Origin of the sequence: Paenibacillus sp. 2TAB26 (assembly GCF_052115145.1) — a bacterium.
Classification (GTDB): Bacteria; Bacillota; Bacilli; order Paenibacillales; family Paenibacillaceae; genus Pristimantibacillus.
The window spans coordinates 57,672-173,014 of the sequence record NZ_JBFRGC010000009.1 but is presented as its reverse complement, the minus strand read 5'-3'; the positions used below and the strand labels follow the sequence as shown (position 1 = coordinate 173,014).

Annotated in this window: 101 protein-coding genes, 1 pseudogene and 4 riboswitches (2 of these 106 cut by a window edge); of the genes and pseudogenes, 87 read left to right on the top strand and 15 right to left on the bottom strand. The window is 46.0% G+C overall.

Features of this window, described 5'->3' with window-relative positions; all coding sequences use genetic code 11:
• The 12 genes from AB4Z50_RS12055 to metE form a co-directional block, all read left to right on the top strand.
• Positions 1–129, top strand: the 3' end of a protein-coding gene (locus AB4Z50_RS12055; protein WP_339207630.1) for a carbohydrate ABC transporter permease. Its footprint begins 816 nt before the window's first position; 129 of the gene's 945 nt are visible here — the last part of the coding sequence; its start codon lies off the left edge, out of view; its stop codon occupies positions 127–129.
• An 18-nt stretch (positions 130–147) separates the two neighbouring features.
• Positions 148–1,167: an endo-1,4-beta-xylanase gene (locus AB4Z50_RS12050; RefSeq protein ID WP_441879109.1), complete on the top strand. Its 1,020-nt coding sequence runs from the start codon at positions 148–150 to the stop codon at positions 1,165–1,167.
• 28 nt (positions 1,168–1,195) lie between these two features.
• Positions 1,196–3,244: an alpha-glucuronidase family glycosyl hydrolase gene (locus AB4Z50_RS12045; RefSeq protein ID WP_441879107.1), complete on the top strand. Its 2,049-nt coding sequence runs from the start codon at positions 1,196–1,198 to the stop codon at positions 3,242–3,244.
• Between the two features lie 185 nt (positions 3,245–3,429).
• On the top strand, positions 3,430–3,915 hold the full coding sequence (locus AB4Z50_RS12040) for a hypothetical protein (RefSeq protein WP_441879105.1): 486 nt from the start codon (positions 3,430–3,432) through the stop codon (positions 3,913–3,915).
• Positions 3,916–3,932: 17 nt separating this feature from the next.
• On the top strand, positions 3,933–4,595 hold the full coding sequence (locus AB4Z50_RS12035) for an SDR family oxidoreductase (RefSeq protein WP_441879103.1): 663 nt from the start codon (positions 3,933–3,935) through the stop codon (positions 4,593–4,595).
• A gap of 129 nt (positions 4,596–4,724) precedes the next feature.
• Positions 4,725–5,750 (top strand): DUF2332 domain-containing protein, encoded by a 1,026-nt coding sequence (locus AB4Z50_RS12030; RefSeq protein ID WP_441879101.1) that lies wholly within the window; start codon positions 4,725–4,727, stop codon positions 5,748–5,750.
• A 72-nt stretch (positions 5,751–5,822) separates the two neighbouring features.
• Positions 5,823–6,068 carry a winged helix-turn-helix domain-containing protein gene (locus tag AB4Z50_RS12025; RefSeq protein ID WP_441879099.1) on the top strand — a complete coding sequence of 82 codons (246 nt, stop codon included), beginning with the start codon at positions 5,823–5,825 and terminating at the stop codon, positions 6,066–6,068.
• Between the two features lie 76 nt (positions 6,069–6,144).
• Positions 6,145–6,753: a TVP38/TMEM64 family protein gene (locus AB4Z50_RS12020; protein ID WP_441879097.1), complete on the top strand. Its 609-nt coding sequence runs from the start codon at positions 6,145–6,147 to the stop codon at positions 6,751–6,753.
• Positions 6,754–6,979: 226 nt separating this feature from the next.
• Positions 6,980–7,810 carry a 5-dehydro-4-deoxy-D-glucuronate isomerase gene (gene kduI, locus AB4Z50_RS12015; protein ID WP_076267940.1) on the top strand — a complete coding sequence of 277 codons (831 nt, stop codon included), beginning with the start codon at positions 6,980–6,982 and terminating at the stop codon, positions 7,808–7,810.
• Between the two features lie 25 nt (positions 7,811–7,835).
• On the top strand, positions 7,836–8,630 hold the full coding sequence (locus tag AB4Z50_RS12010; RefSeq protein WP_430057569.1) for a DeoR/GlpR family DNA-binding transcription regulator: 795 nt from the start codon (positions 7,836–7,838) through the stop codon (positions 8,628–8,630).
• Between the two features lie 4 nt (positions 8,631–8,634).
• Positions 8,635–9,390, top strand: coding sequence for a 2-dehydro-3-deoxy-D-gluconate 5-dehydrogenase KduD (gene kduD, locus AB4Z50_RS12005; RefSeq protein ID WP_339207638.1), 756 nt, complete (start codon positions 8,635–8,637; stop codon positions 9,388–9,390).
• A 144-nt stretch (positions 9,391–9,534) separates the two neighbouring features.
• A riboswitch (cobalamin riboswitch) is annotated at positions 9,535–9,728 on the top strand.
• Between the two features lie 149 nt (positions 9,729–9,877).
• Positions 9,878–12,184, top strand: a complete 2,307-nt coding sequence (gene metE / locus AB4Z50_RS12000) for a 5-methyltetrahydropteroyltriglutamate--homocysteine S-methyltransferase (protein ID WP_441879095.1) — start codon at positions 9,878–9,880, stop codon at positions 12,182–12,184.
• A 73-nt stretch (positions 12,185–12,257) separates the two neighbouring features.
• On the opposite strand, the gene AB4Z50_RS11995 is transcribed toward metE, so the two are convergent.
• Both AB4Z50_RS11995 and AB4Z50_RS11990 read right to left on the bottom strand, forming a co-directional pair.
• Positions 12,258–12,683: a hypothetical protein gene (locus tag AB4Z50_RS11995; protein ID WP_076267937.1), complete on the bottom strand. Its 426-nt coding sequence runs from the start codon at positions 12,681–12,683 to the stop codon at positions 12,258–12,260.
• Between the two features lie 3 nt (positions 12,684–12,686).
• A riboswitch (cyclic di-AMP (ydaO/yuaA leader) is annotated at positions 12,687–12,848 on the bottom strand.
• Positions 12,849–12,894: 46 nt separating this feature from the next.
• Positions 12,895–13,323, bottom strand: a complete 429-nt coding sequence (locus AB4Z50_RS11990; protein ID WP_441879094.1) for a hypothetical protein — start codon at positions 13,321–13,323, stop codon at positions 12,895–12,897.
• A gap of 439 nt (positions 13,324–13,762) precedes the next feature.
• Positions 13,763–13,961, top strand: a riboswitch (cyclic di-AMP (ydaO/yuaA leader).
• Between the two features lie 91 nt (positions 13,962–14,052).
• Positions 14,053–14,223: riboswitch (cyclic di-AMP (ydaO/yuaA leader) on the top strand.
• Positions 14,224–14,341: 118 nt separating this feature from the next.
• On the opposite strand from AB4Z50_RS11990, the gene AB4Z50_RS11985 reads away from it, so the two are divergent.
• The 6 genes and pseudogenes from AB4Z50_RS11985 (at position 14,342) to AB4Z50_RS11960 (ending at position 21,551) form a co-directional block, all read left to right on the top strand.
• The gene (locus AB4Z50_RS11985) at positions 14,342–14,740 is read left to right on the top strand and encodes an NAD-binding protein (RefSeq protein ID WP_441879092.1); all 399 of its coding nucleotides are present in this window, start codon (positions 14,342–14,344) and stop codon (positions 14,738–14,740) included.
• Between the two features lie 123 nt (positions 14,741–14,863).
• Positions 14,864–14,941 carry a K(+)-transporting ATPase subunit F gene (gene kdpF, locus AB4Z50_RS11980; protein WP_076268070.1) on the top strand — a complete coding sequence of 26 codons (78 nt, stop codon included), beginning with the start codon at positions 14,864–14,866 and terminating at the stop codon, positions 14,939–14,941.
• 18 nt (positions 14,942–14,959) lie between these two features.
• Complete coding sequence (gene kdpA, locus AB4Z50_RS11975) at positions 14,960–16,639, top strand: potassium-transporting ATPase subunit KdpA (protein WP_441879090.1); 1,680 nt, start codon at positions 14,960–14,962, stop codon at positions 16,637–16,639.
• A gap of 18 nt (positions 16,640–16,657) precedes the next feature.
• Positions 16,658–18,585 (top strand): annotated as a pseudogene (kdpB, locus tag AB4Z50_RS11970) (potassium-transporting ATPase subunit KdpB).
• A gap of 31 nt (positions 18,586–18,616) precedes the next feature.
• On the top strand, positions 18,617–19,225 hold the full coding sequence (gene kdpC, locus AB4Z50_RS11965; RefSeq protein ID WP_076267932.1) for a potassium-transporting ATPase subunit KdpC: 609 nt from the start codon (positions 18,617–18,619) through the stop codon (positions 19,223–19,225).
• Positions 19,226–19,229: 4 nt separating this feature from the next.
• Positions 19,230–21,551 carry a histidine kinase gene (locus AB4Z50_RS11960; RefSeq protein WP_441879088.1) on the top strand — a complete coding sequence of 774 codons (2,322 nt, stop codon included), beginning with the start codon at positions 19,230–19,232 and terminating at the stop codon, positions 21,549–21,551.
• A 72-nt stretch (positions 21,552–21,623) separates the two neighbouring features.
• On the opposite strand, the gene AB4Z50_RS11955 is transcribed toward AB4Z50_RS11960, so the two are convergent.
• Positions 21,624–21,947, bottom strand: a complete 324-nt coding sequence (locus tag AB4Z50_RS11955; RefSeq protein ID WP_076267930.1) for a winged helix-turn-helix transcriptional regulator — start codon at positions 21,945–21,947, stop codon at positions 21,624–21,626.
• Between the two features lie 147 nt (positions 21,948–22,094).
• Between AB4Z50_RS11955 and AB4Z50_RS11950 the strand changes: the two genes are divergently transcribed.
• The 3 genes from AB4Z50_RS11950 to AB4Z50_RS11940 all read left to right on the top strand — a co-directional run bounded on the left by AB4Z50_RS11950 (position 22,095) and on the right by AB4Z50_RS11940 (position 24,845).
• Positions 22,095–22,859 carry a DODA-type extradiol aromatic ring-opening family dioxygenase gene (locus tag AB4Z50_RS11950; protein WP_441879086.1) on the top strand — a complete coding sequence of 255 codons (765 nt, stop codon included), beginning with the start codon at positions 22,095–22,097 and terminating at the stop codon, positions 22,857–22,859.
• A gap of 31 nt (positions 22,860–22,890) precedes the next feature.
• Positions 22,891–23,637, top strand: a complete 747-nt coding sequence (locus tag AB4Z50_RS11945; RefSeq protein ID WP_441879084.1) for a GTP cyclohydrolase II — start codon at positions 22,891–22,893, stop codon at positions 23,635–23,637.
• A 245-nt stretch (positions 23,638–23,882) separates the two neighbouring features.
• Positions 23,883–24,845 (top strand): aldolase catalytic domain-containing protein, encoded by a 963-nt coding sequence (locus AB4Z50_RS11940; RefSeq protein ID WP_441879082.1) that lies wholly within the window; start codon positions 23,883–23,885, stop codon positions 24,843–24,845.
• A 67-nt stretch (positions 24,846–24,912) separates the two neighbouring features.
• On the opposite strand, the gene AB4Z50_RS11935 is transcribed toward AB4Z50_RS11940, so the two are convergent.
• On the bottom strand, positions 24,913–25,215 hold the full coding sequence (locus AB4Z50_RS11935; protein ID WP_441879080.1) for a hypothetical protein: 303 nt from the start codon (positions 25,213–25,215) through the stop codon (positions 24,913–24,915).
• Positions 25,216–25,373: 158 nt separating this feature from the next.
• On the opposite strand from AB4Z50_RS11935, the gene AB4Z50_RS11930 reads away from it, so the two are divergent.
• On the top strand, positions 25,374–26,693 hold the full coding sequence (locus AB4Z50_RS11930; protein ID WP_441879078.1) for a VWA domain-containing protein: 1,320 nt from the start codon (positions 25,374–25,376) through the stop codon (positions 26,691–26,693).
• 137 nt (positions 26,694–26,830) lie between these two features.
• Here AB4Z50_RS11930 and AB4Z50_RS11925 read toward each other — a convergent pair whose 3' ends face one another.
• From AB4Z50_RS11925 to AB4Z50_RS11915, 3 genes are all read right to left on the bottom strand, one after another.
• Complete coding sequence (locus tag AB4Z50_RS11925; RefSeq protein WP_441879076.1) at positions 26,831–28,210, bottom strand: Glu/Leu/Phe/Val family dehydrogenase; 1,380 nt, start codon at positions 28,208–28,210, stop codon at positions 26,831–26,833.
• A gap of 431 nt (positions 28,211–28,641) precedes the next feature.
• Positions 28,642–29,928 (bottom strand): glycoside hydrolase family 27 protein, encoded by a 1,287-nt coding sequence (locus tag AB4Z50_RS11920; protein WP_441879074.1) that lies wholly within the window; start codon positions 29,926–29,928, stop codon positions 28,642–28,644.
• Positions 29,929–30,037: 109 nt separating this feature from the next.
• On the bottom strand, positions 30,038–30,916 hold the full coding sequence (locus tag AB4Z50_RS11915) for a helix-turn-helix domain-containing protein (RefSeq protein WP_441879072.1): 879 nt from the start codon (positions 30,914–30,916) through the stop codon (positions 30,038–30,040).
• 53 nt (positions 30,917–30,969) lie between these two features.
• Here AB4Z50_RS11915 and AB4Z50_RS11910 point away from each other — a divergent pair, with 53 nt between their 5' ends.
• Positions 30,970–31,404 (top strand): gamma-glutamylcyclotransferase family protein, encoded by a 435-nt coding sequence (locus AB4Z50_RS11910; protein ID WP_441879070.1) that lies wholly within the window; start codon positions 30,970–30,972, stop codon positions 31,402–31,404.
• Positions 31,405–31,468: 64 nt separating this feature from the next.
• On the opposite strand, the gene AB4Z50_RS11905 is transcribed toward AB4Z50_RS11910, so the two are convergent.
• Positions 31,469–31,627: a hypothetical protein gene (locus AB4Z50_RS11905; RefSeq protein WP_339207657.1), complete on the bottom strand. Its 159-nt coding sequence runs from the start codon at positions 31,625–31,627 to the stop codon at positions 31,469–31,471.
• Positions 31,628–31,776: 149 nt separating this feature from the next.
• On the opposite strand from AB4Z50_RS11905, the gene AB4Z50_RS11900 reads away from it, so the two are divergent.
• The 26 genes from AB4Z50_RS11900 (at position 31,777) to AB4Z50_RS11775 (ending at position 63,750) form a co-directional block, all read left to right on the top strand.
• Positions 31,777–33,186, top strand: a complete 1,410-nt coding sequence (locus tag AB4Z50_RS11900; RefSeq protein ID WP_441879067.1) for a copper resistance D family protein — start codon at positions 31,777–31,779, stop codon at positions 33,184–33,186.
• Between the two features lie 23 nt (positions 33,187–33,209).
• Positions 33,210–34,067, top strand: coding sequence for a sensor histidine kinase (locus tag AB4Z50_RS11895; protein ID WP_441879065.1), 858 nt, complete (start codon positions 33,210–33,212; stop codon positions 34,065–34,067).
• On the top strand, positions 34,064–34,768 hold the full coding sequence (locus AB4Z50_RS11890) for a response regulator transcription factor (RefSeq protein WP_339207661.1): 705 nt from the start codon (positions 34,064–34,066) through the stop codon (positions 34,766–34,768). Before AB4Z50_RS11895 ends, AB4Z50_RS11890 begins: the two co-directional genes overlap by 4 nt.
• 133 nt (positions 34,769–34,901) lie before the next feature.
• Entirely contained in the window at positions 34,902–35,381 is a 480-nt protein-coding gene (locus AB4Z50_RS11885) for an ATP-binding protein (RefSeq protein ID WP_339207663.1), read from the top strand.
• Positions 35,378–35,722, top strand: a complete 345-nt coding sequence (locus AB4Z50_RS11880) for an STAS domain-containing protein (RefSeq protein ID WP_441879062.1) — start codon at positions 35,378–35,380, stop codon at positions 35,720–35,722. The genes AB4Z50_RS11885 and AB4Z50_RS11880 overlap by 4 nt, the downstream gene beginning before the upstream one ends.
• A gap of 37 nt (positions 35,723–35,759) precedes the next feature.
• Complete coding sequence (locus AB4Z50_RS11875) at positions 35,760–36,980, top strand: PP2C family protein-serine/threonine phosphatase (protein WP_441879060.1); 1,221 nt, start codon at positions 35,760–35,762, stop codon at positions 36,978–36,980.
• A 31-nt stretch (positions 36,981–37,011) separates the two neighbouring features.
• Positions 37,012–39,228 carry an AAA family ATPase gene (locus AB4Z50_RS11870; RefSeq protein ID WP_441879058.1) on the top strand — a complete coding sequence of 739 codons (2,217 nt, stop codon included), beginning with the start codon at positions 37,012–37,014 and terminating at the stop codon, positions 39,226–39,228.
• A 167-nt stretch (positions 39,229–39,395) separates the two neighbouring features.
• On the top strand, positions 39,396–39,974 hold the full coding sequence (locus tag AB4Z50_RS11865) for a DUF4255 domain-containing protein (protein ID WP_441879056.1): 579 nt from the start codon (positions 39,396–39,398) through the stop codon (positions 39,972–39,974).
• Positions 39,967–40,767: a hypothetical protein gene (locus tag AB4Z50_RS11860; protein ID WP_441879054.1), complete on the top strand. Its 801-nt coding sequence runs from the start codon at positions 39,967–39,969 to the stop codon at positions 40,765–40,767. Before AB4Z50_RS11865 ends, AB4Z50_RS11860 begins: the two co-directional genes overlap by 8 nt.
• 102 nt (positions 40,768–40,869) lie before the next feature.
• The gene (locus tag AB4Z50_RS11855) at positions 40,870–42,582 is read left to right on the top strand and encodes a phage tail sheath family protein (protein WP_441879052.1); all 1,713 of its coding nucleotides are present in this window, start codon (positions 40,870–40,872) and stop codon (positions 42,580–42,582) included.
• A 38-nt stretch (positions 42,583–42,620) separates the two neighbouring features.
• Positions 42,621–43,055 carry a phage tail protein gene (locus tag AB4Z50_RS11850; RefSeq protein ID WP_076267913.1) on the top strand — a complete coding sequence of 145 codons (435 nt, stop codon included), beginning with the start codon at positions 42,621–42,623 and terminating at the stop codon, positions 43,053–43,055.
• Positions 43,056–43,181: 126 nt separating this feature from the next.
• Positions 43,182–43,562, top strand: a complete 381-nt coding sequence (locus AB4Z50_RS11845) for a hypothetical protein (protein WP_028611985.1) — start codon at positions 43,182–43,184, stop codon at positions 43,560–43,562.
• A gap of 17 nt (positions 43,563–43,579) precedes the next feature.
• A complete protein-coding gene (locus AB4Z50_RS11840; RefSeq protein WP_076267912.1) occupies positions 43,580–43,759 on the top strand; it encodes a DUF6760 family protein in 180 nt (59 codons plus the stop codon).
• A 9-nt stretch (positions 43,760–43,768) separates the two neighbouring features.
• On the top strand, positions 43,769–44,230 hold the full coding sequence (locus AB4Z50_RS11835) for a phage tail protein (RefSeq protein ID WP_256710880.1): 462 nt from the start codon (positions 43,769–43,771) through the stop codon (positions 44,228–44,230).
• Between the two features lie 71 nt (positions 44,231–44,301).
• A complete protein-coding gene (locus AB4Z50_RS11830; RefSeq protein WP_441879049.1) occupies positions 44,302–48,093 on the top strand; it encodes a hypothetical protein in 3,792 nt (1,263 codons plus the stop codon).
• A 27-nt stretch (positions 48,094–48,120) separates the two neighbouring features.
• Complete coding sequence (locus AB4Z50_RS11825) at positions 48,121–48,747, top strand: CIS tube protein (RefSeq protein WP_076267910.1); 627 nt, start codon at positions 48,121–48,123, stop codon at positions 48,745–48,747.
• Between the two features lie 4 nt (positions 48,748–48,751).
• Positions 48,752–49,837, top strand: coding sequence for a phage late control D family protein (locus AB4Z50_RS11820; RefSeq protein ID WP_076267909.1), 1,086 nt, complete (start codon positions 48,752–48,754; stop codon positions 49,835–49,837).
• Positions 49,834–50,562, top strand: coding sequence for a phage baseplate assembly protein V (locus tag AB4Z50_RS11815; protein ID WP_441879046.1), 729 nt, complete (start codon positions 49,834–49,836; stop codon positions 50,560–50,562). The genes AB4Z50_RS11820 and AB4Z50_RS11815 overlap by 4 nt, the downstream gene beginning before the upstream one ends.
• A gap of 22 nt (positions 50,563–50,584) precedes the next feature.
• Positions 50,585–50,986 carry a GPW/gp25 family protein gene (locus AB4Z50_RS11810; RefSeq protein WP_076267908.1) on the top strand — a complete coding sequence of 134 codons (402 nt, stop codon included), beginning with the start codon at positions 50,585–50,587 and terminating at the stop codon, positions 50,984–50,986.
• Positions 50,987–51,003: 17 nt separating this feature from the next.
• A complete protein-coding gene (locus tag AB4Z50_RS11805) occupies positions 51,004–54,099 on the top strand; it encodes a baseplate J/gp47 family protein (protein WP_441879430.1) in 3,096 nt (1,031 codons plus the stop codon).
• A 52-nt stretch (positions 54,100–54,151) separates the two neighbouring features.
• Positions 54,152–56,416 (top strand): putative baseplate assembly protein, encoded by a 2,265-nt coding sequence (locus AB4Z50_RS11800; protein ID WP_441879044.1) that lies wholly within the window; start codon positions 54,152–54,154, stop codon positions 56,414–56,416.
• Between the two features lie 33 nt (positions 56,417–56,449).
• Positions 56,450–58,555 (top strand): phage tail protein, encoded by a 2,106-nt coding sequence (locus AB4Z50_RS11795; protein WP_441879042.1) that lies wholly within the window; start codon positions 56,450–56,452, stop codon positions 58,553–58,555.
• 26 nt (positions 58,556–58,581) lie between these two features.
• Positions 58,582–60,252, top strand: coding sequence for a hypothetical protein (locus tag AB4Z50_RS11790; protein ID WP_441879040.1), 1,671 nt, complete (start codon positions 58,582–58,584; stop codon positions 60,250–60,252).
• Between the two features lie 251 nt (positions 60,253–60,503).
• Positions 60,504–61,394, top strand: a complete 891-nt coding sequence (locus tag AB4Z50_RS11785) for a DUF1835 domain-containing protein (protein ID WP_441879038.1) — start codon at positions 60,504–60,506, stop codon at positions 61,392–61,394.
• Entirely contained in the window at positions 61,394–63,052 is a 1,659-nt protein-coding gene (locus AB4Z50_RS11780) for an SGNH/GDSL hydrolase family protein (RefSeq protein WP_441879036.1), read from the top strand. Before AB4Z50_RS11785 ends, AB4Z50_RS11780 begins: the two co-directional genes overlap by 1 nt.
• 425 nt (positions 63,053–63,477) lie before the next feature.
• Positions 63,478–63,750: an IS3 family transposase gene (locus AB4Z50_RS11775; protein WP_441879034.1), complete on the top strand. Its 273-nt coding sequence runs from the start codon at positions 63,478–63,480 to the stop codon at positions 63,748–63,750.
• 52 nt (positions 63,751–63,802) lie between these two features.
• Here AB4Z50_RS11775 and AB4Z50_RS11770 read toward each other — a convergent pair whose 3' ends face one another.
• Both AB4Z50_RS11770 and AB4Z50_RS11765 read right to left on the bottom strand, forming a co-directional pair.
• The gene (locus AB4Z50_RS11770) at positions 63,803–65,626 is read right to left on the bottom strand and encodes a hypothetical protein (RefSeq protein ID WP_441879032.1); all 1,824 of its coding nucleotides are present in this window, start codon (positions 65,624–65,626) and stop codon (positions 63,803–63,805) included.
• Position 65,627: 1 nt separating this feature from the next.
• Positions 65,628–66,014, bottom strand: coding sequence for a DUF4280 domain-containing protein (locus AB4Z50_RS11765; RefSeq protein WP_441879030.1), 387 nt, complete (start codon positions 66,012–66,014; stop codon positions 65,628–65,630).
• A gap of 239 nt (positions 66,015–66,253) precedes the next feature.
• Between AB4Z50_RS11765 and AB4Z50_RS11760 the strand changes: the two genes are divergently transcribed.
• From AB4Z50_RS11760 to zapA, 6 genes are all read left to right on the top strand, one after another.
• Complete coding sequence (locus AB4Z50_RS11760) at positions 66,254–68,977, top strand: adenylate/guanylate cyclase domain-containing protein (RefSeq protein WP_441879028.1); 2,724 nt, start codon at positions 66,254–66,256, stop codon at positions 68,975–68,977.
• A 25-nt stretch (positions 68,978–69,002) separates the two neighbouring features.
• Entirely contained in the window at positions 69,003–69,500 is a 498-nt protein-coding gene (locus AB4Z50_RS11755) for a GNAT family N-acetyltransferase (protein ID WP_441879026.1), read from the top strand.
• A gap of 6 nt (positions 69,501–69,506) precedes the next feature.
• Complete coding sequence (locus tag AB4Z50_RS11750; protein ID WP_441879024.1) at positions 69,507–72,539, top strand: cyclic nucleotide-binding domain-containing protein; 3,033 nt, start codon at positions 69,507–69,509, stop codon at positions 72,537–72,539.
• Positions 72,540–73,053: 514 nt separating this feature from the next.
• The gene (pheS, locus tag AB4Z50_RS11745) at positions 73,054–74,088 is read left to right on the top strand and encodes a phenylalanine--tRNA ligase subunit alpha (RefSeq protein ID WP_339207691.1); all 1,035 of its coding nucleotides are present in this window, start codon (positions 73,054–73,056) and stop codon (positions 74,086–74,088) included.
• Between the two features lie 24 nt (positions 74,089–74,112).
• Positions 74,113–76,554, top strand: coding sequence for a phenylalanine--tRNA ligase subunit beta (gene pheT, locus AB4Z50_RS11740; RefSeq protein WP_441879021.1), 2,442 nt, complete (start codon positions 74,113–74,115; stop codon positions 76,552–76,554).
• 242 nt (positions 76,555–76,796) lie between these two features.
• Positions 76,797–80,117 carry a cell division protein ZapA gene (gene zapA / locus AB4Z50_RS11735; protein WP_441879019.1) on the top strand — a complete coding sequence of 1,107 codons (3,321 nt, stop codon included), beginning with the start codon at positions 76,797–76,799 and terminating at the stop codon, positions 80,115–80,117.
• An 80-nt stretch (positions 80,118–80,197) separates the two neighbouring features.
• On the opposite strand, the gene AB4Z50_RS11730 is transcribed toward zapA, so the two are convergent.
• From AB4Z50_RS11730 to AB4Z50_RS11720, 3 genes are all read right to left on the bottom strand, one after another.
• Positions 80,198–80,878, bottom strand: coding sequence for an SDR family NAD(P)-dependent oxidoreductase (locus tag AB4Z50_RS11730; RefSeq protein ID WP_339207694.1), 681 nt, complete (start codon positions 80,876–80,878; stop codon positions 80,198–80,200).
• 340 nt (positions 80,879–81,218) lie between these two features.
• Entirely contained in the window at positions 81,219–81,605 is a 387-nt protein-coding gene (locus AB4Z50_RS11725) for a cytochrome C oxidase subunit II (protein WP_339207695.1), read from the bottom strand.
• A gap of 218 nt (positions 81,606–81,823) precedes the next feature.
• Positions 81,824–82,183: a phage holin family protein gene (locus AB4Z50_RS11720; RefSeq protein ID WP_076267892.1), complete on the bottom strand. Its 360-nt coding sequence runs from the start codon at positions 82,181–82,183 to the stop codon at positions 81,824–81,826.
• 255 nt (positions 82,184–82,438) lie between these two features.
• On the opposite strand from AB4Z50_RS11720, the gene AB4Z50_RS11715 reads away from it, so the two are divergent.
• From AB4Z50_RS11715 to cysK, 5 genes are all read left to right on the top strand, one after another.
• Positions 82,439–84,808, top strand: a complete 2,370-nt coding sequence (locus AB4Z50_RS11715; protein WP_441879016.1) for an endonuclease MutS2 — start codon at positions 82,439–82,441, stop codon at positions 84,806–84,808.
• A 51-nt stretch (positions 84,809–84,859) separates the two neighbouring features.
• Entirely contained in the window at positions 84,860–85,282 is a 423-nt protein-coding gene (locus AB4Z50_RS11710; RefSeq protein ID WP_076267890.1) for a DUF350 domain-containing protein, read from the top strand.
• Positions 85,283–85,394: 112 nt separating this feature from the next.
• On the top strand, positions 85,395–86,015 hold the full coding sequence (locus AB4Z50_RS11705; protein ID WP_144376747.1) for a hypothetical protein: 621 nt from the start codon (positions 85,395–85,397) through the stop codon (positions 86,013–86,015).
• A 126-nt stretch (positions 86,016–86,141) separates the two neighbouring features.
• Positions 86,142–87,347, top strand: a complete 1,206-nt coding sequence (locus AB4Z50_RS11700) for an MFS transporter (RefSeq protein ID WP_339207698.1) — start codon at positions 86,142–86,144, stop codon at positions 87,345–87,347.
• Between the two features lie 19 nt (positions 87,348–87,366).
• Positions 87,367–88,284: a cysteine synthase A gene (gene cysK, locus AB4Z50_RS11695; protein ID WP_339207699.1), complete on the top strand. Its 918-nt coding sequence runs from the start codon at positions 87,367–87,369 to the stop codon at positions 88,282–88,284.
• An 18-nt stretch (positions 88,285–88,302) separates the two neighbouring features.
• On the opposite strand, the gene AB4Z50_RS11690 is transcribed toward cysK, so the two are convergent.
• Positions 88,303–89,373 carry a CotH kinase family protein gene (locus tag AB4Z50_RS11690; RefSeq protein WP_441879013.1) on the bottom strand — a complete coding sequence of 357 codons (1,071 nt, stop codon included), beginning with the start codon at positions 89,371–89,373 and terminating at the stop codon, positions 88,303–88,305.
• 422 nt (positions 89,374–89,795) lie between these two features.
• Between AB4Z50_RS11690 and AB4Z50_RS11685 the strand changes: the two genes are divergently transcribed.
• The 14 genes from AB4Z50_RS11685 to AB4Z50_RS11620 all read left to right on the top strand — a co-directional run bounded on the left by AB4Z50_RS11685 (position 89,796) and on the right by AB4Z50_RS11620 (position 101,996).
• Entirely contained in the window at positions 89,796–90,527 is a 732-nt protein-coding gene (locus AB4Z50_RS11685) for a hypothetical protein (RefSeq protein WP_441879011.1), read from the top strand.
• A 71-nt stretch (positions 90,528–90,598) separates the two neighbouring features.
• Positions 90,599–91,273 (top strand): DUF2642 domain-containing protein, encoded by a 675-nt coding sequence (locus AB4Z50_RS11680; RefSeq protein ID WP_441879009.1) that lies wholly within the window; start codon positions 90,599–90,601, stop codon positions 91,271–91,273.
• A 135-nt stretch (positions 91,274–91,408) separates the two neighbouring features.
• On the top strand, positions 91,409–92,536 hold the full coding sequence (locus AB4Z50_RS11675; RefSeq protein WP_441879007.1) for a GerAB/ArcD/ProY family transporter: 1,128 nt from the start codon (positions 91,409–91,411) through the stop codon (positions 92,534–92,536).
• On the top strand, positions 92,533–93,987 hold the full coding sequence (locus AB4Z50_RS11670; RefSeq protein WP_441879005.1) for a spore germination protein: 1,455 nt from the start codon (positions 92,533–92,535) through the stop codon (positions 93,985–93,987). Before AB4Z50_RS11675 ends, AB4Z50_RS11670 begins: the two co-directional genes overlap by 4 nt.
• Positions 93,987–95,159: a Ger(x)C family spore germination protein gene (locus tag AB4Z50_RS11665; RefSeq protein WP_441879003.1), complete on the top strand. Its 1,173-nt coding sequence runs from the start codon at positions 93,987–93,989 to the stop codon at positions 95,157–95,159. The genes AB4Z50_RS11670 and AB4Z50_RS11665 overlap by 1 nt, the downstream gene beginning before the upstream one ends.
• 88 nt (positions 95,160–95,247) lie before the next feature.
• Positions 95,248–95,472, top strand: coding sequence for a hypothetical protein (locus AB4Z50_RS11660; RefSeq protein ID WP_339207707.1), 225 nt, complete (start codon positions 95,248–95,250; stop codon positions 95,470–95,472).
• 36 nt (positions 95,473–95,508) lie between these two features.
• Positions 95,509–95,904: a spore coat protein gene (locus AB4Z50_RS11655; protein ID WP_441879001.1), complete on the top strand. Its 396-nt coding sequence runs from the start codon at positions 95,509–95,511 to the stop codon at positions 95,902–95,904.
• 198 nt (positions 95,905–96,102) lie between these two features.
• The gene (locus AB4Z50_RS11650) at positions 96,103–96,594 is read left to right on the top strand and encodes an Lrp/AsnC family transcriptional regulator (RefSeq protein ID WP_076267879.1); all 492 of its coding nucleotides are present in this window, start codon (positions 96,103–96,105) and stop codon (positions 96,592–96,594) included.
• A gap of 16 nt (positions 96,595–96,610) precedes the next feature.
• Positions 96,611–97,831 carry an aminotransferase class I/II-fold pyridoxal phosphate-dependent enzyme gene (locus AB4Z50_RS11645; protein WP_441878999.1) on the top strand — a complete coding sequence of 407 codons (1,221 nt, stop codon included), beginning with the start codon at positions 96,611–96,613 and terminating at the stop codon, positions 97,829–97,831.
• 93 nt (positions 97,832–97,924) lie between these two features.
• Positions 97,925–98,497, top strand: a complete 573-nt coding sequence (locus AB4Z50_RS11640; RefSeq protein WP_441878997.1) for a cob(I)yrinic acid a,c-diamide adenosyltransferase — start codon at positions 97,925–97,927, stop codon at positions 98,495–98,497.
• Positions 98,494–99,453, top strand: coding sequence for an RluA family pseudouridine synthase (locus AB4Z50_RS11635; RefSeq protein ID WP_441878995.1), 960 nt, complete (start codon positions 98,494–98,496; stop codon positions 99,451–99,453). Before AB4Z50_RS11640 ends, AB4Z50_RS11635 begins: the two co-directional genes overlap by 4 nt.
• Before the next feature lie 38 nt (positions 99,454–99,491).
• Positions 99,492–99,872: an arsenate reductase family protein gene (locus tag AB4Z50_RS11630; protein WP_076267876.1), complete on the top strand. Its 381-nt coding sequence runs from the start codon at positions 99,492–99,494 to the stop codon at positions 99,870–99,872.
• Positions 99,873–99,880: 8 nt separating this feature from the next.
• Positions 99,881–101,086, top strand: a complete 1,206-nt coding sequence (locus tag AB4Z50_RS11625) for an aminotransferase class I/II-fold pyridoxal phosphate-dependent enzyme (RefSeq protein ID WP_441878992.1) — start codon at positions 99,881–99,883, stop codon at positions 101,084–101,086.
• 43 nt (positions 101,087–101,129) lie between these two features.
• Complete coding sequence (locus tag AB4Z50_RS11620; RefSeq protein WP_430057621.1) at positions 101,130–101,996, top strand: 5'-3' exonuclease; 867 nt, start codon at positions 101,130–101,132, stop codon at positions 101,994–101,996.
• 243 nt (positions 101,997–102,239) lie between these two features.
• Here AB4Z50_RS11620 and AB4Z50_RS11615 read toward each other — a convergent pair whose 3' ends face one another.
• Entirely contained in the window at positions 102,240–103,061 is an 822-nt protein-coding gene (locus AB4Z50_RS11615) for a phosphotransferase enzyme family protein (RefSeq protein WP_441878990.1), read from the bottom strand.
• Between the two features lie 270 nt (positions 103,062–103,331).
• Here AB4Z50_RS11615 and AB4Z50_RS11610 point away from each other — a divergent pair, with 270 nt between their 5' ends.
• The 13 genes from AB4Z50_RS11610 to AB4Z50_RS11550 all read left to right on the top strand — a co-directional run.
• A complete protein-coding gene (locus AB4Z50_RS11610) occupies positions 103,332–103,742 on the top strand; it encodes a helix-turn-helix domain-containing protein (RefSeq protein WP_076267870.1) in 411 nt (136 codons plus the stop codon).
• Positions 103,743–103,842: 100 nt separating this feature from the next.
• Positions 103,843–104,595, top strand: coding sequence for a YveK family protein (locus tag AB4Z50_RS11605; protein WP_339207718.1), 753 nt, complete (start codon positions 103,843–103,845; stop codon positions 104,593–104,595).
• Positions 104,585–105,241 carry a CpsD/CapB family tyrosine-protein kinase gene (locus tag AB4Z50_RS11600; protein WP_441878987.1) on the top strand — a complete coding sequence of 219 codons (657 nt, stop codon included), beginning with the start codon at positions 104,585–104,587 and terminating at the stop codon, positions 105,239–105,241. The genes AB4Z50_RS11605 and AB4Z50_RS11600 overlap by 11 nt, the downstream gene beginning before the upstream one ends.
• Positions 105,242–105,595: 354 nt before the next feature.
• On the top strand, positions 105,596–107,422 hold the full coding sequence (locus tag AB4Z50_RS11595) for a polysaccharide biosynthesis protein (protein ID WP_441878985.1): 1,827 nt from the start codon (positions 105,596–105,598) through the stop codon (positions 107,420–107,422).
• A gap of 25 nt (positions 107,423–107,447) precedes the next feature.
• Positions 107,448–108,329 (top strand): UTP--glucose-1-phosphate uridylyltransferase GalU, encoded by an 882-nt coding sequence (galU, locus tag AB4Z50_RS11590; protein ID WP_076267867.1) that lies wholly within the window; start codon positions 107,448–107,450, stop codon positions 108,327–108,329.
• A gap of 23 nt (positions 108,330–108,352) precedes the next feature.
• Complete coding sequence (locus tag AB4Z50_RS11585) at positions 108,353–109,516, top strand: glycosyltransferase family 4 protein (protein WP_441878982.1); 1,164 nt, start codon at positions 108,353–108,355, stop codon at positions 109,514–109,516.
• A 29-nt stretch (positions 109,517–109,545) separates the two neighbouring features.
• Positions 109,546–110,469 (top strand): glycosyltransferase family 2 protein, encoded by a 924-nt coding sequence (locus tag AB4Z50_RS11580; protein ID WP_441878980.1) that lies wholly within the window; start codon positions 109,546–109,548, stop codon positions 110,467–110,469.
• Positions 110,450–111,523 carry an EpsG family protein gene (locus AB4Z50_RS11575; protein WP_441878978.1) on the top strand — a complete coding sequence of 358 codons (1,074 nt, stop codon included), beginning with the start codon at positions 110,450–110,452 and terminating at the stop codon, positions 111,521–111,523. The genes AB4Z50_RS11580 and AB4Z50_RS11575 overlap by 20 nt, the downstream gene beginning before the upstream one ends.
• A 13-nt stretch (positions 111,524–111,536) precedes the next feature.
• Positions 111,537–112,277 (top strand): glycosyltransferase family 32 protein, encoded by a 741-nt coding sequence (locus AB4Z50_RS11570; protein ID WP_441878976.1) that lies wholly within the window; start codon positions 111,537–111,539, stop codon positions 112,275–112,277.
• Positions 112,278–112,310: 33 nt separating this feature from the next.
• Positions 112,311–112,919: a sugar transferase gene (locus AB4Z50_RS11565; protein ID WP_441878974.1), complete on the top strand. Its 609-nt coding sequence runs from the start codon at positions 112,311–112,313 to the stop codon at positions 112,917–112,919.
• Positions 112,909–113,901 carry an ATP-grasp domain-containing protein gene (locus tag AB4Z50_RS11560; RefSeq protein ID WP_441878972.1) on the top strand — a complete coding sequence of 331 codons (993 nt, stop codon included), beginning with the start codon at positions 112,909–112,911 and terminating at the stop codon, positions 113,899–113,901. The genes AB4Z50_RS11565 and AB4Z50_RS11560 overlap by 11 nt, the downstream gene beginning before the upstream one ends.
• Positions 113,891–114,607, top strand: coding sequence for an HAD family hydrolase (locus AB4Z50_RS11555; RefSeq protein WP_441878970.1), 717 nt, complete (start codon positions 113,891–113,893; stop codon positions 114,605–114,607). Before AB4Z50_RS11560 ends, AB4Z50_RS11555 begins: the two co-directional genes overlap by 11 nt.
• A protein-coding gene (locus tag AB4Z50_RS11550; protein ID WP_441878968.1) for a DegT/DnrJ/EryC1/StrS family aminotransferase crosses the window boundary here: on the top strand, positions 114,597–115,343 show its 5' portion. It continues 444 nt past the right edge of the window; 747 of the gene's 1,191 nt are visible here — the first part of the coding sequence; it begins with the start codon at positions 114,597–114,599; its stop codon lies off the right edge, out of view. The genes AB4Z50_RS11555 and AB4Z50_RS11550 overlap by 11 nt, the downstream gene beginning before the upstream one ends.

Sequence of the window (115,343 nt, the reverse complement as noted above, 5' to 3'; positions counted from 1 at the left end):
AATTCGGTGACACCGCTTGCGGTTCGGGCAACGATGACGATTGTGGCTTCCTTGCCAATCATTATGGTATATCCGTTTCTACAGAAGTACTTTGTAAAAGGTATGACCGTAGGCGGCGTGAAAGGTTAATAGACAGGGGGAAATACGATGAGCAGCAACTCAGCCAATTCTATTCCTAAGTTATACGAAGCATTTAAAGATTCATTTGATATAGGCGCAGCGGTTAATCCGCGTACCATTGTTCAGGCTCGCGATCTCATTGCCACCCATTTTAACAGCTTGACTGCTGAGAATGAAATGAAATTTGTTAGCTTGCACCCTTCCGAAGATACTTATACGTTCGAAGACGCAGACAAAATCGTCGCATTTGCAAGAGAGCATGGGAAAAAAATGAGAGGGCATACACTGGTCTGGCATAATCAGACATCCGATTGGCTGTTTGAAGAAGCGGATGGCAGCCCGGTTAGCCGCGAGAAGCTTTTGGATCGATTGAAATCGCATATTCATACCGTTGTTGGCCGTTATAAAGATGATATTTATGCTTGGGACGTCGTAAATGAAGTCATTTCTGACGAAGGCGCAGCTATGCTGCGTCCAACCAAATGGCTGGATATCGCCGGTGTGGACTATATAGCCAAAGCGTTTGAATTCACACATGAAGCAGATCCTAAAGCTCAGCTTTTCTACAATGATTATAATGAGTCGAACCCTCTGAAACGCGATAAAATCTATCAATTGGTTAAATCGCTGCTAGAGCAGGATGTCCCGATTCATGGCGTTGGCCTTCAAGCGCATTGGAGCTTGTATCATCCTCATTTAGATGAAATACGGGCTGCGATCGAGAAGTACGCTTCACTTGGCCTACGACTGCAATTAACAGAGCTTGATATATCGATGTTCCGCCATGATGATGTACGAACCGACTTAGCAAAGCCTACTGAAGAAATGCTGGAGCTGCAGGAGAAACGATATGAGGCTGTCTTTCATTTGCTGACGGAATATCGCAATCATATTGATGCGGTTACGTTCTGGGGAGCGGCGGATGATTATACGTGGCTCAGTGATTTTCCTGTACGTGGACGGAAAAATTGGCCAATGCTATTTGATGAGAACCATGAGCCAAAAGGTTCGTTCTGGCGCGTCATGAAGCAGCACTCATCTCTCTGAGCCAGCTTACAAGGAGGCACGTTAATAAATGGACAGTCACACGTACAAGGCTTGGCTGAATCCTCAGCGGATAGAGGATTTGCATTTGAAAAAGGAGTATTCGGATCTTTTTGGTCAGATCGTCTTTAGTGGCGTGGCGACCGGCGTTTTGGAAACGGCAATCAAAGAGCTGCAGCATGGTATTCATGCCTTAATCGGCATAATCCCGGCAGTAAAGGAGCGGGCTGAGCCTGCGACGGCTGGCTTTCTTCATATTATGGTGGACTCCGTATTGATGGATTCTGATAGATGGGAGCCGTCCAAAGCGGGATATATAATTCGGTACAGCTCTCAGCAAGGCCATGGCAATTTATCTCTTGTCGGCGGATCAGATACAGCCGTATTATATGGTGTGTTTCATTTGCTGCGTCTATTAGGCGCCGGTAAGCCAGTGAAAGAACTGAATGCCGAGCAATCTCCAGCCATGTCGCTTCGAATGATTAATCAGTGGGATAATGCTGACGGTTCGGTAGAGCGAGGGTATGCGGGACAGTCTATATTTTATCAAAACGGAGAAATAACGAGTGATTTTAATCGAATAAACGATTATGCGAGAATGCTCGCATCCGTTGGCCTCAATGCGATTTCTATCAATAATGTGAATGTTCATGAGATTGAAACGATGTTCATCACAGAGGAAAAGCTTCCTGTTGTTGCGGTTATTGCAGACATTTTCCGCAGGTACGGAATTACGCTGTTTCTGAGCGTTAACTTTGCTGCCCCTCTGCAAACCGGAGGTCTGGCCACTGCAGATCCGCTGGATGCTGGTGTGCAGCAGTGGTGGAAGGAAACGGCTGAACGGATCTACGCGTTTATTCCTGACTTCGGTGGTTTCGTCGTGAAGGCAGATTCTGAGCATCGGCCGGGGCCATTTGCTTATGGACGTGACCATGCAGATGGAGCGAATATGCTGGCTGAAGCACTGGAAGCTCACGATGGCATCGTCATTTGGCGCTGCTTCGTTTATGACTGCATGCAGGATTGGCGTGATCGGAAGATCGATCGAGCACGTGCTGCATTTGACCATTTTAAACCGCTCGATGGTCGTTTTCGGAGTAATGTCATTCTACAAATTAAGAATGGACCGATGGACTTTCAGGTTCGCGAGCCCGTATCCCCATTGTTTGGCGCGATGAAGAAAACGAACCAGATGATGGAGTTCCAGATCACTCAAGAATATACCGGCCAACAGAAGCATCTTTGCTATCTCGTCCCGCAGTGGAAGCAGGTAATGGATTTCGATACCTATGCGGAAGGTGCATCGACTGAAGTTAAGCGAGTGGTGGATGGCACATTGTACGGTATGAAATATAGCGGAATTGCAGCGGTGAGCAATATTGGGAATGAAGAGAGCTGGACAGGGCATATTCTCGCACAAGCCAATCTTTACGGATATGGCCGGCTGGTGTGGAACCCGGCTTTAACAGCCGAGGAGATTTCGCACGAGTGGATAGCCGCAACGTTTGGCAATGATGCTGAGATAGCTTTAGCAATCGGTGACATGCTGATGAAGTCGTGGCTGTTATATGAAAGCTATACGGCACCGCTTGGCGTAGGCTGGATGATCACGCCTAACCATCATTTTGGTCCGGATGTCGATGGCTACGAGTATTCAAGATGGGGAACCTACCATTTTGCAGATCGTGACGGTATCGGCGTTGACCGGACGCAGGCGAGTGGAACAGGATATACCGCACAGTATAATGAACCAAACCGTTCGCAGTATGATAGTTTGGACACTTGTCCAGACGAGCTGCTGTTATTTTTCCATCATGTGCCTTATACCCATGTACTCCATTCTGGCAAGACGGTCATTCAGCATATCTACGATACCCATTTTGCGGGTGCGGAGGAAGCAGATCAGATGCTGCGGGATTGGGCAGGTTTGGCGGGCAAAATCGATGAAGCAAGGTTTGCGCATGTCGCTGAGCGCTTGACCTTTCAAGCTGCTCATGCCAAGCATTGGCGCGACGTGATCAATACGTATTTCTACCGCAAATCGGGCATTGCCGATGCGGCTGGTCGGAAAATATTTTAATGGGTTTGCATGCGAGGTGGAGATTTGTCCACCTCGTTTTTTGTTAGGACAAGCACAATATTCAGTCCGCTGCCGCGTTGGTAGAGGGCTGTTTTTGTCTATAGATAAAACCTTTACAAATGAGGAAAGCTTTGCAATCATAAAGTAATGGGATTTTATTGGAAATTGCGATGAGGAGTGAAGCTATGAAAGTCATGAGAGGATTTGATTGGTTAGCTATTGCAATGAACTTAAGCGTAATATCTGCATTTGTTGTATTGTTAAGCGCTTGCAGCAATACAGTTAAAGTCGAGCATATCGAGGCATTTAGCATAGAAATTTTTTCAGAGAAAAACAAAGATGGCTTTTATGAACAAACAGGCTTTAAGAAGGTGAACTCTATTACTGCTTTTGCAGAAAATAAAAATTATTTAAGCTCTGACATCAAAATGGTCGTGGATTATTATGATCTGGATGGAAATTATGTTAAATCAGAAATCGTACATACGAAATTCAGCAAGTCTCATATCACGATGGTTGAAGATGGAGATAATCGAAAAAAAGAGCTTGAGGAGCCATCAACCATTATCATACCTGATGACAATTTACAAAATTTTCGATCCAGTGCCCTATCAGACGACGAGAAAAAGCAGATTAAACAGCATGTATTAAATCTAATAGATAGATTATAAGTACAGGATAAACGAATATGCATGCTTTTGATGAAACGGAAGGCAATGGGGGAGAGAAGGATTGGCCTGAGCAGCTGCGTAAGGAACTAGAAGACTTAGGCGTGAGGGCAAGTCATATGGAAGCGGATTTTGCCGATGTGGAAACTCCTGCCCTTATAATGGAACAGGTAGAAAGGTCGTTAGGCCACGCGACTATTTTAATTAACAACGCCACCTATTGCGTACCTTCCAATTATAAAAGCTTGGATATAAATATATTGGACCAACATTATGCTGTGAATAACCGCGGGCCGATATTGTTAAGCACAGAGTTTGCGAGCAGATTTGAGAAAAACCAAATAAAAGGGACATCGGGCAGAATTATTTTTATGGTTTCAAAAGGGCCTGATCCGAATAATTTGGCTTACATAGCAACAAAAGGCGCATTGATTGGGCTTATCGAGCCGCTATCTGTAGGGTTGGCTCCGCTTCAAATTACAGTAAATGGATTTGATCCAGGTCCCACCGATTCTGGCTGGATGGATGAGCAGATGAAGGCTGGCTTTTTGCCAATGTTCCCTATGGGACGCATCGGTTTGCCGGAGGATGCAGCTAAAGCAATCAGCTTCTTGGCGAGTGACGAATCACAGTGGATAACCGGGCAAGTTATAAAATCTGAAGGCGGTTTTTTAGGTAAATAGCTGATTTTGTCCTTTATCATCCTACGTACACGTGATAAAAGAAATCTATATAGTTTATAAAATCATTGAAATATAATTTATCGATAGCCATGATACAATGCCGTTAAGTGGGAAAATGGAGGGATGGCATTGTTGAACAAACCTATTTTGACTGAGCAATTTATGGTGTTCGCGACGAGGGAATGCAAAGGCTCAAGCCGTTTGTATGAACAGCTATCATTAGCCATTGCAGATGATGATGAAATGCTTCAGATGGCTTCTTATTGCAGAGAAGGCCAGCCAGTTCCCAATCTTTTTTTTGCTGCGGTTCAGTACTTGCTGGACAAAGAGAGCAGCCACGAACTGCAAAAGTTTTACGGCAGCATAGTTAACGATCCGAGAGATGCGGCGGAGGCATTCCCTTTTTTTAAACACTTTTGCCTTCAGCATAAAAACGAAATTGTTCAACTGCTCCAAAGCAAGCTTGTACAAACGAATGAGGTTAGACGCTGTGCTTACTTGTATCCTGCTTTTTGTTATATGTATCAAAAAACGAACAAACCATTAGCAATCATTGAAATCGGCACAAGTGCGGGGCTACAGCTTTTTTGGGATAAGTATAGTTATCAATACAACAATAGTGAAACCTATGGAAATATAGATGCTGAACTGGTACTGCACTCGGAAGTTCGTGGAGACATTGCCTTGCATCTCCTAAAACAAAGTCCGCCAGTGATTGCAAGGATAGGAATAGATTTGCACGTTAATAATCTGGAAGAGGAAGACGATTATCTTTGGTTAAAGTCGTTGATTTGGCCTGAGCATAATGAGCGGATTGTGAATTTTGACAAAGCAGCTTCTTTATTAAAAGGGCAGCAGATGGAGTTGTTTCAGGGGAATGGCGTGAAACGACTTGCTGAAATGGTTGCTAAAATAACGGAGGATTGTGTTATTGGTGTGTTTCACACCCATGTAGCCAACCAAATGACTCATGACGACAAAGTTGAATTAACAGACAGCATTAGGAGAATAGGGCAACAAAGAGATATATTTCACCTCTACAATAATATGTGGGACCCAAATCTTCATCTTGATTATTATTTGGAGGGCAAGGTGCAATCGAAAACGTTAGCGGAAACAGATGGTCATGGCCGTTGGTTTCGGTGGATGCTTTGATCCTACCTCGTTCATTGTGGATTTAACGAAAGAGCATAATTTCAGCGCGCAGGGATAGAGGTCGAGAGATTTATGGAATGGGATGCGGGTGCTTACACCGTTGCATGGAAAGCACAAAAGATTGTACTGCTTCCGAAGGAATATGCGCTGCTGCATTTCATGCACAGCCATGCAGGGCAAACGCTGTCGCGCGAACAACTGCTAGACAACGTCTGGCCAATGGAGGCGCCGGTAGATCGTACAGTAGATGATCACATTTACCGGCTGCGGCGCAAGTTGAAAATATCCCGAACACTTCGTTGTCATTCCAAAACTTAAATTTGACACAATGCATTGCTCGTATTTATCTTCAATAATGATAAGCTGGAGATATCTACTATTCAGGGGTACAACAATGCTCAAAAAAACAGGTTTAGCTGCTTTGTATGGCAGTATTGCTTTTCTTATTTATCGTTATGGCGATGTGATTTTGACGTGGTTTCAGCAAGCGGATAATGTGCCGCTCGTCGTCATTATGGCAACGCTCGTCGCACTATTTCCTGTCATCCCGTATCCCGTAATCGGCGGGCTCATTGGTGCTGCTCTTGGCCCAGTGTTAGGCGCGGCAGTGACTTGGACGGGCTCAGCGGCAGCATCCATTGTGATGTTTCTGTTTATCCGCTATGGCTATCAAGAGTGGGGGAAGAAATTTCTCTACCGTTATCCAAGCATCGGAAAACTAACGGTGATGTTTGAGCAGAATGCTTTTCTGACGATTATGTTTGCTCGGCTCATTCCGTTCATTCCATCCATTGCAGTTAATATGTACTCGGCGTTAAGCCGTGTTTCCTTTACCGTTTATGCGATCGCCTCATCGATTGGCAAAATTCCAGCGATGCTGTTGTTCGCCACGATCGGTGATACGCTTATGACGGATCCAAGAAACGTATTTGTTACCGTCTTAGTATACGGCATGTTTATGGCGGTATCTCTTTATGTTTATCGAAAGTGGAAGCTTCAGTAGATTTCCTCAAAAACAACAAACGGCCTCTTCGCAAATGATGCGCGCGAAGGTCGTTTTTTTGTTGTACAATCTTCTCGAAAATAAAATGTTCCTTGTAATCCAAAATGTTTAAAATGTTCTTTTTATGTTCGTAAATGTGTGTTATTATAAAAACGAACAATAACAAACATTAGCGTAGCTTGCGAGGCGAGTCAAACGCAAATAACTTTTAGGAGGCTTTTATCCAATGGAAGTACGCCATACTACTAATCCTACTGATGTGAAGCAATATGATACGGAACGTCTGCGCAGCGAGTTTTTGATCGAAAGCTTGTTTGAGCAAGATCAATTAAAAATGACATATACGCATTATGACAGAATGGTTGTAGGCGGAGCATTGCCTGTGAACGAGACGCTTGAGCTGGAGGATGCTGCAACGCTAAAAACCGAATATTTCTTGGAGCGCCGCGAGGTTGGCTTCTTGAATATTGGCGGACCTGCTTCGATTTCCGTTGATGGGGAAGTATACGAGCTGAATAAGCTCGACGTGCTTTATGTTGGCAAGGGCAAACGTCAGGTGCTGCTGTCAAGTGTAGATAAAGCAAACCCTGCGAAGCTTTATTTCTGTTCCGCGCTTGCGCATGCTGAAATTGCAACACGCAAGATGACGATGGAGGAAGCGAATCCGACTCATCTTGGTTCGCAGGAGACTTCCAATGAACGTATTCTTTATAAATATATCCACGCAGACGGCATCCAAAGCTGCCAGCTTATGCTTGGTGTAACGAGCTTGAAAACGGGAAGCGTCTGGAATACGATGCCTTCTCATGTCCATGACCGCCGCATGGAAGCATACTTGTACTTCGACATGAATGATGATGCTCGCGTATTCCATATGATGGGCGAGCCTTCGCAGACGAGACATCTTGTTGTTGCCAATGACCAAGCGATTCTTTCACCGCCATGGTCGATCCACTCAGGAGTGGGCACAAGCAATTATACATTCTGCTGGTCGATGGCTGGAGAGAACTACACATTTACAGATATGGACGCCGTACCTGCAAGCGAGCTAAAATAGAAACATTCGCTACAGGGGGTGCACTATGCTTGCTGCCGAACGGCATCGTAAGATTATAGATAAATTGGAGCAGCTTGGCGCGGTTAAAGTTTCCGAGCTAAGCGAGCTGTTTCAAGTCACGGAGAAAACGGTTCGTGAAGATTTAGAGAAGCTAGAAGAGAAGGGATTGCTGAAACGGACTCATGGCGGAGCTGTGCCCCAGCATAGAGGCGAAGACAGCCTTTATCCGCTGCAATTCCCAAACAGCAAGCATCAGCGGGAGAAGGCGGCGATTGCGGAGCTTGCTCTTTCCTGCATCGAGCCTAATGATATTATTGCGCTTGATGCTGGCAGTACTACGCTCGAAATGGCAAAGCGTCTGCCCAATATCCCGGTTACGGTACTTACGAACGATCTGCTTATCATTCGGGAGTTGACTGCGAAGGACCAAGTAAGGCTTGTTATTCCCGGGGGCTACCGGCATAACAATTTGCTTATCGGCGCAGAATCGCAGGAATGGATTAAACGACTGAATGTACACAAGCTGTTTCTTTCCACAACCGGCATTCATATGGAATATGGGCTTACCATATTCACAGAAGAATTGACGAAGCTGAAGAAACTGTATATGGAAAATGCCAAGGTCGTCTACTGCCTTGCCGATCATAACAAATTCGATAAGGGTGCACTAATAACGTTTGCCGGTTTGCATGAAATTGACTATATCATCACAGACGAAGGTATAGATGCGGACGTTGCGGCGAGGTATGAGTCACAAAATATAAAAATGATGAAAGCAGCGCTTTCGGAAAATGGGAAGCGTACTAAAGGTAGGAGCTGAGCCGATGAGTTTGTTTGATTTGACGGGTAAAACAGCTGTCGTCACAGGTGCAGGGCGCGGGCTTGGAGAAGCGATTGCGCTTGGATTAGCACGAGCGGGTGCGGATATCGCGCTTGTCACGAACCAAACGCCTGCTGACAAAACGGCAGCAGCGATAAGAGAGCTTGGACGCAAAGCGATTACAATTCAGACTGATATTGCTGACCGAACGAAGCTTGCTGGAATTGTTGATCGTACAGTTGAAGAACTGGGACGCATCGATATTTTGGTCAACAACGCGGGTATCATTCGCCGCACGCCAGCTGCAGAGCATAGCTACGAGGACTGGCAGGATGTACTCGATGTTAACTTGAATTCTGTATTTCTCCTTTCCCAGCTGGCTGGGAAACATATGATTGAACAGGGCTCAGGGAAAATTATTAACATTGCGTCGATGTTAACCTTCCAAGGCGGAATTAATGTTCCAGGTTATACGTCCAGCAAACATGCCGTTGCCGGTCTTACCAAAGCGCTTGCCAGCGAATGGGCAGCTAAAGGCTTGCAGGTAAATGCGATAGCCCCAGGCTACATGAGTACAGACAACACCGAAGCGCTTCGCGAGGATCCTGTTCGCAGTGCTCAAATTTTGCAGCGCATACCAGCGGGACGCTGGGGTACATCGCAGGATTTGATTGGACCAGCGGTGTTCCTAGCCTCTTCAGCTTCTGATTATATGAACGGCCATATTTTGGCTGTTGATGGCGGTTGGCTGGTTAGGTAATTATATAAAAAACCAATAGGCTTTCCTTTTGCAGCGCAGGCTGCTTAGAGGAGAGTCTTTTTTTTGATATTATAATGATTTCCATTGTATGGTTATTATTTTGCGTGTATAGTTATTCGTGATCCTAAAAAAAGAGATCAACAACTGAAATAAGTGGAAATAGGTGCTCTTGCTGTATAGCTTGAGCTTAAAAGGGAAGTCCGGTGCAAAACCGACGCGGTCCCGCCACTGTAACAGAGGAGTCTAAGCGCTAACGCCACTGACCTTAAAAGGTTGGGAAGGCAAGCTTACGATGATGATTCTGGAGCCAGGAGACCTGCCTATTTGAACGACACTGATTTTACCTACGGGAGATAGGGAGGTGTTAAGACAGAACCGCTGTTTATTAAAACGCCGGGCGTCTTTACCTTTGCTTCTTTAAGGTAACGACGCTCTTTTTTGTGCTTTTATTTCATAATAATTACACTTATTAGGAGGAAATATGAACGTGAGCAAACTGCAAAACAGTGTACTTGGATATCCGCGTATCGGCGAAAATAGGGAATGGAAAAAAGCGCTTGAAGCTTTTTGGAAAGGTGATTTGGACGAAACGGTATTCCTTCAAACCCTTGAAAGTATTCGTCTTAACAACCTGAAGCTGCAAAAGGATAAAGGAATTTCTTTAATCCCTGTTAATGATTTTACGTTGTATGATCAAATGCTGGATACTGCAGCGATGTTTGGCCTTGTGCCAGAGCGTTTTTCCTACGAAGGAGGTCCTGTTCCCATTCAGACCTACTACGCTATGGCGAGAGGGACACAGGAAGCACAAGCCTGCGAGATGACCAAATGGTTTAATACCAACTATCACTATATCGTGCCAGAACTTGCGGGTGCTGCACCGATACTGACGGAAAACCGTCCGCTGATTGCATACCGCGAAGCCAAAGAAAAGCTTGGCATTGAAGGTAAACCTGTCATTATCGGTCTATACACCTTCCTCAAGCTGTCGAAGGGCTACGATGCCAAGCAGCTTCCGCAGCTCATTGAGCAGTTTATACCGCTTTATGCTCAGCTGCTTAAGGAGCTTGAGCAAGAAGGCGTACAATGGGTGCAAATCGATGAGCCAATTCTTGTTACCTCTATTTCTGAGGAAGAGATGCAATGGGTTGAATCGATTTATGCAAGGCTGAACCAAGCAGCACCAGCGCTTAACATAATGCTTCAAACGTATTTTGAAGCGGTTGAGCATTATGAAGCTGTAGTTGCTCTGCCGGTACAAGCGATCGGTTTGGATTTCGTTCATGGTTTGGAGCAAAACTTGAAGTCGCTTGAGCAATTTGGTTATCCGAAGGATAAGCTCGCTGGTATCGGACTTGTAGACGGACGCAACATTTGGCGCTCAGACTATAAGCAAAAGCTCGAATTGCTGCAAAAGCTTTCCGCATACATTCCAGCTGAGCGCACGATCATTCAATCGTCATGCAGCCTGCTGCATGTGCCGGTAACGGCAAAAAACGAAACCAATCTGCCAGTAGAGCTGCGTGAGGCGCTTGCATTCGCGGAAGAAAAGCTGGATGAAATCGTGTGGCTAAGTGAAACAGCGACAGTAAATGAGGCGGACATCTCAGAACTTCGCAAGCTTGAGCTTAAGCTTAACGGCGAGCGGATTCATCATTTATCCATTTCTCCTGCCCGCAATCGTCAAGCTGCTGATGCAGCAGCGGTTGCGGCGCATCCTTCAACGAGGCAGAAGCCATTTGTGGAGAGACAAAAGCTGCAGCAGCAAAAGTGGAATTTGCCGTTCCTTCCAACAACAACAATCGGCAGCTTCCCGCAAACGCTGGATGTACGCCAAGCAAGGCAAAAATGGAGAAAAAACGAGCTCAGCTCGCAGGACTACGCTTCCTTTATCAACGATAAAATTAAAAATTGGATTGAAATCCAAGAAGAGCTTAACATTGACGTCCTCGTTCACGGTGAATTTGAGCGGACGGATATGGTCGAATTTTTCGGAGAGAAGCTGGATGGGTTCGCATTTACAAAAGGCGGCTGGGTTCAATCGTATGGTTCCCGCTGCGTAAAGCCGCCTGTCATTTATGGCGATGTTGTATTTACTGAGCCAATGACAGTAACCGAAAGCGTGTATGCGCAGTCGCTGACAAGCCATCCGGTAAAAGGGATGCTGACGGGTCCGATTACGATATTGAACTGGTCATTTGTCCGCAACGATATCACACGCGAGCAGGTCGCATACCAAATTGCGCTTGCACTCTCAGAGGAAGTAAAGGCGCTTGAGAGCGCAGGTATAGAGATGATCCAGGTTGATGAGCCAGCTTTGCGAGAAGGCTTGCCGCTTAAACGCAGTGATTGGGATGCCTATTTAAAATGGGGCGTGCATGCCTTCCGTCTATCGACTTCAGCTGTGCGTGACACCACACAAATTCATACACATATGTGTTATTGTGAGTTCCATGATATTATCGATTCCATCCTTGCGCTGGATGCAGATGTCATCTCCATTGAAACCTCGCGCAGCCATGGCGAGCTGATTCATAGCTTTGAGGAGAACACCTATGACCAAGGCATCGGCTTAGGCGTTTACGATATTCACAGCCCGCGTGTACCTTCAGTGGAAGAAATGGTCAGCATGATTGAGCGCGCCATTAAAGTGCTCGATCCTACGCTCTTCTGGATTAATCCGGACTGCGGCTTGAAAACACGCGGAATGGAAGAAACGGTTGCTTCACTGCGCAACATGATGCTGGCTACTTACCAAGTCAGAGAGCAACGTGCTGCATTAGCGAAGGTTTAATCCCTAAATACAATAAGACAGTCCAGAACTAGGTTATCTGTTCTGGACTGCCTTTTTTTTCTTATGAACGAAATTAATCCAAAGAGATGTAGGAGACGGAACGTTGACGCAAAACAGACTCTTCATGGTCGTTGCTGTACGGGGCTGCATCGGCGGATTGTGCTAGGACATGCTTGACGGCGGAGACGAATAAGTCGAGAACGCGCCCATCCTGATCCGTTTTGTCATAGTGATACTGGTTAAGAGGTGGTAGAGGAATGCTGCCGATAAAAGACTGAAGCAGGTCGCTCCATCGTTCTAAGTCAATGAGCTCTTCTGTGTCGCTGGCAAATAGTTCACTCCAGCCGAAGCCTTGATTGCTTGTTAAACGAAGACATACGCGATGGCCTGCAGAATCGACGGCAAGAGCAGGAATGACGAATAGCTCGATTCGTGTGACAGATAAATAAGGGGTCTGTTCCGTAAAAAGATGCAGATTTCGTGCACAATTTGTCAACATATACATCTCTCCTTTATTCGCTTACGAGGTTAGCTGTCGGATTCGGGCTAGAGAGAAAGCCCTACCAGGGTTACAAATCCCTGGATTCACCCCTTGCGAATCGATCTCGATCGATCGCGATGGTTCCCCCGCTTTTTCATTCGAAAAATTCAGCGTAAATAGTTTACTCTTAATTATACCCTTCATTAACGCATCTGTAAATCAGAAGTGCTTAAAATAACGATACATAAGAGATAGCTTGTTTAAATAAAGTATGCTCTTCACGGTCATATTCACAGTTTGGAAAAGTGTAATGATTGGATTCTATATGCAAAGCAGCGGCTGCAAACAAATGAAATATACGCTCGTCCTTCATCATTGGATCTGTTTGAAAAACAAAAGGAGACGCAAGAGGAAGTGTGCCGATGAACCTTAGCAGCATACTGCTCCATCTGATCCAATCGCAAGGCTTCTCGGATTTTTTAATAAACAGCTCACTCCAGCCATGACCATTAGCAGTGGAGAGCCTTAGGCAAACACGGTAACCATTCGATTCAAGCATGGAAGCCGGCAGCACAAACATTTGAATTCTTTTAATTTCAAACAAGGCAGCAGGATGATTTTCCAAGCTTGGCAAGGGTACTTCAACTGGTGTAGACATCAATGAGATCTCTCCTCGATTTGAATAATTCACCGATAATACTCAGCCATATTGGCTTGCCGTCTATGGTAAACCCGAAATGCAATATTGTAAAACTGTGGTATATCGTGAAAAGGCAGCCATATGCCATATTAAAAGAAATCCATTCGTTATGGCAGTAAAAAGATATTTATTCTTCGAAATACTCGTTTATTCTCTTCCATTCTCGATTATAGAGAAATCTGATTATTCACGCATAAAATCGTTGGAAAGGGATTGAACACTATTTTTGAAAACAAGAGTAAAACTGAGAAATAGTGAGATATCGAGAGATCGAAATGAATGTAAGCGTTGCGAATCGCTCTGCAAGGCTGAAACTGGCTAAATTAGGTAGCAGACTGCCTTTACAGTATTTATAGCGAGGAGTAATATTCGATACAGGATTTATAAATAAGTTTCGATTTACTGATCGCTGAGTTTCCGTGAAAGCGGAAGCGGGGGAACCAATAATGACGCGATGCGCCTGTTCGATGTGAGAGTCGAACAAACGCAGAGCAGGGGTGAATCTTTGACAGGTGCCATGGATACCGGTCAAAGTAGGGCGACTCTCACCGCCCGAATCCGACAGCTAACCTCGTAAGCGTGGACCGAGAGAGGAATGATGAAGCTTGTGATCGATTAACTTCGACCGCAGAGTGTCATAGACCTCTGTGGTTTTTTGTGCCCAAAAAAGCTTAATTTGCTACAAAATGTAAGAAAACGCTGAGTCCTGCAGCAGCAGGAACGGGGGAACCAACGAACGATTCGTGTGTAATCACGACTTCGCTTCATGGGGTGAATCGCTTGAAAATGATCAAGCGTAGGGCAACTCTCAAGGCCCGAATCCGACAGCTAACCTCGTAAGTGTACTCGAGAGAGGCAACAGCCATCGTGCTTCCCGCGGCTTATTCTGCTGCGGGCAAAGAAGCCGCGGGAAAAGTTCCTCTTATCCCAAGGCTTCTTTTTTGTTGCCTTTTTTACCATATGGAGGAGAATTCGGTTGCAGGAAGAGCATATTATTGTTGCTGGTTTAAACGAGGCTGGCCAATCATTTATACGAACTTTGCAGTTTCATCAATTAAAATTTATCGTTTTGACAAATAGTAAACAGGAAGAAAAACAGCTTCGCAAGCAGGGCATCAGCAATGTTTTGTACATCAATACGAATGATCGTCAAAGCTGGAATGTTCCTTCGATGAACATTAGCGAGGTATTTATATTCGAGAGCAGCTTGGCGCTTAGCTGCCGCTTTGTACAGTGCTGTAGAGCTTGGACCTCAAAGTCCATTTACGTCATCACACAGCAGTGGAATCCAAGGGCTATTTACAAGGGGCTTGGAGCGGATCATATCGTATTCTCTCATACCGGTGAAGTCGGTTTTCTATTAAGCAACAAATAATGCAGGAGGGGTTTACATGCAGGATTTTTATATGTTCGGGGCGTTGTTAGCTAGCTTCGGTTTATTTTACGGATTTTTAACTTGGTGCTCCAGTGTTATTGAGAAAACAGGGGGCGAAGGCTAATGACTGTCATAGCGATAGCGGCTGTATTTGTTTTCGTTTATCTGATTTATGCTTTAATTCATCCGGAGAAGTTTTAATAGAGGGGGATTTACAAGATGGATATTTTACAATTGCTTATCGTCATTGCCGTTCTTGTATTGTTAGTTAAGCCGCTTGGTACTTACGTCTATCATGTGTTCTCAAATGAACACAATCGGTTAGACAAAGTATTCGGAGGGACGGAGCGATTTATATTTAAGCTTATTGGTCTCAAAAAAAGAGAGGGCATGAGTTGGAAGATATACGCACTCAGCTTTGTTGCAACCAATTTAATTTTAGTTGCTTTCAGCTATTTGATATTGCGGTTCCAAAATGCACTGCCGTTTAATCCAAATGGCATGGCAGCCATGGAGCCTACACTGACTTTCAATACAGTCATCAGCTTTATTACCAATACGAATCTTCAGCATTACAGCGGGGAAAGTGCCTTATCTTATTTCTCCCAAATGGCGGTCATCATGATGATGATGTTCACGTCAGCGGCGACGGGCTTCTCGGTTGCCATCGCGTTTGTTCGTGGGATTACGAGTAAAGGAACGACGATCGGCAACTTTTTCGAGGATTTTGTAAAAGCACACACAAGAATTTTTCTTCCGATTTCCTTTATTATCACGCTAGTGCTTGTCGCTCTTCAGGTGCCGCAAACACTTGATCCAACATTTACAATTAAAACGCTTGAGGGAGCCATGCAGCAAATTGCAATCGGTCCTGTAGCTTCGCTTGAATCCATCAAACATTTGGGCACAAACGGCGGCGGTTTTTTTGGAGTGAACTCGGCTCATCCATTTGAAAACCCAAATCCATTAACGAATGTGATTCAAATCTTGTCGATGTGGGCGCTGCCGGCTTCACTGCCTTATGCATTTGGGCTTTTTGCTAAAAACAAAAAGCAGGGCTGGGTTGTATTCTCCGCCATGATGTGTCTGTTTCTTGTGTTTCTAAGCCTTGCTTACACATCGGAGAAAACAGGCAATCCTGCAATGAGCGCACTAGGAATCGACGCGACTCAAGGAAGCATGGAAGGCAAGGAAGTAAGGTTCGGTATCGCGCAATCGGCACTGTTCACAACGGTAACAGCTGCTGCGACAACGGGTACCGTCAACAATATGCATGACACGCTTACACCGCTTGGCGGCTTGGTTCCGCTTGCTGAAATGATGCTTAATGTCGTCTTTGGAGGCAAGGGAGTAGGGCTTATCAATATGCTCATGTACGCCATACTAGCTGTGTTTATATGCGGGCTGATGGTCGGCCGAACGCCAGAGTTTCTGGGACGAAAAGTAGAGCCGCGAGAAATGAAACTGATAGCGATAGCGATTCTAGTTCATCCCTTCATTATATTAGTGCCCACAGCCATCGCTTTTATGACGGATTTGGGTCACGGGGCGATAACGAATCCAGGGTTTCACGGCATTAGCCAGGTGCTTTACGAATATACGTCATCGGCTGCGAATAATGGCTCCGGCTTTGAGGGATTAGGCGATAATACGCCTTTCTGGAATATTAGCACTGGACTTGTCATGCTGACCGGCCGCTATATTTCGGTGATTGCGATGCTTGCGGTTGCAGGATCTCTTGTTCGCAAGCAGCCTGTTCCAGAAACAATCGGGACGTTCCGTACAGATAATGGACTTTTCACTATATTACTAATTGGTACTGTTCTTTTAATTGGTGCATTAACCTTCTTGCCGGTCATCGTGCTTGGGCCGGTTGCAGAATATTTGACACTCCGCTAACGGATGAGGTGAACGATAATGAATAAAAATAAGAAGAATAATTTGCTGTCGGGAGACGCGGTTAAACATGCCGTTGTCGATAGCTTTGTGAAATTAAATCCAGTTACGATGATGAAAAATCCCGTTATGTTTGTTGTCGAGGTAGGGACGGTTATCGTTCTGCTGATGACTATTTTTCCAAATGCAAGGCACAGGCCAATTCGCTCAAAAAATCTAAGCAGGAAATGAGCGCCAATAAGTTCGTCGGCAGCTCTATTGTAGTCGTATCATCAACGGAGCTCCGCAAAGGCGATATTTTCATCGTCTCCCAAGGTGAGATGATTCCTGGTGATGGCGAGGTCATTGAAGGGCTGGCTTCCGTAGATGAATCAGCGATTACAGGTGAATCGGCGCCAGTTATTAAAGAAGCTGGAGGAGATTTCAGCTCGGTTACAGGCGGTACAAGGGTTGTGAGTGACAAAATTAAAGTGCGCATGACGAGTGACCCCGGGGAGTCATTCATCGATCGGATGATTGCCCTTGTTGAAGGAGCGAAACGTCAGAAGACGCCTAATGAAATTGCGCTCAATACACTTTTGACTAGCTTAACGATTATTTTCTTAATTGTAGTTGTTACGTTGGCACCAATCGCTAACTATTTGGATATCCACTTAGAAATTCCAGTATTAATTGCGCTGCTTGTATGTTTGATTCCGACGACCATCGGCGGACTATTATCAGCAATCGGCATTGCTGGGATGGATAGAGTAACTCAGTTTAATGTACTGGCTATGTCAGGTAAGGCTGTTGAAGCAGCAGGCGACATTAATACGATGATTTTGGATAAAACAGGAACGATCACATTCGGCAACCGGATGGCAAGCGAGCTTGTGCCTGTCGGAGGCAGCAATCTTCAAACTTTATCGGGTTGGGCGGCTATTAGCTCGATTAAGGATGAAACGCCTGAAGGCCGTTCTGTGCTTGAATGGATGAAGAAGCAGGGCTTAAGCTATGATGCTTCACTTGCGGAAGGCGGCGAATTTATTGAATTCAAAGCAGAGACGCGAATGAGCGGCATTGATCTGGCAAACGGCCGCCGAGTTCGGAAGGGCTCTGTCGATGCGGTTCGGAAGTGGGTAGCTTCACAGGGGGGGACCATACCAACCGATTTAGAAAATATTTCGAATACGATTGCTACATTAGGCGGTACACCGCTCGCAGTAGCTGTTGATAATCAAATCTTTGGTGTTATTTATTTGAAGGATACCGTTAAGCCAGGAATGAAGGAAAGATTCGATCAGCTGCGTGAAATGGGCATCAAAACGATTATGTGTACGGGAGACAATCCGCTTACTGCAGCAACCATCGCACATGAAGCGGGAGTCGACGATTTTATTGCGGAGAGCAGGCCGGAAGATAAAATAGCGGTTATACGCCGTGAACAAGCCGAAGGAAAAATGGTTGCGATGACTGGTGACGGTACAAACGATGCTCCTGCACTTGCCCAAGCGGATGTGGGTCTTGCTATGAACAGCGGGACGATTGCTGCAAAAGAAGCTGCCAATATGGTTGACTTGGATTCGGACCCTTCCAAAATTATTGAAGTCATTGCTATCGGCAAGCAGCTGCTTATGACAAGAGGGGCATTGACGACTTTTAGTATCGCTAATGATATCGCCAAATATTTTGCAATCATTCCAGCGATGTTCATGCTTGCCATTCCAGAGATGGGCGTTCTAAATATTATGAATTTAGGTTCTCCATTGTCTGCTATACTGTCGGCGCTTATTTTTAACGCCATTATTATTCCGCTGCTTATCCCGCTTGCCATTAAAGGCGTAGCGTACAAACCGATGAACGGAGCCAAATTGCTTAGCCGCAACGTATTCATTTATGGTCTGGGCGGTGTCATTGTTCCGTTCGTTGGCATTAAACTCATCGACTTTGCAGTGCATTTATGGATTTAATATAACCATACACGAAAGAAGGCTTACCTATATGAATGAACAAGCGAAAAACGCATCACGATTCCAGTTGTCATCGTTAATGATACCTTTGCGAATCAGCATCATATTTATGATTATTTGCGGCATTATTTACCCTCTTGCAAGCACGGGAGCAGCTCAGCTGCTGTTCCCTAAGCAAGCGAATGGAAGCCTTATAAAGGATAGCTCTGGCCAAGTGGTTGGTTCAGAGCTGATCGGCCAAAGCTTTGTTGATCCGAAATGGTTTCAAGGACGTGTATCAAGCATTGACTATAATGCTGCCGGTTCTGGATCGAACAATTTTGGACCATCCAATCCAGCTCTAATCGAAAGGACCAAAGCTTCCATTGAGGCTTGGAAGGCACAAAATCCAGATGTACCGGTTTCCCAGCTGCCGATCGCTTTAATTACGAACTCGGGCTCAGGCCTTGATCCGCATATTACGCCACAGTCGGCTGATGTACAGATCGCAAGAATCAGCAAGCTGACCGGCGTGTCGCCAGCAGAGCTTGAGCAATTGGTTAAAGCAAATACGGAAGGCCGCGATTTAGGCGTTTTCGGTGACGAACGGGTTAATGTGTTGAAGCTGAATATCGCATTGTCAAAAATGTTGGGGGAATAGCCATATGGCTCCGCTGAAAAAGAAAACGCCAGAGGAGCTGCTGCTCTCCATCGCAAAGCTGCATCAAGGACGTCTGAAAATACTCATTGGAGCGGTAAGCGGTTCAGGCAAAACGTATCATATGCTGCGAGAAGGAACAGAGCTGAAGCGAGATGGCATTGATGTTGTTCTTTGCGCGGTTCCTAGGCCGCAGAGTCCGGAGACGCTCGAATTGATTGAACTTTTCGAGCGTGTGCCAAGCATCCATTGGCAGAAGGATGGTGCAGAGCAAAAGGATCTTGATCTGGATGCTTTGGTAGAGAGGGACGCTGAGGTGCTGCTCATAGATGGGCTAGCCCATCGCAATCGAACTGATGCAAAGTTTCAAACGCGGCTAGAAGATATTATTTTTTTGCTTGGCAAGGGCATAAGCGTTATTACAACAATCAATGTGTATGAGCTCGAGGGTGTAGATCAGGCTGTTCTCAAATGGACGGGAATTCGTCCGAGCTGCACCGTGCCTGCTCATACGCTTGAGCTAGCTGATGAGGTTAGGCTGATTGATGTATCGCCTGAAACGATGCTTAAGCGGTTTGAGGATGGAACGCTCGGCGTTAAGCCCGATCCTGCAATTTCCCTGCGGGGAAATCTTGCGGTGCTGAGAGAGCTGTCGCTGCGGCTCGTCGCAGAGGGAGTCAATGAGTCGCTGGAGAAGCATCGGGAGGAGATGGGGCTTACGGGTCCGTCGGGTGCTTCCGAGCGTATTCTGGTAACCGCACAATATCATTGGAACGGCTCTTTATATGTAAGAAGAGGGCAGCAAATTGCCCGCAGGCTTAATGGAGATGTCGTAGTCGTTTCCTTTAAAGAGCCGCAAAAAAAACTGTCCAAGGAAGAGCAGGCGTTTAAAGCTTCAATAAAGAAGCTTACCGTTAAAGTAGGGGGCACATTTGAGGAGCTGCCGTTGCAAAGCCGCCGTCGTTTGCCGTCCGCTCTAGTAAGGTACGCGGAGGAGCATCAGGTTACTCGTATCGTTATGGGTCATTCCAAGCAGAGCAGATGGCAGCAGCTGAAACAGGGATCGATTGTTGACAGCGTGCTGCGCAAGCTCAAGCAGATCGATTTATTTCTTATGGCAGACCGCTCAGAGCAAGAAGGCGAGCGGATTTTGCCTGTTAAGCAAAGAAGTGATTCGCGGAAAGCGTTGTTTCGAAGGTTCAGCCCAGATGAGCGCGAGCAGCAAATGGAATCCATGAGAAGAGGCAGCTTCAATCTGTATATCGGGGCGGCGCCAGGCGTCGGGAAAACGTATCGGATGCTTGCTGAAGCGAACATGATGTATCAGAAAGGTATAGATGTCGTTATTGGCATCGTGGAAACACATGGGCGCGAGGATACATTGAAGCAGATTGGAGAGCTGCCGATAATCGCTAGGCAAACGATTCAATATCGAGGTACTCAGCTCGAAGAGATGAATGTTGAAGCGATAGTTAGCAGAAATCCCGATGTTGTGCTGGTGGATGAGTTAGCTCATACGAATGTGCCGGGCAGCTTGAGGAAGAAGCGTTATGAGGATGTCATTTATTTGCTGCAGAAGGGAATATCGGTTGTTTCGACGATGAATGTGCAGCATATTGAAAGCTTGAATGACGCCATTGAGCAGGTTACTGGCGTTCGTGTTAGAGAAACGGTACCCGATGCGATTATAAGGCTGGCAGATCAAGTAGAGCTGATCGATGTGACACCGCAAATGCTGCAGCAGCGTATGAGAGATGGGAAAATATATGCCAAAGCCAAAGTGGAACAAGCGCTTGGTGCTTTTTTCACGACGGGCAATTTAATTGCGCTGCGAGAGCTTGCCCTTCGCGAGCTTGCTGATGATGTGGATGAACGGCTTGAAGCATGGGATCGCAATCAGACGCTCCGTGGAACGCTGCGCCGAAGAGAGGTCATCTTTGTCGGCATCGATATTCTCGCGGACGCAGAGCGGCTTATTCGGCGGGGCTTCCGCATCGCGTATCGGCTGAAGGCGCAGTGGCATGTGCATCATGTGCAGGATGGCGCACCTTGGACAGACGAGGCGATCAATAAGCGTGATCTGTTGATGAAGCTGACCGAGAGGCTTGGCGGAGTATTTGAAATGTCCAAAGCGGAGAGCAGGGAGCATATTGCAGGTACACTTCTAACGGCAGCCAATCGCATCAAAGCAACGCAGCTTATCGTCGGGCAGCCTAGCAGAAAGGCGTGGTATGCAAGCTTTCGCGGCAATATCGTCCGTGAATTGCTGCAAGCCGGCCGTCATATGGATATGCTCATTGTGGCGAACCGGATTACGGATAAACATTAAAAAAAAGGGATTATCTAGTCAGCGCTTAAACCCCGCTGAGCAGATAATCCCTTTTATGCTGTGTAGGATGGATTAGACTTTGGTTATCGGTTCAATCCAGTCTTGAGACCACACTTGTATTTCACGGATAATCGGCTCAAGAGCAAGGCCTTTTTCCGTTAATGAATATTCTATGCGTACAGGTATTTCAGGGTAAACATGTCTATCGACAATACCTTCATTCTCAAGCTCTTTGAAACGTTCTGACAGCAATCTGCCGCTGATCGGAAGGGCGGATTGAACGGCGCAGAAGCGCTGCGGGCCGGACAAAAGCTGGAATATGATAAGGCCGGTCCAACGCTTGCTTATAAGTTCCATTCCCTTCTGAAAACGGGGACAAAGGTTAGATTGATCCATGCGCATCACCTCTTTTTACTTCTAATAAGTATAACTCCAATATCTTATTTATACAAGCACACTTGGATAATGTTAATTACTTGACTATCTTTAGTTATAAAATTATAATTAGTTACAAATAGTAAGTGAATTTAAGGAGGTACCGCAATGAATCCTTTATTTCTAGCGCATGGATCACCGATGCTCGCTGTCGAGCAAAATGAATATAGCGAATTTCTGAAACAAACAGGTGCGAGTCTAAAGCCGGATGCGATCGTTATTTTCACAGCGCATTGGGAGACGGACATCGTTACGATTTCATCCAAGGATGATGAATATGAAACGATTTATGACTTTTATGGTTTTCCTGATGAGCTCTACCAGATCAAATATGCTGCTAAAGGCTCAGTAAGAGTCGCTGAGCATGTTGGCCATTTGCTGAGCGAAAAAAATATTCAGGTAGCATATGATAATGAAAGAGGACTGGATCATGGCTCATGGACGATGCTGAAGCATATGTTCCCGAATGCAGACATTCCTGTCGTGCAGATTTCTGTAAATCCATATCGAGCTCCGGAGGAGCAGTTCCGAATTGGCGAGGCGCTGCGAAGCTTAAGCTCACAAAATGTTTTGCTCATAGGCAGCGGAGTGACCGTTCATAATCTTCGTGCTGTAAACTGGGGACAGAAGGAGCCGGAGAGCTGGGCTGTCCAGTTTGATGATTGGCTAATAGAAAAAATGAATAAGCACGATACAAATTCGCTATTTCAGTATGAACAGCTTGCTCCACATGCTAAAATGGCAGTACCCCGTGCAGAACATTTTGTTCCATTATATATAGCTTTAGGAAGCGGCAGCCCGGAGTCAGCTCCAAAGGTCATTTATCGAAGCTATGAATTTGGTACGCTAAGCTACTTATGCATGCAATTTTAATTGCGTATACTTTTAGAGAAGGTGAACTAGCATGATTAAACCTAATATAGCAGCACTTATTAAAAACAAACTAAAACGAACGCAAAGCGGCAATGATGACATTTATGTGATCGGTCCTGTGAAGCTTCCCGTCGACCTTGACGGAGAAACAAAGGTTTTTCATTGGTATAGCTGGCTCCGCAAAGAAGCAGGCGAAGAGATGTCTCCCGAGCAGCTCGTTGATGATTTAAATCGTTTCTCTTATGCGGATCTGCAGCAATCGAGCGTTCTCGTATATGGCGATTTTGAAAATAATGAAGATGCGCTTATTCGGATGCACAGCATCTGTCATACAGGCGATATCTTCGGAAGCGCAAGATGTGATTGCGGCTTTCAGTTAAAGCAATCGATGCGGATCATTATAGAGCATGGCACGGGGGCGCTCTTTTATTTAGCCAATCATGAGGGTCGTGGAATCGGTTTGTTCAGTAAAGCGATTGCCTACTTGCTTCAAGAGGATGGGCTCGATACGGTTGATGCGAATACAGAGCTTGGTTTCGCAGATGATTCGCGCGATTATAGTGAAGCAATTGCTGTACTGAAGCTGCTGCGTAAGCACCCGGTATCGATCATTACCAACAATCCGCGGAAAGTGGATGCACTGCGCAAATCGGGTATGAACGTGGCGGGAAGAGTGCCATTATGGGGCAATTCCTCTACTTATAATGAAAAATATATCCAAACAAAAATGAAGCGATCGGGTCATTATGGACAAGAGCCTCATACGCTTGTTAAATAATTTATTTGTGAAAGCAGCCAAAGAAGCCGGTTTCTACGTTAATTCGTTGAGACGGCTTTTTTGTCTGAACATTGGTCATAATAGTCAAAGTAGATGTCCTATCGCTGACCTAGAAGGTGTTTGCAGAGTAGACAAAACTGCTTCTAAATTAACCATAAAACGACAAAATTATTTTGCGTTCCTCTTTCTTTTCAAGTATGATGAGATAAAATGAACTCATGTTCACATCAAAGGAGTAACAAAGCATGCAATCAAAAACAAGCCACTGTAAAATTGTTGACTGCACGATCCGTGATGGCGGACTCGTAAATAATTGGGATTTTAGTGTCGAGTTCGTTCAGCATTTGTACCAAAGCTTGAACGAAGCCGGCGTCGATTATATGGAAATCGGCTACAAAAACTCTCCAAAACTGCTTAAGGGTGCTGAAAGTGCAGGACCTTGGCGTTTTCTAAATGATGATTTCTTGAAAAAAGTCATCCCTAACAAAGGAAATACGAAGCTTTCCGCACTTGTTGATATCGGTCGAGTTGACGAGAACGACATTTTGCCGCGCAGCGAGAGCTTGCTTGATCTGATTCGCGTTGCTTGCTACATCCAAGATGTAGATAAAGCGCTTGAGCTGGTTAAAGTATTCCATGATCGCGGATATGAAACGACAATTAACATTATGGCTCTCTCTAACGTAATGGAGAACCAGCTTATTGAAGCTTTCCAGCTTATCAATGAGAGCGTTGTTGACGTTGTTTACGTCGTTGACTCCTACGGCAGCTTGAAGCCAAGCGATATGAGCTACCTCGTTGACAAGTTCCGTCAGCATTTGCCTAACAAACGTCTAGGCGTTCACGCACACAACAATTTGCAGCTTGCATTTGCTAACACGCTGCTAGCAGCAGAACATGGCGTTGAGCTGCTTGATGCATCTGTTTATGGCATGGGCCGCGCAGCGGGCAACTGCAACACGGAGCTATTGGTATCTGAGCTTCAAAACACGAAATATAACATCCGTCCTGTCCTTGATATGATCGAGAAGTATATGGTTCCGCTTCGCGAGAAGGAAGAATGGGGTTACATCATTCCTTACATGATTACAGGTATTTTGGATGAGCATCCACGTTCCGCTATGGCGCTTCGTGATTCTGCAGACAAAGATAAAGGCGTAGAGTTTTATGATCGCCTTACAACGCCTGAAATTGCTCACGGCAAATAATAATAAATCAAAAGAAGCTAAGGCAAGTCATTAACATGACTTATCTTAGCTTCTTTTTTTGTGTGCATTATGTTTCAAGCAGCTCGCCATCGCCCCGAACAGCAGCAGCTTGATGAGGCTCATTCGGATGAAAATAGCCTTTGCCTCGGAAGGTTTGCCCACTGCTGGCGACAGCAGTAAGCTCAATTCCGATATCCTCATTTCTGCCAAACCATGCTAATAGCTCACGATCGCCAACGCCATTTATATCCACGTACCATAATCGATCCCCATACTCCGTAACTCGAACGAGCTCAGCGGAAGTAAAAGAAAGCTGAATCGTCTTTTGCTGATATGTCATTTCAAATGCGATTAATTCGAATGTTTCCAAGGTGAAGTCCTCCTGAATAATTGCTTCATGCAGCCGATCATGGGACTCGCAGCATGTCTGTTAACGATTGTAATGTTACTGGCTTATTAATGCAACATTACACTTCCAATAATCGTCAGATTAGGAAACGTAAATATAAATAAAAAGGGGCTGAAGGAATGAAAGCGGGTCATTCTCTCAACAAGGATGTTAGACAAAGAAAAAGATTGGGCTGGATTACCGTTGTTTTGCTTTCCCTGTTTCTTGTATTAAGCGCGTGCTCTTCCTCTAAGAATGATGCCTCGAACAGTGGTAACCGAGACATGGAATACAAAAGCAGTTCGGAGAGTGTAGCTCCGAGCAAAGGAGAAGCTACTACAAGTGGTGAGGATCGAAAATCCATTAGTGTGGAGCCACTAAGACAAAAAGAGGGGGGCAAACGCGGGTATTCAAATCCAGACAAAATAGAGCAGGCCGGGCAACTAACTGCTGGCGAATGGGATGATATAGCTGCTTGGGATCGCTTTGGCAATTTACTCAACTCGCAAGAAGGGGATAGCAGCAAGCGGGTATGGCAGTTCTGGAATTTTAACCGCCTTGAGGTTATCGTCACAGCTGGAGGCAAAGCATTGTCAGATGCACAGGTAGAACTATACGCAGGCAAGAAGACGATATGGAAGGCGCGTACAAACACGGAGGGCAGAGCCTATGTGTATGCAGGTTTATTTGAAAGTGATACGGCGAACTTAGGCCGTTATACTGTTAAAGTGCAATCGGGTCAAGAAAGCAAGACGACGCAGGAGATCGACATCCCACAGCAAGGCAGCATTAAAGTTGATTTAAGTAAAAGTACAGCGCTGTCAGATCAGGTAGACATCATGTTTGTTGTGGATACGACAGGCTCCATGGAAGATGAGCTAAATTATTTGGAAGCGGAGCTTAAGGATGTTGTGAAGCGAGTGTCCGATGAGCATGCAAATCAGCTTGGTATTCGTATTAGCGCAAACTTTTACAAAGATAAGCATGATGATTATATCGTCAAGCCGTATCCATTCACTACGGACATAAATAAAGTGATAGATCAATTTAACAAACAAAAGGCGGATGGGGGCGGAGATTATCCCGAGGCTGTTGATCAGGCGCTGCGCGATGCGCTTCATGAGCATGAGTGGAGCAAGGATGCTAGAGCGCGTCTGCTGTTTCTCGTTCTAGACGCACCGCCTCATGATGAACCACAGGTTATCGACGAGATAAAGCAGCTTACAGAGGATGCGGCAGAGCAAGGGGTTAGAATTATACCTGTAGCTTCTAGCGGAGTGAGTGCAGAGACGGAATATTTGATGCGTTTCATGGCAACAGCGACGGGCGGCACGTATTTGTTTTTAACCGATGACAGCGGTATCGGCAGTGATCACCTAGAGCCAGCAGTAGGCGAATATGAGGTTAAGCTGCTCAATGATTTGCTTGTTGAAGTCATTAATCGTTATGTTCAGCAGTAGTTTTCTTCATTATAAAAAGGGCAATTCCTCGGCAGCCAAAGCTGGTTGAGGGATTGCCCTTTATTTGAATCTGTAAAGTCACATTTATGACTAAGAAGCTCTTAAAGGAGCATGCAGATACTAGTCAGGAAGGCATGTTAATAAAGCTTGCCTTGACGATACAGCACGGTTGACAGCTTCATAACCGCATGATTATAACAATTTTGACGGAGCGGCAAAGGATCGCCAAAGAACGCGGGCAGGATGCCGTTTAACGTTGATTGCATTTTCTCATACAACATCTTATACACCTGTTCCTCGGTGAAAAATTGTGTTTCTCTCCCTTGCAGCCATTCGAAATAGGAGACGATAACACCGCCGGCGTTTGCAAGAATGTCGGGAATAATGATGGTGCCCTTTGCAGTCAGCACCTCATCAGCCTCGCCTGTGACAGGGGCATTCGCACCTTCTACTATGATGCGTGCTTTTACTTGATCGACGTTGTCCTTGCGAACTTGCTCCTCAAGTGCAGCAAGAATAAGCACATCTACATCTAAATAAAGGACTTCTTCGCGGCCAAGAATTTGGGCTTTCATATCAAGCTCAGACAGTGCGGCTTCGTCCGAAGGCAAATCACCTTGGTGAAGCGATGCGTATTCAAGTAATGAAGGGACAGAGAGACCGTCTGGATTGTACAACGTGACGTTGCGATCACTTACAGCTACTACTTTATTGTTTAAATAAGAGCATTTATATGCTTCCATTGCAGCGACTGAACCAACATTGCCGAAGCCTTGAATGGCGATCGACAGCGGCTTGTCCGCATGCGCTAACGCGGTTTGCACAAACGGGTTTGTGCTGCCGGCGAGCCAGCTGCTTTGCTCTTTAAGAAAATCATAAAGCATGTAACGGAAAGTGAAATAAACGCCTTTTCCGGTTGCTTCTCTTCGGCCCAAAGATCCGCCGTTAATGACGCTTTTGCCGGTGAAGCTGCCGAGGTAAGGATGACCAGGATGAATGCTTTTGTATTCGGCCATCATCCAGTCCATTTCACGCTCGCCGGTTCCCATATCAGGTGCCGGAATATCTTTGTCAGGCCCGAGCACGTCACTGAAATATTGCACATATTTTTTGCAAATGAGATAAAGTTCTCTAGCGGAATAGGAGCGTGGATTAATAACGACTCCACCTTTACCTCCGCCAAAAGGCACCTCGTGAAGCGCGTTTTTGAGCGTCATTAGCGCAGCTAGATTTGTTACTTCATCTTCGCTTACGGATTCGTGAAACCGAATTCCGCCTTTATAAGGCCCGAGTGTATCGTTATGCTGTATGCGATAGGCCGGAATTCGAACGACATTGCCGTTATCTACCGTAATGCGCAAAAAAGCTTTATGAACTTTATTTGGCGTGGAAAGAATAGCAGCAAGTGATAAGAAAGCTTGCTCACGTGCTTGAGCTTGTAAATTTGGTAAAAAAGCAGGGTCTCCCATTAGTGCGTTTAAGGATTGCTGTACGATGGCTCCTGTTTGGCTTGCCATAACTAAACGACCTCCTATGTATTCAGGAATGAGATTTTTTCAAGCTGCAGCGTATAATTGCCAAAGGATATGAGGCAGATACGCTAGCACTTGAACTCTAACTGTAACATATTGGAACGTTATAAGCCAAAACTAGGGAAAGCTTGATGTGCGAATGGTTACCAAATGATAGGGATTCAGCTTCGAATCCACTCTTATTAAGCTGGGTAACAGGAAAACTTCCCGTTATATTAGCGAATAAACGCCTTGCAACACAAATAACAGGAAAAACTCCAGCTTATTTCGATGCAAATGACTCATTAGTGGTCTTTTGCAGAAATTAACGGGAGTTTTTCCATTTCAGCATCACTGCAGCAGCATTTGAGCGAGTTTAACAGCAGAAATTCCTGTTAGAATAAACAATTGGCGGCCGAGCGTGATCATTAAATATGCTATGTTAATTTGAGCAATAACGATCCGTGTGGAGGCAGAGAGAATGACAGCTCGTTCAAGCTGCCGAGATTCTCGCGTGCCCAAAGATTGCGTACGAGCGGAGCATCGGCTAAACCAAGCTGCGCAAGCGTCACGGCAACCGTATCCTCTTGATCACTCGCATTAAACAAAGCAACGTACAATGTTTCATCGCCCTGTGCTGTCCATGCAATACGGTCCTGTTCTCGATAAAGCTGGCGTGCACCGCGTCCATTCCGATGAAGGGATAATACTTCCTCATTTGTGAGCAATGACAGCGTCCATTCGTCGATGTCTCGCATTTCACCGCCAAACATAAGCGGCGATCGGAAAATAGCCCATAGCGACATCATCGTTACCTGCTCGTCCCGTGTAAATCTTGTCCAGCGATCGCTGCCTCCGCCATCCACAGAACGAATGCCCAAATGCCCCAGCGGCAGCATATCACAATCCGGCCATGCTCCATCCCGAGCATGCGGCGCCCACTTCTCGCAGCGCTCAAACATCTCATAAAGCAGGTGCCACAAATCCCAGTAATCATCTGTCATTCGCCACATATTCGCATGCTCTGCAAGCGCACCCGCATCCTCGAGAGGAGCAGGACCAGGCGATAGGCTAAGCACCAACGGTCTGCCGCATTGTTCTATTGCGTGATGAATAAGCTTGATTTCATCCAAATGAATGCCGTAAATTCTGGAAGCGGCAATATCATCCACTTTAACGAAATCGACTCCCCATGATGCGTATAAATCAAATAACGAATTGTAATATTGCTGTGCGCCCTCTTTGGAAGCATCAACGCCATACATGTCTGTGTTCCAAGGGCAGATCGAATTCGGATGTGCAATCTGGCGAGCGGTTATGTTTGTTCCAAGCAGGCTGGTGTCTGCATGAACGGCTTGACGAGGAATGCCCCTCATAATATGGATACCGAATTTTAGCCCGAGTGAATGAACATAATCAGCTAGAGGTTTGAAGCCTTGACCGTTCGCAGCGGATGGAAATCGGTTAGCTGCGGGCTGCAAGCGGGAATACTCATCCATCTCAAGCGGAACGAAAGGACGATATTGGGATGAATTTGCCCCTGGCTCATACCACTGAATGTCAACAATGACATAATCCCAGCCATATTCTCGTAGATGTTCGGCCATATATGCCGCATTTCCGCGAACCTCGTCTTCTCTCACACTTGCGCCATAGCAGTCCCAGCTGTTCCAGCCCATAGGCGGAGTTGCTGCATATTGATGATGGTTGGAAGTTGTATACATTTGACTTCGTCCTCTCTTATCGTAATATTGCTCTATACGACAATCGTAAAACGAAACGTTAGTCGATGACTAGCGTAATTTATTGCGTTGATATGTAAAATGTTGCTCTTCAATCGAACTGTAAACGATCGATTGAAGGAAGCTCCTTGGCTAAGCGGAAATCAGCAGGAGGGAAGCCTACTCTGCTTCGAAATACTTTACTAAAGTAGCTGCCGCTCGAGTAACCAACCGTATGAGCGATTTCTTCGACCGTGAGGCTGCTGCTTCTAAGCAGCTGAACAGCCTTCTCGATTCGGAGCTTCGTTACAAAGTCCATCGGTGACATGCCTGTCGTCTTCGTGAACATTCGCGTAAAATAATATTTAGACAATCCAGCTGCAGCTGCGACATCATCTAAGCTTTGCAAACGATGGAATTCAGCTTCCATATAAGCAGTTGCCTGCTTAATTTGCTGCGGCCAATTCATTTTCTCCTGCTGCTGCAGCGTGCTTGATTGCAGCAGTTCCATCATAAGACGATAAATAAGAGATGATGCTTGGTAGCTGTTCTGAATACGATTGCTGCGAGCCTCTGCATATAAATGTTGAAGGCTGCGAACGACAGCGCTTGCAGGCTCAAATGTTGGTGTGGCACCGACGGCATGCAGCAGCTCAGACCACAGCGCTTGCATATGCTGCTGGCGGAATAATACAAAATAAAAAGTCCAGTGGTCGCTCGACTGCGGCAAGCAATAGTGATGATCTCCAGGGATTTCTACAAGGAAAGCATTGCCTGCATAGAGATCATGCGTTTCATCCCCGAGTCTGAATTGACCGAAGCCGGAGACAGTATATTGGAATAAGTAAAGCGGACCGTCAATTCGTTTCATCCCGTCCCAGCAGTAGTCAGTCTCTGTTACCTCTTGATAGCCGGTTGCAAATAACTGATAGATGGGAAGCTGCGGCGGGTCTTGAAATCGATAACCATATACACCATAGGGCTGATTCATCGTCACTTGGAATAATCACCTCGAAGGAAGACGGATTTTCAATCTATTATTTCATGATGGAAGGTGCTGGAGAAGAGATGCGGCAAATACCTGTTTTTATTTACGGTTCGTTACTGCCTGGTCAAAACAACCATCATTTTGTTTCATCCTATGTGCAATCGATTCGACCTGGCAAGATCGCAGGGAGACTGGTGGATTGCGGAGATTATCCAGCGGCCGTTCGAGATGCTATTGCTAAAGAGTGCAATAGTATTATAAGCGGTCAATGGATAGTCGTCGATAGAGAAGGACTTGCATCCATGGATGCGCTCGAGCAATTTTATGGTCACGAGGAGCAAAATGATTATGAAAGGGTATGGGTTGCTGACGCAAAGGATAAGCTTGTTTCAGGCTGGGTGTACGTTTGGGAATCCGATAGAGGCTGCCCGGCAATCGCGGATGAATACTGGCCGCTATTTTTCGCTCGTAAAATAAGGGGCATTTTATAAAAAAAGACATAGCCTCTGTGAATTGCACAGGAGCCATGCCGTTGATTACGCCTTAATATGCTGTTTAGGCTTTATCTTTTTCATTATCTGCGTCTGCGGCATAAGCAATTAATGCGACTTCTGAGCCATAAGTTTTAGTCAATTGCTGCTCCAGCTTGCGAATGGCATCGAGCGCATCGCTTTGGTTATTTAATTCAGCGAGATGATAGTCCTTGTCCATCATTAGGGTTCACGTCCTTAAATTCATGGTTTTAATAGTAGAATGGGCTTAAAAGTAGGTTGCTATACGTTTTTGCTTGACCGAACTGCAATTGTTCTTTTTAGAGCGGTCGAGTACACTGAAACAGTATGACATAAAGGGATGTGACATCTATGGGAAAATATTTGCTCCAACTAAAACAAATGGCGTCCGGCAGATGGGCGAAATATATGGCAATGGTACTATTGTTTCTTCTGATCGCCGCCGCTGCTGCTTTGTGGGTATCGCCGCCGCAGGCTTTTGCACAGCTGTATTCCGGAATGGAAGAAACAAATTTTGATCCTCACAAGCAGGTTGGCCATAATCATTCGGACGGGACACAATCAGAAGCAGGAATAACCGTTTCGCAAGCTTTATTTTATGCGGTTAGAGCGATTTATTATGCTGCCTTTATGTTCGCTGCTGGATTGATGCTTTGGTCCATAACGCTGCCAAAGGATGCGGAATCCACTCTGAGCAAGCTCGTGCAAAAATGGAGCATCTATTCGCTTAGAGGATTGCTGCTTGCCGTTTTGCTATTCGTTTTTGTTCATGCGAGTCAATTAATGAGGGGATATGACGGCGGTAATTCGAATGAATGGGTCCGCTTGCTGACGGAGACGTCCACCGGACAATCGTGGCTTGCACTGATCGTACTTTCGCTGCTTGGATTTACGGTTCTGCGAATGCATGATTCACTCAAAATGATTTGGGCTCTGCTGCTTATTGCGGTTGAAAGCTTTAATGGGCATGTTAATGCACTTCCAAGCAATACGTTTGCTATTGTGTTCGACTTCATACATATCGTCTGCTCTGCTTTGTGGGCTGGCGGATTAATGCTGCTATTGCTATTGTGGCGGACTGATCGCAAGGAGGCAGGGAGATTCGCCGAGCGATTTACGAAGGTCGCATGGCTGACAATATTGCTCCTATCGATTAGTGGAATTGGCATGACAGCACTTCTTCTGCCAAGCTGGCGCTATTTGTTTTATACAAGCTGGGGGTTCATGCTGCTTGCCAAATCAGGATTGGTACTGATTGTTGCTTGCGTTGGATTTCTGCTGCATAGGCGCGCCAAACAGCAAAAGCTGCCTAACGGCAAGCTGCTGAAGCTGGATGGACTTTTGATGGCTTTGGTGCTGATTCTTGCAAGCATCTTCACTTATGTAAGTCCGGTTCCAGATACAGAGCCGTTATCCTATCATAAAATGGGTGAAACGCTCCATTACACGGTAATCATAACGCCAAATGGGCCTGGTCCAAATGACGTTAAATTAAAAATCTGGCTGCCTAAGACGCTTGGATCGCCGGCATCTGTACAATTTCTGCTTCGTACGCCGGACAATCCGAACAAAGCGGATATCAACGTTCCAGTGCGCGGCGCCAGCGGGGAAAATTATTTAGCTTTCCCAGGATTTTTAGAAACGGATTATGAATCCGATAAGTTCGAGCTGCCTACACGCGGGGCATGGGAAGCAGAACTGATCATTACGGATCAGACCGGCGCAGTAACGAAGCAGTTGATTCCGTTTCGGAATGACTAATGGGGAGAAAGGGAGCTGAGCAGATGTCGTATAAATGGCTGAAATGGCTAATTTTATGGATTCCGACGGTCGCTATCGGGCTATGGGAATATTTGCGCCACGCACTGCTGCTCCCGTTCATTTCGATGGATCTCGGCAATTTGCTCGCGCCTGTTTTTGTTTTTATTATTTCGCTGACGCTGCTCCGTGCGTTATTCGCTAAGCTGGAGCAAACGCAAGAGACGCTGCAGCGCGAGCGTATTGTCAAGGCGGCTCTTGAGGAACGTGAGCAGCTCGCTCGCGAGCTTCATGATGGCATATCACAATCGTTGTTTATGCTATCGGTTAAGCTGGACAAGCTGGAGCGGGCGGAGTCCGCTTCTGATGCACAGCAAACGACGGATCAGATTAGAAAAACCGTGAGGCATGTATATGATGACGTCAGACAATCTATTGCCAATTTACACGATGCGCCTTTACCAGCGGATATGTCATGGATGCAAAGCATCCACCATTTAACCGTTGAAATGGAACAGACCTCGGGCATTCAAACAACAGTGGAGTGGCATGTACAGGACGGCTTGTTGTCCTATAAGCAGAAGGTCGAATTACTGGCCATTATGCGTGAGGCTCTTATGAACGTACAGAAGCATGCGAAAGCAAAACAAATTGTCATTCAAGGTGAAGGAGTCGGAAGCTCCGATATGACGCCAAATACTTTCCGCTGCTCCATTCTCGATGATGGTATAGGGGCTGAGAAGGAGAAGCTTCACGGCAAAGGCAAGTATGGGGTCAAAATGATGCAGGAGCGAGCAGCTGCGATGGGCTGGACGATGACGGTACAGCAGACGAAACCGCAGGGCACAAAAGTCGAAATCATCGGAAGGAGTGATGCCAAATGACGGATAAAACGGCTAAGGTACGCGTTTTTTTAGTAGATGACCATCCCCACGGCCGGGAAGGCATACGCGATATAGTATTAAGCGATGACTCATTTGAAGTAATAGGGGAAGCGGCAAGCGGCGAGGAGGCAATCGCTGCGATCGAAGAATTACAGCCCGATTTGGTGCTTATGGACATTAATATGCCTGGCATTGGCGGACTCGAAGCGACGCAGCGGCTGAAGCTGCTCATGCCCTCATTAAAAATTGTCATGGTCACGGTCTCCGATGACATTACTAATTTATTCGAAGCGATTAAGCGAGGAGCGCAGGGTTATTTGCTCAAAAATCTTGCGCCATCCTCATGGATGGAATATTTGCGAGCGATATCTTTAGATGAAGCACCGATGTCGAAGGAGCTTGCCTTTCGCATGCTGCAGGAATTTTCGAAAATGAAGCCGCAGGAGACGAAGCATCTTGTGAATAAACCTCAAACGCTGGATAAAAATGCGTCTATTATTACGACTCCGCTGACCGACCGGGAGAAAGAAGTGCTTGAGCGGGTGGCTACAGGCGCTTCCAATCGTGAAATTGCAGGCGAGCTGTGCTTGTCGGAGCATACGGTAAAAAACCATCTGAAAAATATTTTGCAAAAGCTTCATCTCGCTAATCGCGTACAGTTGACGATTTACGCCTTTGAGCAGGGGCTTGTTGAACGTTAAAACTTTTGCTGAGGATGCACTTCAAACTATTCGACAAAAATAGCAGGATTCCAACAAAATTCGTAGAACTACTAGATTCATATCTTGCTTAGTTTCTGCTCGTATAGGTCAGATTCAATTTGGGGGGTAGTAAATGTCGAACGATTGGCAATTTCCCATCGATCGTGAAATTAAGCTGTACAATCGGCTGGATGAGCTTCAGCGTCTGAATGAAGGGCTTGAACAAATCGGTGCCGAGGCGGGCTGGTCTGAACGCGCAGTTCTCGACTTGTCTCTAGCATGCGAGGAGCTTGTCATCAACATTGTAAACTACGGCTTCCCATCTGGGGGAGAGCATCATATTGACGTCATTATTCAAGCTTCACCAACCAGCGTTGAAGTGAAAATAGAAGACGGGGGCGTTCCCTTTAATCCGCTGCAGGAGGCTGATCCTAGAGCACTATTAGAGCTCGAGCTGGAGGATCGTCCGATTGGCGGCTTGGGTATTTTTTTTGTGAAAAGGTTAATGGATGACATTCATTATGAATATGCGGGCGGTTTGAATCGCTTCCGCATGCGCAAGCAATTCGTACTTAATAGCAATGGCGATAAGCGGGAGGAAGCAGACATATGAACATTCAAGCAACGGAGTTAAATGGCATTACGATTATTCCACTAGAGGGAAGATTGGATGGAAATAATGCGACGATAGCGGAGCAAGCTTTCTTGAAGCTATTTGCAGAAGGCAAGCAGCAATTTATTTTTGATTTTACGGATTTGCAATACATAAGCAGTGCGGGACTGCGCGTTATACTGGTGGCGGCTAAGAAGCTTAGAGCCTCTAAAGGACAGATGGTTTGCGCATGTCTCGGCGAGCAAGTCTATGATGTATTTGAAATGTCGGGTTTTACAACGATATTGGATATGGCGAAGACACGGGAAGAAGCGCTAGTCAAACTGGGAGCAGGGGCTTAATGATGGTTCAGCTGAAGCTAGAGAGGCGGTAACGGTCTTGTCAGTACTCTATTTAATATTCGGAGCTGCGGGCCTTGGCGCTGCGGCATATTTATTCGTTTGCAATCGTCGTCTTACCGCAAAGCTGAGGCGTGCGGAAATGCTGTTTGATTTAAGCACGCAGGTTCATTCCTCGCTGCATCAGCCGGAGCTTATAAATTCGGTAAATGCAGCAGCGAAGCAGCTTATATTCGCAGAAGAGGCAGCGGTTGGTCTGGTCGATGACTGGGATTCGCAAGATAATGAGCTTACAAAAACCATGGATCATAGCGTCGGTGACAAAGTAAGCGTGCCGATGATGGCGAGAGGCCGCAAGGTGGGTGTTCTGGAAGCAACCGCTAAGATCGGAGGAGCTCGATTTAGTAGGGCAGATCATGAGACGCTTACTCAGTTCGCAAGGCCGCTGGCATTGGCACTGGATAATGCTAGACTTTATGAAGCGCTTGAGGAGTCGGTGGGGGAGCTGCAAATGGCAACAGCACTCAAGGATCGCCTTGAGAATGAGCTGCAAATTGCCGGCAGCATTCAGCTCAGCTTTCTTCCTACGACAATGCCTTCCGCAAATGAACCTTTTGACGTTTGTGCACTGTTGAAGTCAGCGAAAGAGGTAGGAGGCGACTTCTACAACTTTTTCAAAATAGACGAGGAGCATCTGTTTTTCACACTAGGTGACGTGTCGGATAAAGGAATACCGGCTGCGCTGTTCATGGCGATGACGCTTTCGTTAATTAAAGGGAAAATGAATGCGAAGCTGTCGCCAGGCGAGCTGCTGGAAATGGTCAACGATGAGCTTTGTACGGACAATGCGCAGCTATTCGCAACGATCATATGCGGCGTGCTGAACATTGCGACTGGCGAGGTTGTGCTTAGCGATGGCGGACATTGTACTCCTTACATTGTCAAAGCGGACGGCTCCGTTCTGCCGATTAAGCTCCCCAAAGGCATCCCGCTTGGTTCTTTCCCTGAATTCACTTATCGGAATCAGACCATCGAGCTTGAGCATGGCGATCGTTTTGTCCTCTACACCGATGGTATTACCGAGGCTGAGAACGAACTACAAGAGCAGTATTCCACTAGTCGTTTACAAAATTTCTTATCTCAAACGTCCGGTTATTCTAGCGCTGAAATCATCGATGCGCTGCTGATGGACGTGTTCATGTTCGCGGACGGAGCTCCACAATCCGACGATATTGCGGTACTTTGCCTCATGCGCCGATAAGCGTAATGCATTCATATAAGGGTGAACCATCATGCGATTTTATGAAACAGGATTCGATTATTTACGTGACGAGCTCGCTTTGCTGGAACAAGGGCTGCGAGTTCTTCTTGCAGATTTTGAGAGCAAGGAAATCGATGGTCAAACGCCAATGTCAATGCGCGGCCTCGTCGTTAATGCTATCGATATAGAACGATCGTTTCTAGGAAACGAGTCTTTACAGGAAGAAGATGCACTAGCTTCGTTTAGACAATTTCGCGCAGAGGCGGAACGACAGTTTTCACAGCACATCCATGACAGCGTAAGCGAGGGAGCAAGGCTCCCGTTCGCTTATTTGTCATGGACTCTTCGTCTTTCGACATGGGAAAAACGCTGCGTTATGTTATGCCTTGCAGCTGAGCTTGATTCACGTTATGAAAGCTGGTTTGGCTATTTGAATGACGACGTTACGCTGCGGGTGCCTACTGCGGAGCTTGCGCTGCGATTGTTAGGAGATTCGAAAGAAGAGTTTTATCATGCTCGTTCGCTGCTCGCAGGTTATTCGACCCTTGGCAGATTTGTGCTGAGATCAGGCAGAGCGGCAGTACCGGCTGAGAGAAGCATGCTGAAGCAGCCGCTGCGCATGGACGCCCGTATTATCTCGTTTCTGCTGGATACTGAAAAGCTGGATTCCAGAATTGAAGACGTTTGTACCTTATACGATGGGGCGAGGTCAGCTCCAGAGCTGGCGTTTAATTTCGAGGTTCAAGACATGCTGCTGCAACTTGTGCAAAGGGAACGATCCTTCAAGGGAGACAAAGCATTCACTCAAGATGATGAGAATGAGCAGTATGAAATACCGTTTATTCAGTTAAGCGGACCTTCGGGCGCCGGCAAAAAGCTGCATGCCAGACATCTGGCTCAGTCTTTGGAGCAGCCGCTGCTGCTTGTCAAGCTAGACAAGCTTGCTAAGGATGAAGATGCGATGACGGAGCAGTTGAACAATATTGTACGTGAATCGCTCTTATCTGTAGCTGTTTTATGCTTCGATGAGGGGGAGGGTGAAAGAAGCGCAGCTGAGGGCTGGCCTCATCAGCAGGAAAGGGTTCGCAAGGCGCTTGCTAACTATATAGAATTAGCAAGGCTCCCTGTCGTGTTATGGCTGACGCGTGTAGAAAGGCGTGCCTCACAGCTGCCGCTTCCAGCGTTTTCTGCATTAACGAGCCACACTGTGCATGTTCCTAACGCAGAAGTGCGATTGCAGCTCTGGCAGCGCTGCAGCGATGAAAGAGCGGATCGTAGTCTGCTCAGACATTTAGCCGATAAGTATGCTTTTACAGCTGGGCAGATCGAGGGAATGAGCAAACAAGCAGATCGCCTAGCTTACCATCACAAGCACGAGTTCCCTACACTTGATGATTATGCCCATGCCTCGCGAACACAGGTTCAGCATCGTTTGTCCGAGCTTGCGGAGAAGCAACGGCTAGTTCGGCGATGGGATGATCTGATATTGCCAGAGGAGCCGCTGGAGCTTCTTAAGGATGCGTGCAGCAGGCATAAGCATAGCGAAACGGTGTTTAATCGATGGGGCTTTGGTCATAAGCTTCCTTATGGTCGAGGCTTAAGCATGTTGTTTGCTGGGCCTCCTGGCACGGGAAAAACGATGGCAGCTGAAGTCGTTGCGGGAGAAATGGGTCTAGAGCTTTACCGTATTGATCTGTCGCGCGTTGTGAGCAAATATATCGGAGAAACGGAAAAAAACTTGAGAGAGCTGTTCGCTGAAGCGGAAAGCAGCGGCGCTGTCCTATTTTTTGACGAAGGAGACTCCTTGTTCGGCAAACGAACGGAAGTAAAAGATTCAAATGATAGATTCGCGAATATGGAGGCATCCTATCTTCTGCAGCGCATTGAAAGTTTCGAAGGTATCTCGATTCTAGCAACCAATTTGCTGCAAAATATGGACGAAGCTTTTTTGCGAAGAATGCAGGTAATCGTTAACTTTCCATTCCCGGATGCAGCCCATCGGGAGCAAATTTTCCGCTCGCTGCTGCCTAAGGATGCGCCGCTTGATCCTGACCTTGATCTGTCATTTCTAGCAGCGCGCATCGATGCATCGGGCGGTCATATTAAAAATATTGTCCTGTCTGCCGCGTTTATGGCTGCCTCGGAGCAAGCTTCAATCGGCATGAGGCATATGGTCCGTGCGACACGTCAAGAGCTCCACAAGATGGGGAAAATTGTCGTGAAAGAATCGTTCGAACCATATAACTAGCAAGTTTTTCTCAATAATTTGTTGTAAAATGTAGTAATTTTACTGAATTTGGTTCGCGAAGTCAGGAAAATTGACATAAATTGAGTAATTTTGCGTAGTCAATTGGTAGTAGAGAAGCTATAATAGAAATCGAATACCATTTTGATTTTTTTGGGAGTGATAGGCTGATGGGTGGATATACGGTTATTGCGGATTTGGAAGCCAGCATGCTGCGCTTGCTACGTGATCATCTTACGCCTGACCCAGTGCCGCGTCCCGAGTTGATCGGAATGGCTTCGCCCCGGGATGCAGGCGATCTAGCTCTTTCCTTGTTTTTGTTCAACGTTAAGGAAAATGGCGAATCTCGTCGGACGGGCATGGTGGATCGTGGAGGCGTGCTTCAGTACCCGCCGCAGGCGCTTGATTTTTATTTTTTAATGACAGCGCATTCGAGTGCGAATCGATTAACGCGTGCATTGGACGAGCATCGGATATTAGGTCGTGCTATGCAGGTCTTTTATGATAATGCCGTGCTCAGCGGTACTTATCTTGAAGGCACGCTTGCTGAAGGAAACGGTGCGATAAGGATGAATCTAGTCAGCATGGAAGGCGAAGATTTACTGAAGCTTTGGCAGTTCGGTGATACGCCGTACAAGCTTTCTGTCGTCTATCGCGTAGGCCCAGTCATGCTCGATTCGAATCGTGTGAAGCCGGTTTCGCGAGTTGTCGAGCGTCATATTGTGCTTGAGGAAAAGGACGGTGGCTAATATGTCACACCATCGTTCAACGAGGGTAACTCGCTGTTCGCTTGTTGTATCGCCAGTTGACGTATGGACAAGAAGGCTGCTTGCACCTTCCGCGTTATCCGTTTCACTTGAGGGCATTCATAAGAAACCCATTCGGAAGCCTGACGGGACCTTTCTGTTTCTTGACCTTCCCTCTGGCAGCTATGTGCTCTCCGTTACCTCATCTGTATTTATACCCTACAGGAAACAGATTGAAACCGCTTCTATTTCAAAATTATACCCAATGATTACAGTACCGCTTTTGCCTAGTCCCAAATATGCTTATCCTGCAGATTCGACAGCTGTCACCTTTGAGTTATGTGATGCTGCTAGCAGACCTTGTGCTGATGCTGAGGTTTGGGCTTACATATGCGAGGATGCCGCAGCACGAGGTAGAATTATGCAAGATTCGCTGCTTGCTGGTGCAGATACAGCAGCAGTGGGGCAGTTGCAGGGACAGACGGTTGCAGGCGAGAGCTTGCTGCTTCGCGGTCAAGGCAATGAGGAGCTTGTGCGTGTAGCTGAGATTTTGCCCGGCAATGGACTGCGATTCGAGCAGCCATTGCAGGAAAACTATCGAAGAGGTGCGCTATTATTGCCTGCTGTTCAAACGAGCAGTGCAAATAACGGTATCGTTATTCTTCCCTTCCGCGGCATACTGCCCACCAGCTTTCCTATTAAAGTGTTTGCAATTAATGAACATGGCAGCGCTGCGACCGAGTTGACGGCGCAAGCGGGTGAAGTAGTATCAGCGCAGACTTTAGTCCTTCAGTAGGATTAACTATTCTGACGCATTCCAATTGGTCTTGGGGTTGACGCGGGAGAAATATGCCTGCCATTACCTAATACATAAATAGATTCAGAGAGGAGATCACACATGGCTGAGTATTTATCGCCAGGCGTCTATGTGGAGGAATTTGAGAGCGGCGCCAAACCACTGGAAGGTGTTAGTACGAGCACAGCGGGCTTTATTGGGCTTGCTGCTCGCGGACCAGTCGAGGGTTTACCGCAGCTTATTACAAGTCCAGCTGATTTTGGACGTGTATATGGTTCCTATTTATCTGAAAATGCTTTTGGCTCATACCGTTTTCTTGCGCATGCGGTTAATCAGTTTTTCACAAACGGAGGCTCCCGCTGCTTCATTTCCAGGGTAGCGCCGTCAGATGCCAAAACAGCCTCTAACGAAGCTCAGAAGGATGCGGTTCTCTCCATTACCGCCAAAAATCCAGGCGCTTGGGGCAATCAAATTCGTGCTGTTGTTGTACCTGCAAGCAAAGCAAAAACACCGATCTTTGAAGCAAGCGAAAGCAATCGTTACCGCGTGAAAAACGCTGCTGGCTTTTATGCTGGGGATGTGGTCGTTTTTACAAATGGTACAGAGAAGCAATACAACCGCATCATTTCTGTTCATGATCAAGTGATTGAGCTTGCAGAAGCACTTAGCGGCGATGTAGTGGATACGGCTCTAGTTCCAACTAAAGTACTGAGTTCCTCGGAGTTTACGATTAACGTGCTTTACGGAACGGAGTCGGAAACCTACGAGAAAGCATCACTAAATCCAGAGGCTCCAAACTATGTGGAGAAGCTGGTATCCCGCTCGAATATCGTAAGCGTACAAGTACTAAAGGCATCGGAAGAGAGCATTTCTCCGCTAGAGCAAATTGCTGGTTCTGAGCTTGCCGTATTTGAAATTCTGCTTGCGGGTGGCAGTGATGGTTCTGCTGCAAGCTTGTCGGCTGCTGATTTTATCGGCGAAGACTTTGGTCCAGGCAGAAGAACAGGTATCCAGTCGTTTATCGACAACGATGTTGTCAGCATCATGGCGATTCCAGGTGTAACTGATCCTAACGTACAGCTGTCGCTGGTTGCTCATTGTGAAAGCTTGGGAAGCCGCTTTGCGATTCTTGATCTTCCTCGCGAAGTAACGAAGGTACAGGATGTGCTTGCTCATCGTGATTTGTTCGATTCAAGCTATTGCGCACTGTATAATCCATGGCTGCAAGTGTTTGACCCGCTCGACAAACGCAATATTTTCATCCCGCCATCTGGTACAATCGCTGGGGTATATGCTCGTTCGGACACGACACGCGGCGTACAAAAGGCGCCTGCCAACGAAACGCTTCGCGGTGTAGTAGGCCTAGACGTTCAATATAACAATGGCGAGCAGGATATTCTTAACCCAGCAGGCGTCAACTTGATTCGTGCTTTTACAGGTCAAGGCATTCGCGTATGGGGCGCTCGTACATGTTCATCCAATACACTTTGGAAATATATCAACGTACGCCGCTTATTCATTTTCATCGAAGGTTCGATCATGAATGGATCAAGCTGGGTTGTATTTGAACCGAATACCGAGCAGCTATGGGCCCGGGTTCAGCGCACGATTGACGCATTCTTAACTCGTGTATGGCGTGACGGAGCATTGTCCGGTACAAGCCCGTCTGAAGCATTTTATATTGAAATTGGACGTTCAACGATGACACAGGATGACATCGACAATGGACGATTGATTTGTGTAATCGGCGTAGCGCCGGTGAAACCAGCTGAATTCGTCGTATTCCGCATCACGCAAAAAACAGGTTCGGAATAGTCATTAGCTTCCATATCGAATAACGGAAGGGGATCCACATGCCAGGAGATCGTATTGATCCATATCGCAATTTTAGATTTCGTGTAGAAGTAGAAGGTCTTGAGCAAGCAGGATTTAGCGAGGTTTCCGGTTTTGAGGCAACCTTTGATGTGGTCGAATACCGCGAGGGCAACGAGGTTATTACACCTCGCAAGCTTCCAGGCTTAATCAAGTACGGCAACATTTCACTGAAATGGGGCACGACTGAATCGATGGAGCTGTATGATTGGCTTCAAGAATGCGCCGAAGGAACGATTGAGCGCAAAACGATTACGATCATCGCGCTTGACGAAGAAGGCGAAGACGTGGCTACTTGGCAGGTTATCGAAGCTTGGCCTGTTAAATATACTGCGCCTACCTTCAATGGTACCGGCAATGATATTGCGCTAGAGCTGATTGAATTCGCTCATGAGGGTTTAACGCGCACCGCATAGAAATGAGTAATTAAAGCTGGTTTATGGCGAACAAGGGAGGTCAGCAGGCGAGAAATCGTTTGCTCCTCTCTTGTTTTCCGCTTTTCTAGAAATTGATTCTATTTTACATATTGGAGTGATGACCGGATGGCGTTTCAAACGGAATATGAATTTGAATTGCCTCGCGGCTACGTGGATGATCAAGGCAATCTCCACCGGCGGGGTGTTATGCGGCTTGCTACGGCAGCTGATGAAATTTTACCGATGAAGGACCCGCGCGTACAATCCAACCCTAGTTATTTGACCGTTATTTTGATGGCTAGAGTGGTAACGAAGCTTGGGGACGTTAGGCATATTGATACGAAGCTAATCGAGAAGCTGTTTACGGCAGATCTTGCTTATTTGCAAAATCTATATCGTCAGATTAATGACTTAGAGGCGCCTAAGGTGCTTACGGCTTGTCCGAAATGTGACCACGAGTTCGAGGTGGCTGTCGATTTTTTGTCCTTAACGGAAGCTCTCTCTTAGGTTATCCGGTTGACCGGCTGTACGAGGAGGTAGGCTTCGTCGCGTATTATTTTCATTGGTCGCATGACGAAATTATGAGCATGGAGCATGCAGAACGCAGGCGCTGGTGCGACGAAATTTCCAAAATAAATCGCAAGATGAACGATGAATCAGATAGCGGTAAGAAAAATATTTTCGACGTTTTTGGAAAGAGGTGACGCGGCGCTATGGCAGTCATGAAGGGGCAAGAGAAAGGTCGCTTTCACGATGTAGCTACAACATTCAAGTTTTGGGTGGAGCTCGATGACATTTTTGTTGCAGGGTTCTCTGAGGTTTCGGGACTTGAGGCAGAAACAGAAATTGAGGAATACCGTGAAGGCGGAGTGAACGGCTATGTTCATAAGCTGCCGATGGGCGTTCGGTTCCCAAATCTCGTGCTGCGCAAGGGCATGACTAAATCGCCTGCTCTTTGGAGCTGGTACGAAAGCACAATAGATGGAACGATTGACCGCAAAACGGGTGCGATTGTGCTGCAATCTGCTGACGGAACAGAATTTGGACGCTGGAGCTTCTTTGATGCTTATCCGGTGAGGTGGACCGGGCCGCATCTGAATGCGAGCACGAGTGACATTGCGGTTGAAACGATAGAAATTATTCATAGCGGTTTATATGGCGATTTTCAGAAGTAGGGTTGTGCATGTAGTCAAACGTTAATGAATCATAAAATGCAAGTTGAACGGGAATAGGAGGATGCACCGGTATGAAACGAATTTTGGACCGTATGGGCAAAGCTGCGACAAAGCAATCAACGTCGGTTCAGCCGTTTGCCGGAGGCATCTTAAATAAATATAAGACAGGCACAGGACGCAAAATATTTGAGCGGGTCGCTATGTCGCATGTGATCAAAAATGAACCGACCATTACTCAGCAAACGCTGCATGTGCAAGTCGTAGCACCTAAAGCAGCAGCACCAAATAACGGCTACAATAAAAAAACGCCGCCTAGTCCAGAGCGCAAGCCTGAGCGCATCATGATGCGCGAGCGAGTAACGGTAGAGCGTGAAACGATCGTATTCAGAGATGTGACACATATTATCAAAGAACTAAGAACGATAAGAGAAATAGCAATAGCACAGCCTGTTCAAGGGAAAGAAACGAATGATGGAGCACTCCACAAAATAGGCATTACGAAGCAGTTAGATGAGATTGTTAACAGCAGTATAATTACGAACAGATTTAAGCATGACCATTCCAAACGAATAATACCGCATGTTTCGCAGCTGCCTACTCAACCATTGAAGGCAGAGCAGCAGGCGGATTACTATAAATGGCTGCAAGCCAAGCTTCAACCCGGTATTGTTATTCAATCGCTTCGAAAGCTGGATAACCTTAATAAGCCGCTGGCGAAGGATCGAGCTCAGCTTAAGTCTAACCTCAAGCAGGCTAACGATTCTGGCGCATCATTGAGCAAGGCGCCTTTGCAGCTTACGAATGCACGCAGAGCAGTCGTTTCACAAGAGCAGCGGGAAGCGGAGAAGAGAAGCGCCGCTGCGGGCAAGGTTCTAAGCGAGGCTGGGAAGAGAGCCGAAGCGGTGAAGCTGGAGCAGCGGGAGGCGGAGAAGAGAAGCGCCGCTGCAAGTAAGGTTCAAAGTGAGGCTGGGAAGAGAGTCGAAGCAGTTAAGTTGGAGCAGCGGGAGGCTGGTAAGCAGAGCGCGGCTGCGGGCAAGGTTCTAAGCGAGGCTGGGAAGAGAGCCGAAGCGGTGAAGCTGGAGCAGCGGGAGGCGGAGAAGAGAAGCGCCGCTGCAAGTAAGGTTCTAAGCGAGGCTGGGAAGAGAGCCGAAGTGGTGAAGCTGGAGCAGCGGGAGGCGGAGAAGAGAAGCGCCGCTGCGGGTAAGGTTATGAGCGAGGCAGGTAAGAGAGCCGAAGCAGTGAAGCTGGAGCAGCGGGAAGCGGGTAAGCAGAGCGCCGCTGCGAGTAAGGTTCTAAGCGAGGCTGGGAAGAGAGCCGAGGCGGTGAAGCTGGAGCAGCGGGAGGCGGAGAAGAGAAGCGCCGCTGCGAGTAAGGTTATGAGCGAGGCTGGGAAGAGAGCCGAAGCGGAGAAGCTGGAGCAGCGGGAAGCGGAGAAGAGAAGCGCCGCTGCAGGAAAGGTTCAAAGTGAGGCTGATAAGAGAGCCGAAGCGGTAAAGCTGGAGCAGCTAGAGACAGCGACACACACGTTTCGTACGCTCTCGAGTAGACAGGACGATGATGTGTTACCGCAAGAAGATCGTGCAAAAGGAAAAAAACAGCTAGAGCTAAAGCATCGTAATCATCAAAAACATATCTCCGAGCAAACGGAGATGTCGCAAGAAGCAGCACCAAATGGCAAGGAAGCGGATGTACAATCAAATGCCTCCGCGAAAAAAACGAATCAACTGAATCGTTTGGCAATGTCAAATGCAGAAACAGAAGCTGCAGCTATCCAATCAAGTATCAAGGTAACCGCTAGCAAGATAACAGATGTTAATCGAAATAGGCTTCAGCTACTAGTATTGCAGCGCAAGCCGCAGCTTTTGAACGAATTAACTGAACGGAGCAGCCAATCAGCGATTGCTGCCAAACGTCTCATTCATCGAGCGAATCGTTCACAGTCGGATCAGCCTCGAGAGGTCGATAATGATTCAACTGTAAATCTGAATAATAGCAGCATGATTAATCCAGTCGTGCCTTCCCATAAAAAAGAGATTAAAGCTAATCCAGCTGATATTTCATCGAATGTAAGCAGCTGGAAGCAAAATGAAACAAAACCTAGCAGTGCTGCTACTTCAATCCATAAAGCAAATGCAGTACAAGCAGGGATATCAGCTGATGGATCTCAACGGTTTATACCGTCAAGGACATTATCAAATGCTCTTGCAGAAGCAGCAAGAATAAGGAACCGGATTATGGCTTCGAGGCCTGCCCAGATGGTTTTGCGACGTTTTGAACAGAAACAGCCTGCGCAGAGCGCAGAGCCAGTGCTAAGGCAGGATGCAAGCAAGGCATCCGAAGCTACCGCCCTAAAGAAGCCTCCAACTCAGCTCAACTATAAGCATAAAGCTGCAACGGATCATAATCCGGAAGGGAATATACGTGCTCAAAGTCGCCGTGCTATTTTACATAAACGAACAATCGTACCAGAATCGCAAACCTTAACTCATGATGCGAATTTCATTCAAGGCGCTTCTGCTCGTGCCAGTCGAACAGACGCGAGTGCGAGATCCGAGAATCTGTCTAAAATGGCAGAATTGAAGCCAAGCGAAGAGGCTGGTTTAAATACGGGCTTGGCATCTGTTACCGTTCGCGGACAATTAATTGCGAGAGCTGCGAATAATAAGAAGACGTTATTAAAGAACGGAGCATCACTGTCGCATAAGCGGCGAGTGACAGCGGCAAATCATGAAGCGAGCATCAGCGCTATACTTCAGAATGCGATACAAGGGAAAAGAAAAGGGACAACAATGCCTAGTCCTTTTTCTCCTGCTAATGCTGGAGCAAAAGTAGATTCAGCTTCTCCTTTAGTTGGAAGAACGGTTCATCGTTTTGCTGCTGAATGGCTCCCATCTGAAACGATTAAAACCTCAGCATATGGGGTTGAAAACAATAATATTAGGCAAGCATCCACTTCATTAGTGCGAAGGCTAGCGGAGCAGCAGACTTCTCCAAACACAAAGCCAAGCGCTAGCGCTGAAGCGAAACAAAAGCCGGTCGAATCAAGACTAGTTCAGCGGCAAGTCCGTAAAAATAACAGCACCTCGGTAAATGAAATAGAAAAAACATATGGCGCTGAATCATTAAATGATGTGGCGAATAAAGCAACACAAACGTTGGCTAACCGCTTTGAAATGTCAGCCGAAGCAACGGTTTTAGCGAAAGCTTCCGCATCCATGCGCGCGTATCCAACACTAAGCGTGCACAAGCAGACAGAATCAGGAGACATGAAGCTGTCAGCTCCTACTCTCCCTATTGGCGAGAGAAATAAACGCAGTGGACAAACCAACCCTGTGCATCGTCAAACGTTAATGTCATCATTCTTGAATAGCGGATCCAGAGCAGGAGTGACTCCATTCCGAACGATTCAAAGACATTCTGGCTTCGCCAATCTTGCTGCAAAAGCATCCATAGAAAACAAGCCGATGCATAGCGGACTAACATCGGTTGTAAAAGCCGGCATTGAGCCTAGTTCCGTTCAATCTAGCGGTACAATTGGCGATCAAGTAAGGCTTAGTTATATAGCAGCTGCCCGTCATCGTAATACAGCTGGCCAAGCTGCACCTAGCGGAGTAGTGACGAACGCTGCTTCATTTGTTGAACGAGGCGAGATGCCCACACTTTCGCATCATAAACCAAGTGGGCCCGCTGCACAGGAGCCGCCGCGTCAGGTGAAGGTGGAAGCGCCTCGCGAGCTGGACCCTGTGCAGCTGCAGAAGATGATTATGAAAATGCCGCAGCTGCATCCAGAAGCTATTGCGGATCAAGTATATAAGGCGTTGGAGCGAAAGATGAAGCTGGAGCAGCGAAGAAGAGGCTTCTAGAATGAACAGATTTGGAGGGGACATCGAATGGCATTAAGCAAAGCGCAGTTTTGGATCTTTCGAGCGAAAGAAACCGAGAAGGTAGACGTGCTTTTTAACCCGACTGATTATGAGATGGAATCCGGAAATCAATATGCGGAGAAGGAGATTGCGGGGCTGCAAACCCCGCTCTCCCAATTTACGAGCGGTGAGCGGACAACATTGAAGCTGAATTTGTTTTTTGATACGTATGAAGCGGGCATTGACGTTCGTACCTATACTTCCAAAATCGTGGGCATTCTCGATGTTGACTCGGATTTGCATACGCCGCCGACCTGTAAGTTCATTTGGGGCTCGCTTGATTTTAAAGGAGTTATTACGAGCATTACGCAGAAATACACGATGTTTCTGGAAACCGGCGTCCCTGTTAGGGCATCCTTAACGGTCGATATGCTGAGCTCGCAAACGATGAAGGAACAATACCAAGAAATTCCGCGTCAATCTGCCGACCGTACGAAGCAAAAGACGGTCAAGCAAGGGGATCAGCTGTGGTCAATAGCGGCTGAGGAATACGAGGACCCGGGAGCATGGCGCCATATCGCCGAAGCGAATGGGATTGATAATCCTCGTATGCTGTTATCCGGAAGAAGCTTGACGATTCCGAGATTGGAGTGAAAACGTGGCTGCAAACTCCTTTGAGGATTTGGAATCCAAATATGGTGATTTTAGCGCACCTGAGGTTGATATTTTAATAGAGGGTCAATTGATCAAGCTTTCGAACATGGCTGTAGAATGGGTTGATGTCGAGCAAACGACGGATGCACAGGCGGATATCGCCAGGTTTTCGATTTCTAATGGCTATATATGGAGCGAATCCCGCATGCAATGGGTAGGCACAACGATTGCGGTAGGCAAGAAGGTGCAAATCAAGCTTGGTTACGCAGATAAAAAATCGCTTGTATTTGATGGAATCATGACAGGTTATACCATTGATTATCCTTCAAACGGCAGCCCAAGCATTGTCGTAACGGCGATGGACCGCTCTTTTCTCATGATGAAGACGTCACACTCTAAGGTGTGGAACCAAATGAAGGACAGCGATGTCGTTCGGCAAATTGCCGGAAATTATGGTTTGTCTGTCGATTTGGACGATACGGGCGTCACCAAAAAAACGATTGAGCAAATCGGGGTGAGCGATTATCATTTTGTCCGCTCGCTTGCGATGGATAACGACAGGCATTTCTATGTAGAAGCATCCAAGCTTATTTTCAAAAAACCGAAAACATCGGGAGCGCCGCTTATTACGCTGAAATATGGGAAAAACCTCGTTCAGTTCACGTTGACGGTGGATGCTTCCAGCCAGACTTCGCAAGTCAAAGTTCGCGGCTATGACGTCGATAAGATGCAAGCGATAGAATCCGTTGCCAGCTCGGTTACCATTATTGGTACGAACACCAAAAGCGGCCCCAGTGTAGCAAGCATGCTCTCTAATCAAAAGATGGAGGTCGTATACACGCAGGCAGCATCGCAGGACGAGGCGCAATCGCTTGCGAAGGCGATGCTGGATCGTATTTCCCGCGAGCTCGTGAGCGGTCATGGAACTTCGATTGGTTTTCCAGAGCTGAAGCCAGGTGAATTAATCAAGATTGAGGGTCTCGGCAGCGACAAGCTGAATCAACTGCTGCGATTGACGAAGGTTACGCATCGACTCGACGCAACGGATGGCTACATGATTTATTTTGAGACGGAGGGGAATGCGATATGAGCACGATGTATCCTGGTTTTTTTGACCAGCATCAGCGCTCCATGCAATCCGAGCAGCTGTCCGGAGTGTGGAATGCAATCGTTACCGACAACAAAGACCCGGATAAGCTTGGCCGCGTAAAGGTGAAGTTTCCACTGCGCGAAGGCGAGCTCCAGACCGATTGGGTGCGCGTTGCGACTTTAATGGGCGGGAACGACATGGGCTCTCTTTTTTTGCCGGAGGTGAATGATGAGGTGCTTGTCGCCTTCTTAATGGGGCGGCTGGATCAGCCGATCGTCATTGGCTCTTTGTGGAGCAAGAAACAGAAGCCGCCTGCGCCGAACGACAAAAACGATATTCGCAAAATCAAGACGAAAACCGGGCATGAGATTACGTTTGATGATACGAGCAGCGCAGGCACGGTTACGATAAAAACGTCAAAAGGCCATCATATTACGTTTGCCGATAAGGATAAGACGGTTACGGTTGAAACGCAAGACAAGCAGCAATCGATCAAGCTGGATGAGATGGGAAAGAAGGTCACCATCAAATGCGGTTCAGCGTCTACGATTGAGATGAGCGCGCAAGGCGATGTAAAAGTGACGGGCTCAAAATCGGTTACCGTAAAAGGCGCTCAGGTGAAGGTGGAGGCGGATGCAACGCTCACGCTTCAATCCAATGGCATGCTTGAGGTAAAGGCTAACGGCATTTTGTCGCTGAAGGGCGCGATGGTTAAGATCAATTGATGGCTGAGGGAGGCTGCAGCAGATGTCGGCATCGTTTTTGGGGAAAGGTTGGAAATTTCCCGTTCAGGTAGACGCAACAACCGGCCGTATTCGCATGGCGGAAGGCGAGGATGACATTGAAGAGTCTATCCGAATTATTATTCGAACGTCGAAGGGCGAGCGATTAATGCGTCCTGATTTTGGCTGCGGCTTACGGGATTTTGTATTTGGCACAACGGATGAGACATCGCTTAGACTCATTGCCAGTGATGTGCAGGAAGCCATTCGAATTTGGGAGCCGAGAGTAAAGGACGTAGAGGTAGAGGTGAAGCCTGATCGGCAAAATAACGGCCGTGTGCTAATGAGCGTCTCCTATGCGGTAAGATCCACAAACAATCTTTTTAATCAGGTGTTTCCTTTCTATTTAGAGGAAGGAAGCAAATAACGGGAGCGAGCAATGTGATGAAGCACGGGGGAAGAAATGGCGGTGACAACCGTCCGCCAAAAATCAATCATAATAACTTATCCTCTTTTATGGCTCAGTTAAAGGAGATGGCACCTCATTATACGCCGGAGTGGCGATTCTCGCAGGAGGAGCCTGATGCGGGGACGGGACTAGCCTATTTGACTGCTGAGATGCTGGAGGATACGGTTAATCGGCTTAATCAGGCGCCGCTCAATCATTTCCTTGCTTTCCTCGATCTTATCGAGGTCAAGCTGCAGCCGCCTCGTCCAGCCCGGGCGACCGTTGTGTTTCAGCTGAGTGAAGGAACGGTCGACCCCGTTTATTTGCCAGCAGGCATTGCATTGACAGCCCCTCATCCTGACGGCGGCGAGCCGCTCGTATTTGAGACGGAGAAGGTGCTGCTCGCTACACCAGCGAAGCTGATGGAGTGGATTAGTGTAAATCCACAAAAGGATCATATTGCTACAGCAGCACTGGACTATGGAGATCGATTGAAGAGCGGCCTAGCTGAGCCAATCAGTTTGTTCGATACCAGCTCTATGCCAAATGAGCAGGAGCATACGCTTTATATTCGGCATGACGATATCTTTCTAGTAGATCGGCCAAGTCGATTTTACATAAATGTTCACCACACCGAAAAACGTTACTCTGAGCCGGAGCTTGCTGCCTCGCTCGCATCAGAGTGGGTGGAATGGACGTATCCATGCAACGGGGAATGGGTGAAATTTGATTCCGCAACGGCTGCAGGCAGCATGGTCGTTTTATATAAACAGCGAGCTGGAAAGCTGGAGCTCACTGAGCATGAAGGAATAACTGGCCGCTGGATCAGATGTACTGTGAAACAGCTGCAAGGCGCTGCCTCCCCTCTGCTTAACAAGCATTTGGAGATGGATAAAATAAGGCTTCGTGCGGCGCATGATGCGGCCGGCGACAATGTTGGCATTGAGCCAGGCGCATTATATTTTAATGATACGGAGCTCTTGAAGGATGGGTTTTACCCGTTTGGAGAACATTTTGTTCCTTATTCCGTTTTTTATTTATCGTGTGAAGAGGCGTTTAGCAAGCGTCAAAGCAAAATCAAGCTGACCTTCTCTGCGAGGGCGATACCGAGTAGGCTCAGAATGGCGCAGGATCCCGAAGTAAAGTGGAAAATGGTCATGCGGACTTCCGATTTTGATGAGAAGGATCCGCCGCGCGTCTGCATCAGAAGTGTTCAATGGGAGTATTGGGATGGCAGTAATTGGGGCAGGCTGCCCGGCAGCGAGCAATTCGGAACATTGTTTGCCGAGCTGCCGGAGCAGAGTGAACGAAGCTTTACATTGACATTTAACTGTCCTGACGATATGGCGGAAACGTTCGTAAATGGTACGTCTGATTATTGGATTCGGGCACGCGTGCTGCAGACTGATCCCATTATCGCGCCTGTCGTGGAATATATGTCACCTTGGCTCGCACAACCTGTACTGTCCTATGCCCATGCCTCGCAAAGCTTATTTATGCCAGAGCATGTCTACACAAGAAGCAATATTGACAATCGTGATCGAACGCCTTCTGCACAACATGGCGGTCAGTCCTTTAAGCTGTTTGAGCAAATTCCAGCAAGTCATCCTGCGATGTATGCTTCCTTTAATGCTGCGCCGTTAAAAGGTCCCATTCGTCTGCATATTGAGCTGGAACGCAGGTTTACAGCCAGCAATCAACCGCCGTGGGTGGAGTGGGAAGCGCTTTGCTTGGAAGCAGGCCGCTACCTTTGGCAGCCGCTGAAGGTGGTGGACAACACTGAGGCATTTACGATAAGCGGAGAGCTGCAATTTGTAGGTCCATCTACGATGGCGCCGGCTCGCTTGTTCGGGCATGAGCGTTATTGGATACGCGCAGTCAATCGTGATGGCTCGCTCGGAGATTCCTATCCGGGCAATCCTGTAGCCTCAAGTATGCATCTGAATGCTGTTTCGGTCAGGCAGCAGGTTAGTCAGGAGAAGGAGCTTACAATTCCTGCGGACGGCTTTGTACAGCTAGCGCCTACGGCATTCATTGAAGAAGAGGTGTGGGTAGATGAGCTCGCACATTTCACGCCAATGGATCGAGTGAAATGGTCTGACTCCGAGCCTGAATTTTATATGCTGCAAAGAGACGGTGACGGTAATGACCAACGCTTCTGGGTGAGATGGCAGCCGGTCGTTTCGCTTGCAGAGTCTGGCCCAATTGACCGTCATTATTCACCGGACCACGCAGGCGGAATGCTGCAATTCGGAGATGGCATCCGCGGGAAGCTTCCTTCCTCTGATACGGCGGAAACGGTGCGCGTTCGCTTTAAAACTACCGCGGGCGCAAACGGGCATGTCGATGCCGGGCAAATAACGGGGATGGTGCTTCCATTTGCATTCGTCAGCAGCATCAGCAATCCGGCTCCTTCAATTGGCGGCGGTGATGCGGAACGGGTAGAGCAAGTGCTCGTAAGGGGACCGCAGCGGCTTAAGCACCGCGGACGGGCAGTTACCGCAAGCGACGTAGAATGGATTGCTAGAGAGGCATATCCGCAGATCGCTAAGGTGAAATGCTTAAGCAATCGAAATGCAAGGCTGGAGCGCTCACCTGGCTCCATGGTTGTGGTTGCTTTCCCAGCGGGCGGCTTGGAAAGCGCTGCTCAGTTTCCAGAGCTGCGCAAAGCAGTGGAGCGTGAGCTCATGCTGACAGCATCCAGTCTGGTTTCCTTGGGCGGTGCTATACGGGTCATCGAGCCGGCTTATTTGGAAGTGTCCGTGCATGCAACGGTGGCATCCCAGTCCGTGGATGATCTGCTTCCGCTAGAGATGGCTTGTACAACCAAGCTGAATGCGTTCTTACATTCGGTAACTGGAAATGTTGACGGCAACGGCTGGAATATTGGAGAAACGCTGCATGTATCTGTGCTTCACTCCCTTTTGCATGCTGTCCACTCGCTTTTATATATCGAACGTCTTTATTTACATATTGTCAAAATAGAAAATGGAAATCGTACCGAATGGGATCCCGGCCGGATGAATGAGGTTATTCATGGCATCGTCGTTAATGGCAGCCATAGCATAACGGCTTTCCCTGGACCGAAATAAGAGTTCCGAATGAGGTAGTACGATCAAAAAAAGAAAAGGAAGGAGAGATCAAATGCTGCCGAGGCTGCCGCTAGACGACCGCACGTATGCGGAAATCGTTCAACAAGCAAGAAGGCTCATCCCGAAGCGGGTTCCGGAATGGACGGATGAGAATGCGCATGACCCGGGCATTACGTTTATTGAGCTATTCGCTTGGCTGACAGAGATGCAGCGATATTTCATTGGCCGTGTCCCGGACAAGAATAGGCGCAGGTTTCTTGATCTGCTTGGTATTCAGCCTGCAGACGCAAGTTCGGCGAGAGCTACCGTACAGTTCTCAAATATTAAAGCTCCAGTGACGCTGCCTCGCGGGACGAAGCTGATGGCTGAGGATCAGATGTTTGAGACGGAAGCCTCCATTTCCCTTGTGCCGCTTGCGCTGGATAGAATCGTTACGCGAACGGAACGGGAAGCCAATGACGTCACAGCTACAAATGATCATGCCAATGTTGCCTTTTATGCGTTCGGGAAGGATGCAAGGACAGCCTCGAAGCTTTATCTTTCCTTCGATCGTGAGCTGAGCCCACAGGAACAGGTCACGATAAACATCAATCTTTTGGAAGCGGATAAAGGCGTTGGCAATGACGAGGTGCAGCATCTGGTAATCAATCGCGAAGCCATTTCTCCATCTGCAAGGCTCTCGTGGAAAGCTTATTGCTGGGATGAAGCAGCAGGGACAGCGGGGTGGATGCCCGTTGAAGTGCTAGAGGATGAGACGCTCCATTTGACGCTTAGCGGTAAAATATCATTTTGCCTAAGGGCACCGATGCGTACGGTAACTGTGCATCCTGCAAGCGAGCAGCCGCGATATTGGATATGTGCAACAGTTGAGGAGTCTGGTTATGAAATGCCGCCTCGCATTCGTCAGCTAATGCTGCATACGGTCAAAGCTGAGCAGAAGGATACATTAAGCGAAGTGATTGATTTTACGGTATCAGGGGAGCCCCATGAAGAAATACATATTGCTACCTACTTAGCTGTTTTTGGACAAATACGTGTTCAAGTGCAAGATGCTGATGGCGCATGGCGTTACTGGCAGGAGATTGCTTCCTTTGAGGAGCTGCCTCACTCTGATCGCCCGCCTGCGTTTTATAGCGTTTTAAGACATGCTTCGATGGATCATGTAACGGTACAGTTTAGCGATGGCTCTACCGGAGCTGTTCCGCCGCCTGGACAAACGGTTCGTATCATTGCTAGTGAACCTAGGTTTGATCTTTACCGATTCATTGGACGAAGCAATGGGCTGCCCAGCCAAAGCTTTGAGCTGTACAATCTATCCTGCAAGAAACGCGAGGCACTAAAGCTGCAGGTAGGTGAACAAGAACCGGATGGCCATTTCAAATGGCAGGATTGGAAGCGTGTAGATGAGTTTGACCGCTCTAAGCCAGGTGATCGTCATTATATTTATGATCCCGTCAAAAGACTCATTTACTTCGGCAATGGCGAAAAAGGAGCTATTCCGCCAGTCAGTATGGACACCAATATTGTTCTTACCGGTTGTGAATTAGGCGGTGGTGATCGTGGCAACGTTAAGCCTTATCTCATATCTGAGTGGGTGAACGAAGCACATAAAGCATTGCAAATCGAAGTGAATAATCCAAGTTTTGCAGCTGGAGGCTCGGAAGCGGAAACGCTGCAGGTAACGCTGCAGCGGGCGCAGTCAGAACTGAAGCATACATTCCGTGCCGTCACCAATGAGGATTACGAAACTTTGGCTTTAGCAACACCAGGCGCTGCCGTAGCTAGAGTACATGCAATTCCTCTCTATAAGCCGGGACTTGATGATTATCCGAGAGAGAAGGCAAATGGTCAAGTTTCTGTTGTAGTCGTACCATACGGTTTAAGCGATACACCAACGCCAAGCGCCGGTTTTCTGCAAACTGTAAAACGTCATTTGGATACAAGAAGATTAATAACGACAGAAGTACATGTCATTCCCCCCATTTATATTAAAGTAACCGTCAATGCCGTTGTTGTTGTCGAGCCTCAATTCGTAGATGAAGGACAACGTTTAGTAGAGCAATTGAAAAAGCTGTTAAGACCGCTTGATGGTGAGCATGGAACCAAAGGCTGGAAATTTGGCCGTTCTGTCTATAAGGGAGACATTTATAATGCGCTAAGCAAGGCGAGCGGCGTAGTATACGTGCAGGATTTGTGGATTGATGCGGAAGGTGCGCATATTAGGAAAAGTGCAGGAGGAGACATCATTCTTCCGCCGCAGGGACTTGTTTTCTCGGGTCAGCATGAAATTGAACTTATTAGTCGCACCCATCTATAGCATCGTGGCAATTGGCTGCAAAGGAGGTACAGCATGAACGGAAAAGACCAGTTTTTCTCGATTAACCGTGAGCAGGATTGGCTGCGCGGCACCGGGTATAATCTTGATTTTCATTTAGCAGGCTTTGGCGTTCGCCGCGATAACAAATACGGAATAGCGGGAACGATTCAGCTGAGTGACCTCGCAGGTACAGCTGCCATTCAAGAGCTGGCTGTTTCCCAGCATGAGCATATGTTTTTGCTGGATGAGCGCGCGGATCTGTGGATTTACGACCGCCGTAATGCTGATCATAAGCGCTTGTTTACACAAGGGCATGGTCTGTTCAGCTCCCATGCTAGACTTGCTGCCTCCGGCGAGCTTTTAATTGCCGCCGATCGCATGGGTGAGAGGACAGTCGCTGCTTACCATACCGGCAATGGACAAACGCTTTGGTCGCGCGGAGGCAATGAAGCAGATGGAGTTTTGCTGCATCCGCTTGCGATAGCAGCGGATAACCGGTATGTGTACGTGCTGACACCGCTTGAACTGGATACGGGAGGCGATGAGCCGTCAATAGCAGAAGGCGCTAAGCTGGGTATCATACAGTTTACGTTAGGCGGCGCACTTGTCAGTGTATGGAGTGATCCAAGGTTTACACAGCATGTACGAGCGAAGCTGAGGCATTTGAACCGAACTTACTTTATGACCGTTGCGGCATCGGGTGAGCTTTATATATTTGATACGTTATACGCAAAGCTATTTTCATTCGGGCCTACCGGAACATTGAGTGCGAAACGTGAACTCCCTGCTCTTCCTTATGCAGGATTATGTGCTGACAGCAGCGGCATGATTTATATTGGCGACACGAGGCAAATGGATCAAGTGAGCGAGGATGACCGCTTTATCGTTCAGTTGAATGCTGCTGGCGAGACAGTTGGACGCATTACAGGTTTCCGTGGCAAAGCGGATCAGCTGTTGATTGATGTGAAGGATCGCATGTACATTTTGAACAGCGAAGACGGAACGATTACGATCTTGAACTTACAGCCGCAGACGCTGTTGATGGAGGAAACGGGTGTTCCTGAAGGGGTCTGGCTTTCACAGGCGTTCGATAGCGCAGAAGCCGAAACCGTCTGGCACAAGATGGCGCTTAACTCCTTTATTCCAGATGGCACACAGATTCATATATCCTATTTCAGTCAAAATGACGATAGCTGCATTATCGCCGGAAGCTATCGAAAAGTAGACGATTGGCTAGCTGATGCGACGATCCCCTACCGCGAAAAGCTGAATGCACTAGCCGAATTTTGGTCAGCGCCGGTTATTAATCCGAGTGACGCATTGTTTTTTGGAGCAAAAGGACGTTACTTGTGGCTAAAAATCGAATGGATCGCTTCGGAGCGGTATACGCCGCTATTGGAGTCCATGCGAATTTATTTTCCGAGAGACACTTATTTAAATTATTTGCCTGCTGTCTATCAAGAGGACCCGGCAAGCCGTGATTTTCTTGAGCGTTATTTATCATTATTCGGCACGTTGTTTTCCGAAATTGAGGAAGAAATTGAGGATTTATCGGAATACATCGATCCTGAACGGGCAACGGGCGAGCATTTACGCTGGCTGGCGACTTGGGTTGGCCTAGAAACGGATGATTATTGGACGGATGAGCAGGTGCAGGCGTTCATTCAGGCCGCACCGGAGCTTTATCGTTACCGTGGCACGCGTCAAGGCTTAATGAAAACGATCGAGATTTATACGGGTATTGCACCGCTCATCGTGGAATATTTTCAAACAAAGGCGATGCGCGACAACGGAGAGCTGCGGCATCTGACAGATCAGCTTTATAGCGGTGATCCGTATACGTTTACCGTGCTGCTGCGTCCGGAACAGGCGCCAACTGAGAAGCAGCGAGTCGTTATCGAACAGCTGCTGGATGAGCAAAAGCCAGCCTATACGGAAGCGAAGCTGGTGCTGCTGCAGCCTTGGATGTATTTGGATTTACATACGTACTTAGGCATAAATACGGTGCTGACTGAGCCTTCACTGCTCAAGCTGAACCCTGATCGTTCGATGCCAAATGATACGCTGATCGTTGACGTTGGCATGGAGAAGCGCATGGATATCCATACCCGTTTAGAAATGGATTCAGAGCTGGAATAGTATAATTACGCGAAGGAGCGGTACAAGTGAAAAAATCGAGGCTGTATCCATTTGAGAGAAATCGTTATTTTTACGGAAAGCTGTTGACGGTACGCGATTTCGAGTCGGAGCAAAAATATTTTAATGATAAAAGAAGGCTGTTGAACCGTTTGCTCTATGGCAGCGGCGTGTTGTCCGGCATGCAGGTTGTAGCGGTAGATGACAAAACAATTTCGGTCGAAATGGGCGTAGCAATCGATTATATCGGACGAGAACTCGTTATTCCTTCACCTGTAACGTTAAAGCTGTCGATGATCGAGGGCTTTACAAACAATGAATATAAGAAAAATGTATACTTGTGCGTCGCTTATGATGAGAAAGGCAAGGAGCCGGTTCACTCGGTAGGTAATTCAGCAATTCGCAACGACGAAGTGAGCGAATATAACCGTGTGCTTGAATCCTATCGTTTATTCATTAATGAAGAAGCGCCTGCACCGTCCTCATTTGAATTCGTTAGATTGCTTGAAAATGTAGCTACGATTTATGAAGATGCGAATGTACGGATTACGCAGCGTATGCCTAAGTATGTGAATGTCGGCGAGGTTGTTGAGGTCAAGCTGGTGGTTGAGAAGACACTGCAAACGCCGCGAATTGCTTTCCAATATGATTATGAAGCAATGGGCTTCACCTCTGTTGGCCATGATGGGAATACCGTTATGTTTGTTGAGCCGGGCGATGCGCAGGAAACGGAGTACTCGGTTAGTTTTCATTTGAAAGCGCCGCAAACTGCTGGCGTCAAAGCACAGCTTACTGTACCTAATCATGCTGCGAAGTTAACCATTGGCGACTCGGCTATTCCACTGGATACGAATGCGAAGCACATCATTGAGGTGCTGGACGAGCCTGTTGCGAATCGTATATTGAAGGATTGGCATGAACGCAGCTTAGAGCAGGCAGTAGAGGGATCTGCTGATCAAAGCATCTGCCTGGCCAAAATCAGCTTGCTCCAAATGGGACCGACCTACATGATTGAAAAGGTGGATCGTGTACCTTTTGATGAATATATCGAGAGCACCGCGCTGCTGCAGCGTTTAACGCAAACGTCGCAATCCTCATCGCTTCATAAGTTTTATGCGAGCGCGGAGACGCATGACCTGGAATATGATGAGAAGCCATCTCTTGATGTACAGTATCATCCCGAACGCAATGAATTTGATTTCAAGCTTGGTATTCCGCGGCCTCAGCATTTGTATGATGAGATTTCAACGGGTACAATGGAAGTAGCGCTGGAGTCTATCGGCAAGACAGGCGGCTTCTTCTTCTCGCGCGGCAAAAAAAACTATGTGTCTGATGAAATTCAGCATGGCCTTGGCGAGGGTCAAGTATCGGTTGTAGTCGGCTTGGAAGAGATCGATAAGACGATTTTGGCTGACCAAACAAGCACGATGAAAAAAGTATATTATGGACAAAGCGACGTATTTAAAGGCACAGAGTTTGAGCCTGATATACCGAATGTATCGCTTGGAACAATTGTTTATCCGGAGAAGGGCACATTCCGTATCGGAATGAAGCTTCAAGGTGAAACCGAGTCGGCTGCGTCTGTAATCGCCGTTCGCTGGTGGGCATTCAAAAGTTTAGGCGCGACAAAAGCGGCTGATCAACTAAATGATGAGATAGATCAAGGGTTTGCAGAAGCAGCTGCATCGCAGCAGGAGTAAACCATTATAAGCTGTTCAGAAGGTCGATAAGAATGATGATCTTGCTGAGCAGCTTTTTTTATATATGGCGTAAACTAGTATAGGTGTACAAGAAGGAGGCTTTGATTTGAAAGACCTTTATGAGCGTTTAAGGGAGCTGAGCGAGGGTGAGGCTAGAAGCCTTCTAAACGACCTTCTAAAGCTGACTGTACCGTTTACTGAACAAGGAAATGGGGAGCAGAAGGCTCTGGCTGGCTCCATTGTACAAATGTATGAAAAAAGCGTGCAGCACTCACATTCTTTGCGAGTTGAAGCTGATCAGCGCAAAAGCATGGTTCATCTCGTATGCAGGATCTTTGAAAGTAGCCCTAAGCAATTTAGGAAAAAGAACAGACAATGAGATATTGTCGTTTAATGATTGCTTTTCAGTAGGTCCAATTAAGGGTATTGATCGTGCGGAAGGACAGCGGGCACGAGAATTTTGGCAAATGGAGAAGCTGTCTGGTTTTATGTTTAATCACCACATGAATCGTGAGCATCAGATTCAGAGAATAATCGAGAAAATAACAGCCATAGCTGAGCATAAAACGATCATCATCTGGTGTGCCGATAACGCGCACGATCAGGTAGGACTGCGTTTCATCTTGCATTTGCTAAAGAATCGTACCAATAGCGTACATATGATGAATGTTTCTGAGCTTTTTCGGCTTAACGCGGCAAGCATGCAGACTAACCTGCCTCACTATGCGCAAGGGCTGCTAGAGAGGGATGTTTACTTAAATATCGTAAACGGATATGAGCAAGCAGAGAAAATAGTAGATAGTGAGAAACGACGCTATGAAGCAGAGTGGTTGGAGCTTTCCAGGGAAGAGTGTACACTGCGTTTATGGGAAGATGGCAAGATTAAGCATGCTGCTGAAGAGGAGCTTGATAGGAGGCTTATAGCTATTATTGATAAGCTTGCAATCGAAAGCGAGGATGGTTTTGTAAAGGCAGGAGCTGTTATTGGAGAATTACAGGACCACTATTTCCAGCTAATCGACTTTCGTTTCACTGAATATCGGCTGTGGATGCTAATTAGCGACGGCTGCTTGGCGTTTAGAGGACTGCCGAATGCGATGCATCAATATTCCGTGCGAAACAACAAAGGGAGGACCATTTGATGAAGCCGTTATTTGGGAAGGATTCTGCTATACCAGATGAGAAAAAGATCGTTTTTCTAGGAGACAGCATTACGGATGATGGTACGTTTATTGCTTACATGGATGCTTATTTCCTGCAGCATATGCCAGCCAATCAAATGACACTCATTAACCTTGGCGTAAGCAGCGAGACAGCATCTGGCTTAAGCGAACCGGAGCATCCTTTTCCTCGGCCCTGCGTGCATGATCGGCTTGGCAAGGCTCTAGCGGAAAGCAAACCGGACTGGGTCGTTGTATGTTATGGGATGAATGACGGCATCTATTATCCTTATTCTTCTGATAGATTCGAAGCGTATCAACAGGGTCTATTACGGGCTGTTACTCAGATTAAGGCTGCGGGAGCCAAAGTAATTATTATGACGCCGCCTCCATTTGATGCTGCATCGTTTACAGGCGGCAGCCTGCTTCCTTTGGGGCAACCAGCATACAGCTATTCTCAACCTTTTGCTGACTATGAGGATGTATTGAAGCGATACGCAGACTGGGTGCTGACTTTGGACGATGTCGCAGATGCGCTCGTTTCTATCCATGATCCAATGCTGCGCGAGTGGGAGCATAAGCGTAAGGAGAATCAGCTTTATATAACGGGGGACGGTATTCATCCGAATGCTGAGGGGCACTGGCTGATCGCCGCTGCTCTGCTTCATGTGTTGTTTAATATATCACTGGAGCAAATGCCCGAATATGTGCTCCAACCAGACTCTTCATCGCTGTTCTCAGCTGTACAGCAGCGCCATCGATTGCTTAGCTCGGTATGGAAGGAGCATGTCGGACATACGAACCCGAATAAAGCGGAAGTGCTGCCGCTGGAGCTGGCATTGAAGGAGGGCGAAGCGCTTAAAAATCTTATTCTCTCCTTGGCTGATCGTCCAGAGAACAAAAATAATAGCCGTACTTCAAGCTGGAAGGGCTATGAGCGTATCGATTTTATGTTGGAGGGAAGAGAAGGACTAATCGTTTTTCCTAAAACATTTGCCGAAGGCAGGCCATGGATATGGCGCGCTGAGTTTTTTGACGCGTTCTCCTATGCCGATATGGCTTTGCTCGAGCAAGGCTGGGCAATTGCTTATTATCGACTAAGCGACATGTATGGATGCCCGGGTGCGGTAGAGTGGATGCGAACGTTCCAAACCTACGTGACAGGAGCTTATGAGCTCGCTCCAAAAACGGTGCTTTTTGGCTTCAGCCGCGGCGGGTTATATGCGTTTAACTATGCAGCCAAGTACCCAGACCAAGTGAAGCTGCTGTACTTGGATGCCCCTGTACTCGATATGCGCAGCTGGCCGGGCGGGAAAGGCGTGGCTGCAGGTGGAGCGGCTGAGTGGGAGGAGTGTCTGGCTGTGTACGGCGAGCTGGAAGAAACGGAATCGTCACTAAAGGGCTGCTCTCCTCTGGACAGAGTAGAAGAGCTGGCAGCAGGCGGTATTCCCGTTTTGATCGTTGCAGGAGATGCTGATATTCCGCTGCCTATAGAAGAGAACACGCTGCCATTCGAGAAGCGTTACCGGGAGCTTGGCGGGACCATTAAAGTCATTGTGAAGCCGGGAGTCGGCCATCACCCGCATAGCTTGGAGCAGCCAGAGCCGATTTTATCTTTTATTCAGCAGTATTGCGAGTGAGAGAATGATAGCTATAAAGAACGGATGATGGGAAATGCACGAAAATGACAATCTTCAACTCTGGAAAGTGGAGCTAACGGACATCAGAGCCGTTAGTTGCTTGGTATCTCCATTTTTATTGAGCTAACGGACATCGGAGCCGATATTAGCGTGGAGATTCCATTTTTATAGAGCTAACGGACATCAGAGCCGTTATTTGCTCGGAATCTCCATTTTTAAGGAGCTAACGGACATACAGTCTCTTATTTGGCTTCAAGAGCAATGATTATCCTTCAATTTGGATAAATAACGCATCTGATGTCCGTTAGAATTCGAAATGAGCTTAAAATCAGTAAATAGCGGAATGTATGTCCGTAATAATATGCTCCCCAAATAGTAGACAGGTGAAGTAATAAACAACCTATTGCTATGAGTGGAGCATTTTCATGTCTAAAGTTAAATATTCTCCAATAGAGAAACTTACCATTATCGAAGAAATCGAAAGTGGCGAACTTGGCCCTATGGCCGCCGCCTTCAACAGTCCCATGGAATCCTTCTGGGGAACCCTGAAGTGTGAAAAATATAATTTGCAAACATACCGAACATTTGATGAGCTTGAACAGGACATTGAAGGCTACATTCACTTTTACAATTACGAACGATTTCAGGCAAAACTAAACGGCCTCAGTCCAATGGAGCTTAGGACTAAGGCCGTTTAACGGTTTTTATTATTTGTACTGTCTACTTGTCGGGGGCAGTTCACTTTTATTGTTATTCCTCAGGAATGATATAGGACATTTCAAGTCGTACAGGCTTATCTTTATTTAACAAAAAAGTGAGAAGCGTACTGCCTGACTTGAACAGAACCCTTACTCGGCCGTTATCGAGCTTTTCCTTGGTGGATACCGTTTTGGCGGCTAATAATCTGCTGTACGTTTGTTCCATGACAACTGGATTCCATGTCGTCAGTTGACTTACAAAAAAAGCTTCTGGATTGTCTTCATCGACTTCCAGTACAAAGGACATTTGCATTGCGCTGAACGTCAGCGTTTGCGGCAGTATTGGATCGAGTGCTAAGTCGGGATCAACAAATACAGGGTCTTCGCTTTTCGTTGTATCCTTCTCTGTGCTCGTCGCCGATTCCTTGGTGCTGCCAAGTGCAGCGGGTAGAGCAGTGGAGCCGCCAGCAGCCATTGTCTTTGTCTGAACGCTTTGCGGTGTTGCTGTTGGCATTGCGGCTGAATTGCTGCTGCTTTCCGGCGTGGCCGAAGGTACTATCGCTGCTTGGTCAGTCGCTTTCGGTTCAGGTGATGAAGAATCTGCTGAAGAATCTGTTTCGTCGGTCGTTATAGGTTCTGAAGGTTCGTCTACAAAAATTTCTTCAGTAAGCTCTTCCTCAGGAACAGTTACAGGAGCATCAGGAACACCCAACGTTTCTTGCAGCTTTACGAGCGACAGATTCATGAAGCCTTCAGCGTACAAGCTGCCGTCTCTGAAAAAACCTTTGTAGAGAGGCGCGCCGTCCATATCGTACAGTGCTCCTATGCCTTCATATTTGTTATTGACGAATTTGCCGTCATAGACAACGCCGCCTGAGGCAGTAAACATTTGTCCGCTGCCATTCTGCTGTCCGCTGGCGAACGAGCCTGTATAAACAACGGAGCCTGTCTCGTTAAATAAGCTGCCAACCCCGTGATAGCTGCCGAGCAGAAAGGCGCCGTCATATTTTACGAAGCCTGAAGGGTAATATTGTTTTCCCGGGCCTGACAGCTTGCCAGCAAGGAAGCTGCCTTTAAATAATAAAACGCCATTATTGTCAAACTGCTTGCCTGTACCCTCATAAACACCATTATTAAATTGTCCTTCATAAATCAGCTTGCCTGATTCATTGTAAAGTTTGCCATCGCCGCTGTATGAACCCTTCAGAAAGGCGCCAGCATAGATGATCCCGCCGCCAGCATTATATGCTGTACCAGCTCCTTCGTACGCTCCAGCTGCAAACTCGCCCACATATTGAGGTTTTCCCCCTGGATAAAATAAAGTTCCAGCACCCCCATATTGATCGTCAGCAAACTGTCCGCGGTAGAGAAGCTCGCCCTCTTCATTAAACAACTCGCCTGAGCCCGCCATCATTCCTTTAGCGAAATCTCCTTGGTAACGAAGCTTGCCGTTTGGATAATATAGCTTCCCTGGACCGCTGTATTGACCATCGACCAGCTCTCCTTTAAACAGCAGATTACCTTCCGCGTCAAGGACGGATGCAGCTCCTGTGAAGCTGCCATTCGCAGCAGCAGTTGCTTCCAGCTGAGGCGTTCGTCCGAACCATTTGTTAATGAAGGCTGGCGGGCTTACAAATCCAAAATAAACGATGATCAGAGTAATGACGAGAACAAGTGCGATAAGCTTCTTCGCTATGTAGTAGCTCCCGATGCGCAAATAATTGTTGAGCGATCGAAGCGGGCCAAAAATAGCAGTGACCAGCCATTTGCGGAGCACGGCAAGCATACGCTTTGGCAGCGTTTTCGCCCGTTTAAGAGGCGCAATAATTTTTCGCTTAATGGGCTTGATTATGGGATTTAGAATTTGCGCTATCATATCATGGCACCTGTATCGTCATCTGTCCCGGATTCACGAACTGAATGACGCCTCCCCAGTTGCACATGCATTTGGACGAATTGTTTAAAGCGGGCAGGTTCGCAACTAACACGGTTGGCGAGCCGGGCACCCATGGAGCGGCTGTAACGGGAATACAGGGCTGAGGGGTAAGTACGCCTAAGGCAGCAGCAGTTGCGGCTGCGACCATCGGATTGGCCAGCGAATTACAAACTCCAAAGGGCAGTATATTAACCATCGGTTTATTATCCATAATGTTCGCGATCGGCATAGCCGTCAAAACGCGATTGGCAGGCAACACATTAAACGTGCCGGGAGCTGCTCCAAAAGAGCATTGCATGGTAGCTCCTCCGCATATAAGTTGTCCCATATAATTCCTTCCTGAGAGTAGGCCTTACTTAATGCCTCTCCTGTTTTTTTGCTATATTCTACTATTTTAATAGTACTATAAGCCCTAAAAGCCATCAACATAAACCTACTAAAATAGCTAACATTCGATGAATTCTTACAACAATGCTGATGCTAAATGACTAAACATGTAGTAATATGGAAATAGAAATATTTTGAAAAATGAAAGCGATGGTGCACATGCGAAGGTCCACTATGGGTATGACTCTTCTGAGTATAATAGCAATTTGCCTCGGCTTCTGGCTTTATCCAAACTTAAATCACTTTCAAACCCCTCCGTATAAAACAGAGAAACCCCTCACTTATTTATCCAAGGCATCGGCAGGGCCGGATGGAAGCATGATCGTTATCGGAGATTCACGTCAAGAGATTATACGAATCGGCAGCAAAGGATCTATTGAAGAGGTCATTCGGCAGGATGATGCTACCATAAGACATGATTTTACAGATATAGCGGTGGCGGCTGACGGCACAATCTATGTTCTTGATACGATTTTGGACGGATATGGGCTTTATGTACGCGAAGAAAGAATTGTTCGCTACGCGATCGGCGATACAAAAGGAACGGTCCTGTTTACGTTCGAGGGAAGCGGTACCAACAAACGGGTAGGGCTGATCAAAGGTCTTCAAGTTGTAAAGGAAGATATTTATTTCTACATAAACGAAGAGACGAACGTTCAATTAAATCGATTATCTGCTGCGGGCGGCAAGGCAGAGGAGCTGCTAACATTTAAATTGCCTGCAGATCGTTACTTATCAGAAATCGTAGGTTATGCGCCGGATCAAATCTATTACTCTACGAAGCGCGGTGCTATTTTCAGAGTGAATGCAGGCGGCGAAAGCGAGCTGTCCTATCCGCTGGAAGGCATGGATCGCACTCGCAAAAACTTCCCTGAAGGACTGCTTCTGCACGAGAATGGAAAATTATATTTTATTGATCGCCTAGTAAATGCAGTTACGAGTATGAATGCGAAGGATTCCAGTAATTTAAGAACGGTCATAGATGAAGCATCGTTAAAAACAATAGCTCCGCGTGCGGAAAGCCTTGATATTATGGATTTGACAATGAATGCAGCAGGGCAGATGGAGCTTGCTTTAGGTGACAGCATCGTCAGCATGGATGAGGCTGGCAGCCATACGAGTGTCCTTGCGAAGCTAACTTATGATCGCGGTTCGGTGGTACAGGGCTGGATGACGTGGCTGGCAGCTGCCGTATTGCTCGTTATTTTAGTTATGATAATCAGACTGTTCTATGTACATGTGCTTAATCGCAGAATTTCATTGTTTTTCAAACAAGTTTTTGCAATTGTACCGATATTGATAATAGCGATGATTATGTTATCCAATTTTATTTATGATAGTTTCTCCAGCAAAATGGAAGATGAGATGCAGAAGCAGCTGTCTTTGCTTGCTCGCAATGGTCAAAATATGATTAACGGCGACCAGCTGAATCGATTGACTTCGCCAAACGATTATATGAGCAAGGATTATGAATCGATTCGGAGCAAAATGAACTTCTTGTTCGAAAGCGAGGATCCTGCAAATCGCAAAGGCCTCTACAGCACATTGTACAGATATGAAAATGGTGAAATCTTCATCATTATGGATGATGATGACGGCGTTAATATGTACAAGCCTTTTCCTAAGAACGAGCTGAACCGGCTTGTGGTTGAGAAGGGCGAGGTTGTAACGGACCGATGGGAAGATGCTACAGGCAAATGGCTATATGCGATTGGACCTATCTATGATTCTACTAACAAAATTGTAGGCGTTTATGAAACAGGCCGGGATTTGAATGTATTGTATCAATCCAACCAAACTATTTACAAAAGCATCATGCGAAACATTGGGCTTATAAGCTTAGTATTAATCGTTCTCGTACTCGCTGTAACGTATTATCTGCTCTCGTCGCTGCGCAAGCTTCGCAAAAGCGTAATGGAGATGGCAAATGGCAACTGGGATGTGAAGGTCAACATACGATCACAGGATGAGGTCGGCGATTTGGGAGAGCAGTTCAATCGCATGGCGCTTCATATTCGAACGTACATAAAGGACATTACTTCGTTCAGCGAAGCTTCGCATCGTTTTGTACCGCAGCAGATTTTTAAATATTTAGGCAAAAAGGGAATTACCGATATTCACCTTGGAGATCAGGTTCAGCAAAATATGACGGTTATGGTCGCAAATATTCGCTCATTCCATCATTTATCGAAGCAGCTGACTCCAAAGCAAAATTTTGATTTTATGAACACCTTTCTAAAACGGTTTAGTCCATTCGTTCGGACAGAAGAAGGACTAATAAGCAAATATTTGGGCGCAGGTTTTATGGCTCTGTTCCCTTCACGAAATGAAGATGCGCTGCGCGCGGCTGTTGCGATACGCAGAGAGCTCGTTTCCTATAATGAAAGCTTGAAGGCTTCCGGCTTTGCTCCGGTTGATCTAGGCATGGCCATACATAAAGGGCCGCTTATGCTTGGGATCGTGGGTGAAGAGCAGCGGATGGAAGGCAATGTTATCTCCGATGACGTGAATATTACAGCAACATTAGAGCGAATGTCCGATACGATGGGCGCATCAATACTTGTCACTCGTACGTTCTATGAGCAGCTGCGTTCACCTGAACGCTTCCGCTTCCGTCTGCTTGGTCGTGTACGTATTGACGGCAAAGATGATCCGATTGAGCTTATTGACGTATATGAGGGAGATTCAGATACAGAGCGCGCTTTAAAGGATCGTACAAAGCCGCTGTTTGAGAAGGGGATTATGCTTTGCCAAGAGGGGCGTTTCTTCGATGCGAGAGAAACCTTTATAGAAGTGATCAAAATTAATCGTTTCGACAAAGCGGCAAAGCTATATTTTTACCTATGTGATGAGTATTACCAGAAGGGATCAACTGAGGGCTGGAATGGCACACTCGCCGTTTAAAAATTGAAGTTAGGAGGAAGGTCGAATGCTTGTTGGACAGTTTCGGATTAGTCGCATCTCCACATTAGATGAGGCGGAAAAAGTCGTCGCATTTTTATTATCAGGCTTTTCATTTGATGATACTCGTTACACGCCAGGCGAGCTGACGCATTTCCGAGAGCTTCCATTTCGCGCGGTAAATAATGAAATTTATTTCTGGTATGCCGAGGATGAGGATGGAAATGTCATAGGCATAAATTGCATCGCTGAAAATGAGCAAAAAACCGGAGGTTTCAATTGGGACTACATGGTTGTTCATCATGATTATCGCAAAGTAGGCGTTGCGGCGCTGCTGATGGAGCAGATGTATGACTTTTTAGGGGAAGTAAACGCCAGATATCTAGTAACCTATACTTGCGATCTGCCAGAGTACAACCGCATTCGTCAATTATTTGAGAGCAGCGGCTTTACACTGGTTGGTAGATGTCCAGATTATTACTACGAAGGGGAAGACCGCTTAATCTATCATCGAAAGCTGGTTTAAAAAGATATGACTAAAGATACCATATTGCGCGCAATCGGTGCCCGTCCAGAGGATCAGCGAAAGCTGCTTATGATGGCACCTGTTTTTTTTATTTGCGGCATATCTGAAATGCTTAATTACAATGGCTTTATGACGTTGTTCAATCAGCGGTTCGGAAGTGAATACCTTCCCTATGTATATGCGGCGGAGGCTATCATTTTGCCGATGGAGGCGTGGCTCTTGTCTTGGCTTGCTGCTAGGCTGCCAAAGCCGAAGCTGATGCGCGTCTTATATGGAATAATGTTAGGCATCGTTGCCGTAAATGCATTGGTGCTACTAGTATTGCAGAGCTTCGATCTAGAGCTGAGAGGGTATTATCCCGTCTTGTTCATAGCGTCCAGCTTTGTCGTAAGGCAGCAGACCCTATTGCTTTGGAGCTTGGCCGTTGATTTGTGCTCGACGCAGCAAGCGAAGCGTCTCATGCCCGTGTTCGTTGGCTCTGCAACGCTCGGCGGAGTAGCGGCAGGTTTGCTTGCACAGCTTTTAAGCCTGTTTTTTGGACCCGAGGTTATTTATGCCGCTTCCGGTTTGCTGCTTCTGGCTGCATTGCCGAATTACCGTAAAGTGATCACCCGTTATTTGGTGCCATTGTCGATCAAAATCGAAGCAAATGCTCTGGAAGAGGAACCGGTGTCAACGGGAGCGGTGTTTAAGCACGCGCTTCGATCTCCTTTTTTGCTAACCGTTATTTTGCTCATGACACTGATGCCAGCTCTTTATTTTCTAATGGAATATGAGTTTCTGAACGTAACAAAAATGTCATTCCCAAGCGAACAGGCTTTTAGCCGGTTTTTTGGGATGATTACGATGGTGTTGTTTGTTCTTGCCTTTTTGCTGCAAACCGTCTCAGGCAAGCTGATGGCACGCCTTGGTGCAAGCCAAATGCTTACGGCTATATCAGGCGTTTATGTTCTCGCCTTTGCCGGCGCTTTATTTTTTGTTGGCGGTCCAGCGGCGCTTCCAATGATTTCGATCGGCTACATGCTGTTATATTTGCTGCTTTATTATTCAGCCGAGCCTTCCTATCAGCTGTTCTTCAAGACGCTTCCGCTTGCGCAGCGTGACAGCTACAGATATGCCGCGCAAGGAATTGCGGCTACGGCGGGCATTTTGATCGGCGCTGGCTTGCAGTTTTTGCATTCAGGCTTTGGGGTATCCTGGACAGCCTTGTCGTTTGTAGGATTTGCAGGCGCTGTGCTGCTGTTTGTGCTTGCTTGGTTCGGCAGAAGATTCTATATGCGCGAGCTTGTAGGCAGCATACAGACAATTGGCGAGCAGGATTTAGCGGAGCAGTTCGATGAATTTAGTCGAAACGAAGCTGCAATGGCAGAGCTCAGGGCCATGTTAAAGCAGCCGATAGATTCTGCGAAAGAAATTGCCTTGCAAATTATCGGCAGGCAACAAAATCCGAATGATGTTGCCGATTTGCTGGCGCTGATTGATGATCCGAATCCACGCATTCGCGTTGCTGCGGTTAGAGCGATGAATCTTGAGCGCGCAGACCTGCATGCGATGGTGAAGGTAGCAGCATTTCTTGAGGATCAGGACGATGAGATGCGTGCTGAAGGAGTAAGACAGATTGGCAGAATGAAGCATATGGAGCATCAGGCTTTTTATTTCCTGCGGCAAAAGCTGCTTGATCGGCATCCGAGTGTCATTGCAGAGGCAGTCAAAGCGATGTACTCCTTTAACAATGCGGCAAGCCTCGAGGCTTGCGCGGAAGTGATCGATCGTATTCTTGATGCGGGAGGCGAATCCTCGGTTTATATTTGCCGAGTTATCGCGGAGCTTGAGCTGTATTCGTTTGTGCCGAAGGTTGAGAAGCTTGTTGATGATGCGCATCCAGCGGCAAGGGTTGCAGCAATCGCATGTTTGGGAAGGCTTAAGGTTACATCCATTATACCCATTCTGCTGGAGCGTCTCCCGCTTATGGACCAAGAAATGTTCCGCACGACGACAGAAAGCTTTATTCAGATGGGCGATGGAGCGATCGAGCTGCTGACTGACAGCTTGAATGGCGCGCCGCCGAAGCGATGGACAGCTGTGATGATTGCGCTCTCGGCACTTCTGCCAGACGAGCAGGTACGTTCTAAGCTAACGGATGAAGCGTTAAGCCGATTAAGTGAGCTTGAGGCAGCGTCAGGTTATTCCTTGTCGCTTAAGCAGCTAGGGAAGACGGAGCTAGCAGAGCTTGCTTTGCTGCGCTGGCGAGAGGTTCGCGACTTTATTTTTACAGGTGTATGGGCGGTGCTGACCAAGCTTGCGGATGAGCAGGTTGTTGATGCGATCAGAAGGGCAGCTGCTGATGAAGATGAAGAAATTCGCAGCAATGCTTGGGAAGTGCTCGCGGAGGGCATGGGTGAGCGCAGATTATCGCAGTTTCTGCTGACCGTTCTAGAACGCGGCGAAGCTGGAAGAGAAGTAACTGCCGATGAGGAAGCGACTGTCCTATTGGAGGCAGCTCTAAACGGAAATGATGATTGGTGGCGGGAGATCGCTGCAGCGGCGTTAGTGGAGGAGGGGGATCAAATGTCGAAAGACCAGCAGATGATGAGCCGTTTAAACAAAGTAGTCTTTTTAAGGCAGGTTCCCTATTTCGCTGATTTATCGCTTGAGGAGCTAGGCTTAATCGCTAATATTGCCGAGGAGTATGTATGCCCGGATGGAGAGAATCTGCTGCAAAGAGGAGAGCCTAACCCCGCGATGTATGTTATCGTTGACGGCAATATCGAGCTCACGAGCATTTCCGCAGCAGGCTGGGAAGGAACGATCGGCGTACTCGGTGCAGGGGATGTGTGCGGCGTAACTTCAGCGCTCGACAGCACCTCGTCTACAGTAACGGCGCAATCCTTGCTTGGTGATGTGAGAGTGCTGAAGCTGCTGGGCGAGAATGTGTCAAGGCTCATTCGTTTGTACCCGGAAATAGGAATCGGGCTGCTCCGAGCGTCGTTCGCACGCATTCGATTGCTGGAAGAAATGATGATGCGAATTGATTCGTAGCAATAAAGCAAGCTTAGCGGTTGCAACGGTACTTCAGATTGCATATAATATAGATTATTATTTCATATTCGAAGTAAAGCGATGATGGAGAAGAGTAAGCAGTGCTTTCGCACAGGAAGAAGACGCCGTAGACTGAGAGCGTTTTTGTGAAAATAGGCTGCCGAAGTTCACTCCTGAGCAGACACCTGAAACGCCATAATATACGGCGCGTGTAGGGAAGGTCCGGTTCCCGCCGTTATGGGGCTAAGGGATTGTCATTCAGCGCCTCTAGGCGACGTTAGCCACACTTGGTTATGCGTACAGGCTGATGCTCAATCCGAATTAGGGTGGTACCACGGTTCTTTCGTCCCTTTAGGGAGAGAGGGCCTTTTTTTGTGTAAATATAACCATTTATAAGTTTATTAGCTTATAAAGAGCTTATATTTTACCGCGAAACGTTAGCTAGGCCTCCTAAGGATGGCTTTAGCCGTTACGCTTGCATGATTTAGGGATGATGATATGGAGGCGAAGAAAAATGAAGGAAAGATTGGAAGGACTGCGCGTTGAAGCATTGCAGGAGCTTCAGCATGTGGATACACCACAGCAGCTAAATGATTTGCGCGTTAAATATTTAGGTAAAAAAGGCGCTTTGACTGAAATTTTGCGCGGCATGGGTGGACTAAGCGCTGAAGAACGTCCAGTAATTGGTCAAGTAGCGAATGATGTTCGAGCAGCTATTGAAACGGTTATCGATGAGAAGCAGGATGCATTCCAGCAAGCTGAGACGAACAATAGACTCCTTGCAGAGACGCTGGATGTTACGCTGCCAGGCAAGCAATTGCCTACCGGCGCAGTGCATCCTTTAAACAAGGTTGCCCAAGAAATTGAAGATATTTTTATCGGTCTTGGCTATACAATTGCCGAGGGTCCAGAGGTTGAAGAGGATTATTACAACTTCGAGGCATTGAACTTGCCTAAGAACCATCCAGCCCGCGACATGCAGGATTCGTTCTATATTACGGATGATATCTTGATGCGTACGCAGACCTCCCCGGTTCAGGTTCGTACAATGAAAGCAATGAAGGGCCAAACGCCTGTAAAAGTCATTTGTCCGGGTAAAGTTTACCGCCGCGATGATGACGATGCGACACATTCATTCCAGTTCAATCAAATCGAAGGTCTTGTCATCGGCAAAAATATTCGGATGAGCGATTTGAAAGGAGCATTGCTGCAATTCGTTCAGCAAATGTTCGGCTCACAAGCGCAAATTAGACTTCGTCCAAGCTTCTTCCCATTCACGGAGCCAAGTGCTGAGGTTGATGTTACTTGCGTTCAGTGTGGCGGCAAAGGCTGCCGCATGTGCAAGCATACGGGCTGGCTTGAAATTCTTGGCTGCGGCATGGTGCATCCACGCGTTCTTGAAATGGGCGGTTACGATCCGGAAGAGGTCAGCGGCTTTGCATTCGGCATGGGCATTGAGCGTATCGCGTTGTTGAAATACGGCATTGACGATATTCGTCATTTCTATACGAACGATCTGAGGTTCTTAAGCCAATTCGCAAGAATGTAGCAATGAGAGAAGGGAAGAAAAGAGATGAATGTATCCTATAAATGGTTAAATGAATATATCGATTTGTCCGGCTTCACAGGACAGGAGCTTGCGGAGAAAATGACACGCGGCGGCATTGAAATCGATGTTGTGGAATCTCGCAATAAAGGCGTGACCGGCGTCGTAGTTGGTTATGTGAAATCGAAGGAAAAGCACCCGGACGCGGATAAGCTGAACGTGTGTAAGGTTGACGTTGGCACTGGCGAAGAGCTGCAAATCGTTTGCGGAGCCAAAAATGTCGATGCAGGCCAGCTTGTCCCAGTTGCAGTAATCGGTGCTGTATTGCCTGGCGATTTCAAAATTAAACGTGCAAAGCTTCGCGGCGTTGAATCCCAAGGGATGATTTGTTCGGCGAAGGAGCTTGGCTTGAATGAAAAGCTTCTGCCAAAAGAACAGCAGGAAGGCATTCTTGTTCTTCCAGCTACAACGAAAATCGGTGCGCCAATTGGCGATGTGCTTGGCATTAACGATGAGGTGCTCGAGCTTGATTTGACGCCAAACCGTTCAGACTGCCTCAGCATGATTGGTGTTGCTTATGAGATTGGAGCTTTAACTGGCCGTGAAGTTCGTCTGCCAAAGGCTGTTATAAATCATACAACCGTACGTGCGGATAGCCTTGCAACGGTCAGCATTAGTGCACCTGAGCATTGCTCGCATTATTCGGCTCGTTATATTAAAGGCGTAAAAATCGGTGAGTCCCCATTGTGGCTGCAAAACCGATTGATCGCTGCCGGCGTTCGTCCAATCAACAACGTTGTTGACGTTACAAACTTTGTTATGCTTGAATACGGCCAACCGCTTCATGCTTTTGATGCAGATCGTTTGCCTGGCGGCCGCATTGATGTTCGCCTTGCAAAAGCTGGCGAAACGCTTGTTACCTTGGATGATCAAGAGCGCAAGCTAGAGCCGCATATGCTCGTTATTACTGATGGCGAGCAGCCAATTGCCCTTGCAGGCGTAATGGGTGGAGCAAGCACCGAAGTTACAGGCGAGACGGTCAACATTTTGCTAGAATCAGCAAAATTTGATGGCGGCACCGTGCGCAAAACGTCACGTCAACTAGGACTTCGCTCGGAATCAAGCATTCGCTTTGAGAAAGAAGTAGATCCGGCGAGAGTTATTCCTGCGCTCGATCGTGCTGCTTCCCTTATCGCAGAGCTTGCTGAAGGTTTAGTTGCTGAAGGTATTGTAGAAGTGCATGCAGGTGAAGTGAAACCAGCCAAAGTGTCCGTTTCATTGGATAAAATTAATGGCTATCTGGGTACAGAGTTGTCCAGACTTGAAGTTCAGACGATATTTGGCCGTTTGCACTTTGAATATGAGCTGTCAGGCGACAATGTATTTACTGTAAATGTTCCTACACGCCGCGGTGATATTACGCGTGCAGTAGATCTAATCGAGGAAGTAGCTCGTTTGCACGGCTATGATGAAATTCCTACTACGCTCATTCACGGCGATGTTGTGCCAGGTTCGCTAACGAAGCCGCAAGCTATTCGCCGCGAGCTGCGCAAGCGCCTGTCAGATGCAGGTTTGCATGAGGTTGTCAGCTATTCCTTCACGGGACCTGAGCGGACGAAGTTATTCCCTGCACTGGCGGAGCATACGAATCCAATTCGCCTAGCCATGCCTATGAGCGAGGATCGCAGTGTTCTTCGTACGACGCTTATCGCACAGCTTTTGGAGACTGCGGCTTATAATCGCAATCGCAAAAATGAATCCGCAGCGATCTTTGAGATCGGCAGCGTATTCCATACCGATGAAGAGCAATTGACTCGTCTGCCTCATGAGAAGCATCGTTTTGCAGCTCTTCTGACTGGCAATCGTTCAGAAGCGGAGTGGAATACAAAAGCGGCTCAAGTTGATTTCTATGATGCAAAGGGCATTTTGGAAACGGTATTTGCCGTACTTGGCTTAACAGCCAGCGTATCATTCGAAGCGGCACAGCCTGAGCATTTCCATCCAGGAAGAACGGCTGCTGTTCTTCTTCACACGCCTAAAGGCAATGAAGTAATTGGTTATGTTGGCCAACTGCACCCTGCTCTTCAACTTGAGGAGGATCTAGCTGATACGTACGTGCTGGAAATTGGACTTGACCTCATCTATGAGCAAGCAGATGCGGCAATCGAATATAAAGTATTGCCCCGCTACCCGGCTATGCAGCGTGATATTGCAGTAGTCGTGGATCAAGAGGTTGCTGCTGCCAAGCTAACTGGCGTGGCATGGGACATTGCAAGCGAACTGCTTGAGTCTGTACGCGTCTTTGACGTATATACAGGAGAGAAGCTGGGAGCTGGCAAGAAGAGCGTGGCTATATCGCTTGTTTACCGTCATGGCGAGCGTACATTGACGGATGAAGAGGTAACAGAGCTGCATGGCAAGGTTGTTTTACAATTAGAACAATCTTTTGCAGCAGAATTACGCAAGTAGGCAGGAAACCTTCAAAGCCGCATCGAAATAGTTCCTAGTGAGCTATTGATGCGGCTTTTTTCCTTGTAAATATAAGGAATGATTGGTTTTTTCATAACGGTCATGTATTTATATTTGCTAGAGAAACGAAAGCAGTTCCTCTCTGGACGGCAACGGTTGAGAACGTAAACAACGTATGCCCCTGAAGGATGATGTCAGCCGTTTAAGCTAGCTCTACTTGTATATTAGGAGGATTCGCCTTAATGGATGCTGAACAAACGGTAGTTACGGTTGATATATATGGAATTCAATATAAGTTAAAGGGCCATACCAACGTAGAATATATGAAAAGGGTTGCAGCGGCGATTGACGAGAGCATGAAGAAGCTGGCGAAGGGGTATCCGCGTCTTGATATGCCGAAGCTGGCTGTCCTCTCTGCTGTGCAAATAACAGAGGAAGTATTTCGATTGCGCCGCGACAATACAAGACTTCTGGAGGAAGAAGCGAAGCTTAATCTCCTGATCAGAGAGCTGGAGCAAATGAGCGAGCAAGCGGTCTCGCTTAAAGCTGAGCTTGCTGAGACGAAGCGTATGGCAAGCGAGCAATTGCAAAAGGCTAAAGCGGCGGCAGAAGCAGAGCTGAACGAAATGCTGGCGCTTGCCGCTGAGCAAGCTTCAGCTCAGCAAGCGGCAGCAGCCGAGGCAATGAAGGTGCAAGAGGAGACGATCATCCGTCTTACACAAGAAAATGTGGAACGGATTACAGCGCTCAGAACGAAAAAGGATGAGCAATTTGCACAGCTCCAAGCTCGGAAGGATTCTGAGCTGAATGAGTTAAAGCGTATGATGGAAACGAAAATAGAAGAGCTTAGCAGCAAGAAGGCTGCTGAACTGGCAGAGCTTTCAAGCTTGAAGGAATTAGAACTGGCAGAGCTCGCAGGCCAGAAGGAAACAGAACTTGCAGAACTTGCAAATCTGAAGGAAACAGAACTTGCAGAGCTTGCAAGTCAGAAGGAATTAGAACTGGCAGAGCTTGCAAGTCTGAAGGAAACAGAACTTGCAGAACTTGCAAGTCTGAGGGAATTAGAGCTTGCAGAACTTGCAAATCAGAAGGAATTAGAGCTGGCAGAGCTTGCAAGTCAGAAGGAAGCAGAGCAAGCAGAGTTTGCCATGCTGAGAAAACAAAAGGATGCAGAACTGGCTGAATTGCGATTGTCCAAGGAAAATCAGCAGCTTGAATTGGAGCTGGAGAAGGAAGAACTGCGATTGGAGCTTGAACAAGTGAAGGCAGATGAACTGGCTTCACTTAGACAAGAAAAAGAAGCCCAATTAAATGCTTTAGCCTCGGAGCAAGAAACACTGCTTATAGCATTAAAGGCAGAGAAAGAGGCGCAGCTGACTGAGCTTGAAGGAAGCTGGCAGAGTAAATGGGATGAGCGAGAACTCAGCTGGTTAGCCCATGCAGAAACCTCGCAGCTAGAAATTGCCCGCCAGAGTGAAGAGCGTGAGCAGGCTTGGAAGGCAGAAGCCGTTAAAGCGGAACAAGCTTTTCGTGCTGATCTTGAGCGGCGTAGAAACGGCTGGCTGGAGGAGCGAGGCAAGCTGCAAACCCAAATTGCTGAGCTTCAAGAAGGCTGGAAGAAGGACAAGGAATTATTTGAAAATCGTATAAATTCAGCAGATGAGCTGCTCGTACAGGCAATGGAGCAGGAGGAATCCTTCCGCACATCATATGCTCAGCTGGAACAGGAGCTCCGTGAAAAAGAAAATGAATGGGAGCTGCTGCAAAGCGAGCTGAATGAAACACGCAGCAAGATCGAGGAGCTGCAGGAACAGAGCAGCCAGTCCTTAGTACAAATCCAAGAGCTGGAACAGAAGCTTGTTCATGAACGCAGTCATGTTTCCGCTGCGGATAAGCGGGCAACAGATTTGCAAACGCGATTGAAAGAAGCAGCGGAACGTGAGCAGCAGCAGGAACAGAAGCAGCTTGAGCTTGAAGAGGAGTTATTAAAGCTGCAGCTTGAGCTGGAAGAGCAAGAATTGATGAGTCAGAAGCAGACAGAAGAGCATAACAACCTGCTTCGGATTGAGCTTGAAAATCAGAAGGAATTGCTGGAAGAAGAGCATGAGCAGAAACTGCAAAAGCTTGAGGATGAGAAGCGTGAGCTTGCTAGGACGCTGCGCGAGGAGCATGAAGGGCAGCTGCGAATAGTCGAAGCCGACAATGACGAGCTGTTTAAGCAAATGACGGCAGAAAGCAATGAACGCTATGAGCAGTTGGCAGAAGAGAAGGATGCCAGGTACAAGGAGCTCGCAGCAAGCCATGAGGAACTGAATAAGAAGCTTGCTAGACAATATGAAGAGCAGCTGCAGCAGCAAGCAGAGCAACATGAAGAGCAGCTTCTAGAGCAGGCACTGCTATATGAGGAGCAAAGTAAACAGCTTGTCCTTGAATACGAGGAGCGGAGCAAGCAAAAAGCAGCTGAGCATGAAGCAAATAATAGAACATTGGCTTCGCTTCATGAAGAACAGCTGCTAGAGCAGGCTGTGCAGTACGAGGAGCAAAATAAGCAGCTGGCTCATGATTATAATGAGCAGGCAAAGCAAAAGGCAGCCGAGTATGAAGCTAGGCAGAATGAACTCGTTCAGAAATACGAAGAGAAGCTGCTTGAGCAAGCGATTCAATTTGAAGATGCTCAGAAGCAGCTGACAAATGATTTTGAAGCCAAGTCCAAAGCAGCGGCTGTCGAGCAAGCCGCACTTGCGGAGCAGCTCGTTGACCAGTATGAAGAGCGATATAATGAGCTTGCTGTCAAGCAGGATGAGGTTCGCAAGCAGATAGTGAATGAACGTGAAGCTCGCTTGCAGCAACTGGCAGCAGAGCATGACGAGCAATTGAAGCAGCTATCTGCGGATCAAGAGGAGCTGCTGCTGCTTCAGCAGCACGATTACGAGACTGCGATCGAGAAGCTGCAAGCGCAGCTGGACAAAATTGAGCAAATTGCGGCTTCTGCGGCAAACGGAGAACAGGTCTATAAGGCTAATTTGGAGAAACTGCAAATTAGAGAACAAGAGCTAACGGAGCAGTTGGAATGGACAGCAGCTCGAGAGCGCATTGCAGCTCAGCAGCTAGAAGCGGCTTCTGCCCGTGAACGTGAGCTCAGTGAGCGATTGCAGGCACAGCAGCAATATGCGGAACAGGTGGCTGCTGAGGTGAAGCAGTATGAGCTTGAGAAGAAGTCGCGTGAATCAGCGGAAGAGGAGCTGAGAGAGCGGCTAGAGCGAGCAATGCAGGAAGCAGCTGCCGCATCCGATTTGAAGGAAGAGCTGAGCGAGCATACGTCTAAGCTTGCAACAGAAAGAGATGAAGCAGCTCGTCAGGCTGCGCGATTAGCCAGTGAGCGTGATGAGGCGGCAAGCGCACTTGAGTCACTTGTCTATGAACGCGATGAAGCAGCTCGTTCTGCAGAGAGGCTAGCTGAGGATCACGCTGATCTGCAGGAGCAGCATCATAAGCTGAAAAATGAATATTCGAAGCTGCAAACCGAATACAACGAATGGATCGAGCTCATCGAGCACAGCTGATCCAGCGATAAGAACCAAGAAACCGCAGAAACAAACAAAGGCTATTGCCGACGTTTGTTTCTGCGGTTTCTTTTTAGAGATTAACCATAAGATACGATTGTGCCAGTTGGACCGCCGGCGGACAAGCTTGCTAGACGAATCAAGTCCGGTGTAACGATTGCAGGATCTTTGCCGGTCGCGTGCATTTCTGTACGAAGCATGCCGGGATTATAGAGGTTTGCAAGAATACCATGCTCATACTCCTCATCGGCTAAGGTGCGTGTCAACGACTCTAATCCTGCCTTGGCTGCGCTATATGCTGCATAGCCGCCTGCGCCGTTCCATGACAGGCCGGAGGTAATATTAATAATTCGTCCATATTTTGCTCTGCGCATAGTTGGTAAAACAGCCTTAGTCAGCAGAAATGGTCCTGTCAGATTGATCGCAATTTGATTTTGCCATTCTTCTGAGGTTAGTTCGAGCACACTACCTGATTCAAGAACAGCAGCATTGTTCAAAATAATATCGATATGCCCAAATTGCTGGACGACTGCTGAAATGGTGTCTTGGACTTGCTGCTCATCGGAGACATCTGTTTGCAGCACTAATGCATCTTTTCCCGTCTTTGCCTTTACAATCGAAGCAGTTTCCTCAAGCTTCGCAAGTCTTCTCCCAAGCAGCACAACATCTGCGCCTTCTGCTGCAAACGAGATTGAAGCTGCACGTCCAAGCCCTGTACCAGCTCCACTAACAATGGCGACTCGATTTTGTAAAATTCCCATCACCATTTCTCCTTTCGCTTTGCATATTGTTAATATTTTATCAGAGGGGACAAGGAGGGGAAAGAGGAAGGTCATCAAATTTTCTTACTCGATTGTTAAATAAAAATGATATATGCGATAAAAGAAAAATATATGTAGTTTGGCTGCGTGAATAGAGAAAAAAATGATATGATCCCCCAAATGCTCACTGCTTAGGTAAAAAATAAATATAACGGAAGTTTATCCTGCTTTAGCCTCTCTTCTCAGAGTAAAATAGAACAGGAAACAACAAAAAAACAGCAGAGCAGATTCATTCCATCCAGCTCGGCTGTTTTTAAGTTTTATTTATTTTCAGAAACGTTTATTCTACGACTAAAACAGCTTTCATTTCTCTATGCCCTGCTCCGCATGGAACGGAACAAATCATTTGATAACTTCCCGGCTCACTAATGTTTACAGCGATCGTGTCGCCATTTGAAAGCTTGTAGTCGGTTTTTTGGATCTGAACGCCATGAATGCCGTCAACCGAATCAAGCTTGAGATTAACCGTCTCGCCGGCTTTGATTTTATATTCCTTTTTGTCAAATTTCCAGTTAGATGCTGTCATGACAAGGTCAGATGAAGAAGCTCCGCTATCTGCTACTGTTGTATTTGTTTCTTTATTTTCGGGTTTGGCTGTGTTTGTGCCGCATGCAGCAATGACAACGACTAAACACATTGCGCTTGCAAATAATAACCATTTTTTCATTCGTAAAGCGTCCCCTTTCGATTATCCAATGTAATAGGAATGTTTTGGATTGTATCTATTGTACCTTAACTAGCTTTCAATTGCAGTGACGGTGTGATGACAAACTCATGAATTTCTTGTGAAATGATTAGGGGAAACGCGAAAATTTGGCAGTACGCAGCAATCAGCCCTTGACCGCCATTAAGGCAATCAAGGGCTGGTCTCACATAAAGCCTGCATTAATCGCGATCGCGTCTGCCTGCTTCATAGGGAGTGCTGACCGGAATGAACAGGTCGATGATCCCGATAACAAGAGCAGCTAAGATGGCGCCAAGCAAGGTTACAGTTACGCCGCCTACGATAAACTGAGCAATCCAGATAACAGCTGCGCTTGCGATGAAGCCGACGATTCCTCGGCCAAAGGGTGTAACCCGCTTGCCGAATATGCCTTCAATTACCCAGCCTAGTGCAGCAATGACAAGCGCTAAGAAAAAGGCGCTCCAAAATCCGCCTACGCTAAATTGTGGAACGATAAACCCAACAAGCATTAATACCAGCGCGGCTACGATAAACCGGACGACATGTCCCAAAAAAGACATTTTATAACCCTCCTTAAGTTTAACAAATGGAAAACAAAACTGGAGCTGTTTTGGTACTTGTGTAGCTTATAGTCGCCCACGTTCGCAGTTCTTTGTTATTTCCTTCCGTACAGTATTGCTAAAGTTGCGTCGTTAGACGGCTCGTTCGTTTATATTGTGACCAATTGAGCATCATTTATGTATGAAACAACGGTTCAGTTCGTGCATCAAAGTCGTGATTCGGCTATAATAGGAAGGCGAGAGGAGTGTTAATTGTTGGACACTAAAATTTTGAAGACACTTGAATATCCTAAAATCATACATAGATTGTCTCAGCATGCAGCAACATCGCTTGGGAAAACCATTGCTGAGTCGCTGCAGCCGGTTTCGGATCTGGAATCGGTAAAGCAGATTTTGCAAATTACCGACGAGGCCTACACAGCTGATCGTCTTAAAGGCAGTGCGCCATTTGGGGGAATTGTGGACATATCAGCGCCGCTTCACCGTGCCCGTATAGGCGGTACCCTTAATCCGGCTGAGCTTCTGGATATTGCGAATACCGCACGGGGCGGTAGACGTGTAAAACGGCATATCAGCGTTTTGCATGAAGATAATCCCATTCCAATGCTGCACCATATTGCAGATCAAATAAGTGAGCATAAGTCGCTTGAGGATGCGATTTTTGATTGCATCGATGACCAAGCGGAAGTGATGGACAGTGCTAGTGCTGAACTGGCCTCTATCCGGCGCGAGCTTAGAAATGGCGAATCACGGATTCGTGAGAAAATGGATCAAATGGTCCGTTCCTCGTCCGTTCAAAAAATGCTGCAGGACGCCATCGTAACACTTCGCAACGATAGATATGTTATTCCAGTGAAACAGGAATACCGTTCTCACTTTGGCGGAATCGTGCACGATCAGTCTGGTTCTGGCGCAACGTTGTTTATCGAACCGGAAGCCATAGTTGCAATGAACAATAAGCTTCGAGAGCTAAAGGCAGGCGAGCTGCGGGAAATTGAGAAAATTTTGCAGAAGCTAACTGCTTTGGCATCCGATTATGTAGAAGATCTTATTTATAACTTGGATTTACTTGGTCAAATCGATTTTGCTTTTGCAAAGGCTCGGCTTGCTCATCTCATGAAGGCTACACAGCCGCGGATGAATGACCGAGGTTTTCTGAAAATAAAACGTGGACGCCATCCGCTAATTGCACCTGAGCAGGTTGTTCCACTCGATGTGGAGCTTGGCAATCAATACACTTCCATCATTGTAACGGGACCGAATACAGGCGGTAAAACGGTTTCCTTGAAAACCATCGGACTGCTTAGCCTTATGGCCATGTCAGGATTGTTTGTACCTGCTGAGGATGGCAGCCAGCTTTGTGTATTTGATGCTATCTACGCCGATATTGGTGATGAGCAGAGCATTGAACAAAGCCTCAGTACGTTTTCCAGCCATCTCAAAAACATCATTCGCATTTTAGGCTCCATGACATCAAAGAGCTTAGTGCTGCTTGATGAGCTTGGTGCAGGAACAGATCCAGCTGAAGGCTCGGCGCTTGCTATTGCCATATTGGAGCATGTTCATGCTATGGAAAGCCGTATTGTAGCAACTACGCACTACAGCGAGCTGAAAGCTTATGCTTATAATCGCAAGGGAGTCATTAACGCCAGCATGGAGTTTGATGTTGCTACTTTAAGCCCTACGTACCGTCTGCTTGTTGGTGTTCCTGGCCGAAGCAATGCATTTGCTATCGCTGAGCGTTTAGGACTTGCTCGCTCGATTATTGAGCATGCAAGAGGAGAAGTAAGTGAAGAGGATCAACGGGTTGAAAATATGATCGCCTCCCTTGAAGAGAACCGGTTAGGCGCTGAAACGGAACGTCAAACGGCAGAGTCGCTCCGCCGTGAGATGGAGACGCTGCGCGCGCGCCATGAGGCAGAGAGTTTGCGCTTTGAAGAGCAGAAAGAAAAGCTGATGCAGAAGGCGCAAGATGAGGCTCGCGAGGCTGTCCTCAAAGCCAAACGCGAGGCAGAACAAATTATTGCAGATTTGCGGAAGCTTGCAATGGAGGAGGGTGCCTCCGTCAAGGAGCATAAGCTCATTGAGGCACGCCGCAAGCTGGATGAAGCGGCTCCTGAGCTTCAGAAATCGAAGCGGGGAGCTTCCAAGACAGCAACGAAACAGGTTAAGATTGAAGCTGGCGACGAAGTAACCGTATACAGCTTAAATCAGAAAGGCACGGTTGTGGAAATTCATGGTTCCGATGCTACAGTGCAGCTCGGCATTATGAAGATGAAGGTTGCGCTGGATGATTTGGAGCTGCGAAGCTCTGGAGCAACCGCTAGTAAGACACAACAGCCGAAGCAAGCAGCCAGCTTGCAGCGCACCAGAGAAGAAAATATTAAGATGGAGCTCGATCTTCGCGGAGAAAATCTGGAAGAAGCAATCCTTGAGGTTGACCGTTTTCTTGATGAGGCCTTTTTATCAGGCTTAGCTCAGGTTGCTATTATTCATGGTAAAGGCACTGGTGTGCTTCGTACAGGAATACAGCAATATTTGCGTAGACACAGCCATGCGAAGAGCTTTCGACTCGGCAATTATGGCGAGGGCGGCGTTGGCGTGACGGTTGTGGAGCTTAAATAGCTCCTAGCCATTGCGCAATCGAATACGGCAGATGATGGAGGGGTCTTGTAAATGAGTAATGAAGTCGATCAGTTGCTGAGCAATCCGTATGCTGCTTCACTTGTTTATGTATCGGTTGCGGTGCTGTCTCTCATCGTTTTTTTATCGTGCTTTGAGCTCGTAACCAAATATAAATGCTGGACGGAGATAAAAAAGGGAAACGTTGCTGTTGCTATGGCGACAAGCGGTAAAATATTCGGTATTTGTAATATTTTCAGGTTTTCCATCGAGTCCAACGATTCGGTGTATCAAAGCCTTATTTGGGGTGCGTTCGGTTTCGTCATACTTATGGCAGCTTATTTTTTATTCGAATTTCTAACGCCTGTTTTTCGAATCGATGACGAAATCGCTCGTGATAACCGTGCGGTAGGGCTTATTGCAATGATCATTTCTGTATCTTTATCTTACGTGATTGGTGCAACTGTCATTATATAAACGGGGTGAAACCATATGAAATATTTATGGAGAATACTAGCGGTTGTCGCTGTTTTGTTTTTTGTTTTCGGTATCGTATATTTAATGAATCATTAGAGGGGAAGTTATGAGCATGGATGAGCATTTGATATGTCCTTGGTGTTTAACGGAAATTGTATGGGATGAAGAAATTGGGCCGGAATCGCATTGTCCGCATTGCGACAATGAATTAAGCGCATATCGTACGATAGAGCTTGGTTATGATGAGGATGAAGTGGAAGCTGATGAGCATGAAAAAGCTGTTCAGGCGCTAAAAATCAATGATGCTCGCAGAGCAGCAAAGCAAAATGGCGAGGAACCTGAAGACGATTGGTCAGACGATGAACTGGAGGAAGAAGCGGAAGAAGACGATTCCGATGATCCGAACCATAAACGTTGGCTAGCTCAGGGTGATGGTTTCCGCAATGCTGACAGTGCACGATTTGCTGTGGAAGAAACGGTTCAGCGTGTGCTTGATGATCAGGATGAAGTACCTGAATGCCCGGCATGTCGGGCGTATATGATCGAAGCAGGCGTACAGACAATTGATGGGCAGCAATTCGAGTCTAGAATCGCTCCATCTTTAGGAAAAGCGGTGCTCGAAACTCCTTTTCAATTGACCTTGTACGTTTGTCCCGTTTGCTATCAAACCTCGTCCTTGCTGAGTTCAGGCGACCGCGAGCAAATGATCAATCGTCTAACACCGGAAGAATAACAAACAACTGGCAATAATGGACGGGCATGGGCTGCATCCAATAAGGGAATCTTACAAAACGTAATTCTGATACGTAAAGGCTAGACATGTGAATGCATGAACTGGCCTGCGGCAGGAGGAATCGTTTTGGCAAAAACCTTAAATGGACAAGCAGCCCTTTTACTTATTGTGCAGGCGCTTTACGGTATTGCGAACGCGCTGTCTGGGACGTTTGTTCCCGTATACTTATGGAAAGCAAGCCAATCTTATATGTTGATCGGTTGGTTCACTATGGGTCAATATGTAATGAGTGGTTTAACCTTTTGGGTTGTTGGGAAATGGGTAAAAGAGCATAACAAAATGAATAGTTTGCGCATAGGCATTATTTTGTCAGGCGTGTTTTATTGTTCAGTACTGCTGCTGGGTACACAAGCGAAGGTATATTATTTGCCGCTTGGCCTTTTAAATGGGATGGCACTCGGTTTTTTTTGGGTCGCATTTAATGTAGTTTATTTCGAAGTGACAGATCCAGATAATCGGGATCGTTTCAATGGCTGGTCGGGGCTGCTTGGTTCTGCGGCAGGTATCGTGGCGCCGTGGGTATCAGGCTTGCTTATCACGTCGATGCAAGGAGAAAAGGGATATAGGCTTATTTTCACCCTTTCATTAATCATATTTTCTATAAGTGTAGTACTCAGCTTTTGGCTCAAGAAACGCCATGGTCAAGGCCGCTATAATTGGAAGCATGGTTTTCAGCAGCTGATGCAAAAAGGAAATCCGTGGCGTCGCATGTTTCCAGCTATTGCAGCGCAGGGCGTGCGAGAAGGCGTATTTATGTTTCTTGTTGGCCTTACGGTATACGTAGCTACGCAAAATGAAAGCAAGCTAGGAACGTATTCACTCATTACATCCTTAGTTGCTTTAATCAGCTTCTGGATTGTTGGCAAAAAGCTCAAAAAAAACAATCGCAAATGGGCGATGCTCATAGGCGTTATCATGATTGGAATCGTTATATTGCCGCTGTTCTGGAAGGTCTCTTATGCTACATTGCTTATGTTCGGAATCGGAACATCACTGTTTATGCCGCTTTATATTATACCTATGACCTCAAGAGTATTTGACCTCATTGGCCAGTCCGAGGAAAGTGCGCGGGAACGAGAGGAATTTATCGTCCTTCGTGAAGCGGGATTAGTTTTTGGCAGGATTATCGGCTTATCGTCATATTTAATCGTTTTGCCGCTGAATCATTCTGCTGTCGCCATTACTTGGCTCTTGTTTGCGGTTGGCATCGTGCCGATTGCTGGTTGGTGGTTCATGAAGCCGTTTCTTACAGAGCAGCAAGCACAAACCTAAATAGAAAGGAAGTGAAGGAATGCCGAAAGTAGTTGCAGACATTACGCAATTAATTGGGAATACGCCTGTCGTAAGGCTAAACCGTCTTCCAGAGGAAGGCAGCGCCGAAGTATGCGTTAAGCTGGAACGCTTTAACCCAAGCGGCAGCGTAAAGGATCGCGCAGCCTTCTCTCTTATTAATGATGCAGAGAAGCGCGGTTTGATTAAGCCTGGTGATACCATTATTGAACCAACTAGCGGCAATACAGGCATAGGCCTAGCCATGAACGCAGCAGCTAGAGGTTACAACATAATATTAGTTATGCCGGACAACATGACTGCTGAGCGGATTAAACTGCTGCAAGCATACGGAGCGGAAGTTGTGCTTACGCCTGCTGCTGAACGCATGCCGGGAGCCATTCGAAAAGCGGAGGAGCTTCGGGCTGAGCGCCCGGGCAGCTACATACCGAATCAATTCGAGAATCATGCGAATCCGCAGATTCACCGAATGACGACTGCGATAGAAATTATTGAGCAAACAGATGGCAAGCTAGATGCTTTCGTTGCTACCGCAGGAACAGGCGGCACGATTACAGGAACAGGTGAAGCGCTAAAGGAAGTGCTCCCTCATTTGTATGTAGCGGTAGTAGAGCCGCAAGGGTCACCGGTGCTGTCAGGAGGAAAGCCAGGCCCGCATAAGCTTGTCGGCACTAGTCCTGGTTTCGTGCCCGCTATTCTTAATACATCGATTTATGATGAAATCATTCAAGTTTCAGATGAGCATGCTCTAACGACAATGAGAGCATTAGCGACGCAAGAGGGTTTGCTGCTAGGCCCTTCCTCAGGCGCTTCGGTATGGGCAGCGATGCAAATTGCAAAACGCCTTGGTGCTGGGAAGCGAGTGCTGTGCATTGCTCCAGATACTGGAGAGCGGTATATGAGCATGGATATTTTTTGATCAGCATACGGGAGTGGTTTATAACCATTCCCGTAATGATTGTTGCAATATATTGCGTCTTTCATCAATGTAGTTATAAATAAAGGCTGGTTCTGCTAAAAAGGTGTCATAGCTCGCTTTTCGCGTATAATCGCTGCGAATAGCCGGAGATAACTGTGCATGCATCTGTGAAATGACGGGTTCCAGCTTCTCGGCAGTAAATGCGGATAACAGCAGTTTCTTTATGATCGCTCTATATTTTCGTCTGCACGATGGGAATGTAAATAGCTTCTCTGTCAGCGTATTGTAGCCCTGAAGACGGACGAGATCGCTGCCGCAAGGCTTTCCGTAACAGTTTCTCCCCCAGGTTCCCTCGTAATCCCATGGAATGATTCGATATTTCCCACTTTTGCTATGCTCATAAAGCGCATAGTTTTGATCAAATCCATCGTAATTTCCTGTCAATACAGCTCCCGCAAGCCATAATAAATATTGTGATACATCAAGGCGTTTGGCATGATGTTCATTCAGTTTACTGCCAGACAAACGATTGATATTTCGAACGAACGATACGAGCCTCTTTTTTGTCCCCGTCTTTCCCAGCTTCAATTCATAACCATCAAATAACGAAGCTTTCGTACCTTTAGAGACAGGGTCGGTTAAGCTGAAGTCGGCACTGTCATTGACGGCATAGAGAAGAGAACGGCAGCCAATGCCCCTTTTTTCGAAAAAAAGTTGATCTACCGCTTCGATTTCCAAATAAACGCCTCGAGGCACGTCATTTATTATGAGCCAGAAGTGGTTGGTTTGAGGGGATGGCACACCAATTTTATTGAAAAAGTAAAAGGAAAGTGCGTTCCGCATCATGGAAGGATCGTCATATTCCGCATTCCAATGAAATGTTTTGCCATTTTCAAGCCGAACTTCATAAGATTTTTTGGAATAATTACGTGTATGTCCTCCCCGCAGGCCAAACTCTGCAGTATAGGTTTGTCCCTCCATCTCGAGCTGTGCCGGTTTGAAGGAACGCCCCCAAGCATCGCTTTGTATCTCGTGGAAATCAGAAGCATTCATGCGTATGGAACGTGTCGGCAAGACTTCAGCAACCATCTAACCATCTCCCGAAGCAAAAGATAAAGCCTACCGTTGCACGATAGGCGTTTTGATCTTAATACTCTATTCAGCTAATGCCCAGATGGTCACGATTATTTGGTCATGAATGTTTTCAATCCTAATGATCACAATGGAAAGCTTCCCTATCTGAACCAGTAGAGTTCAAAATCTATAATTATACTACTCTATTATTTATAGGGGAATTGCTCAATCTCTCATAAATAGATAGCAATCTAGTACCACTTCCATACGGTATACATATTAATATATTACATTTCGTAACTCATGATAGATGGAGTGAATGGGAAAAGGAGGATGCAAAGCAACAGAGTAATGAATGGGAAGTGAATAGGTCGTAAGGGCGTATTTGAAGACAGGCTTTGAACAACAAACAATGAAATTATCGGAGGGATTTTTTTATGAGTCTATGGTACAACAATGGTTATTCAGCTGGTCAATCGGTTGCTAGTAATAACAATAGCCACAAAAGCAACAAGAGTGGAAACAAGGATCATAATTTTTTACAAACGATGGTAGGCAAAAATGCAAAAATTAATCGCGGCGGACCGGAATCACTCCAAGGCAAGCTTCATTCTGTAAAAAGCGACTATCTCGTTTTAGTCACAAGTGAAGGTGTCGTGTATATTGCAACTAGCCATGTTAAAAGTGTTACGGAGGCAGGAGCCGGCAATACAAGCAGCGGCAGCAAAGGCAATAGAAGCGGCAGTGGCAGCACAGCGGTTATTAATGCAAGCAATTTTAATGGCGTTATCCGTGCCCTGAATCAAACCTTCGTACAGCTTAATTCTGGCGGACCTGAGAAGGTTGAAGGTTTCATTGCTCAAGCAGGAAACAACTCAATTCTGCTCGTTTCCGGTAAAGAAGCTATGCAAATCCAGAACTACCATATCAAATCGATTAAAGCTGCGAGCAACCGTTCTGGCGGAAACAACAATAACAAAAACGAAAATAAAAACAGCAACGCCAACAGCAACAGCAAAAACGAAAACAAAAGCAACAGCAAAAACGAAAACAAAAGCGACAGCAAAAACAACAATAAAAACAAAACACAAGGCAATCGCAGCGGTGGAAAAAGTAATGCAAATGCGGCTGCCGTAAAAACAACTCGCAGTTCAGTAAAAAAATCATAATGGCCTGTCGGGCAAAAGGTAGAGCTTTTGCCCGATTACGCGATCTATCCGGATGAAAGGAGGTTAATTGCATGAAAAACCGTCATCCGCTGTTGGATAAGCAGGTCGAATTGGAGATTTCAGGGAAAGTAGCGCCTATACGAGGTAAATTGATCGAGTTTGGTCAGGATATATTAGTGCTGCATAATGGAACACAATTTTTGTATATCCCGCTTATTCATCTGCAGCAGCTTCGTCTTTCAACTCGTAAAGAAGAAGCAGAAGAAATATATGAAGTACCGGAAATGCCTTTCGAGCCTTATAATGAGCCCGTCTCGTACCGAAAAATATTGATGAACGCGAAAGGTATGTTCTCTGAAATTTATATTACAGGTAATCAGTCTATTCATGGTTATTTGACCACCGTTATGAATGATTTTTTCGTCTTCTATTCTCCTGTTTATCATACGGTGATCATCTCTCTCCACCATATGAAATATTTAATTCCGTACAGTCCTAACGTAACACCATACACGTTAACACCGGAACAATTCCCTCTAAAGCCATCCCCGCTAACCCTTGCAAGAACTTTTGATCAACAGCTTCGTAAATTAATCGGCGAATTCGTCGTGCTTGATCTCGGCGAGAATTCAAATAAAATCGGCGTTCTGAAAAATGTCGATCAAAGCATGATTGAGCTTGCGACTGTAAGTGGAAACCCCGTTTTTTTACATTTTGATCATGTGAAGACGGTTCATATTCCGTAGGAAAGAAGACTATGCTCTTAGCCAGTAGACGGCTTAAGCATAGTTTTTTTTTGTTCTCTTTAAATAAAAGATTGACAGGATGCATTTAGATACATAGATCTGGAAACATTATCTTTGGAAGGAAGTGACAAGATTATGAAAGTGAAACCATTTGGGATTTTACCCTCTATGTTAATGATGGTTTTGTCTGTTGGACTTGTAAATCATGTTCTGGTTGTACCGCTGCTGCTTGATGCTGCTAAGCGCGATGCATGGATTTCTGTTATTTTTGGCCTTGTAATCGTCCTTCCTTGGGTTTTGTTTCCTTTTTATGGAATATTAAAGCGAATGGATGGAACTCCGTTTGATCAATGGCTCATACAGCTTATGCCGCGGTTTTTGGCTTGGATAATTATTAGTATTTTTCTGCTGGTACAGCTGAGTATTGCTTTTGAATCACTTATTATTACAGCTTCGTGGACTGCGACAACCTATTTGCCCAATACGCCCTCCATGGTGGTTTGTACTATTTTTTTAGGTCTTTGTATGTTTGCATCAGTCTCAGGGCTGCGGACCATTGCTTATGTTAGCTGTATATTATTGCCGATCGTTGTATTGTTAGGCGATTTTGTCATGTCTGCGAACATGCCTCACAAGGATTATCACTATTTGCTGCCTATGCTCGAGAATGGGATGAGCCCGGTCATGAAAGGCATTTATTATGTGTTGACTTCGTCTTGCGAGTTTTTTGGGTTCATGTTCATCCAGCATCATATCCATGGAAAATTTAAAAGATGGCATTTCATCGTGCTTGTTTTGTTCTTATCGCTGCTGACACTTGGTCCGGTAATGGGCGCGATTGTAGAATTCGGCCCTGTTGAAGCTGATAAAATGCGGTACCCTGCTTTTTCGCAATGGAGACTGGTCTCCATCGGGAAATATTTTGAGCATGTTGATTTTTTTGCAATTTTTCAGTGGATGTCAGGCGCACTTATTCGTCTATCGATATCCATTCACATTTTGTCAGAATTTTGGCCGCTGCGCCGTTTAAAACAGAAGTGGATATCACCTACTGTGCTCGGCGTGATCATTTTGGTCATCTCGGGCGCTGGCATCAAAAATATGATTCAGGTAAGGACGGCATTACATGCTGCATTTCAGTACACCGGCATTGTCGTCATGCTCTTAACGATCGTAATTTGGATCGTGTCTATGTTTAGAAAAAAACAGGGTGATAAAAAAAGAACAGCCATTATCGGCTCGGAGGAGGCAGAGCAGTTATGATTCATGACGAGCATAATAGTGAGATCGATCAAAACGATATTTCGTTGGATCAGTTAAAACACATATTGAAGGATTGTCATGATGTTATTGAATATAATCTGACACTCGACGTTGACGGTCCAATGGAAGTGACATTGATTTATTGCGATGGATTAATCGACAACCAACAATTGCAGCTAGGCTTATTGCCGTTATTGGAGAAATGGGCGGAGCAATTCAGAACGGTGCCAGACGCAGATACAGGTGAAAAACATAAGCCCAGCATGTTATTTAGTAAAATTCAGTCTGGGGATCTTGACAGCAACGTATTTGCACGCCTATTTGCAGGCAGTGTCATATTGTCCTTTGCTAAATTCGAAGGATTGTTTGAATTTGACATCGCTAATCAGCCTGGAAGGACACCAGAGGAGTCGGTGCTTGAAGTATCGATTCGAGGACCGCGCGACGGGTTCGTCGAACAGCTTTCAACGAATGTTGCATTAGTCCGCATGAGGCTAAAAACACCAGATATGCATGTAGAGTATCGAAAAATCGGCTCCGAGTCCTTAACGGAGGTCGCTTTGCTTCATATGGAGGGCAAGGCCGATCCCATGCTTGTTAAAGAAGCTAGAAGGAGACTGGACAATATCGATATTCCGGCTCTAGTAGGAGGAAGTCAACTGGAGGAGCTTTTATCCGACCGCCGCTTATCTTTATTTCCACTCGTTGAATTTGTAGGACGGCCTGATTATGTCGTTCAATCCTTGCTGCAAGGCAAGGTAGCAATATTGCTCCATGGGTCGCCATCTGCACTTATTGCTCCAGGAAACTTATTGCTGCTCATCAAATCACCAGAGGACGCACATTTACCCTTTTATTATGTTTCATTAGAACGTTTGTTAAGGCTCGTAGGACTCGTATTAGCTATTTGTTTGCCAGGTTTTTGGATAGCGCTGTCAGCATTCAACACGGATCAGATTCCATTTACGCTGCTAGCAACCGTTACGATGTCGCGAATCGGATTGCCGCTGTCGGCAACGATGGAAATGTTTCTGATGCTGACCATGTTCGAGCTGTTCAGGGAAGCCGGTGTAAGACTTCCAAGGGCAGTAGGCCAAACCGTTTCTGTTGTAGGCGGATTGATCGTTGGAGATGCAGCAATCCGTGCGGGCATGACATCGCCAACGATGCTCGTAATGGCCGCGGTAACGGCGGTATCAACCTTTACTCTCGTGAATCAGTCATTAAGCGGCTCCGTAAGCATCATCCGTTACCTTGTCCTTATCTGCTCATCTGTGCTGGGCATTTTCGGTTTTTTTGTCGGCTCCTTTGCGGTACTTATCTATTTGTGCACGTTAGAATCATTTGGACGCTCTTACTTATACCCAGTTGCACCTATGCGCTTAAAAGAGCTGCTGCCAGCGCTTATACAAATGCCATGGAAGCTTAAGAGTACGAGGAGGAATAAATGATGCTCTTTGTATGGATTACAAAGCAGGGAACACAGCTTAGAAAGTGTGCTGCACTGGCAGGCATCGTGTTTATGTCGTTGCTGCTGCAAGGCTGCTGGGATGAAGTTAACTTGGCGGATGTGAGCTATATATCCGCATTTGGCATCGATTATAAGGACGGACAATACGATATTTATGCCCAAACGATTAAATTTGGCCTAATTGCAAAAACAGAATCGCTTCAGCCTGATCCAAATCCGGTTTGGATCGGAAAAGGGTCGGGAGATACCGTATTGCTAGCTCTAAATGACCTGGCTCGCTCTGGCCAAACGATTTTGAGCTTGGAGCATTTAAAAACCGTGATCGTACAGGAGAGAGCGATGAGCAAAATCGCTGACATCATGGACGGGGTGAATCGTCAGCGGGCATCGCGGTATACGTCGCTGCTTTTCGGAACCAAAGCTCCGATTGAAAAAATTTTTACTAGCGATACTTTTTTTGATCAATCACCGCTTAACAGCATTATGTATATGCCGGGCCCTCTCGACAGCCAGAGAAGCTTCATTCGTCCTTATTCCTTGCAGCTGGCGGTACAGACGCTGAATGAACCCTCCATGGTCACTACTCTCCCTGCTTTGAATGCAAATGAAGAATACTGGAAAAGAAAGAAACAACCGCTGCAAATCCAGTTAATCGAAGGGATATTTATATTTAAAGATCTTAAATATCTCGGTTATCTTACGGAGCCTGAAGCCACAGGGCTAAGATGGGCAGATCCTGAATTCAAGCATTTTCTGCTCAAAGCGCAAGGGGAAAAAGGGAAAGCGGCAATCGCTGTCGTTTCATCCAGAGGGAGTGTGGATGTGAGTTTTAAAGGTGACAAGCCCATTTTCACATTAAAGATGCGAGTAGACGGGAATGTCGCAGAAATGGATGGCGTTATACAGGAACATGAAATTGTTTCGTCAGTTAAAGCGCGGATTAAGCAGGAGATGGAAGATACGTTCCGCAAGGGGCTGGAGAAGAAAGTTAGTTTCTTTCAACTGGAGCATCATCTGTACCGTTACCATCAAGCTTATTGGCAGCAAGCATGCAAAAGTAAGGAGTGGCTGCCAAAGCCCGATCAGTTAATTATAGAGGTGGATTTCCAATTAATTCACACCGGCAATTTCGATTTAAATATTGACACATAAATAAAGGAAATTTAGCTCATAATACGTTTGGCACGAAATAAATGGATCAAATCGTAATTTTGGACCAAGTTTAGAGGAGGATGATTAAATGATGCAGCCAATGACGGCAAAAGAGCTGGAGTACATTGCAGACTCTATGTCCAACGAGGATTTATTAATTAAGCAATGTGCAACGCTTGTTGCTACCGGTACTACACCAGCGCTTAGAAATTTATGCTCACAAATGATTCAAACCCATCAGCAGCACTATGATTCTTTGCTGCATGCGATTTCGCACCATCAGCAAATGGCTCCAACACAGCCTCAACAATAAGAAGGATTTTAAAAGAAGATTAGGAGGTCAATCATAATGCAGCAACAACAAAAGCAATCGATATTGACTGAGGAAGATTTGGCAGGCACGATCCTTAGCGATTTGAAAAGAGTTGTTCGTGAATATGCAACAGCAGCAACAGAGTCTACTTGTCCTGATATTCGCCAGCTGTTTACGAAATTGACAGACAGCACGTTGGCACTGCAAGGCCAGCTGTTTACGGAGATGCAGCAAGCGAATATGTACAATACATCCTCGCCTGCGCTGCGTCAGGAGCTGGACAAGCAGGCTAAGCAATATCAGCAAACCAAACAAAAAACGAGCCAGTTTTTACAGCAAAACCTTGGGCAACAGCAAAACCAAACAATGTATACGCCGCAAATGCAGCAGTCCGGCCAATATCAACAAGGATCACAAACGCATTACATGTAAAGACCCCTTTGGGGTCTTTCCTTTTTATAAGGAATAGCAAGCAGAAGCAGCTTTTACATATCATGCTAATATTTCTCCGCGAGAAGTGCTGAAGCCGCCAAAATAAAGGCTTCAGCCTTTTATGCTTTGATTGCGCGAGAAACAAAAACGTTGTAAAATATTCTTTATAATTGCAGTTGTACTGGAAGGAGTTATACAATGACCGAATTACAGTTGAAAGTGCTTGAACTGCTTCAGGAGGATGCGCGCAGAGATGCAGATTTGATCGCAACCATGTTAGCCGTAACAACCGAGGAAGTAAAGCAAGCCATCGCCGAGCTAGAGAAAGACCATATTATCGTGAAGTATGCGACAGTCGTAAACTGGAGCAAGATTGACGACCAGAAGGTAACTGCACTTATTGAGGTACAAATTACACCAGAACGCGGTCGCGGTTTCGAAGGAATCGCTGAGCGCATTTATTTATATCCAGAAGTAAAATCCGTCTACCTGATGTCGGGAGCATACGATTTGCTCGTTGAGGTTGAAGGAAAAACGTTGAAAGAGGTCGCCTCTTTTGTATCGAATAAACTATCGCCTATTGACGCGGTATTATCGACAAAAACATTTTTTATTTTGAAAAAATACAAACAAGACGGCATTATCTTCGAGGAGCATGAAGGTGATCATCGGTTGATGGTTTCGCCGTGAAAAAAGGGTGATGGCAATGATTAAAGATGAAGAGAAACAACCCTCCACACCTTTGCAGCGTCAATCGATGGCTGATTATTTGTCACCGCTCGTTCGGGGCATCAAACCGTCGGGAATCCGTCGGTTTTTTGATTTGGTCAGTACGCGCAAGGATGTTATAACATTAGGAGTAGGGGAACCCGACTTTGTGACGCCATGGCATGTTCGGGAAGCCGCTGTATATGCGCTTGAAATGGGGAAAACGCAGTACACGTCAAATGCGGGAATGCCAGAGCTGCGGGAAGCAATCGGGCAGTACTTAAACGATCAATTTGCCGTGCCTTACAACCCAGCGGACGAAATATTAGTAACCGTTGGTGGCAGTGAAGCCATCGATCTTGCACTTCGTGCGTTTATTGCGCCAGGCGATGAAATTTTGATTCCTGAGCCATGTTATATTTCCTATTCACCAATAACCGCGCTTACCGGAGGAAAACCTGTCGGTATTGAAACGTTTGCCAAGGATGAATTTAAGCTGAAGGCAGAGTCGCTTCAAGCCGTTATAACGCCAAAATCAAAAGTACTTATTTTATGTTATCCAAGCAACCCTACTGGCGGAACTATGACCTATGAGGACTGGCTGCCTATTGCAAAGCTAGTGGAAGAGAATGATCTTATTGTTATTTCCGATGAGATTTATGCGGAGCTTACTTACGGTTCGAAGCATGTAAGCTTTGCTGCAATGCCGGGGATGAAGGATCGTACCATTCTTGTGAGCGGCTTCTCGAAAGCTTTCGCGATGACAGGCTGGCGGATGGGTTATGCTTGCGGCCATCCTGATCTTATTGCAGCTATGCTAAAAATTCATCAGTATACCGTTATGTGCGCGCCGATTATGGCACAGTATGCAGCGCTTGAAGCACTTCAACATGGCTTAGAAGAGAAGGACCGCATGGTGGAGGCTTATAATCAGCGCCGGCGTCTTGTCGTAAAAGGATTCAGGGAAATCGGACTCGATTGCCATGAGCCGCAGGGTGCATTTTATGCATTCCCATCGATCGTATCGACTGGCTTATCAAGTGAGGAGTTTGCGCAGCGTCTGCTCGACGAAGCGAATGTTGCAGCTGTTCCAGGAGATGTATTCGGTCTCGGAGGCGAAGGCCATCTTCGCTGCTCCTATGCAACTTCTGTCACGAATCTGACCGAAGCGCTTGAGCGAATAGGCGGCTTTGTACATCGATTGAAGCAAGAAGGCTAATCTAGCGCCTTTAATAAACAGCAGGTCAGGAGCTTATCCGACCTGCTGTTTGCATGAATAGAGAGTAATGGATGAAAAAAGGAGGCAAGGCCGATGAAACTATACACAAGAACGGGCGATAGCGGTCAGACATCTTTAATTGGCGGCCGCGTGCGCAAGGATGATGTTCGTGTTGAGGCATATGGTACCATAGACGAATTGAATTGTTTTGTAGGGCAGGCAGCAGCGGAAGCTGCCAAACATGAAGATCTGGCAGAAATGGCAGCTTGGCTCGTTGATATTCAGCAGGAGTTGTTTGACTGCGGCTCAGATCTTGCTTACGCCGTTGAAGGCGCGCCTCTAAAAATATCAGCAGAGCCGTCTAAACGTCTGGAAGAATGGATTGACCAATATACGGCAGAGGCACCGGAAATCACGAGGTTTATTTTGCCGGGAGGAAGCTCTGTTTCTGCTGTTTTGCATGTATGCCGAACGGTATGCCGCCGGGCAGAGCGCCGCGTTGTAACGCTTGCAGCGGAGCATCCGATTAATGCCGATGTACAAACGTATTTGAATCGATTGTCCGATTTTTTCTTCGCCGCTGCTAGAGTTGCAAATGCGAAGCTTGGCGTATCAGATACGGAATATGTACGCAGCGCAGAAGTGTTTCGGAAGCCGAAAAAATGATGGATAGACTAGAATTATTATATTATCGCCCGCTAGTGGCTGCGGTTAGCGAGGCAGAGCATGGAATGACCGTCCGGCGGGTGCTGGAGCGTCAACTGGGCGTATCACGCAAGCTGCTCTCGCAAGTAAAGCAAACGGAGCATGGACTGACTGTAAACGAGATTCGTGCCTATACGACAGCTCCTGTTGCAGCGGGCGATATCATTCGCGTACGCATGGAGCGGGAAATTTCTGAAGATATTTTGCCGCAGCCTATTCCGGTACAGATCGTATTCGAGGATGAGGATCTGCTAATCGTAAATAAACCAGCTGGGATGATCGTCCATCCGACCCATGGACATTACACGGGGACGCTTGCTAATGGTATCGTCTACCATTGGCAAGAGGCGAGAGAGAAGGTGCGTTTCCGTCCTGTCCACCGCCTTGATGAAGAAACATCCGGACTTGTCGCGATTGCAAAAACCTCCTATGTACATCAACAGCTTTCGGAGCAAATGCAGGCAAACGGTATTTTAAAGCTGTACCGCGCATATGTTTATGGCTGCCCTGAGCCAGCTGTTGGAACGGTGGATGCGCCGATTGACCGTGACCCAGACCAGCCGCATGTTCGCATCGTCACGCCGGAGGGTTATCCGTCTATTACGCATTATGAGACGATTGCACATTATGACTCTACATCGGACAAGCCTGCCGCAGCGGCTGTGCGCTTAAAGCTCGAAACGGGACGGACGCATCAAATTCGCGTTCATATGAAGCATATCGGCTGCCCGCTTATCGGAGATAAAATGTACGGTACTCAGCAAGGTGTGGAGGAAGAGTGGGAGGATGCAGTCGGTCGTCAAGCACTCCATGCCGAGATACTGGGCTTTACCCATCCAATTACAAAAAAATGGATGGAATGGCGTGCGGATTTGCCGCCTGAGCTTGAACGATTAGAACGGAGTCTATCAAAATAAATGGGACTAGTCAGCCCAATGCTGGAGGAAACAAGAGGATGACGAAACAAAAGGAACTAACTATCATTCAATATCCAAAATGCGGTACATGCCGCTCAGCGCTTAAATCGCTGCAAAATAAGGGCAACGATGTCGTATCCAGAAATATTGTTGAGCAAACACCTACAGCTGCGGAGCTAAAGGAGATTGTCAAAAACAGCGGTCTGGAGCTGAAAAAGTTTTTTAACACATCTGGAGATGTGTACAGGGAGCTTGGTTTGAAGGACAAGCTGGCTGACATGTCTGAAGATGAGAAATATGACTTGCTTGCTTCGAACGGCATGCTGATTAAACGGCCTATCGTGACGGATGGCAAGACGGTTACTGTTGGATATAAGGAAGAACAATACGAACAAGTTTGGAACAATGGAAAAGGGTGAATGGACGTATGTCACAAACCAAATGGCGTTCCAAGAGGCTGTCGCAGCTAGGATCATCCATATTTGCAGAAGTTGCAGCGTGGAAGCGGTCAGCTGTGGAAAGCGGTCTTGATATTATTGATCTTGGCATCGGAAATCCGGATCAGCCGCCTTCGCCCGCCGTTAGACAGGCGCTTAGTGAAGCGGCATTGCGCAGTGATATGTACTCGTATCCAGCAATTAAAAGCGGCTTGCCATTTCGAGAGCATGCAGCGAAATGGATGCAGCATCGATTTAACGTGGAGCTGGATGCTGGAGACGAGATCGTAACACTGCTTGGCTCACAAGACGGTCTTGCCCATCTTGCCATGGCGCTTTGTGATCCTGGCGATATCGTTTTGCTGCCTAATCCGGGGTATCCGATCTATGCTGCATCATTAGCGCTCGCGGGAGTGGAGTCTGTATTGATGCCGCTGCGCGAGGAGAATGGCTTTATGCCCGATCTGGAGGCAATACCGGATTCGGAGTGGGACCAGGCAACGTTTATTTTGCTCAATTACCCGAACAACCCGATTTCTGCAATAGCGGACATCTCCTTTTTTGAGCGATTGATTGATAAAGCAAAGCGTCATAACGTATTGGTCGTTCATGATCTTGCATACTCCGAGATGGGATTTGAAGGCTGTGAGCCGCCAAGCATTCTTGAGGTACCGGGTGCAATCGATCATGCGGTTGAATTCCATTCTTTGTCCAAAAGCTTCAACATGGCTGGCTGCAGAATTGGTTTTTTGGCTGGAAATAGAGCAGCAGTCGCCGCTCTCCGCGAGCTGAAAGCGAATATTGACTACGGCGTGTTTGATCCTATTCAAGAGGCAGGAATTGTTGCACTTCAGGAAGCGATAGCAAATGTAGAGAAGCCAAAGGCAGGAAAGCTTTATGAGCAGCGGCGCAATACATTCCTTGAAGCGCTTCGTGCAGAAGGATGGGATGTTGCTGCACCTCGGGCAACAATGTTCGTTTGGGCGCAGCTTCCTCCTATGCAGTGGTCGCTTAGCGAGTCGTGGACGTCCAGGCGAATTTCCCAGGAAATGCTTCGTCAAACGGGTGTCGTCGTTGTGCCTGGGGAAGCTTTTGGCTCCGAGGGTGAAGGTTATGTAAGAATAGCGCTGGTTGAAAGCGAAGAACGGTTGAAGGAAGCTGCGGGGCGGATTGGAAAATTTATTCGTGGGCAATAAATATAAATAATAGTTTTATATGTTTGAGAGGGGTTTTATAACGATGAGTGAACAACGTTTACTTTTGGTTGATGGGATGGCAATCTTATTTCGGGCTTATTTCGCTACTTCATTCGGAGGAAGCGTTCGTAAAACAAGTGCAGGCGTACCTGTTAATGCAGTACATGGTTTTGTTCGGTATTTCATGGATGCAATCAATACGTTTAATCCTACCCATGTCGTATGCTGCTGGGATATGGGAAGCACGACATTTCGTACGGAGCAGTATGATGGTTACAAATCCAATCGTCCGTCTGCGCCAGAGGATCTAATTCCTCAGTTTGATCTTGTGAAAGAAGTTGTTGCCAGCTTCGGTGTACCGAATATTGGGATCGCAGGATATGAGGCGGATGACTGCATTGGAACACTTGCTGCTGCACTTAAGGATCAAGCGCAAATTTTTGTTGTGACGGGTGACCATGATATGCTTCAGCTGGTGGACGACCGGGTATCGGTTGCGATCATGAAGAAGGGCATCGGGAACTACATGGTGTATACGCCGGAAACGCTAATGGAAGAACGCCAACTTACGCCTATTCAAATTATCGACATCAAAGGGTTAATGGGAGATACAGCGGACAATTATCCAGGCGTGAAAGGTATCGGAGAAAAAACAGCACATAAGCTTATTCAAGAGCATGGTTCAATCGAGGGCTTGCTTGCTAATTTGGAGGCGGTATCCAAAACTATCCGAGTGAAAATTGAAGCGGATCTTGATATGCTGCATCTATCCCGTGATTTAGCGACAATTCGCTGTGATGTGCCAGTATCCGCAGAGCTTGATGGCTGCTGCTGGGCGTATGAACGCGAAACCGTATTGCTCAAATTTGAAGAGCTGGAATTTAAAAGCTTGATTTCGCTTATTGGATAAATGAAAAGGATCTCCTCTTACGGTTATATACCGTAGTGAGGAGATCTTTTTTTATTGACGTTCATAAAAATGGGTAATTATAGTTGGATGAACGAGAAAGGAATAAATAGTACATGAAATAAAAAAGTTTGTGCATGGACAGTAGGAAGTGCGAGTCAAGAAGGGCAGCAAAAAAGGTTGAACATGGCTTCGTCTTGTTCAGCCTTGTTTTGCGTGTTTTGTGAAGGGTTGTGCAACTAAATTTTATATCTTTTTTGAAAAATCGTATAAATCTAGCTCTTTCAAGTAAGGGTTGTTAGTGATTAAGCTCATTATTGTATCAAGGGTATTTGTCCCCTTTGGCACTTTTTCATGCCTACTGTACAATATCCATCTGAGGCATGCGATCGCTTCAAAAAGCTGAACGTCATTTTGTGAAATTGGATTTGTTTTTAGATAAGCAGTACGAAATGCAGAAGCATTCTGTTCAGACACATAAATGCTCTTTAAAACGAACGACCATGCAAAATCATACCTTATGTCGCCTAACTGCCCATTGGTCCAATCAATGACGGTATACTTTCCATTATTTTCGAGTATATTTGCTAAATGAAAATCACCGTGTATCAATTGTTCTTGATTCATCTCTGTCATACTCAAAAAATGTGTTAATGCGAGCAATAAATCGGGATGTTCTTTTATGGCAGAATAAAAGTAGTCGATGAAGTCATACTTTGGAAGCTGTACATGTAAGAGCTCTTCCACTGGAGTTTGATGGATACTTGCTAGTAGGAGCGCAAGATCGGACATTTTCTTTTTATTTACTTTCTTAACGGCTGCTCCGTCAAACGATGTGAACAATACCTTTTCGCCATTAGCGTTCATCCCCCAGCCAATAGGCTTCGACACGGATAATCCACGGTCAAAGAGTGCATTCAATAAATGAAACTGGAAACTAACATCAGGTCTGGAGTCCTTGTTCCATATTTTTAATACATAGCTTGTTTGCTCCAAAGTGATCTTTACCACCTCAGCTTCAAAACCTTGATCCATTGTAGAAATGGCTAAGTTATCTTCTTGTTGCAATAGATGATCGATAAGGTCATTTTTCGCTATCCACTCTATCGATTTAAGCGAATATATCATAAATAATCTCCCTTTCAATAAATATTTACAGCTTCTGCTTTTGCAAAAATTGTACATCTTTGCTGCTTCTTTGCATATAAAAAAATGGAATGCTATTGACCTGTTCTCATTAAAGAACTAAAATATACATATTGTCTGTTATAAAGTGTTAGTTTGTGTTGTTTTTGTTCAGCTTTACGTTTAGATCTAAACTGGCCGAAGGAGAATATTATGATAGGGGAACGGATTAAAAGTCTACGGGAAAAAAAGGGCTACTCGATCACGAAGCTTGCTGACCTAGCGGGCGTATCCAAGTCCTACTTGAGCTACATTGAACGCAATATGCAGAATAACCCATCTCTTCAGGTAATGGCAAAAATAGCAGCTCCACTAGACTCAAACATTGAATATTTACTCGGAGAAGAGCATTTACCAAAGATTCATATGGATGAAACGTTGGATGAGGAATGGCGAGTCATTATTAAAAATGCGGTTGATGAAGGTATGAGCAAGGGTGATTTCCAAGCACTAAAAGACTTGATCCGTTCAAATATGTGGAAGGAAAGCAGAACGGAGACGAATGTCTACTCTGCTGACAAAAAGAAATCATCAAATATTATTATTCTTCATATCGATAACTGACATGGAATAAAAAGTCGGGAAAGTGTATTGACATGTTCTATATAAAGAACTAATATTGTATTATTGTTCTTTATAACAAACATAGTAAGCAGGTGTGCAAATGGAAGGTAAACGGCTGGAGGATTCACAAGCATCGCATCATGATCAAGACAGAGTGAAGATTAAAGAAATAAATCTCAAAGCATTATTTCTCACGGTAAAAAAACGTCTGTGGATAGTCATGGTCATTACTATTCTCTTTACAGTCGCTGCAGGCTTCTTTAATTCAAAGCCTGAAACGCCAATGTATGTATCAAACACGCGGATGATCGTGGCTGCTTCCTCGGATATGATGGGCACAGTGAGGGTATTGTTCAGAGAGCCAATCGTTTTGGATCAGGTAATTGAAAAGCTCGGTCTTAATCTTTCGGCAGCAGCATTACGAAGCCAAATTAGAGTAGACAGTGTAGATGCCTCGCTTGTTACCGTAGTTTCTGTTATGGATACCGATCCAAGGCTTGCAGCTGAGATCGCGAATACAGCAGTGGAAACCTACAGGCAAGTAGCATCGGAAGTGCTTGGAATTACGAGCATCAGATTGTTGACGAAGGCAGAAGAAAATCCTTTCCCGATTAATGAAAAAAGCAATCGTATCGTGTACATTGCCTTCTTGCTTGGCATGATTTTGAGCGTAGGGTTAGTATTCCTGCTAGATTCACTCGATGATTCTATCAAATCAGAACGAGAAGTGGAAGAGCTGCTCGGCCTAACGATGCTTGGTCAAGTTAATAAAATTAAACGAAAAGATTATGCTAGCAGTCGTTTGAAAAAACAAAAAAGCATTTCTGTAAGAGGTGAGACGATTGGTTCGTGAGCGGCAAAAGGTATCAAAGTCTTATGTAAACAAAAGCTTACTCGCTTATATTAATCCGCATGGCATCGTTTCGGAGCAATATCGAACCATTCGCAACAATATTCATTATGCAGCGAGCGGCAGCAAGGTGCGTTCTTTACTGGTCACTTCGCCCTCAGAGGGTGAAGGGAAATCGACAGCGGCAGTCAACTTAGCAGTCTGTATGGCACAACGTGGCGATAGAGTGCTGATCATCGACGCAAATTTTCGCAATCCAATCATAAACAAAATCTTTAATGTACAAACCTCGCCAGGCTTGTCGAATGTTTTAGGGCAGCAGCTCGAAATTCGTGAAGCGATTTATAATACGGAGGTCGAAGGACTAGATATTTTGCCAAGCGGGCAGCGTCTCTATAATTCGACAGAACTGCTCGATTCACAGCTTATGGTAGATGTAATGGCATTTGCAGATGAGCATTATGACATGGTCCTGCTGGATTGCCCGCCGGTTCTTGGCGTTCCGGATACGAATGCGCTGGTAAGCAAATGTGACGGCGTACTCTTGCTTTTAAAACATGGGAAAACACAGCAGGAGCATGCTCTGGAAGCGAAACGTGCATTGTTGTTTGCAAAAGCTAATATATTGGGTGTCATACTAAATAAGTAGAGCGTTTGATGATATCAATCGGATAGCGCTTTTTTTACGGACTATTGTTCTTTATAAAGCACATTAAGTGTTTGTAAAGGCAATTTCATTCGGTAATGTCTCCTCACCGTTATCAATGGAGGCACTCGGCCATACTGTGGGTTGCAAAAAAACCTTAGACGCGAGTCGTCAAGAGTGTGGTGTGAGGCGGGGTTCGATGCCCCTGGACTCGATTTTAGAGTCTTTAACTAAATGGTTTTGGATAAAGCCTTTTAGTTAAACACTCTAAGAGTGTAGCAGAGATATTAAGCTTGATTCTCTTAAGCCAATAATTTCGTTTGTTTTTTCTATATCTGAAGAAAGGGTGAATGTTCTTTGACGTATCGACAAAGATTGTCTTTATTGATTTTAATCGACTCCATTATCGTTTTTACCGCCATTTTTTTTAGCAGGTTGTTGCTAAGTGCTTCACTTGATGTGGTGACTGCGCCCATTGTAATCAGTTCAATTACTTTGCTGTTAAGCCATCATTTCTTTTCCTTCTACTACAATTTGTATAAGAAGGCATGGGAATATGCGAGTGTAGGGGAGCTATTGATTATAACAAAGGCCGTATCCTTCTCGATCTTTGCAGCAGCGATTATTCAGCAAATTGTGATGCAGGATGTGTTTTTCAGGCTGCTGGCCGTGACGTGGATGATTCATATGCTGTTAATCGGAGGATCGAGGTTATGCTGGAGAATTTTCCGTGGCAGCTACCAGAAAACTGCTGGATTGCGCAAAAGCACGTTAATTGTTGGTGCTGGCTCTGCGGGTACGATGCTTGCCCGTCAGCTCCTTAGCAACAATGATATGGAGCTATTGCCAACTGCGTTCATAGATGACGATGTAAACAAACACAATCTAGATATTATGGGCATTCCGGTGTTGGGCGGGGTTGAAAGCATTGTGAAGGTAGCGCTTGATTATGAGATTAACAATATCGTTATTGCGATACCCTCACTGAGCAAAAAACAGCTCAACACGATTTTTAGCGAATGCGCTAAAACAAGAGCAAAAACACAAATCATTCCTATGCTTGAGGATTTGGCTACGGGCAGAGTGTCGGTTAGTCAATTTCGTGATGTTCAGGTTGAGGATTTATTGGGGCGTGAGCCTGTAGAGCTCGATATTGAGAGTATTTCAGGTTACGTCACTCAGAAGGTCGTTATGGTAACAGGCGCTGGGGGCTCGATTGGATCAGAGGTGTGCAGGCAGGTTTCGAGGTTTTTACCGGAGAAGCTTATTTTGCTTGGACATGGAGAGAACAGCATCTATTCCATTGAGATGGAGCTGAAAGAGCTTTACGGACATACAAAAATAGAATTTGTGACAGAAATCGCCGATATGCAAGACGCAAATAAAATGCTGGCCGTTATGCAAGCTCATCGTCCGCAGGTCGTTTATCATGCAGCAGCACATAAGCATGTTCCACTGATGGAGAGAAATCCAGAGGAAGCGTTCAAAAATAACGTAATGGGAACCTTGAATGCGGCAAGAGCAGCCAGCCAAGCTCGCGTGGATACGTTTGTCATGGTATCGACCGATAAGGCGGTTAATCCAACCAGCGTTATGGGTGCGACAAAAAGGATTGCAGAGATGGTCATTCAGCATATGGACCGGTTCAGCAATACCAAATTTGTAGCGGTAAGATTCGGCAATGTTTTGGGCAGCCGCGGCAGCGTTATTCCGCTGTTCAAGAAGCAAATAGAGAAGGGAGGACCCGTAACGGTTACACATCCGGACATGGTTCGCTATTTTATGACCATTCCTGAAGCTTCAAGGTTAGTCATTCAAGCTGGTGCACTTGCCAGAGGCGGTGAAATCTTTGTCCTCGATATGGGTGATCCGGTTAACATTACCGATCTTGCACAAAATGTCATTCGGATGTCGGGCTACTCGGTCGAGGAAATCGGCATTGAGTACACAGGAATTCGCCCAGGCGAGAAGCTATTCGAAGAAATGCTTAAGGATGATGAAATCAATGAAAAGCAGGTTTATCCAAAAATCTACATAGGCAAATCATCCGAGATTTATTTTGAACATATTGAAGAAATTATTGCCCTGCACGGGGGAATGAGCAAAGCAGAATTGCGTACAAGGCTGCTGGATCTAGCGAATAATGTCGTAGAGCTTCCTGGATTTGCATCAGTAACAGGTTAAAAAAAGAAGGAGTTGCATAAAAGTTATGAAGGTTAGAAAAGCGATAATACCAGCTGCTGGTCTGGGTACAAGGTTTCTCCCAGCAACAAAAGCGATGCCAAAAGAAATGCTGCCAATCGTCGATAAGCCAACTATTCAATATATTGTGGAAGAAGCGATTGAATCAGGCATCGAGGACATTATTATTGTAACGGGTAAAGGAAAACGGGCAATCGAGGATCATTTTGATAACTCACTTGAGCTGGAGCAAATTTTGACTGCCAAACATAAATACGATTTATTAAGTGAAGTGCGCAAATCAGCGGATATGGTGGACATTCATTATATTCGCCAAAAGGAGCCGAAGGGGCTTGGGCATGCCATATGGTGCGCCCGCAAATTTATTGGCGATGAGCCGTTTGCCGTACTGCTTGGGGATGATATTATCTCAGCGGAGAAGCCTTGTATAAAGCAGATGATCGAAAAATATGATGAGTATCATACTTCGATTATCGGCGTGCAGCGTGTGGCGGATGAAGCCGTATCGCGCTACGGAATTGTAGATGGCACTCTTATGGAAGAATCCTTCCACCGGGTTAGACATTTGGTCGAGAAGCCATCCAAGGAGCTGGCGCCATCGAATATGGCGATTATGGGCAGGTATATTTTGAACCCGGCGATCTTCGACATTCTCGGCAATCAATCGCCTGGAGCGGGCGGAGAAATACAACTGACCGATGCGATCGCTGCTTTAAACTTAATGGAAGCCGTATACGCTTATGAATTCGAAGGCAAGCGTCATGATGTGGGTGAGAAAATGGGCTTTATCCAGACGACGATTGAATTTGCTCTTCAGCGTGAGGATTTGCGTTATGAGCTATTAAACTATTTATCGCAAATGGTTGAAAGAGAATCTGCTAGAAAATAATTCTAGTATAGGATGGTAGAAGCATGCCAAATAAAATTTTATTTTGCGCAACGGTTGATTATCATTTCAAGGCATTTCATATGCCTGTTCTCGAATGGTTTAAGCAGCAAGGGTGGGAGGTCCATATCGCCGCAAAGGGCGAGCTGGAGCTCCCTTTTGTTGACCGGAAGTTTAATATTTCCATTGAGCGTTCACCGTTCCATTCCAACAATGTCAAAGCATACCGAGAGCTGAAGGCAATTATTCAGCAGCAGGATTATAATATCATTCATTGCCATACGCCAATGGGCGGCGTGCTTGCAAGACTCGCGGCACAGCCGGCGAGAAAACAAGGAACAAAAGTTATTTATACCGCACATGGTTTTCATTTCTGCAAAGGTGGCTCGCTCCTGAACTGGATGCTTTATTATCCAATTGAGAAGAGGCTATCCAGCATGACGGACTGCTTAATTACAATCAATACAGAGGATTATCAGCTCGCTGTCACCAAAAAATTTAAAGCAAAGCGGATCGCTCATGTTCATGGTGTTGGCGTAAATACAACACATTTTAAGCCTTTGCAAAAGCTTGATAAATGGCGATTGCGTCAGGAGCTCGATTATCGCACGGACGACTTCCTTATGTTTTATGCTGCTGAATTTAACCGAAACAAAAACCATCAACTGCTCATTCACGCGTTGGCCGCTATTAAAGAGGCGGTACCGCATGGACGGCTGCTGCTGGCAGGTAAAGGGCCTTTGCTTGAGGAAAGTCAGGCTCTGGCAGAGCGATTAGGAGTTGGATCGATGGTCCATTTTCTTGGCTATCGGACAGATATCGACCGGCTGCTGCCCATGTGCGACGTCGCAGTAGCATCCAGTCTGCGTGAGGGATTGCCCGTCAATTTAATGGAGGCCATGGCCTGCGGGCTGCCCATTGTTGCCACGCGGAATAGAGGGCATTCAGAGCTCGTTATAGATGGCGAGAATGGATTCGTGCTGGAGCCAACCGATATGGAATTATTTGCTGACCGGTTAAGGAAGCTGAGTGAATCGCTGGAGCTGAGGCAGCGGATGGGGGCTACCAGCGCAGATATTGTAAAAAAATACTCATTACCGCAAGTAGCGCATGAACTAAGTGAAATATATAAGCCATGGATGGAACAGCCAAAAGATAACTTAGGGGTATTACAATTAGCAGTTCAATAACGTAATCCTTAGTGTAAAAGAGGTGCCAAATGAAATTATTAACTGTATTTACGCCATCATATAATCGAGCCTATTGTTTACATCAATTGTATGAAAGCATGCAGCGTCAAACATCGAAAAATTTCGAATGGCTTATCATTGATGATGGTTCAACAGATAATACTGAGGTACTCGTCAATGATTGGATTAATGAAGATTTAGTGCCAATTCGATATTTTAAACAGCAGAATCAAGGTATGCATGGAGCCCATAATACAGCATATGAGCATATGGAAACGGAGCTTAATGTTTGTATCGATTCGGATGATTACTTAACTGATAATGCAGTAGAACTCATCGAATCATTTTGGGAGGAACACCGAAATGATAAATACTGTGGATTTATTGCCCTTGATTGTTATAAAAACGGGCAGATTATAGGGACGGAGTTACCTAAGCATTTGAAGAGTTCTACTTTATACGATTTATATTATAAGCATGGGGTAGCCGGTGATAAAAAGCTAGTATATCGTACATCGCTAATGAGAGAAAATCCATATCCGCTCTTCGAGGGTGAGAAGTATGTAGGATTAAACTGGAAATATCTTCTTTTGGATAAAAGTAATGAGCTGCTTATTCTCCACGAGATTTTGTGCGTCGTTGAATACATGCCTGATGGTTCAACAAGAAATATGCTGACTCAGTACCGTAAAAATCCTAAGGGATTTGCTTTCTATCGTGTGGAACTAATGAAGTTGCCATTTAGCAGTTTAGCGTTTCGCTATCGTCAAGCTATTCATTATATTTCAAGCAGTTTAATTTCCAAAAATAAAAATTGGTTAAAAGAAGTTCCTAATAAAGGGCTTTCGATTTTGGCAATTCCACTGGGTCTGCTTCTTTACTTCTATATCTCATTTAAAACAAGAGGGATTATCTCTCAAAAAGGAAAAATAAATGAATATCCTATGGCTTAGCTTACTGGTCGTATTTCTTTGTGCTTTATTTGCACGTTATTTCGCTACTTCGACAAGTGTAGGATCGTCCATTATTCAGCCCAATAAGCTATTGGCAGCAGGTGCTGCATTAACACTCGCGATTGTAGCCGGTTTGAGAAACAACATCGGAGATACTTTTTTTTATATGCATGCTTATGAGGTTGAAGATTTCAGCTGGAATGCTATTGTTCAACGCAAGGATGTAGGATTCAATATTTTGCAAATGCTGCTGAAACAAATCTCAGATGATCCACAAATATTAATATTTGTAACAGCGTTTTTTACAAACGTATTAATTGTTATCGTTCTCTACAAGTATTCTAGATTATTGGATCTTAGTTTATACATCTATATTACTTCTGGAGCCTTTATCGTTTCTATGAATGGCGTCAGACAATTTCTAGCTGCTGCAATCATATTTGCAGCTACTAAATCTCTTTTAGATGGCAAATGGAAAACATTTATGCTGGTTGTTCTCTTCGCATCCTTTTTACATCAAAGTGCTTTAGTTATGATCCCGTTATACTTTATCGTTCGACGTAAGGCTTGGACTGGAATGACTTTTTTTTTATTGTTGTTAGCTGTCTTGGTCGTCATAGGCTTTCAACAGTTTTCTGAGCTTTTATTTGCAACTATTAAGAACACGCAATATGGAAAATATGAGAGCTTTAATCAAGGCGGAGCTAACTATCTTCGAGTTATTGTACTTGCAGTGCCACTCTTAATCGCTTTCTTTGGCAGAGAGAAACTTAGACAGCTTTTTCCGAAGAGCGACGTCATCGTTAATCTTACGATGGTTGGTTTTGTGCTTATGATTATTTCTACGCAAAATTGGATTTTCGCGAGAATGAGCCTCTATTTTTGTTTATATCAAATTATTCTTTTAGGCTGGCTAGTTAAATTATTTCGTCCTAAAGACCAGAAGTTTATGTATATAACTATCCTTGTTTTATATTTCATATACTTCTATTTCGAGAACGTTCTTATATTGGATATTCGTTATACAAGTAAATATTTAATATGGCCATTTTAAGGGAGGTTCAGTAGTGGGAGACATCGAAAAAATCCCTCGTATACTGCATTACTGTTGGTTTGGGCGTGGAGAGAAATCAAAAAAAATTCAAAAATGCATGGATAGTTGGCAAAAGCATCTTAGCGATTACACCATAATAGAGTGGAATGAGGATAATTTTGATCTCAACTCAAACCGTTATGTGAAAGAGGCTTATGTAGCTGGGAAATATGCATTTGTAAGTGATTATGTGCGACTACATGCTTTATTTCATCTCGGAGGAATTTATGTGGATACGGATGTTGAGGTACTCAAGCCACTTGATTCTTTTCTTCAACATGAGGCCTTTTCCGGGTTTGAAGATGAAACTTATCTTCAGTCAGCCACGATGGGGGCGGTCAAAGGGCATCCATGGATAAAGGAGCTGCTCATAGATTATGCCAGAAGAAGTTTTTTACTGCCTGGTGGCAATTTTGATATGACAACTAATACGTCTGTCATTACGGAACTCAGTAAAAAAGATGGATTGATTTTGAACGGAGAATTTCAAGTGTTACCAAATGGTGTGACCTTTTATCCAAGAACCTTTTTCAGTCCTTATGACTACATTAATGGAGGAAACTACATAACAGGAAATAGTTTTACGATTCACCATTTTGCAAAATCGTGGCTGCCCATTCATGTTCGTATGAACAGCAAACTGAAAAGAGTAGCAAGCCGAATTGTCGGTCCAAGCGTTATTTCAAAAATGCGAAAGCTGCTATCTTCAAACTAAGAGCAGTTAAACGAGCTACGGGAGCACCTATCTATGACAAAGCGATTATTTGATATTTTTGTTTCGAGTATAATCTTACTCATTATGCTGCCGATCATTGGAATTACTGCAATATTGGTACGCATTAAGCTAGGAACACCAATTGTTTATAAGCAGCAGCGTCCAGGACTCCACGGTGCCCCTTTTGTTGTTTACAAATTTAGAACGATGACAGATGAGAAGGACAGCCTCGGTCAGTTGCTGCCGGATCATATAAGGCTGACTCCTTTTGGGAGTTTCTTACGGAAGTTTAGTCTTGATGAATTGCTTCAACTTATTAATGTAGTAAGGGGCGATTTAAGTCTTGTTGGTCCAAGACCGCTTCTTATGGAGTACTTACCGTTATATACAGAGGAACAAGCAAGGCGGCATCAAGTAAGGCCAGGTATAACTGGCTGGGCTCAAATTAATGGAAGAAACGCAATTTCATGGGAAGAGAAGTTTGCACTGGATGTTTGGTATGTAGAGAATTGGAGCATTTTGCTTGATTTGAAAATTCTGTTTCAAACCTTCTTAAAGGTTGTCCGTCCGGAAGGGATAAGTAATGCAAATCATGCAACGATGCCAATGTTTAAAGGGAGTGTCTCGAATCATGAAGGCTAATGAATTGAATCTTTTATTTACAAGCTCGGGTAGAAGAGTATCACTCATCAAGAAATTTAAAGAGGCTTACGCGCTTCACGGTATTAATGGGAAAATTGTAACTGCTGATGTTAAGACTACTGCGCCAACAGCCTTTATGAGTGATCGGCATGTATTAGTTCCTAGAGTAGTTGAACAGCATTACTTGGAGACACTCCTTGCGATCTGTGTGGATGAGAATATTCATCTTCTCATCCCATTAATTGATTCAGAGCTCGTTCTGCTAGCTGCCAATCGTTCTTTATTTGAAGAAATAGGTGTGAAATTGCTTTTATCCAGCAGTGAATTAAATGAAATTACGTTTGATAAAGAGAAGACCTATCGGTTTTTCTCTGAGAACGATATTCGAACGCCTAAAGTATACAGCGAGGATGAGATTCACGAAAAAAACTATCAGTTTCCGTTGATGATTAAACCAAGAAACGGCAGCTCCAGCCAAGGCGTCACAAAAATTAAAAATGAGAAGGAGCTCCATTTTTTTAAAGAGTACATACCTAATGCGATGATTCAAGAGTTTGTAACCGGCGAGGAGTATACCATCGATGTTATGGTGGATTTCTTCGGTAATATAAAAACGATTGTGCCTAGACTTCGGCTCGAAACAAGAGCAGGAGAAGTAAGCAAAGGGATTACGATGAAAAATCAGGATGTCATAAATGCAGCCGAGCATGTCGTACGTGCATTGCCAGGTCCAGTAGGATGTATAACCCTGCAATGCTTTAAACAAGCAAACGGTGAGATTACTTTTATAGAAATCAATCCTCGTTTTGGTGGAGGGGTTCCACTAGCTATTGAAGCAGGGGCAGATTTTCCTTTATGGACCATTAGGCTGGGTCGCGGGGAAATGCTTGATGAGGGACAGGATAATAGCTGGTGCGATCAACTGACGATGCTTCGATACGATGAGGCCATTTTTACAAAGGATATCTCCTATGACCATTAAGGCTATAGTGTTTGATATGGATGATACATTGTATGAAGAGAAGCAGTATGTCATCAGTGGTTTTAAAGCTGTAGATCATTATATTATTAAACAATTCGGTGTAACTGGTTTTTTTGAATCAGCGGTTAAATTATTTCATTCCGGATTAAGAGAGTTCATTTTTAATAAGGTTCTTGATCAGCTTGGAGTAGAGTATGGGGATTCTACTATAAAAATATTAATCAACTGTTATCGATCTCATATACCAGACATTCATTTGGCAGAAGACGCGAAGTGGGTGCTGGAGCATCTATCATCAGAGGTCAAATTAGCTCTTATTTCTGACGGATATCTCAATGCTCAACAGCAAAAGGTTCACGCTTTAAAGCTGGCAGACAGATTTGAAGTCATTGTTTTGTCAGATGAATACGGCAGAGAAAATTGGAAGCCAAGCCCATTAGTTTATGAAGAGGTCAGTAGGAAACTGCAGATCGATCACAATCAATGCATGTATGTTGGAGATAATGTGAAAAAGGACTTCGTAACCGCGAAGCAGCTGGGATGGACCACGGTCCATATTCAAAGGGAAAATGGCGAATACGCAAACGCTAATGTTACGCCTGAGTATGAGGCACATTACCGTATTGATAGTTTAAGAGAGCTTCCTGATCTTTACGCTTGCAAACATATGTTTATTAAGGATGGTGAATCTGTTCATGTTAGCTGAGCCAAAGTTTATTTATCTTTCCCCGCCACATATGAGTGGAACTGAACAACAATATATCCACGAAGCATTCGCTACGAATTGGATAGCACCGCTCGGTCCCCATGTTGATGCCTTCGAGAAAGAAATGGCAGCATATGCTGGTGTTAAAGATGCTGTTGCAGTAAGCTCCGGAACGGCAGCGATTCATTTGGCGCTTCGTTTGCTGCATGTCAAGAAAGGCGATTTCGTATTTTGCTCAAGCTTAACTTTTGTAGCGAGTGCTAATCCGATTTTGTACGTTGGAGCCGAACCTGTATTTATCGATTCGGAGTTTGACACATGGAATATGTCACCACAAGCGCTGCAGCGAGCTTTAGAGAAGGCTAATCAGGAAGGGAATTTGCCAAAAGCAGTTATCGTTGTTCATCTGTATGGGCAAAGTGCCAAAATGGAAGAGATTATCGCTTTATGTAATCAATATGAGGTTCCTATCATTGAAGATTCCGCGGAGTCTCTTGGATCAAGTTATAAGGGGAAAAAGAGCGGTTCATTCGGGAAATTTGGCATTTACTCTTTTAACGGCAACAAAATAATAACTACATCGGGTGGCGGAATGCTGGTATCGGATGATGAAGAAGTGCTGCGAAGAGCACGGTTTTTGGCAACGCAAGCGAGAGACGCAGCTCCTCATTATCAGCATAGTGATATGGGTTATAATTACCGATTAAGCAACCTGCTTGCTGGTGTAGGAAGAGCG

Coding starts and splice junctions, on each gene's coding strand:
- AB4Z50_RS12050 (WP_441879109.1), top strand. CDS start 148: ATGAGCAGCAACTCAGCCAATTCTATTCCTAAGTTATACGAAGCATTT.
- AB4Z50_RS12045 (WP_441879107.1), top strand. CDS start 1,196: ATGGACAGTCACACGTACAAGGCTTGGCTGAATCCTCAGCGGATAGAG.
- AB4Z50_RS12040 (WP_441879105.1), top strand. CDS start 3,430: ATGAAAGTCATGAGAGGATTTGATTGGTTAGCTATTGCAATGAACTTA.
- AB4Z50_RS12035 (WP_441879103.1), top strand. CDS start 3,933: ATGCATGCTTTTGATGAAACGGAAGGCAATGGGGGAGAGAAGGATTGG.
- AB4Z50_RS12025 (WP_441879099.1), top strand. CDS start 5,823: ATGGAATGGGATGCGGGTGCTTACACCGTTGCATGGAAAGCACAAAAG.
- AB4Z50_RS12020 (WP_441879097.1), top strand. CDS start 6,145: ATGCTCAAAAAAACAGGTTTAGCTGCTTTGTATGGCAGTATTGCTTTT.
- kduI (WP_076267940.1), top strand. CDS start 6,980: ATGGAAGTACGCCATACTACTAATCCTACTGATGTGAAGCAATATGAT.
- AB4Z50_RS12010 (WP_430057569.1), top strand. CDS start 7,836: ATGCTTGCTGCCGAACGGCATCGTAAGATTATAGATAAATTGGAGCAG.
- kduD (WP_339207638.1), top strand. CDS start 8,635: ATGAGTTTGTTTGATTTGACGGGTAAAACAGCTGTCGTCACAGGTGCA.
- AB4Z50_RS11995 (WP_076267937.1), bottom strand. CDS start 12,683: ATGTTGACAAATTGTGCACGAAATCTGCATCTTTTTACGGAACAGACC.
- AB4Z50_RS11990 (WP_441879094.1), bottom strand. CDS start 13,323: ATGTCTACACCAGTTGAAGTACCCTTGCCAAGCTTGGAAAATCATCCT.
- kdpF (WP_076268070.1), top strand. CDS start 14,864: ATGACTGTCATAGCGATAGCGGCTGTATTTGTTTTCGTTTATCTGATT.
- kdpA (WP_441879090.1), top strand. CDS start 14,960: ATGGATATTTTACAATTGCTTATCGTCATTGCCGTTCTTGTATTGTTA.
- kdpC (WP_076267932.1), top strand. CDS start 18,617: ATGAATGAACAAGCGAAAAACGCATCACGATTCCAGTTGTCATCGTTA.
- AB4Z50_RS11960 (WP_441879088.1), top strand. CDS start 19,230: ATGGCTCCGCTGAAAAAGAAAACGCCAGAGGAGCTGCTGCTCTCCATC.
- AB4Z50_RS11955 (WP_076267930.1), bottom strand. CDS start 21,947: ATGGATCAATCTAACCTTTGTCCCCGTTTTCAGAAGGGAATGGAACTT.
- AB4Z50_RS11950 (WP_441879086.1), top strand. CDS start 22,095: ATGAATCCTTTATTTCTAGCGCATGGATCACCGATGCTCGCTGTCGAG.
- AB4Z50_RS11945 (WP_441879084.1), top strand. CDS start 22,891: ATGATTAAACCTAATATAGCAGCACTTATTAAAAACAAACTAAAACGA.
- AB4Z50_RS11940 (WP_441879082.1), top strand. CDS start 23,883: ATGCAATCAAAAACAAGCCACTGTAAAATTGTTGACTGCACGATCCGT.
- AB4Z50_RS11930 (WP_441879078.1), top strand. CDS start 25,374: ATGAAAGCGGGTCATTCTCTCAACAAGGATGTTAGACAAAGAAAAAGA.
- AB4Z50_RS11925 (WP_441879076.1), bottom strand. CDS start 28,210: ATGGCAAGCCAAACAGGAGCCATCGTACAGCAATCCTTAAACGCACTA.
- AB4Z50_RS11920 (WP_441879074.1), bottom strand. CDS start 29,928: ATGTATACAACTTCCAACCATCATCAATATGCAGCAACTCCGCCTATG.
- AB4Z50_RS11915 (WP_441879072.1), bottom strand. CDS start 30,916: ATGAATCAGCCCTATGGTGTATATGGTTATCGATTTCAAGACCCGCCG.
- AB4Z50_RS11910 (WP_441879070.1), top strand. CDS start 30,970: ATGATGGAAGGTGCTGGAGAAGAGATGCGGCAAATACCTGTTTTTATT.
- AB4Z50_RS11905 (WP_339207657.1), bottom strand. CDS start 31,627: ATGATGGACAAGGACTATCATCTCGCTGAATTAAATAACCAAAGCGAT.
- AB4Z50_RS11900 (WP_441879067.1), top strand. CDS start 31,777: ATGGGAAAATATTTGCTCCAACTAAAACAAATGGCGTCCGGCAGATGG.
- AB4Z50_RS11895 (WP_441879065.1), top strand. CDS start 33,210: ATGTCGTATAAATGGCTGAAATGGCTAATTTTATGGATTCCGACGGTC.
- AB4Z50_RS11890 (WP_339207661.1), top strand. CDS start 34,064: ATGACGGATAAAACGGCTAAGGTACGCGTTTTTTTAGTAGATGACCAT.
- AB4Z50_RS11885 (WP_339207663.1), top strand. CDS start 34,902: ATGTCGAACGATTGGCAATTTCCCATCGATCGTGAAATTAAGCTGTAC.
- AB4Z50_RS11880 (WP_441879062.1), top strand. CDS start 35,378: ATGAACATTCAAGCAACGGAGTTAAATGGCATTACGATTATTCCACTA.
- AB4Z50_RS11870 (WP_441879058.1), top strand. CDS start 37,012: ATGCGATTTTATGAAACAGGATTCGATTATTTACGTGACGAGCTCGCT.
- AB4Z50_RS11865 (WP_441879056.1), top strand. CDS start 39,396: ATGGGTGGATATACGGTTATTGCGGATTTGGAAGCCAGCATGCTGCGC.
- AB4Z50_RS11855 (WP_441879052.1), top strand. CDS start 40,870: ATGGCTGAGTATTTATCGCCAGGCGTCTATGTGGAGGAATTTGAGAGC.
- AB4Z50_RS11850 (WP_076267913.1), top strand. CDS start 42,621: ATGCCAGGAGATCGTATTGATCCATATCGCAATTTTAGATTTCGTGTA.
- AB4Z50_RS11845 (WP_028611985.1), top strand. CDS start 43,182: ATGGCGTTTCAAACGGAATATGAATTTGAATTGCCTCGCGGCTACGTG.
- AB4Z50_RS11835 (WP_256710880.1), top strand. CDS start 43,769: ATGGCAGTCATGAAGGGGCAAGAGAAAGGTCGCTTTCACGATGTAGCT.
- AB4Z50_RS11830 (WP_441879049.1), top strand. CDS start 44,302: ATGAAACGAATTTTGGACCGTATGGGCAAAGCTGCGACAAAGCAATCA.
- AB4Z50_RS11825 (WP_076267910.1), top strand. CDS start 48,121: ATGGCATTAAGCAAAGCGCAGTTTTGGATCTTTCGAGCGAAAGAAACC.
- AB4Z50_RS11815 (WP_441879046.1), top strand. CDS start 49,834: ATGAGCACGATGTATCCTGGTTTTTTTGACCAGCATCAGCGCTCCATG.
- AB4Z50_RS11810 (WP_076267908.1), top strand. CDS start 50,585: ATGTCGGCATCGTTTTTGGGGAAAGGTTGGAAATTTCCCGTTCAGGTA.
- AB4Z50_RS11805 (WP_441879430.1), top strand. CDS start 51,004: ATGAAGCACGGGGGAAGAAATGGCGGTGACAACCGTCCGCCAAAAATC.
- AB4Z50_RS11800 (WP_441879044.1), top strand. CDS start 54,152: ATGCTGCCGAGGCTGCCGCTAGACGACCGCACGTATGCGGAAATCGTT.
- AB4Z50_RS11795 (WP_441879042.1), top strand. CDS start 56,450: ATGAACGGAAAAGACCAGTTTTTCTCGATTAACCGTGAGCAGGATTGG.
- AB4Z50_RS11785 (WP_441879038.1), top strand. CDS start 60,504: ATGAAAAAAGCGTGCAGCACTCACATTCTTTGCGAGTTGAAGCTGATC.
- AB4Z50_RS11780 (WP_441879036.1), top strand. CDS start 61,394: ATGAAGCCGTTATTTGGGAAGGATTCTGCTATACCAGATGAGAAAAAG.
- AB4Z50_RS11775 (WP_441879034.1), top strand. CDS start 63,478: ATGTCTAAAGTTAAATATTCTCCAATAGAGAAACTTACCATTATCGAA.
- AB4Z50_RS11770 (WP_441879032.1), bottom strand. CDS start 65,626: ATGATAGCGCAAATTCTAAATCCCATAATCAAGCCCATTAAGCGAAAA.
- AB4Z50_RS11765 (WP_441879030.1), bottom strand. CDS start 66,014: ATGGGACAACTTATATGCGGAGGAGCTACCATGCAATGCTCTTTTGGA.
- AB4Z50_RS11760 (WP_441879028.1), top strand. CDS start 66,254: ATGACTCTTCTGAGTATAATAGCAATTTGCCTCGGCTTCTGGCTTTAT.
- AB4Z50_RS11755 (WP_441879026.1), top strand. CDS start 69,003: ATGCTTGTTGGACAGTTTCGGATTAGTCGCATCTCCACATTAGATGAG.
- AB4Z50_RS11750 (WP_441879024.1), top strand. CDS start 69,507: ATGACTAAAGATACCATATTGCGCGCAATCGGTGCCCGTCCAGAGGAT.
- pheS (WP_339207691.1), top strand. CDS start 73,054: ATGAAGGAAAGATTGGAAGGACTGCGCGTTGAAGCATTGCAGGAGCTT.
- pheT (WP_441879021.1), top strand. CDS start 74,113: ATGAATGTATCCTATAAATGGTTAAATGAATATATCGATTTGTCCGGC.
- zapA (WP_441879019.1), top strand. CDS start 76,797: ATGGATGCTGAACAAACGGTAGTTACGGTTGATATATATGGAATTCAA.
- AB4Z50_RS11730 (WP_339207694.1), bottom strand. CDS start 80,878: ATGGGAATTTTACAAAATCGAGTCGCCATTGTTAGTGGAGCTGGTACA.
- AB4Z50_RS11725 (WP_339207695.1), bottom strand. CDS start 81,605: ATGAAAAAATGGTTATTATTTGCAAGCGCAATGTGTTTAGTCGTTGTC.
- AB4Z50_RS11720 (WP_076267892.1), bottom strand. CDS start 82,183: ATGTCTTTTTTGGGACATGTCGTCCGGTTTATCGTAGCCGCGCTGGTA.
- AB4Z50_RS11710 (WP_076267890.1), top strand. CDS start 84,860: ATGAGTAATGAAGTCGATCAGTTGCTGAGCAATCCGTATGCTGCTTCA.
- AB4Z50_RS11705 (WP_144376747.1), top strand. CDS start 85,395: ATGGATGAGCATTTGATATGTCCTTGGTGTTTAACGGAAATTGTATGG.
- cysK (WP_339207699.1), top strand. CDS start 87,367: ATGCCGAAAGTAGTTGCAGACATTACGCAATTAATTGGGAATACGCCT.
- AB4Z50_RS11690 (WP_441879013.1), bottom strand. CDS start 89,373: ATGGTTGCTGAAGTCTTGCCGACACGTTCCATACGCATGAATGCTTCT.
- AB4Z50_RS11685 (WP_441879011.1), top strand. CDS start 89,796: ATGAGTCTATGGTACAACAATGGTTATTCAGCTGGTCAATCGGTTGCT.
- AB4Z50_RS11680 (WP_441879009.1), top strand. CDS start 90,599: ATGAAAAACCGTCATCCGCTGTTGGATAAGCAGGTCGAATTGGAGATT.
- AB4Z50_RS11675 (WP_441879007.1), top strand. CDS start 91,409: ATGAAAGTGAAACCATTTGGGATTTTACCCTCTATGTTAATGATGGTT.
- AB4Z50_RS11670 (WP_441879005.1), top strand. CDS start 92,533: ATGATTCATGACGAGCATAATAGTGAGATCGATCAAAACGATATTTCG.
- AB4Z50_RS11665 (WP_441879003.1), top strand. CDS start 93,987: ATGCTCTTTGTATGGATTACAAAGCAGGGAACACAGCTTAGAAAGTGT.
- AB4Z50_RS11660 (WP_339207707.1), top strand. CDS start 95,248: ATGATGCAGCCAATGACGGCAAAAGAGCTGGAGTACATTGCAGACTCT.
- AB4Z50_RS11655 (WP_441879001.1), top strand. CDS start 95,509: ATGCAGCAACAACAAAAGCAATCGATATTGACTGAGGAAGATTTGGCA.
- AB4Z50_RS11650 (WP_076267879.1), top strand. CDS start 96,103: ATGACCGAATTACAGTTGAAAGTGCTTGAACTGCTTCAGGAGGATGCG.
- AB4Z50_RS11645 (WP_441878999.1), top strand. CDS start 96,611: ATGATTAAAGATGAAGAGAAACAACCCTCCACACCTTTGCAGCGTCAA.
- AB4Z50_RS11640 (WP_441878997.1), top strand. CDS start 97,925: ATGAAACTATACACAAGAACGGGCGATAGCGGTCAGACATCTTTAATT.
- AB4Z50_RS11635 (WP_441878995.1), top strand. CDS start 98,494: ATGATGGATAGACTAGAATTATTATATTATCGCCCGCTAGTGGCTGCG.
- AB4Z50_RS11630 (WP_076267876.1), top strand. CDS start 99,492: ATGACGAAACAAAAGGAACTAACTATCATTCAATATCCAAAATGCGGT.
- AB4Z50_RS11625 (WP_441878992.1), top strand. CDS start 99,881: ATGTCACAAACCAAATGGCGTTCCAAGAGGCTGTCGCAGCTAGGATCA.
- AB4Z50_RS11620 (WP_430057621.1), top strand. CDS start 101,130: ATGAGTGAACAACGTTTACTTTTGGTTGATGGGATGGCAATCTTATTT.
- AB4Z50_RS11610 (WP_076267870.1), top strand. CDS start 103,332: ATGATAGGGGAACGGATTAAAAGTCTACGGGAAAAAAAGGGCTACTCG.
- AB4Z50_RS11605 (WP_339207718.1), top strand. CDS start 103,843: ATGGAAGGTAAACGGCTGGAGGATTCACAAGCATCGCATCATGATCAA.
- galU (WP_076267867.1), top strand. CDS start 107,448: ATGAAGGTTAGAAAAGCGATAATACCAGCTGCTGGTCTGGGTACAAGG.
- AB4Z50_RS11585 (WP_441878982.1), top strand. CDS start 108,353: ATGCCAAATAAAATTTTATTTTGCGCAACGGTTGATTATCATTTCAAG.
- AB4Z50_RS11580 (WP_441878980.1), top strand. CDS start 109,546: ATGAAATTATTAACTGTATTTACGCCATCATATAATCGAGCCTATTGT.
- AB4Z50_RS11575 (WP_441878978.1), top strand. CDS start 110,450: ATGAATATCCTATGGCTTAGCTTACTGGTCGTATTTCTTTGTGCTTTA.
- AB4Z50_RS11565 (WP_441878974.1), top strand. CDS start 112,311: ATGACAAAGCGATTATTTGATATTTTTGTTTCGAGTATAATCTTACTC.
- AB4Z50_RS11560 (WP_441878972.1), top strand. CDS start 112,909: ATGAAGGCTAATGAATTGAATCTTTTATTTACAAGCTCGGGTAGAAGA.
- AB4Z50_RS11555 (WP_441878970.1), top strand. CDS start 113,891: ATGACCATTAAGGCTATAGTGTTTGATATGGATGATACATTGTATGAA.